Source organism: Pseudarthrobacter ribosi (genome assembly GCF_055412865.1).
Map to the genome: position 1 here is coordinate 1 of NZ_JBVAYZ010000012.1, position 110,361 is coordinate 110,361.

The 110,361-nt window shown below is 65.2% G+C and carries 105 protein-coding genes and 3 pseudogenes; 49 read left to right on the top strand and 59 right to left on the bottom strand.

Annotated elements, in window-relative coordinates; translation table 11 throughout:
• Positions 1-355 precede the first annotated feature (355 nt).
• The 5 genes from ACZYZ5_RS12900 to ACZYZ5_RS12920 are packed head-to-tail and all read right to left on the bottom strand — an operon-like array spanning position 356 to position 6,128.
• On the bottom strand, positions 356-1,435 hold the full coding sequence (locus tag ACZYZ5_RS12900; protein WP_463902138.1) for a LacI family DNA-binding transcriptional regulator: 1,080 nt from the start codon (positions 1,433-1,435) through the stop codon (positions 356-358).
• Between the two features lie 38 nt (positions 1,436-1,473).
• On the bottom strand, positions 1,474-2,391 hold the full coding sequence (locus tag ACZYZ5_RS12905; RefSeq protein WP_463902139.1) for a carbohydrate ABC transporter permease: 918 nt from the start codon (positions 2,389-2,391) through the stop codon (positions 1,474-1,476).
• On the bottom strand, positions 2,388-3,269 hold the full coding sequence (locus ACZYZ5_RS12910) for a carbohydrate ABC transporter permease (RefSeq protein ID WP_463902141.1): 882 nt from the start codon (positions 3,267-3,269) through the stop codon (positions 2,388-2,390). The genes ACZYZ5_RS12905 and ACZYZ5_RS12910 overlap by 4 nt, the downstream gene beginning before the upstream one ends.
• A 43-nt stretch (positions 3,270-3,312) precedes the next feature.
• Positions 3,313-4,647: an ABC transporter substrate-binding protein gene (locus ACZYZ5_RS12915; RefSeq protein ID WP_463902142.1), complete on the bottom strand. Its 1,335-nt coding sequence runs from the start codon at positions 4,645-4,647 to the stop codon at positions 3,313-3,315.
• Between the two features lie 44 nt (positions 4,648-4,691).
• Positions 4,692-6,128, bottom strand: coding sequence for a glycoside hydrolase family protein (locus ACZYZ5_RS12920; protein ID WP_463902143.1), 1,437 nt, complete (start codon positions 6,126-6,128; stop codon positions 4,692-4,694).
• A gap of 417 nt (positions 6,129-6,545) precedes the next feature.
• On the opposite strand from ACZYZ5_RS12920, the gene ACZYZ5_RS12925 reads away from it, so the two are divergent.
• Positions 6,546-8,105, top strand: a complete 1,560-nt coding sequence (locus ACZYZ5_RS12925; RefSeq protein ID WP_463902144.1) for a glycoside hydrolase family 32 protein — start codon at positions 6,546-6,548, stop codon at positions 8,103-8,105.
• A 73-nt stretch (positions 8,106-8,178) separates the two neighbouring features.
• On the opposite strand, the gene uraH is transcribed toward ACZYZ5_RS12925, so the two are convergent.
• Entirely contained in the window at positions 8,179-8,520 is a 342-nt protein-coding gene (uraH, locus tag ACZYZ5_RS12930) for a hydroxyisourate hydrolase (RefSeq protein WP_463902145.1), read from the bottom strand.
• Positions 8,517-9,014 (bottom strand): 2-oxo-4-hydroxy-4-carboxy-5-ureidoimidazoline decarboxylase, encoded by a 498-nt coding sequence (gene uraD / locus ACZYZ5_RS12935; protein ID WP_463902146.1) that lies wholly within the window; start codon positions 9,012-9,014, stop codon positions 8,517-8,519. Before uraD ends, uraH begins: the two co-directional genes overlap by 4 nt.
• A gap of 255 nt (positions 9,015-9,269) precedes the next feature.
• On the opposite strand from uraD, the gene ACZYZ5_RS12940 reads away from it, so the two are divergent.
• The gene (locus tag ACZYZ5_RS12940) at positions 9,270-9,527 is read left to right on the top strand and encodes a hypothetical protein (protein WP_463902147.1); all 258 of its coding nucleotides are present in this window, start codon (positions 9,270-9,272) and stop codon (positions 9,525-9,527) included.
• Positions 9,528-9,724: 197 nt separating this feature from the next.
• Positions 9,725-10,081 (top strand): serine hydrolase, encoded by a 357-nt coding sequence (locus ACZYZ5_RS12945; protein ID WP_463902148.1) that lies wholly within the window; start codon positions 9,725-9,727, stop codon positions 10,079-10,081.
• A gap of 233 nt (positions 10,082-10,314) precedes the next feature.
• Here the strand turns inward: ACZYZ5_RS12945 and ACZYZ5_RS12950 are convergent, their stop codons facing one another.
• The 4 genes from ACZYZ5_RS12950 to ACZYZ5_RS12965 all read right to left on the bottom strand — a co-directional run bounded on the left by ACZYZ5_RS12950 (position 10,315) and on the right by ACZYZ5_RS12965 (position 12,956).
• Positions 10,315-10,818 (bottom strand): hypothetical protein, encoded by a 504-nt coding sequence (locus tag ACZYZ5_RS12950; protein ID WP_463902149.1) that lies wholly within the window; start codon positions 10,816-10,818, stop codon positions 10,315-10,317.
• Between the two features lie 296 nt (positions 10,819-11,114).
• Positions 11,115-11,507, bottom strand: coding sequence for a DUF1129 domain-containing protein (locus ACZYZ5_RS12955; RefSeq protein ID WP_463902150.1), 393 nt, complete (start codon positions 11,505-11,507; stop codon positions 11,115-11,117).
• A complete protein-coding gene (locus ACZYZ5_RS12960) occupies positions 11,504-11,848 on the bottom strand; it encodes a PadR family transcriptional regulator (RefSeq protein ID WP_463902151.1) in 345 nt (114 codons plus the stop codon). Before ACZYZ5_RS12960 ends, ACZYZ5_RS12955 begins: the two co-directional genes overlap by 4 nt.
• Before the next feature lie 262 nt (positions 11,849-12,110).
• Positions 12,111-12,956: an alpha/beta fold hydrolase gene (locus tag ACZYZ5_RS12965; protein WP_463902152.1), complete on the bottom strand. Its 846-nt coding sequence runs from the start codon at positions 12,954-12,956 to the stop codon at positions 12,111-12,113.
• A 53-nt stretch (positions 12,957-13,009) separates the two neighbouring features.
• Here ACZYZ5_RS12965 and ACZYZ5_RS12970 point away from each other — a divergent pair, with 53 nt between their 5' ends.
• A complete protein-coding gene (locus tag ACZYZ5_RS12970) occupies positions 13,010-13,159 on the top strand; it encodes a hypothetical protein (protein ID WP_463902153.1) in 150 nt (49 codons plus the stop codon).
• Between the two features lie 129 nt (positions 13,160-13,288).
• Here ACZYZ5_RS12970 and ACZYZ5_RS12975 read toward each other — a convergent pair whose 3' ends face one another.
• Positions 13,289-14,215, bottom strand: coding sequence for a serine hydrolase (locus ACZYZ5_RS12975; protein ID WP_463902154.1), 927 nt, complete (start codon positions 14,213-14,215; stop codon positions 13,289-13,291).
• Positions 14,216-14,406: 191 nt separating this feature from the next.
• Between ACZYZ5_RS12975 and ACZYZ5_RS12980 the strand changes: the two genes are divergently transcribed.
• Positions 14,407-15,327 carry a 2-hydroxyacid dehydrogenase gene (locus ACZYZ5_RS12980; RefSeq protein ID WP_463902155.1) on the top strand — a complete coding sequence of 307 codons (921 nt, stop codon included), beginning with the start codon at positions 14,407-14,409 and terminating at the stop codon, positions 15,325-15,327.
• A gap of 111 nt (positions 15,328-15,438) precedes the next feature.
• Here ACZYZ5_RS12980 and ACZYZ5_RS12985 read toward each other — a convergent pair whose 3' ends face one another.
• Complete coding sequence (locus ACZYZ5_RS12985) at positions 15,439-16,278, bottom strand: MBL fold metallo-hydrolase (RefSeq protein WP_463902156.1); 840 nt, start codon at positions 16,276-16,278, stop codon at positions 15,439-15,441.
• A gap of 134 nt (positions 16,279-16,412) precedes the next feature.
• Positions 16,413-17,279: an AraC family transcriptional regulator gene (locus ACZYZ5_RS12990; protein ID WP_463902157.1), complete on the bottom strand. Its 867-nt coding sequence runs from the start codon at positions 17,277-17,279 to the stop codon at positions 16,413-16,415.
• A 194-nt stretch (positions 17,280-17,473) separates the two neighbouring features.
• Between ACZYZ5_RS12990 and ACZYZ5_RS12995 the strand changes: the two genes are divergently transcribed.
• Positions 17,474-19,213 carry an ABC transporter ATP-binding protein gene (locus ACZYZ5_RS12995; RefSeq protein ID WP_463902158.1) on the top strand — a complete coding sequence of 580 codons (1,740 nt, stop codon included), beginning with the start codon at positions 17,474-17,476 and terminating at the stop codon, positions 19,211-19,213.
• A complete protein-coding gene (locus ACZYZ5_RS13000) occupies positions 19,210-21,249 on the top strand; it encodes an ABC transporter ATP-binding protein (protein ID WP_463902159.1) in 2,040 nt (679 codons plus the stop codon). The genes ACZYZ5_RS12995 and ACZYZ5_RS13000 overlap by 4 nt, the downstream gene beginning before the upstream one ends.
• A 335-nt stretch (positions 21,250-21,584) precedes the next feature.
• Here the strand turns inward: ACZYZ5_RS13000 and ACZYZ5_RS13005 are convergent, their stop codons facing one another.
• Positions 21,585-21,953 (bottom strand): ArsR/SmtB family transcription factor, encoded by a 369-nt coding sequence (locus tag ACZYZ5_RS13005; protein ID WP_463902160.1) that lies wholly within the window; start codon positions 21,951-21,953, stop codon positions 21,585-21,587.
• A 275-nt stretch (positions 21,954-22,228) separates the two neighbouring features.
• Between ACZYZ5_RS13005 and ACZYZ5_RS13010 the strand changes: the two genes are divergently transcribed.
• The 3 genes from ACZYZ5_RS13010 to ACZYZ5_RS13020 all read left to right on the top strand — a co-directional run bounded on the left by ACZYZ5_RS13010 (position 22,229) and on the right by ACZYZ5_RS13020 (position 24,931).
• Positions 22,229-23,332, top strand: a complete 1,104-nt coding sequence (locus ACZYZ5_RS13010) for an oxidoreductase (protein ID WP_463902161.1) — start codon at positions 22,229-22,231, stop codon at positions 23,330-23,332.
• A 164-nt stretch (positions 23,333-23,496) separates the two neighbouring features.
• The gene (locus ACZYZ5_RS13015) at positions 23,497-23,904 is read left to right on the top strand and encodes a nuclear transport factor 2 family protein (protein WP_463902162.1); all 408 of its coding nucleotides are present in this window, start codon (positions 23,497-23,499) and stop codon (positions 23,902-23,904) included.
• A 787-nt stretch (positions 23,905-24,691) separates the two neighbouring features.
• A complete protein-coding gene (locus ACZYZ5_RS13020) occupies positions 24,692-24,931 on the top strand; it encodes an SDR family oxidoreductase (RefSeq protein WP_463902163.1) in 240 nt (79 codons plus the stop codon).
• 76 nt (positions 24,932-25,007) lie between these two features.
• On the opposite strand, the gene ACZYZ5_RS13025 is transcribed toward ACZYZ5_RS13020, so the two are convergent.
• Positions 25,008-26,882, bottom strand: coding sequence for a Na+/H+ antiporter (locus tag ACZYZ5_RS13025; protein ID WP_463902164.1), 1,875 nt, complete (start codon positions 26,880-26,882; stop codon positions 25,008-25,010).
• Between the two features lie 109 nt (positions 26,883-26,991).
• Between ACZYZ5_RS13025 and ACZYZ5_RS13030 the strand changes: the two genes are divergently transcribed.
• Complete coding sequence (locus tag ACZYZ5_RS13030) at positions 26,992-27,567, top strand: methyltransferase family protein (RefSeq protein ID WP_463902165.1); 576 nt, start codon at positions 26,992-26,994, stop codon at positions 27,565-27,567.
• Between the two features lie 76 nt (positions 27,568-27,643).
• Complete coding sequence (locus tag ACZYZ5_RS13035) at positions 27,644-28,489, top strand: aldo/keto reductase (RefSeq protein WP_463902166.1); 846 nt, start codon at positions 27,644-27,646, stop codon at positions 28,487-28,489.
• Between the two features lie 98 nt (positions 28,490-28,587).
• On the opposite strand, the gene ACZYZ5_RS13040 is transcribed toward ACZYZ5_RS13035, so the two are convergent.
• The 4 genes from ACZYZ5_RS13040 to ACZYZ5_RS13055 all read right to left on the bottom strand — a co-directional run bounded on the left by ACZYZ5_RS13040 (position 28,588) and on the right by ACZYZ5_RS13055 (position 34,651).
• Positions 28,588-30,297 carry an APC family permease gene (locus ACZYZ5_RS13040; RefSeq protein WP_463902167.1) on the bottom strand — a complete coding sequence of 570 codons (1,710 nt, stop codon included), beginning with the start codon at positions 30,295-30,297 and terminating at the stop codon, positions 28,588-28,590.
• A gap of 140 nt (positions 30,298-30,437) precedes the next feature.
• A complete protein-coding gene (locus ACZYZ5_RS13045) occupies positions 30,438-32,078 on the bottom strand; it encodes a GMC family oxidoreductase (RefSeq protein WP_463902168.1) in 1,641 nt (546 codons plus the stop codon).
• Complete coding sequence (locus ACZYZ5_RS13050) at positions 32,079-33,575, bottom strand: aldehyde dehydrogenase family protein (RefSeq protein ID WP_463902169.1); 1,497 nt, start codon at positions 33,573-33,575, stop codon at positions 32,079-32,081.
• 446 nt (positions 33,576-34,021) lie between these two features.
• The gene (locus ACZYZ5_RS13055; protein WP_463902170.1) at positions 34,022-34,651 is read right to left on the bottom strand and encodes a TetR/AcrR family transcriptional regulator; all 630 of its coding nucleotides are present in this window, start codon (positions 34,649-34,651) and stop codon (positions 34,022-34,024) included.
• A gap of 191 nt (positions 34,652-34,842) precedes the next feature.
• Between ACZYZ5_RS13055 and ACZYZ5_RS13060 the strand changes: the two genes are divergently transcribed.
• Entirely contained in the window at positions 34,843-35,685 is an 843-nt protein-coding gene (locus tag ACZYZ5_RS13060; protein ID WP_463902171.1) for a VOC family protein, read from the top strand.
• A 114-nt stretch (positions 35,686-35,799) separates the two neighbouring features.
• Here ACZYZ5_RS13060 and ACZYZ5_RS13065 read toward each other — a convergent pair whose 3' ends face one another.
• The gene (locus tag ACZYZ5_RS13065; protein WP_463902172.1) at positions 35,800-37,695 is read right to left on the bottom strand and encodes a glycoside hydrolase family 15 protein; all 1,896 of its coding nucleotides are present in this window, start codon (positions 37,693-37,695) and stop codon (positions 35,800-35,802) included.
• Positions 37,692-39,137, bottom strand: a complete 1,446-nt coding sequence (zwf, locus tag ACZYZ5_RS13070) for a glucose-6-phosphate dehydrogenase (protein ID WP_463902174.1) — start codon at positions 39,135-39,137, stop codon at positions 37,692-37,694. The genes ACZYZ5_RS13065 and zwf overlap by 4 nt, the downstream gene beginning before the upstream one ends.
• 221 nt (positions 39,138-39,358) lie before the next feature.
• Between zwf and ACZYZ5_RS13075 the strand changes: the two genes are divergently transcribed.
• From ACZYZ5_RS13075 to ACZYZ5_RS13085, 3 genes are read left to right on the top strand one after another with little or no spacing between them, the layout of a single operon-like run.
• Positions 39,359-40,939 carry a GMC oxidoreductase gene (locus ACZYZ5_RS13075; protein WP_463902175.1) on the top strand — a complete coding sequence of 527 codons (1,581 nt, stop codon included), beginning with the start codon at positions 39,359-39,361 and terminating at the stop codon, positions 40,937-40,939.
• Positions 40,940-40,987: 48 nt separating this feature from the next.
• Positions 40,988-42,397, top strand: a complete 1,410-nt coding sequence (locus tag ACZYZ5_RS13080; protein WP_463902176.1) for a cytochrome ubiquinol oxidase subunit I — start codon at positions 40,988-40,990, stop codon at positions 42,395-42,397.
• Positions 42,398-42,406: 9 nt separating this feature from the next.
• On the top strand, positions 42,407-43,450 hold the full coding sequence (locus ACZYZ5_RS13085; protein ID WP_463902177.1) for a cytochrome d ubiquinol oxidase subunit II: 1,044 nt from the start codon (positions 42,407-42,409) through the stop codon (positions 43,448-43,450).
• Between the two features lie 199 nt (positions 43,451-43,649).
• Here the strand turns inward: ACZYZ5_RS13085 and ACZYZ5_RS13090 are convergent, their stop codons facing one another.
• On the bottom strand, positions 43,650-44,033 hold the full coding sequence (locus ACZYZ5_RS13090) for an MmyB family transcriptional regulator (RefSeq protein WP_463902179.1): 384 nt from the start codon (positions 44,031-44,033) through the stop codon (positions 43,650-43,652).
• Between the two features lie 82 nt (positions 44,034-44,115).
• Between ACZYZ5_RS13090 and ACZYZ5_RS13095 the strand changes: the two genes are divergently transcribed.
• The 7 genes and pseudogenes from ACZYZ5_RS13095 (at position 44,116) to ACZYZ5_RS13125 (ending at position 48,221) form a co-directional block, all read left to right on the top strand.
• A complete protein-coding gene (locus tag ACZYZ5_RS13095) occupies positions 44,116-44,355 on the top strand; it encodes an aldo/keto reductase (protein ID WP_463902246.1) in 240 nt (79 codons plus the stop codon).
• Between the two features lie 64 nt (positions 44,356-44,419).
• Positions 44,420-44,590: pseudogene (locus ACZYZ5_RS13100) on the top strand (aldo/keto reductase); the annotation flags it as partial.
• A 446-nt stretch (positions 44,591-45,036) separates the two neighbouring features.
• Entirely contained in the window at positions 45,037-45,888 is an 852-nt protein-coding gene (locus tag ACZYZ5_RS13105) for a YhjD/YihY/BrkB family envelope integrity protein (RefSeq protein WP_463902180.1), read from the top strand.
• Between the two features lie 99 nt (positions 45,889-45,987).
• A pseudogene (locus ACZYZ5_RS13110) lies at positions 45,988-46,822 on the top strand (transposase); the annotation flags it as partial.
• A complete protein-coding gene (locus tag ACZYZ5_RS13115; RefSeq protein WP_463902247.1) occupies positions 46,814-47,014 on the top strand; it encodes a helix-turn-helix domain-containing protein in 201 nt (66 codons plus the stop codon). The pseudogene ACZYZ5_RS13110 and the gene ACZYZ5_RS13115, both read left to right, overlap by 9 nt.
• A gap of 77 nt (positions 47,015-47,091) precedes the next feature.
• On the top strand, positions 47,092-47,580 hold the full coding sequence (locus ACZYZ5_RS13120) for a hypothetical protein (protein ID WP_463902181.1): 489 nt from the start codon (positions 47,092-47,094) through the stop codon (positions 47,578-47,580).
• A 329-nt stretch (positions 47,581-47,909) separates the two neighbouring features.
• Positions 47,910-48,221, top strand: coding sequence for a hypothetical protein (locus ACZYZ5_RS13125; protein WP_463902182.1), 312 nt, complete (start codon positions 47,910-47,912; stop codon positions 48,219-48,221).
• 212 nt (positions 48,222-48,433) lie between these two features.
• Here ACZYZ5_RS13125 and ACZYZ5_RS13130 read toward each other — a convergent pair whose 3' ends face one another.
• From ACZYZ5_RS13130 to ACZYZ5_RS13140, 3 genes are read right to left on the bottom strand one after another with little or no spacing between them, the layout of a single operon-like run.
• On the bottom strand, positions 48,434-49,042 hold the full coding sequence (locus tag ACZYZ5_RS13130; protein WP_463902183.1) for a hypothetical protein: 609 nt from the start codon (positions 49,040-49,042) through the stop codon (positions 48,434-48,436).
• Complete coding sequence (locus tag ACZYZ5_RS13135; RefSeq protein ID WP_463902185.1) at positions 49,039-49,395, bottom strand: PEP-utilizing enzyme; 357 nt, start codon at positions 49,393-49,395, stop codon at positions 49,039-49,041. The genes ACZYZ5_RS13130 and ACZYZ5_RS13135 overlap by 4 nt, the downstream gene beginning before the upstream one ends.
• A gap of 37 nt (positions 49,396-49,432) precedes the next feature.
• On the bottom strand, positions 49,433-49,849 hold the full coding sequence (locus tag ACZYZ5_RS13140) for a hypothetical protein (RefSeq protein WP_463902186.1): 417 nt from the start codon (positions 49,847-49,849) through the stop codon (positions 49,433-49,435).
• Between the two features lie 489 nt (positions 49,850-50,338).
• Here ACZYZ5_RS13140 and ACZYZ5_RS13145 point away from each other — a divergent pair, with 489 nt between their 5' ends.
• On the top strand, positions 50,339-51,388 hold the full coding sequence (locus ACZYZ5_RS13145) for an EAL domain-containing protein (protein WP_463902187.1): 1,050 nt from the start codon (positions 50,339-50,341) through the stop codon (positions 51,386-51,388).
• Positions 51,389-51,685: 297 nt separating this feature from the next.
• On the opposite strand, the gene ACZYZ5_RS13150 is transcribed toward ACZYZ5_RS13145, so the two are convergent.
• Positions 51,686-52,048 (bottom strand): ArsR/SmtB family transcription factor, encoded by a 363-nt coding sequence (locus tag ACZYZ5_RS13150; protein WP_463902188.1) that lies wholly within the window; start codon positions 52,046-52,048, stop codon positions 51,686-51,688.
• 350 nt (positions 52,049-52,398) lie between these two features.
• Here ACZYZ5_RS13150 and ACZYZ5_RS13155 point away from each other — a divergent pair, with 350 nt between their 5' ends.
• The gene (locus tag ACZYZ5_RS13155) at positions 52,399-52,668 is read left to right on the top strand and encodes a YegP family protein (protein ID WP_463902248.1); all 270 of its coding nucleotides are present in this window, start codon (positions 52,399-52,401) and stop codon (positions 52,666-52,668) included.
• 236 nt (positions 52,669-52,904) lie between these two features.
• Positions 52,905-53,522, top strand: coding sequence for a TetR/AcrR family transcriptional regulator (locus ACZYZ5_RS13160; RefSeq protein WP_463902189.1), 618 nt, complete (start codon positions 52,905-52,907; stop codon positions 53,520-53,522).
• A 122-nt stretch (positions 53,523-53,644) separates the two neighbouring features.
• On the opposite strand, the gene ACZYZ5_RS13165 is transcribed toward ACZYZ5_RS13160, so the two are convergent.
• The 3 genes from ACZYZ5_RS13165 to ACZYZ5_RS13175 form a co-directional block, all read right to left on the bottom strand.
• A complete protein-coding gene (locus ACZYZ5_RS13165) occupies positions 53,645-55,285 on the bottom strand; it encodes a serine hydrolase (protein WP_463902191.1) in 1,641 nt (546 codons plus the stop codon).
• Between the two features lie 129 nt (positions 55,286-55,414).
• Positions 55,415-56,299 (bottom strand): LssY C-terminal domain-containing protein, encoded by an 885-nt coding sequence (locus ACZYZ5_RS13170; protein ID WP_463902192.1) that lies wholly within the window; start codon positions 56,297-56,299, stop codon positions 55,415-55,417.
• Positions 56,300-56,485: 186 nt separating this feature from the next.
• Entirely contained in the window at positions 56,486-56,752 is a 267-nt protein-coding gene (locus ACZYZ5_RS13175) for a hypothetical protein (protein ID WP_463902194.1), read from the bottom strand.
• Positions 56,753-56,766: 14 nt separating this feature from the next.
• Here ACZYZ5_RS13175 and ACZYZ5_RS13180 point away from each other — a divergent pair, with 14 nt between their 5' ends.
• Both ACZYZ5_RS13180 and ACZYZ5_RS13185 read left to right on the top strand, forming a co-directional pair.
• A complete protein-coding gene (locus ACZYZ5_RS13180) occupies positions 56,767-57,972 on the top strand; it encodes a cupin domain-containing protein (protein WP_463902195.1) in 1,206 nt (401 codons plus the stop codon).
• 10 nt (positions 57,973-57,982) lie between these two features.
• Entirely contained in the window at positions 57,983-58,879 is an 897-nt protein-coding gene (locus ACZYZ5_RS13185; protein WP_463902196.1) for a ferredoxin family protein, read from the top strand.
• Positions 58,880-58,984: 105 nt separating this feature from the next.
• On the opposite strand, the gene ACZYZ5_RS13190 is transcribed toward ACZYZ5_RS13185, so the two are convergent.
• Together ACZYZ5_RS13190 and ACZYZ5_RS13195 are read right to left on the bottom strand one after the other, a co-directional pair.
• The gene (locus ACZYZ5_RS13190; protein ID WP_463902197.1) at positions 58,985-59,686 is read right to left on the bottom strand and encodes an SCO1664 family protein; all 702 of its coding nucleotides are present in this window, start codon (positions 59,684-59,686) and stop codon (positions 58,985-58,987) included.
• A gap of 46 nt (positions 59,687-59,732) precedes the next feature.
• Positions 59,733-60,410 carry an MSMEG_4193 family putative phosphomutase gene (locus tag ACZYZ5_RS13195; RefSeq protein ID WP_463902198.1) on the bottom strand — a complete coding sequence of 226 codons (678 nt, stop codon included), beginning with the start codon at positions 60,408-60,410 and terminating at the stop codon, positions 59,733-59,735.
• Between the two features lie 92 nt (positions 60,411-60,502).
• Between ACZYZ5_RS13195 and ACZYZ5_RS13200 the strand changes: the two genes are divergently transcribed.
• Together ACZYZ5_RS13200 and ACZYZ5_RS13205 are read left to right on the top strand one after the other, a co-directional pair.
• Complete coding sequence (locus ACZYZ5_RS13200) at positions 60,503-61,891, top strand: sigma 54-interacting transcriptional regulator (RefSeq protein WP_463902199.1); 1,389 nt, start codon at positions 60,503-60,505, stop codon at positions 61,889-61,891.
• A 30-nt stretch (positions 61,892-61,921) separates the two neighbouring features.
• Positions 61,922-63,919, top strand: coding sequence for a vWA domain-containing protein (locus ACZYZ5_RS13205; RefSeq protein ID WP_463902201.1), 1,998 nt, complete (start codon positions 61,922-61,924; stop codon positions 63,917-63,919).
• Positions 63,920-63,988: 69 nt separating this feature from the next.
• Here the strand turns inward: ACZYZ5_RS13205 and ACZYZ5_RS13210 are convergent, their stop codons facing one another.
• Both ACZYZ5_RS13210 and ACZYZ5_RS13215 read right to left on the bottom strand, forming a co-directional pair.
• Positions 63,989-64,237 carry a hypothetical protein gene (locus ACZYZ5_RS13210; protein ID WP_463902202.1) on the bottom strand — a complete coding sequence of 83 codons (249 nt, stop codon included), beginning with the start codon at positions 64,235-64,237 and terminating at the stop codon, positions 63,989-63,991.
• Positions 64,238-64,442: 205 nt separating this feature from the next.
• The gene (locus ACZYZ5_RS13215) at positions 64,443-65,255 is read right to left on the bottom strand and encodes an SDR family NAD(P)-dependent oxidoreductase (protein ID WP_463902203.1); all 813 of its coding nucleotides are present in this window, start codon (positions 65,253-65,255) and stop codon (positions 64,443-64,445) included.
• A 134-nt stretch (positions 65,256-65,389) separates the two neighbouring features.
• Between ACZYZ5_RS13215 and ACZYZ5_RS13220 the strand changes: the two genes are divergently transcribed.
• Positions 65,390-66,169, top strand: a complete 780-nt coding sequence (locus ACZYZ5_RS13220; RefSeq protein ID WP_463902205.1) for an ion transporter — start codon at positions 65,390-65,392, stop codon at positions 66,167-66,169.
• A gap of 4 nt (positions 66,170-66,173) precedes the next feature.
• Here the strand turns inward: ACZYZ5_RS13220 and ACZYZ5_RS13225 are convergent, their stop codons facing one another.
• A complete protein-coding gene (locus ACZYZ5_RS13225; protein ID WP_463902206.1) occupies positions 66,174-66,923 on the bottom strand; it encodes a DUF4386 domain-containing protein in 750 nt (249 codons plus the stop codon).
• 194 nt (positions 66,924-67,117) lie between these two features.
• Entirely contained in the window at positions 67,118-67,447 is a 330-nt protein-coding gene (locus ACZYZ5_RS13230) for a hypothetical protein (protein ID WP_463902207.1), read from the bottom strand.
• A gap of 202 nt (positions 67,448-67,649) precedes the next feature.
• Between ACZYZ5_RS13230 and ACZYZ5_RS13235 the strand changes: the two genes are divergently transcribed.
• Both ACZYZ5_RS13235 and ACZYZ5_RS13240 read left to right on the top strand, forming a co-directional pair.
• Positions 67,650-68,405 carry an alpha/beta fold hydrolase gene (locus tag ACZYZ5_RS13235; RefSeq protein ID WP_463902208.1) on the top strand — a complete coding sequence of 252 codons (756 nt, stop codon included), beginning with the start codon at positions 67,650-67,652 and terminating at the stop codon, positions 68,403-68,405.
• Positions 68,406-68,476: 71 nt separating this feature from the next.
• Complete coding sequence (locus ACZYZ5_RS13240) at positions 68,477-69,994, top strand: FAD-dependent oxidoreductase (protein WP_463902209.1); 1,518 nt, start codon at positions 68,477-68,479, stop codon at positions 69,992-69,994.
• A gap of 240 nt (positions 69,995-70,234) precedes the next feature.
• Here ACZYZ5_RS13240 and ACZYZ5_RS13245 read toward each other — a convergent pair whose 3' ends face one another.
• On the bottom strand, positions 70,235-70,531 hold the full coding sequence (locus ACZYZ5_RS13245) for a hypothetical protein (RefSeq protein ID WP_463902210.1): 297 nt from the start codon (positions 70,529-70,531) through the stop codon (positions 70,235-70,237).
• 476 nt (positions 70,532-71,007) lie between these two features.
• Between ACZYZ5_RS13245 and ACZYZ5_RS13250 the strand changes: the two genes are divergently transcribed.
• The 3 genes from ACZYZ5_RS13250 to ACZYZ5_RS13260 all read left to right on the top strand — a co-directional run bounded on the left by ACZYZ5_RS13250 (position 71,008) and on the right by ACZYZ5_RS13260 (position 75,067).
• The gene (locus ACZYZ5_RS13250; protein ID WP_463902211.1) at positions 71,008-73,110 is read left to right on the top strand and encodes a chloride channel protein; all 2,103 of its coding nucleotides are present in this window, start codon (positions 71,008-71,010) and stop codon (positions 73,108-73,110) included.
• Positions 73,110-74,489 carry a glutamate decarboxylase gene (gene gad, locus ACZYZ5_RS13255; RefSeq protein WP_463902212.1) on the top strand — a complete coding sequence of 460 codons (1,380 nt, stop codon included), beginning with the start codon at positions 73,110-73,112 and terminating at the stop codon, positions 74,487-74,489. Before ACZYZ5_RS13250 ends, gad begins: the two co-directional genes overlap by 1 nt.
• Positions 74,490-74,704: 215 nt before the next feature.
• Entirely contained in the window at positions 74,705-75,067 is a 363-nt protein-coding gene (locus tag ACZYZ5_RS13260) for a TfoX/Sxy family protein (protein ID WP_463902213.1), read from the top strand.
• Between the two features lie 278 nt (positions 75,068-75,345).
• Here ACZYZ5_RS13260 and ACZYZ5_RS13265 read toward each other — a convergent pair whose 3' ends face one another.
• A complete protein-coding gene (locus ACZYZ5_RS13265; RefSeq protein ID WP_463902249.1) occupies positions 75,346-76,437 on the bottom strand; it encodes a type I restriction endonuclease in 1,092 nt (363 codons plus the stop codon).
• Positions 76,438-76,718: 281 nt separating this feature from the next.
• Positions 76,719-77,612, bottom strand: a complete 894-nt coding sequence (locus ACZYZ5_RS13270) for an alpha/beta fold hydrolase (protein ID WP_463902215.1) — start codon at positions 77,610-77,612, stop codon at positions 76,719-76,721.
• Between the two features lie 82 nt (positions 77,613-77,694).
• Here ACZYZ5_RS13270 and ACZYZ5_RS13275 point away from each other — a divergent pair, with 82 nt between their 5' ends.
• On the top strand, positions 77,695-78,321 hold the full coding sequence (locus ACZYZ5_RS13275) for a dihydrofolate reductase family protein (RefSeq protein WP_463902216.1): 627 nt from the start codon (positions 77,695-77,697) through the stop codon (positions 78,319-78,321).
• 38 nt (positions 78,322-78,359) lie between these two features.
• Here the strand turns inward: ACZYZ5_RS13275 and ACZYZ5_RS13280 are convergent, their stop codons facing one another.
• On the bottom strand, positions 78,360-79,610 hold the full coding sequence (locus ACZYZ5_RS13280; RefSeq protein ID WP_463902218.1) for an MFS transporter: 1,251 nt from the start codon (positions 79,608-79,610) through the stop codon (positions 78,360-78,362).
• 74 nt (positions 79,611-79,684) lie between these two features.
• Between ACZYZ5_RS13280 and ACZYZ5_RS13285 the strand changes: the two genes are divergently transcribed.
• Positions 79,685-80,224, top strand: coding sequence for an ArsR/SmtB family transcription factor (locus ACZYZ5_RS13285; RefSeq protein WP_463902219.1), 540 nt, complete (start codon positions 79,685-79,687; stop codon positions 80,222-80,224).
• A gap of 86 nt (positions 80,225-80,310) precedes the next feature.
• Here the strand turns inward: ACZYZ5_RS13285 and ACZYZ5_RS13290 are convergent, their stop codons facing one another.
• Entirely contained in the window at positions 80,311-81,612 is a 1,302-nt protein-coding gene (locus ACZYZ5_RS13290) for an Nramp family divalent metal transporter (RefSeq protein WP_463902220.1), read from the bottom strand.
• Positions 81,613-81,727: 115 nt separating this feature from the next.
• A complete protein-coding gene (locus ACZYZ5_RS13295; RefSeq protein WP_463902221.1) occupies positions 81,728-82,663 on the bottom strand; it encodes a dihydrodipicolinate synthase family protein in 936 nt (311 codons plus the stop codon).
• A 162-nt stretch (positions 82,664-82,825) separates the two neighbouring features.
• On the opposite strand from ACZYZ5_RS13295, the gene ACZYZ5_RS13300 reads away from it, so the two are divergent.
• Positions 82,826-83,863, top strand: a complete 1,038-nt coding sequence (locus ACZYZ5_RS13300; protein WP_463902223.1) for a LacI family DNA-binding transcriptional regulator — start codon at positions 82,826-82,828, stop codon at positions 83,861-83,863.
• 43 nt (positions 83,864-83,906) lie between these two features.
• Positions 83,907-84,875 carry a homocysteine S-methyltransferase gene (gene mmuM, locus ACZYZ5_RS13305; RefSeq protein ID WP_463902224.1) on the top strand — a complete coding sequence of 323 codons (969 nt, stop codon included), beginning with the start codon at positions 83,907-83,909 and terminating at the stop codon, positions 84,873-84,875.
• A gap of 28 nt (positions 84,876-84,903) precedes the next feature.
• On the opposite strand, the gene ACZYZ5_RS13310 is transcribed toward mmuM, so the two are convergent.
• The 4 genes from ACZYZ5_RS13310 to ACZYZ5_RS13325 form a co-directional block, all read right to left on the bottom strand.
• The gene (locus tag ACZYZ5_RS13310) at positions 84,904-85,863 is read right to left on the bottom strand and encodes a carbohydrate kinase family protein (RefSeq protein ID WP_463902225.1); all 960 of its coding nucleotides are present in this window, start codon (positions 85,861-85,863) and stop codon (positions 84,904-84,906) included.
• 104 nt (positions 85,864-85,967) lie between these two features.
• On the bottom strand, positions 85,968-86,762 hold the full coding sequence (locus ACZYZ5_RS13315) for an ATP-binding cassette domain-containing protein (protein ID WP_463902226.1): 795 nt from the start codon (positions 86,760-86,762) through the stop codon (positions 85,968-85,970).
• Positions 86,759-87,805, bottom strand: a complete 1,047-nt coding sequence (locus tag ACZYZ5_RS13320) for an ABC transporter permease (RefSeq protein ID WP_463902227.1) — start codon at positions 87,803-87,805, stop codon at positions 86,759-86,761. The genes ACZYZ5_RS13315 and ACZYZ5_RS13320 overlap by 4 nt, the downstream gene beginning before the upstream one ends.
• A 114-nt stretch (positions 87,806-87,919) precedes the next feature.
• Complete coding sequence (locus ACZYZ5_RS13325) at positions 87,920-89,038, bottom strand: substrate-binding domain-containing protein (protein ID WP_160667943.1); 1,119 nt, start codon at positions 89,036-89,038, stop codon at positions 87,920-87,922.
• Between the two features lie 164 nt (positions 89,039-89,202).
• Between ACZYZ5_RS13325 and ACZYZ5_RS13330 the strand changes: the two genes are divergently transcribed.
• The 3 genes from ACZYZ5_RS13330 (at position 89,203) to ACZYZ5_RS13340 (ending at position 93,476) form a co-directional block, all read left to right on the top strand.
• Positions 89,203-90,201: a LacI family DNA-binding transcriptional regulator gene (locus ACZYZ5_RS13330; protein ID WP_463902250.1), complete on the top strand. Its 999-nt coding sequence runs from the start codon at positions 89,203-89,205 to the stop codon at positions 90,199-90,201.
• A 52-nt stretch (positions 90,202-90,253) separates the two neighbouring features.
• A complete protein-coding gene (locus ACZYZ5_RS13335) occupies positions 90,254-90,550 on the top strand; it encodes a putative quinol monooxygenase (RefSeq protein ID WP_463902228.1) in 297 nt (98 codons plus the stop codon).
• A 457-nt stretch (positions 90,551-91,007) separates the two neighbouring features.
• Positions 91,008-93,476 carry a GH32 C-terminal domain-containing protein gene (locus ACZYZ5_RS13340; RefSeq protein ID WP_463902229.1) on the top strand — a complete coding sequence of 823 codons (2,469 nt, stop codon included), beginning with the start codon at positions 91,008-91,010 and terminating at the stop codon, positions 93,474-93,476.
• A gap of 108 nt (positions 93,477-93,584) precedes the next feature.
• Here the strand turns inward: ACZYZ5_RS13340 and ACZYZ5_RS13345 are convergent, their stop codons facing one another.
• Positions 93,585-93,773, bottom strand: a complete 189-nt coding sequence (locus ACZYZ5_RS13345) for a CGNR zinc finger domain-containing protein (RefSeq protein ID WP_463902251.1) — start codon at positions 93,771-93,773, stop codon at positions 93,585-93,587.
• 28 nt (positions 93,774-93,801) lie between these two features.
• Between ACZYZ5_RS13345 and ACZYZ5_RS13350 the strand changes: the two genes are divergently transcribed.
• Positions 93,802-94,731, top strand: a complete 930-nt coding sequence (locus ACZYZ5_RS13350) for an NADP-dependent oxidoreductase (RefSeq protein ID WP_463902230.1) — start codon at positions 93,802-93,804, stop codon at positions 94,729-94,731.
• Between the two features lie 60 nt (positions 94,732-94,791).
• Here the strand turns inward: ACZYZ5_RS13350 and ACZYZ5_RS13355 are convergent, their stop codons facing one another.
• Positions 94,792-95,376, bottom strand: a complete 585-nt coding sequence (locus ACZYZ5_RS13355; RefSeq protein WP_463902232.1) for a histidine phosphatase family protein — start codon at positions 95,374-95,376, stop codon at positions 94,792-94,794.
• Between the two features lie 142 nt (positions 95,377-95,518).
• Between ACZYZ5_RS13355 and ACZYZ5_RS13360 the strand changes: the two genes are divergently transcribed.
• Positions 95,519-95,890: a VOC family protein gene (locus ACZYZ5_RS13360; RefSeq protein ID WP_463902233.1), complete on the top strand. Its 372-nt coding sequence runs from the start codon at positions 95,519-95,521 to the stop codon at positions 95,888-95,890.
• A gap of 124 nt (positions 95,891-96,014) precedes the next feature.
• Here ACZYZ5_RS13360 and ACZYZ5_RS13365 read toward each other — a convergent pair whose 3' ends face one another.
• Genes ACZYZ5_RS13365 through ACZYZ5_RS13385 form a run of 5 tightly spaced genes read right to left on the bottom strand, consistent with a single transcriptional unit; the run spans position 96,015 to position 102,078 of the window.
• Positions 96,015-97,388: a DUF3100 domain-containing protein gene (locus tag ACZYZ5_RS13365; protein ID WP_463902234.1), complete on the bottom strand. Its 1,374-nt coding sequence runs from the start codon at positions 97,386-97,388 to the stop codon at positions 96,015-96,017.
• Positions 97,385-98,611 (bottom strand): amidohydrolase, encoded by a 1,227-nt coding sequence (locus ACZYZ5_RS13370; RefSeq protein WP_463902235.1) that lies wholly within the window; start codon positions 98,609-98,611, stop codon positions 97,385-97,387. The genes ACZYZ5_RS13365 and ACZYZ5_RS13370 overlap by 4 nt, the downstream gene beginning before the upstream one ends.
• A gap of 15 nt (positions 98,612-98,626) precedes the next feature.
• Positions 98,627-100,174: an aldehyde dehydrogenase family protein gene (locus ACZYZ5_RS13375; RefSeq protein ID WP_463902236.1), complete on the bottom strand. Its 1,548-nt coding sequence runs from the start codon at positions 100,172-100,174 to the stop codon at positions 98,627-98,629.
• A gap of 26 nt (positions 100,175-100,200) precedes the next feature.
• Positions 100,201-101,124, bottom strand: coding sequence for an NAD(P)-dependent oxidoreductase (locus ACZYZ5_RS13380; RefSeq protein ID WP_463902237.1), 924 nt, complete (start codon positions 101,122-101,124; stop codon positions 100,201-100,203).
• Between the two features lie 54 nt (positions 101,125-101,178).
• Positions 101,179-102,078 (bottom strand): MurR/RpiR family transcriptional regulator, encoded by a 900-nt coding sequence (locus ACZYZ5_RS13385; protein WP_463902238.1) that lies wholly within the window; start codon positions 102,076-102,078, stop codon positions 101,179-101,181.
• Between the two features lie 146 nt (positions 102,079-102,224).
• Between ACZYZ5_RS13385 and ACZYZ5_RS13390 the strand changes: the two genes are divergently transcribed.
• Both ACZYZ5_RS13390 and ACZYZ5_RS13395 read left to right on the top strand, forming a co-directional pair.
• Positions 102,225-102,998, top strand: coding sequence for a GOLPH3/VPS74 family protein (locus ACZYZ5_RS13390; protein ID WP_463902252.1), 774 nt, complete (start codon positions 102,225-102,227; stop codon positions 102,996-102,998).
• Positions 102,999-103,135: 137 nt separating this feature from the next.
• The gene (locus tag ACZYZ5_RS13395; RefSeq protein WP_463902253.1) at positions 103,136-104,011 is read left to right on the top strand and encodes a GOLPH3/VPS74 family protein; all 876 of its coding nucleotides are present in this window, start codon (positions 103,136-103,138) and stop codon (positions 104,009-104,011) included.
• Between the two features lie 9 nt (positions 104,012-104,020).
• Here ACZYZ5_RS13395 and ACZYZ5_RS13400 read toward each other — a convergent pair whose 3' ends face one another.
• The 4 genes and pseudogenes from ACZYZ5_RS13400 to ACZYZ5_RS13415 all read right to left on the bottom strand — a co-directional run bounded on the left by ACZYZ5_RS13400 (position 104,021) and on the right by ACZYZ5_RS13415 (position 106,853).
• Positions 104,021-105,280, bottom strand: coding sequence for an NYN domain-containing protein (locus ACZYZ5_RS13400; protein ID WP_463902239.1), 1,260 nt, complete (start codon positions 105,278-105,280; stop codon positions 104,021-104,023).
• 769 nt (positions 105,281-106,049) lie between these two features.
• Positions 106,050-106,355 (bottom strand): DUF2243 domain-containing protein, encoded by a 306-nt coding sequence (locus ACZYZ5_RS13405; protein WP_463902254.1) that lies wholly within the window; start codon positions 106,353-106,355, stop codon positions 106,050-106,052.
• Between the two features lie 92 nt (positions 106,356-106,447).
• Positions 106,448-106,654, bottom strand: a pseudogene (locus ACZYZ5_RS13410) (hypothetical protein); the annotation flags it as partial.
• Complete coding sequence (locus tag ACZYZ5_RS13415; RefSeq protein WP_463902240.1) at positions 106,623-106,853, bottom strand: zinc-ribbon domain-containing protein; 231 nt, start codon at positions 106,851-106,853, stop codon at positions 106,623-106,625. The pseudogene ACZYZ5_RS13410 and the gene ACZYZ5_RS13415, both read right to left, overlap by 32 nt.
• Before the next feature lie 406 nt (positions 106,854-107,259).
• Here ACZYZ5_RS13415 and ACZYZ5_RS13420 point away from each other — a divergent pair, with 406 nt between their 5' ends.
• Entirely contained in the window at positions 107,260-108,435 is a 1,176-nt protein-coding gene (locus ACZYZ5_RS13420) for a zinc-dependent alcohol dehydrogenase (protein WP_463902241.1), read from the top strand.
• Between the two features lie 61 nt (positions 108,436-108,496).
• Positions 108,497-108,751 (top strand): DUF6480 family protein, encoded by a 255-nt coding sequence (locus ACZYZ5_RS13425; RefSeq protein ID WP_463902242.1) that lies wholly within the window; start codon positions 108,497-108,499, stop codon positions 108,749-108,751.
• Between the two features lie 208 nt (positions 108,752-108,959).
• Here the strand turns inward: ACZYZ5_RS13425 and ACZYZ5_RS13430 are convergent, their stop codons facing one another.
• Both ACZYZ5_RS13430 and ACZYZ5_RS13435 read right to left on the bottom strand, forming a co-directional pair.
• The gene (locus ACZYZ5_RS13430) at positions 108,960-109,163 is read right to left on the bottom strand and encodes a hypothetical protein (protein ID WP_463902243.1); all 204 of its coding nucleotides are present in this window, start codon (positions 109,161-109,163) and stop codon (positions 108,960-108,962) included.
• 341 nt (positions 109,164-109,504) lie between these two features.
• Positions 109,505-109,954 carry a MarR family winged helix-turn-helix transcriptional regulator gene (locus tag ACZYZ5_RS13435; protein WP_463902244.1) on the bottom strand — a complete coding sequence of 150 codons (450 nt, stop codon included), beginning with the start codon at positions 109,952-109,954 and terminating at the stop codon, positions 109,505-109,507.
• Positions 109,955-110,361 lie beyond the last annotated feature (407 nt).

A 110,361-nucleotide genomic window follows, 5' to 3' on the forward strand; every position in this document is an offset into this window, starting at 1 on the left:
TCCAGCCACTCGGCGGTCTCTTCCGGATCACGATCAGGCAGCTGGTTAGTCAACCCGCTGAGGATATGGGAGGTCTCTTCTCCTGCAGCCACGTCCAACCTCTTTTCGTCGTTGAATGGTCGGCACAAGTTTTCATTCTGTGAGAGAACTTTCTTGCAGCTCGAGATTATCGACGCTGGCCGGGGCGCGTCAACATCGGCGCCGAGGCGCCGCGGGTCCGGCAGTCATAATCGGGTGGAAGGACCCGTCGGCCAGCGCGCCGACGGGATCTGGAAGGGCGCCACCGGCAGGGGCGCCGGAGAGCGCAGCGCAGTGCCGCACTGCCGGCCCGGGAGTCTAGGCGGGTGCTTAGAACCTAGACTGCCCGGTGCGCAGCCACGGATGCGCGTTCAATGGTGGGGCACGTGATCTTCACTAGGGTGTCGTTGGGAGCTTCGTCCAGGCCCAGCAGCATTCGTACTCCTGCCGCCCCGAGTTCGTAGTGGGGCAGTGACACCGTGGACAGTGGGGGCCGAAGGTGGGCTGCTATGACTTCCTGGTTGTCGAAACCGACGACGGCCATGTCGTCCGGGATGGACAGCCCGTTTTCCCGCAGGCCGTCGTAGAGGCCCATGGCCATTCGGTCGTTGTAGCAGTACACGGCGGTGACGTTACGTTTGAGCAGTTCTTCGGTCGCGCCGTATCCGCCTTCCTGGTCCGGATAGGCTTCCATGACCAGATGGGGGTCGAACGGAATTCCGGCAGCCCCCAGTGCTTCCTTATACCCCTGGAGCCGTCCGTCCTTGGCCGGGGCGGGGGTCGTGGCGTTGATGAAGGCGATGCGCGTGTGGCCGCCGCGGAGCAGGATTTCCGTGGCGGACTGCCCACCCTGTACTTCGTCGGGTACGACAGCGCGCGCCGTCCCGGACTCTGGAGAGAAACAGTTGACGAGGACGAAGTCCGCTTCGCGCAGTGTCTCCGGGATGTCGGTGGGCCGGTGGAACCAGGTGGAGTAGATGATGCCGCGGACCTTGTATTCGAGCATCATGGCGATGGCGTCCTGTTCCAGTTCGCGGTTGCCTTCGGTGTTGGCGATGAGGAGGGCGTACCCGTGTTTCCAGGCTTCGTCCTGGGCGCCGTGGATGATCTGGCCGGCGAAGGGGGTGGTGGCGACGCCGTCTGCGACCAGCCCGATGAACCGTGAGGTGCCGCTGACCAGGGTCTTGGCCATCGCGTTGGGGCGGTAACCGAGCTGCCGTATCGCGTCGTTGACGCGCAGGCGCGTCTCATCGGCAATGCGGGCGTTTTTCTTCTTGTTGATGACCAGCGAGACGGTGGCGGTGGACACGCCGGCTGCTTCAGCAACCTCGCGGAGGGTAACAGGATGGGCGCGGCCTATCTTGACAGGAACGTCGGGCGTGGCCGCGTTGCCTGGACTTTTCTCCTGCGAAATCATGTGCCCTCCATCAGGAGTATATCCGTCTGCCGTGGCCGTCATCCCTTCGTCCCGCCGCCTTCCAGGCCCTGGATCATTGCTTTGTTCAGCACGAGGAACACCAGCAGCAGCGGGGTGATGGTGATGCAGACGGCGGCGAACGTGGCCGTCCAGTCGGTCTTGCCCATGGCCCCGATGTAGTTCTGCAGGCCGAGCGGGATCGTCTTCAGCTCCTCCGAGAGGACGAAGGTGTTGGCGAAGATGAAGTCGTTCCAGATGAAGATGCTGTTCACCAGCACAACTGTCACGACGGTGTTCACCGACAGGGGGAGAGTAATCAGCCCGAAGATTCGGTAGGGTCCTGCGCCGTCAAGGGAGGCCGCCTCGTAGGTTTCCCGCGGGATGTACTCAAAGAAGGAGCAAAAGAGGTAGATCGACATCGGAAGGGCGAAGCCAGCCAGGGGGATGATCATCGACGGGTAGGTGTCGAGCAGGTTGATCGCGGCGTAGTCGATGAAGAGCGGTACGAGCGCGATCTGGACGGGCACGATGATGCCGATCAGGAACAGTCCCCTGACGAACCTGCTGAACCGGAAGCCCAGGACCTGGAGAGCATAGGCGGCCATCATTCCCAGGAGCACAATCAGGAAGTTCGCACCCATCGTGACGATGAAACTGTTGAGGATGTTCATTCCGAGATTGCCGGTTTCGAATGCCCGGGCATAGTTTTCAAACGTGATCGCCTTGGGGAGTGCGAAAGGGTCACCGGTTGCGAAGTCGAGTTCGGTGCGGAGGCTGGTGATGAACAGCCAGGCCAGAGGGTAGACCTGGACGATCACGATGAGGGCAATGATCACCTTTGTTAGCGTGCCGTGGAGGCTGGGGTTGCGTCGCCTGCGCAGCGGCGGCGGGTTGTCTGAGGGAGAGGGGTCTGGGGCCGTGATGGAACTGGTAGCCGGAGCTGCTGTCGCCGTCATGCGTCCGCCTTTCGTTTGAGCATGAAGAGGATGAGTCCGACGGCGACCAGGCACTCGACGACGATGAATACGGCGATGGTACTGGCGTAGCCGAAGTCGGTGCTCGTGAATGCCGTCTTGTACATATAGGTCGTCAGCAGTTCCGAGGACTGTCCGGGGCCGCCGTTCGTCATGAGGTACGGGATGTCGAATCCGCGCAGGCCGTACGTTGTTGCCATGATCGTGGTGGTGATCCAGACGGGCATGATGTGGGGGAAGCGGATCTTGGTGAACAGTTGCCACCGCGACGCGCCGTCGAGGCGGGCGGCTTCCTCAAGTTCCTGCGGGACGGACAGCAGTGCCGCATAGATGATGAGCATGTAGAGGCCGGTGAAGCGCCAGCCCTCTGGGGCCGATACGGCGGCGAGGACGGTGCTGATGTCAGAGAGCCAGGGGCGTTCGAGGGAGCCGAGGCCGATCCAGTGCAGGAACTGGTTGAGAAGGCCGGCCGGTTCGATCGAGTAGATGCGCGCGAAGAGGAATGCGATGGCCACGGTGGAGATCACTGCCGGCAGGAGGTAGAGAGTTTTAATTAGCTCGCGGCCGCGTCGCATTGAGGTGAGGAGGCTGGCGACGAGCAGGGCGCCGCCGAGCTGCAGGACCAGGCAGATTGCGAGATATCCGAGGGCGTTGAAAAAGGAGCGCCAGAAGATGTCGTCTCCGGTGAGCATCCGCACATAGTTGGCCAGCCCCACGAACTCCATGTCGCTGATGCCGTTCCAGGAGAAGAAACTGAGGAACAGGGACTGCATGATGGGGAACAGCACTGCGGCGCAGTAAAGCAGCAGGGGTGGGAGCAGGAAGACCAGGACAGAGAGTCGTGACCTATTGGGGAGCATGGCTAGGCCTTTCGGGTGGGGGCCGTAGCCCCCACCGCTGTGGTTATTTGAAGAACTTCGGGGCGTTCTGCGCGATGGTGCTGTCCATCGTGCTGGTGAACTGTTCGGGCGTGATGTTGCCCTGGACAAGGAGCACGAGCTCCTGCTGCAGCCTGCCGTTGGTTGTCGGATCGAGCTGGGTATCCCACGGCATTGCCTGTTCGTCCCCGAGATCGTCGGCCATTTCCAGCGCCTTCTTGTACAGGGGGGTGGCGTTGGCCGGTACGGCTGTCTCGACGTTGGTCGTGGGCGAGAGTGCACCGGTGGCCGCGTATTCGGACGGGTACTTCTCCAGCGCGAACTTCAGGAAGTCGCTCACGAGCGGGTCGTACGTCTTGGAGTTGACCGCCATTCCGATGCCGGAAGGGGAGACGAATTCGTTGGCCGCAGTGACTGATCCTTCAGCGGTCGGGAGGGTGAAGAAGTCGATGTCATCGCGCACTGTCGGGTTCAGCTTGTCTGTTGCCAGGCTGGGCAGTTCCCAGGTGCCGATGTTGTACATCGCTGCCTGGCCGGAGGTGAACTGGTTCTGGGCGTCGGAGTAGCCCTGTGACGAGAATCCGTCCTGGAAGCACTTGGCCTTGCCGAGCGAAGCCAGCCATTCGACGGTCTTCTGGCCTGCGGGGTCAGAGAACTTCGCTTCGCCCTTTTTGAGCTTCTGGATGAAATCCGGCCCGGCTTCACGGAACGGCTGGTAGGCGACATACCGCTCCAGAGGCCACTGGTCCTGGCCATCGATGGCGATCGGGGTGATGCCGGCTTCGCGCAGGGCGGTGCACATGGCGGGAATGTCATCGAGGGATTTCGGGGCGGACACTCCTGCCTTCTGCAGCAGGGCCTTGTTGTACCAGATGAACTCCAGCTCGAACTGGAATGGAATCATGTGCAGGGACCCGTCGTCGAAGCGCTGGTAGTCCAGCGCGCTGGGCCGGTAGCTGTCGTAGACGCCAAGGGATTTGAGCAGCTTTTCGGCGTCGACCATTTTCCCTTGCTTGGCCAGCTGCTGGGCGAACGGTGTGGCGTCGGTGTCGAAGAGCTCGGGCAGCTTGTTCGCGGCGGCCAGGGTCTCAAGCTTTTGGATGTAGGAGGGCCTGTCGGGGGTGGTGATGAGGTTCAGGGCGAAGCCCTGGTGGTCGTTGGCGTACTCGTCGGCGAGCTTCTTCATGATGTTGATGACGGCCCCGTCAGCCGGCCGGGAGAGCAGCCACGAGATTTCACGGGCTTTGACCTCCCCGGTGGGGCTGACGTTGGAAGGGTCGCTGGCACCTCCGCCGCCGCAGGCTGTCAAGGCCAAGGCAGCGACGGCTGCGACGGCGGCAGCACGGAATAGTTTATTCATTTCGGCAATCTCCCTTGATTGGAACAGAGGTGGGGTGGGGATATTTAGTTGTCGGTGCGCTTACGTATCTCAAGATTGGTGACGGTGACGGATCCTTCGCCCGTGAAAAGGCCGATCCGGCCCGCGGGCAGGTCGTAGACTCGGGTGCTGAGCGCTACCTGCCGGTCGACGACGGCGACGCACAGGTCTCCGTCGACGATGACCTCCAGGGTGTGCTCGCCCGGAGCCAAGTCGCATGGGCGCTCCAGCTCGATGTCGAACGGAACGTCTCCGGACACGTGCCATTGGGCGTTTCCTGTGGTCGCGCGTGGCCAGCGGTCGAAGACGAGCCGGCCGCGTCTCGGTTCCAAGCGCAGAATGTAGGATTGGTCCCCGTCTTGGCTGGAGCGCAGCAACAGCCCGCATTCGGTCGTGTTGGGGGCGATGTCCAGCACGGCCTTGGCATAGAACTGGCCGGGCAGTTCTTCGTCGGATATGACAGCGGTGTACCCGTCCGGTACGTCCAGTCGTGTGGGCAGGTCATTGGTAAGGGATACCGGGATGTCTTCCCAGAAGCTGTCCACGAGTTCATCGGCGAAAGAAAATCCCAGGGTTCCGTCCGGGTTTTGGCGGGCTTCCAGAATGGCCATCGTGCCGGCCCACTGCCAAGGTCCCTGATCGGTATTGCCTTCCTTGCTGGCGATCCACCCGAAGAAGAAGCGGCGCCCCTCGCGCTCTGCTGTCTTGGATGCGTAGAACGCGCGGCCGTCGATGCTGTCAAGGTTCGGCACGGTCCAGGGCCCGTCGGGGCTCTTGGCCATGCGGTACCGGGTAGTGAACGATTCCGAGAACTCGGAGTACACCATGTACCACCAGTCGCCCCAAGCGAAAACGTCCGGGCATTCATGCGTAATGTAACGGCGCGGATCCCAGAAGGGGTCGGTGTGCTGCCAGGTCATCAGGTCTCTGGACACACACTGGGCAATGACACCCCGACGCCGTTCCGGCCCGTCGGAATGCCGTGCCGCCAACAGCATCCGCCACTGGTTCTTGCTTTCATCCCGGAACACGAAAGGATCCCGCCAGTCCCCCGACTCATATCCGTCCGGAGCACCAAACGTGAGTTCCGGGTGCTTCACCCACGTCTGCATACCGTCAGTGCTCGAGGCGTGCATGACCAGCTGCACGGGCGTACCGTCAGGGCCGAGATTCAGGGGGTTCTGGCCTGTGTAGAACAGATGGTGCATGCCGGTATCGTCGACGACGATGCTGCCCGTATAGGCGTTGAAGTCCAGATCGGTTTCGCTGCCGTGATGCAAAGAAACGCCATGGTCCTCAAACTGCGTGAGGTCCTTTGTGGTGACAAGGTGCCATGAGGTGCCGGGTTTAGGATCCGAGCGGTCTTCGTGAAGGTAGAAGAGCCAGAACTCTCCGTCCCTCTCGAAAGGGATAAGATCTCCAACCCATCCATCGTTGGGCTGGAAGAAGAGTGAGCGTTTCATCTGCGCTGATGTCCATTCTGCTAAAGCGTTTGATCACTGAAAATTAGCGTAAATAGTCTTGCTGATCAAGCGTTTTAGCAGAAAGTTTTCATTTGCTTCGGTGATCTCAGTCTAAGGACACCCTGGCTGGACCGTGACCCTCTGGGCTAGCGACAAACTCTTTTGATTAAACGCTTGACCATGGCCTGCGAATCCGACTATCGTCCTGCGTAACCGATGAGTCCATGCCTCTTGACCACCGCATCTACATGTCAGCGGCACGACATTTTCACGATCACCGGTCGACGTTTCTCTAGCCCGAAAAGCGCGCAGCGTGGCTGCCCGGGACCTCGCCATGGCCCACCCCCGATGCGTCTTCGCTACCACCACGTTCAGCTGGCAAGGGCGCCCGCCGAAAACTTGAGAGGAAACCAATTTATGAGGCACGACATCTCACGACGCACTGTCCTGCAAGGTACGGGCGTCGGGGCTCTTACTCTTTTCGCTAGCAGCGCCGCACCCGTTGCAGCACACGCCCAGTCTTCCCTTAGGGCGGTCTATCATATGACTCCGCCCTCGGGCTGGCTGTGCGACCCGCAGCGCCCCGTTTGTGCCGCCGGCGCTTACCAGGTTTACTACCTGCATTCCGGGCAAAATAATGGTCCTGGCGGATGGGACCATGCGACGACCAGTGATGGCGTGTCTTTCACCCACCACGGCGTGGTGATGCCCTTGCAGCCCGATTTCCCGGTGTGGTCGGGATCGGCCGTCGTCGACACCGCCAACACCGCTGGCTTCGGCGCAGGAGCGGTGATCGCACTCGCGACCCAGCCGACCGACGGGATCCGCAAGTACCAGGAGCAGTACCTCTATTGGTCGACCGACGGCGGCTTCACGTTCACAGCCCTCCCCGAACCGGTGATCGTCAACACCGACGGCCGCACCGCCACGACACCAGCCGAGGTCGAGAACGCAGAGTGGTTCCGCGACCCCAAGATCCACTGGGACGGGGTACGCAGCGAATGGGTGTGCGTGATTGGGCGGGCGCGCTTTGCCGCCTTTTACACTTCGCCGAACCTGCGGAATTGGCAATGGAAATCCAACTTCGACTACCCGAACCCGGCGCTCGGCGGGATCGAGTGCCCCGATCTGTTCGAGATGACCGCTGGCGACGGCACGCGGCACTGGGTGCTCGGCGCGAGCATGGATGCCTACAGTATCGACCTGCCGATGACCTATGCGTATTGGACGGGGGCCTGGAACGGCACGGTGTTTATCGCCGACAACCTCACGCCGCAGTGGCTCGACTGGGGATGGGACTGGTACGCCGCTGTCACATGGCCCTCGGTCGATGCGCCGGAGACAAAACGTCTGGCAATCGCCTGGATGAACAACTGGAAATACGCGGCCCGCGACGTACCCACCGATGCATCCGACGGGTACAACGGGCAGAACTCGATCGTGCGGGAACTGCGGCTCGAGCACCAATCGGGCGGCTGGTACAGCTTGCTAAGTACCCCCGTTGAGGCGCTTTCGGGCTACGTCACCGCGACCACCACGCTCCCCGATCGCACGGTCAACGGCAGCTCCGTGCTGCCGTGGAGTGGGCGCGCCTATGAGCTCGAGCTCGACATCTCATGGGACGCGGCTACGAACGTCGGGGTCTCGGTCGGCCGATCATCAGACGGATTGCGTCATACGAACATTGGCAAGTACGGCGCCGAGCTTTACGTCGACCGTGCGCCCTCGGACCAGAGCGGATACTCGCTCGCGCCTTACTCGCGTGCTGCCGCGCCTATCGACGCCAACACGCGATCAGTGCACCTGCGCATCTTTGTCGATACACAGAGCGTAGAAGTGTTCGTGAACGCCGGGCACACGGTGCTTTCGCAGCAAGTGCACTTCGCCGACGTCGCCACCGGTATATCGTTTTACGCCGACGGCGGCCCGGCGGACTTCACCGGAATCAGAATCCGCGAGTTCGGCAGCCCCATCTAGCGGGCTGCCGGACGCGCGGAAAGGCCCGCGGCATCGCCGCGGGCCCGTCCTGTTGTGGCCGTTTCAGGCCAGGTCAGCTGCCCCGGTAGGTGGAATACGCGAACGGGCTCAGCAGGAGCGGCACATGGTAGTGCGCCTCCGACTCCACCACGCCAAAGGTGAGGGTGACCTCGGGGAAGAACGTTTCCGTGCCGCTCGCGGCGAAGTACCTTCCCGTGTCGAAGGCCAGGCGGTAAGTCCCCGTCGGAAGCCGGTCCGCTCCCAGTTCTTTGATGCGCCCGTCCGCGTCCGTGGCGCCCTCGGCGATCTGGACCCAGCGTTCGCCGTCGAGCATGTGGAGGGTGACCGGGACGTCCGCCGCAGGCTTGCCGGAGCCGGTGTCGAGTACATGGGTGGTGACGTGGGACATGCTCATTTTTCCATCAGTCCTTCGAGCCGGAGCACTGCGATTTCCCGCAACTGCTCGCCAATAATGGCCTGTTCTTGCGCGGGCGTGTGGCCGAGCCTGGTGTTGAGCGCGGCCAGGATCTCCGCGCGGCTGCGGCCGGCGGCGCGGATCAGGAACACCTGCCCGAACTTCTCTTCGTAGACCCGGTTGCCTTCCGCCAGGGCTTCAGCGACGGCCGCGTCGGCCTCGCCGAGCCCGGCCTGTTCCGACTGGGAGAGCCTGGCCTCCGTGCTGTTGCCCCGGGCCCGCTCGCCGATCCGCGGGTGGTGGGCGAGTGCAGCGTCGATCTCCGCGGGCGTGAACGGGTCGGCCGCGGCGCGGCCCGCTCCCAGAAGTGCTTCGAGGCCGGGATAGGGCCGCGCGTCGGTCAGTCTGTCGATCCAGCGCTGGATGTCCAGGCAGGGCCGGAGGGCATCGGCGGCCTCGGTGCGGCTGGCCGCGTTGAACTGTTCAAGGTGCATGAGGCAAGTCCTCGCGTTGTGATGCTGGCATCCACGGTGTAGGGCTATGCGGACAATACATTCCGCATCATGGAACTGTTATTTCAGCATATGCAAAAGTGAACCGCACCCGCGTGCCGGTGTCAACTTCCGGGTCAGCGGTCGACCGCGGAGAGCATCCGGAGCGCCACAGGGTTCAGGCGAAGCGGCCCGGACGCGGATCCGCTCCCCACGTTAGTGTGGGAAGCATCGAATCCGCGGATGAAAGGCAGTGTTGTGAGTGAACCGAAAGAGCCCAGCACCGACCCGGCTGGCCTGCGTGGCCCGGGTGATCCGGACGCCGTCGAGTCTCGAGACGCCGTCGAGGCTTACCAGCCGCACGCCGAGCCCGGCCAGGCCGGCAACATCCGCGAGGAACAACTGACCCAGGCCGCCGGAACGGTGCCCGCCGCCTACCTCGGATCCGGTAGCCCCGAGGCGGAGGAGAAGCCGGAAGACGCAGCCGACGCCGGCATGTGGGACGACGAAACCTAGACCCTGGGCGCTGCCGTTGCGTGACAGCTGATTCATAGGTCCGGCATAGCTGGCGTGGCAACCATGGAACAGCACGAGCCGCGGCAGCCCGGTTACCCTCGCGCCGGCGGCACGGTCTCCCGGCGGCGTTCCCGGGCGTTCCGCCGTGGCCGCGCAGTCATCGTGGCCACGCGGGGCTGGCGGACTACGCGGCCGCGATGGGCGTGGACTACGCCCCCACCAGCAACACGCTTACGCCCGCGGAGATGGCCCGCATCCTGGCCGGGCTCTACAACGGGACGCTGCTGGAACCCGGCAACACCGCGCAGCTGCTGGGCTACATGCAGGACGCTAACTATGAAACGCTCATCCCGGCCGCCGTCCCGGCCGGGATCACCGTCTTCCACAAATACGGGCTGCTGGGCGGGGAGCTGCACGACGCCGGCATCCTCGCCCAGGACGGTCACGCCTACGCCCTCGTGACCTACGCCAAGGGTGATGACCTGAGCAGCGTCCCCGAGCTGACCGACGTCATCCACGAAGTGACGGCGGCCGTGGCGGGCGCCCTGTTCTAGGGGTCGCCCGCCCGGGGCGGCGTCGGCGGCGTCCGGCGGTCCGGGGGCACTTTGCGGCCGTCCGGCGTCGAATTGGCCGACGGCGACCCGGCGTTTCGTGTCGAAGTGCCCCCGGACGGCAGGGGACAGCGCCGGACGGACCCGCGGCGGGCGTCATGCCACGGTTTCGGGCAGGAAGGGAGCCAGGGGACACGTCCCCTGGCTCTCGGTGCGCAGTCGCGTGGGCTGCCGGACTACCAGCTGTGGATCTTGGCCACGTCGCTCTTTTCCCAGCGGGTCCAATCGGACCAATTGTCGCTGTTGCCGCTGCGGACGCGGAAAGAGACGAGTTCGTAGGCCTCTTCACTGCCCCGGCGGTCCAGGTTCGGCACGCGGTCGTAGCTGTGAATCGTCACGGAGTCGTCACGGTGATCGAATGACTTCCAGAACGTGGACTTCCCGAGGAAATCGTCATTCCGGCCGCGGTCATCTTCGAAGCGAAGCTGGCGGATCTCCACCTTCTTGTTGCCATTGCAGTCCACATAGATCCGGAAGTCCACTCTGACTTTGCTTCGGTCTTTGCTGTCGTGCTTGACGGGCTTGAGCGGATCGACTGTGCAGCCGCGTTCGGAGGTTGACGCAACGGCCGGCCCGGCCGCTGCAATAGGTCCCCCGATGAGCCCCAGGGCGACAGCCGGGATCAGCGCGATCCTGGCCGCCCGGGAGCGGGTCTTTTTCGGTGAGTTGGTGATGGACATTTTCTTGGTTCTTCTGCCTGATGATGCGATTCTGTTGCTTTGGACGGCGTCTGCCCGCCCTGATTTCTCCGCGGTACCTCTGAAATCAGGCGGCGGCCTTCCATTCCAGTTTCAATTAGCTCGCCCGTACTCTGCGGGGAGTCGAGGCGGCGTCCACTCGTGGATGTGAGGGACCCTGTGGATTAATCCACCGTCTGCCGCAACCCAAGATCAATAGGCGGGTCCGGACGGACCAGCGATTCTGCCTCGGCGGTCCCGGGGCACTTTGGGCCGGGCCTGGGGGTTTGAACGGGACCTCAGAGGAAGGCGCTGGAGCGCTGCGCCGGCTGGAAGTAGTCAGTCAGGAATCCCGCCAGGCTACTGACCAGGACCAGAATGAGCGCCGGCAGGAGCGTGACCGGCCCGACGAAGTCGCGGATGTCCACTCTGAAGAGGAGCATCAGGATGACCGCGATGAGAACATAGGACACAGCCAATACTGTTCCGATCGTTGTGATCTTCTTCCCCCGTGTCCGCCTCCTCTTCTTGGGGAACTGCTGCGCGTACTCCTCGGCTGTACCGAATTCGGCTTCCGCGGGAGTCCCGGCAGCGGCCTCGTGTGAGCGCACCTCATCGAGTGCTTCGACGATCTCGGCTTCGGACAGCCCGCGCACTCTCAGGTTGAAAGTCAGTTTGCGCTCGTAGCTCATGGCTGTTCCTGTCGGGTCGTCCGGATATTGGTGAGCGCCTGGCCCATCCGGTGCCAGGCTGTTTCCGAGCGCTCCAGTGCATGCCGGCCCTGCCCGGTGAGTGTGAACTGCTTGCGGCCCGGACCTGCCTGCTCGTGCTGCCAGGTGTGCTCCACGAGGCCCTGGTCCTCCAGCCTCTTCAGCAGGGGGTACAGCGTTCCGCCCTTGATGCGGGTGAAGCCGTGCTGCCGGAGGACCTCGGCGATGGCATAGCCATGATTTTCACCGTGGCTGAGCACCGCGAGCACTGCCTGCGGCAGCGCCGCACGCGTCAGCTCCTGATCAAAGTCGATGTCATCCACTAATAGATAGTGTCACTAACTAGATAGTTGTGCAATCTGAATTGGCGATTCATTCCGCGGCCGCGCAAGCGCTTCCGTAAGCCGGTGGAACCACCGCAGAAGGCGGCCACGAAGCGCTGAACCCCGCACGCCGGGCGGCGTCGAAATGGACGACGCCAGCCCGGCGTTTCGTGTCAACGTGCCCCCGGGCGGCACAAGCTCCCTCAGGGCTGAGTCCGGATTGCCTCAGTCGGCCGCCCGGAGGGCCCCGGGCCGGCTCACGCTACGCCTGCGGCTTCGCCAGGAACGCCAGCAGCACCTCGTTGACCTCGGCGGCGTGGGTCCAGAGCATGCCGTGCGGGGCGCCCTCGATCTCCACGTACTCGGCGCTGGGCATGGCCTTGGTGAACAGGCGACCCGTGGCGTCGATCGGCAGGATCCTGTCCGCGGTGCCGTGGACGATCAGTGTGGGGACATCGATCTTGGGGATGTCGGCGCGGAAGTCGGTGAGCCAGGTGGGCTGCGCGGCTGACGACGCGGTGGGCCCGCCCGAGGTGGCAAGGTTCCAGCCTGCGCGAAGAACTTCCTCGCTGAGCCGGGGCGTGCCGAGGAACGTGTCGCTGTTGTAGAAGTTCTTGAAGAACTCGGTGAAGTAGGCGTAGCGGTCGGTGGTGACAGCTTCCATTAGGCCGTCGAACACGGCCTGGGGGACGCCGTCGGGGTTGTCCTCTGCCTGCACGAGGTAGGGCTCCAGCGAGCTGAGGAACGCGGCCCTCGCCACCCGGGCCGAGCCGTACGTGCCGAGATACCGGCCCACCTCGCCGGTTCCCATCGAGAAGCCGACCAGCACGGTGTCGTTCAGGTCCAGGCTGGTGAGCAGGGTGTTGAGGTCGGCGGAGAGGGTGTCGTAGTCGTAGCCGTCGGTGGGCTTGCTGGACTGGCCGAAGCCGCGGCGGTCGTAGGTGATGACCCGGTAGCCGGCGCCCAGCAGGGCCGTGGTCTGCTTCTCCCAGGACGATCCGTCCAGCGGGTAGCCGTGGATCAGGACCACGGGCTGCCCGCTGCCGTGGTCCTCGTAGTAGAGCTCGACGTCGGTGCTGTTCTCGGTTCCAGCCTTGATGTAAGCCATGTCAGCGGTCCTCTCGGTACGGTTCGGAAGTCAGTTCGTGCAGGAGCGGCCCAGTGCTGGTGCCACTGTACGGAACCAACGCCGACAGACAACAGGGTGTTCCCGCAGGATGGCGGGGCGTCAAGAGCGCCGACCGCTGCAAGGGCCACGAAGGTGAAGTCAGCGCCAGGACCGGCTTCTTCGCCAGGCTCTTCGGCCGCTAACCCGGTTCTCCAGCACGGAGGGACCCGTTGCGCATTGTGCGGCGGGGCTCCGCGCGTTAGCGGCCCGGGTATTTACGGCCCGGCGTGAGCGCCCTCCGCGCTTACCCGGACCCCGCGCCAGCCGCCGCCCTACTCCAGCAGAGCCTTCGTGACCACACCCGTCAGCTCGTGGATCATGGCCAGGCGCTGCTCGCTCCCGCCGTCCTCGCCCCAGCTGTAGATGGTTAGCGCGTAGGACCGGTCGCCGGAGCTCAGAATCGCCGCGTCGTGGAGGTAACCGTCCAGCTGGCCGTACTTGTGCTGCACCGTGATGCCCGGGCCGACGGCAGCCGGAATGAGCCGTTCGTTGTTCGTCTGCTGCATGTAGCCGAGCAGTTCCTGCGTGTGTTCCGCGGTCAGCAGCTTGCCCGTGGACAGCTGCTTGAGCAGATCCGCCATCTCGGCCGGGGTCAGCAGGTTCTGTTCCGGGTCGTAGCTGATCCCGATCGATTTGGCGTACTCGATCAGCTGGGGGTAGCCGATGTCCTGCATCAACAGCAGCCAGGCGTCGTTGCTGCTCGCGTTGACCATCGCCTGGATCTGGAATGCGGCGTTGTAGCTCCCCAGCGCCACGTCCAAGGTCTTCTCGCCGGTCTCCACGAGGTGGTAGTAGGCAGCCGCCGTGATGATCTTGGCGGTGCTGGCGGCCACAAACTCGGACTCGTCGCCGTAGCTGCGCGGCTCCCCGCCGTGGGTATCCGCGAGGACGACGCCGATCCGGTAGCCGGAGTTGTCGGCCAGGACCCGCCGCACCTCGGCGTCGAGGGCGTCGAGGTCGACGGCGGCCTGCGGGGCCTCCGCCGCCGGGGTCTCGGCCGCGGGCTGTTCCTCCCACTGGTCGTGCCACGTGTTCTCCGGGCCGGCGACGAAGTCCGTCCCGGGAACCGGCCCGGTGCGGACGGCGGCGAGGGTCGCCATGCCCACCAGCAGCAGGGCCGTGGCCGCCCAGACCAGGAGCAGCTTCCCCCGGGGAGTGAGGGACTTGGCGGCCGGACGGGAGGGTCCCGAGGTGTTCATGGTGCAGGACCTTTCGGGTCAGTAAGTGAGGGGTTTCCTGCAATGTATGCCCGGGCACTGGGCATGTCCAAATGCCGCGCGGGGCAGTGCGAAGATGAGGGCAAACTCCCGGCCGGATCGGGACCGGACGTGTGACGCGGCGCACGGCGCAAGCACCATCCAAGAGCCCCTGGACCATTAGGCTGGCAGCTATGCCGAGGAAAATAATCGTGAGCCTGCCGGACCCGACCCTGCGGGAGTACCTGACGCCCCACCCCGACGTCGCCGTCCTCGAGTGGGACCTGACCGGGGAACCGCCCCGGCCGCGCCTCGACATCGTGGTCCAGCCCTATATGGGCGGTACGGAGGTCCTGCGCGGCCTGGAAGCGGTGGACACCGGGCTCGTGCAGAGCCAGTCAATCGGCTACGACGGCGTCGTGGACTCGCTGCCCGCGGGCCGGGTGTTCGCCAACGCCGCCGGCGTCCACGAGACCTCCACCGCCGAGCTGACCCTGGCCCTGATCCTGGCCAGCCAGCGTGAGTTCCCGCGGCTGCTGCAGAACCAGCGTGAGGGCCGCTGGGAGACCCGGCCCACCGCCAGCCTCGCGGACCGGCGGGTACTGATCGTCGGCTACGGCGGCGTCGGCAAGGCGATCGAGGACCGCCTGCTGCCCTTTGAAACCACCGTCACCAGAGTGGCCAGCAGGGAACGGACGGACCCGCGCGGCCACGTCCACGGCATCGCGGAGCTGCACACCCTGCTGCCGGAGCACGACATCGTGATCGTGGGCGTTCCGCTCAGCGACGCCACCCACCACCTCATCGACGACGCCTTCCTCGCAGCCATGCCCGACGGCGCCCTGGTCGTCAACGTGGCCCGCGGGCCGGTCGCGGACACCGAGGCCCTGGTCCGGCACACCGGCTCCGGCCGGATCCGTGCCGCCCTGGACGTCACAGATCCCGAGCCGCTGCCGCAGGACCATCCGCTGTGGCGGACGCCCGGCGTCATCATCAGCCCGCACGTGGGCGGGGCGAGTTCGGCGATGCGCCCGCGGATGGGGAAGCTGCTGCAGCGCCAGATCGAGCTCATGCTGGGGGGCGAACCGCCGGTCAACGTGGTGCTGGGCGGCTAAGTCAGCCAGGGGTGAAGACGCAGACCTCGTTGCCCTCCGGGTCGGCCAGGCACACCCATGGCACCTCGCTCGCAGCGCCATACCGCCAGATCCCATGTAGGGAGGTCCCGTCTAGGGGAGATCCGAGGAGGGTGCGGGCGTCTCGTTCTGCTCTTTTTGGGCGAGCCGCTGTACTTGCCATCTATGCACGTCGGGCAGCCAATCCAGCGGGGCCGAGGGACCGACCCGCGGGTCGTCGGGAACAGCGCCGTCGCGCAGGGCCTCCGCGTACGCGCGATCCTGTTTGATCCGTGCGCGTAGCTGCTCAGTTCCGCCGACTGAGCCGTGGCCGGGAATGACGGCAACAACGTCGTCCGCCGCACTCTCGAGCAGTAGCAGCGCGGCGAGGTAGTCCTCGACCGGATTCGCGGCCTCCAGATCGAGGAACGGCATCAGGATGTCGGAAAGCATGTCGCCGGCGACGAGGACGCCCCGCTCCTCGAGCAGCAGCGCCGCGTGGCCGGGGGCATGGGCCTGATGCTCGATGATCCGGACTTTGGGGCCATCCCAGGGAATCGTCACGGCTTCGGCGGACAGGCCGGTAAGGAGCCCGAGCAGATCCATCGGGATTTCCTCGGCGAACTCCGGCGGGAGCACCCCGGCTATGCGGGTCTTCCAGTCCTTGTGTGACAGCAGATCCTGGATGGAGGCCGCGCAGCGGGCTGTACCGAAACGGGGCACGTTGCCGAAGGCCGCGTGCCAGAGCACGTGGTCCCAATCAGGATGCGTCGAGAAGCCTGCCACGACCGGCTGGCCCAACTCGCGAAGGTCGTTCGCGAGGCCGGCCATTTCGCCGCTCGTTATACCGGGGTCAATGAGCAACACACCGGCCCGGCCCTGCACGACAACGGAGTTGCTCTGGATGAACTCGCTCTCGTGAACGAAAACGCCCTCAGCGACTTGCTTCAGCATGAAACGCCTTCCGCTTGTGGTCTGCACCGGTGCCGCCACGATCATGGCGCAGACTCCGGAGGCAGGGCAAGAGGCCTTCAGCCGTCAGGGCTCCACCATCGGTGCGAACCGTCGATCAACGTGGCGCTGACCGGCTAGGCGCGTTCCACCGGCAGCCACAATTCGGAGGTTGCGGTGCTGAAGTCGGCGGCGCGGTCGAGAATCGCCACGATCGACGGGCCGGGCCGCAGCCGCCAGGGGTTGGAGGGGAACCAGTCAGTGGCCGTCGCCGCCCACGTGGACTGGAGGGCCGCTGGGTAAGGTCCGGTGGTGCGGAACACCGCCCAGGCACCGGCTGGGACGTCGATCGCGTCGAGGTCCCCGGGCACCGGCGTTCCTTCGCTGACAGCGACGCCGTGCAGGTAAGTCAGCTCGCTGCCTTCGATGTAGTCCGGGTCAACGTCGGCGCTCACTTGAAGCAGTCCCGCCGGTTCGGTGTTGCTCAGTGCCTTGAGGCGAAGGTGCTCCGCTTCCGGCAGCGAGGCGATTTGCGCTTGGATGTGCGGGTTGGGGCCGTGGTGAATGAGCGGCACGCGAGCGGTGTGGCCGACGAGCCGGAAGGCCGGTCGATCTGCGATGCGGGTATCCATCGGGGTATTCCCTTCTATCGTCAGGCGGAACCTGAGCTGTGGTTGTGTGCGAAGCGGGCCACCGTCTCGGCGCGCATCGCCGGGACTGACGCCATGCACCGCCCGGAAGGCCCGGCTGAATGCTTCGGTGGAGCCGTAGCCGAAGCGCACCGCAGTCCCCAGCAGGTCGCGATCTCCTATGACATCGGCCGCGGCGACGGTCATGCGCCGTCGCCGGATGTACTCGGACAACGGCATGCCAGCCAGTGACGAGAACATCCGGCGAACGTGATACTCCGTCGTGCCCAGGTCGCTCGTCAGGCCGGCGACGTCGATCTCCTCGGTGAGGTGCTCCTCGATGAAACCGACGACTCGGTTCAGAACTGCAATCACGGTTCTCTCCTTCCGCATCAAGCTTTGCTCACCGACACCAGCTCACACCCAACTATTGCGGTTCGATTCGATCGCACTCCACTTTCGCCGCGGAGGACAGCGGATTCGCCCTGAGAGGAACCCGGTGCGCTCCCGGCCTCCGGACGTAAACTGACCTTCGGATCACTCGGCGTGACGCGTGGCGGGGAGTACGGATGCTCTGGAAACTGCTCGTTGAATACCTGCGGCCGCAGCAGCGGCTGCTGCTCGCCGTCGTCGTCTTCCAGCTGGCGCAGTCCATCGCCTCGCTGTACCTGCCCACCCTGAACGCGGACATCATCGACCAGGGCGTGGCGAAGGGGGACACGGACTACATCCTGCGCACCGGCGGCGTGATGCTGCTGGTGACCCTGCTGCAGATCGCCTGCGCCATCGCGGCCGTGTACTTCGGGGCGAAGGCGGCGATGGCGATGGGCCGGGACGTGCGCGGGGCGATCTTCAGCCGCGTGGCGGCCTTCTCCGAGCAGGAGGTCACCCGCTTCGGCGCGCCGAGCCTGATCACCCGCTCCACCAACGACGTCCAGCAGGTCCAGCAGCTGGTGCTGATGTCCGCGACCCTGATGGTGGCCGCGCCCATGCTCTGCATCGGCGGGGTGGTGATGGCGATCCGGCAGGACGTGCAGCTGTCCTGGCTGATCGCCGTCAGCGTGCCCGTGCTCCTGGCCGGGGTGGGCTCGATCATTATCCGGATGGTGCCGCTGTTCCGGCTCATGCAGGCCCGGATCGACACCGTCAACCGGGTGCTCCGCGAACAGCTCACCGGCATCCGCGTGGTCCGCGCCTTCGTCCGCGAGGACGTGGAGACCGCCCGCTTCGCCCGGGCCAACGAGGACGTCACGGACACCGCGCTGGGCGCCGGCCGGCTGATGGCGCTCGCGTTCCCCACCGTGATGCTGGTGCTCAACGTCTCGTCCGTGGCCGTGATCTGGTTCGGGGCGTTCCGGATCCAGGACGGCTCCATGCAGGTGGGCACCATGATCGCGTTCCTGAGCTACCTCATGCAGATCCTGATGTCCGTCATGATGGCCACGTTCATGGCGATCATGATCCCGCGCGCCGCTGTGTCGGGGGACCGGATCGGGCAGGTGCTGGGCACCGAGTCCAGCGTTAGGCCGCCGGAGCACCCGCTGGACTTCTCCGGCCGCACCGGCCGCGGCGAGCTGGAAATGCGCGACGTCGGGTTCGCCTACCCGGGAGCTGAGCAGCCGGTCCTGTCCGGGGTCACCTTCACCGCAAGGGCGGGGCGGACGACGGCGATCATCGGCGCCACCGGCTCCGGCAAGACCACCCTGGTGAACCTGATGCCGCGGCTCTTCGACGCCACGGCCGGCTCGGTGCGGATCGACGGCGTGGATGTCCGCGAGCTGCACCCGGACCTGCTCTGGGGCCACATCGGGCTGGTCCCGCAGCGGCCCTACCTGTTCTCCGGCACGGTGCGCAGCAACCTGCTCTACGGCAAGCCCGACGCCACCGAGGACGAACTCTGGCAGGCGCTGACCATCGCGCAGGCGGAGGACTTCGTCCGGGAGATGGAGGGCGGGCTGGACGCGCCGATCTCGCAGGGCGGCACCAACGTCTCCGGCGGGCAGCGGCAGCGGCTCGCGATCGCCCGGGCACTGGTGAAACGCCCCGAGCTGTACATCTTCGACGATTCCTTCTCCTCGCTGGACACCGCCACGGACGCCCGGCTGCGGCGCGCGCTCCGGCAGCACACCGCCGGTGCCACCCTGGTGATCATCGCCCAGCGGGTTTCCAGCATCATGGACGCGGACCAGATTTTGGTGCTCGACGGCGGCAGGCTCGTCGCGCACGGCACGCACGGGCAGCTGCTGGAGACCTCGGAGACGTACCAGGAGATTGTGAACTCCCAGCTCGCGGCGGAGGAGGCGGCATGAGCGCCACGAACCGCACCGGGCCGGCCGCACCGGCCGGCGGGTCGGGGCGCGGCGGGGGAGCCGGGGCGCCCGGTGCCGCTCCCGCCGTCGAACGCATCCCCCGTCCGCCGGGCGGGCCGGGCCGCGGCGGGCCGTTCGCCGGGATGAACGTCCCCGCGGAGAAGGCGATGAATTTCTGGCCGTCGGCCAGACGGCTGCTGGGCCAGCTCGGGCCCGAGCGGCTCTGGCTGGTGCTGGTCCTGATGCTCGCGGTGGTGAGTGTGGCGTTCTCGGTGATCGGGCCGCGGCTGCTGGGGGAGGGCACCAACCTGATCTTCGCCGGCGTCGTGTCCAAGGAGCTGCCGGCCGGGATGAGCCAGGAGCAGGTGATCGCCCAGCTGCGCGCCGCGGGCGAGACCCAGCAGGCGGACATGCTCAGCGCCATGACCTTGACGCCCGGCGAGGGGATCGACTTCGCCGCGCTGGCTACCGTGCTGCTGTGGGCGCTGGTGCTGTACGTGCTGGCCTCGGGCTTTATGTGGATGCAGGCATATATCCTCAACGGGATCGTGCAGCGCACCATGTTCCGGCTGCGCGAGCGGATTGAAGCCAAGATCAACCGGCTGCCGCTGCGCTATTTCGACACGGTCCAGCGCGGCGAGCTGCTCAGCCGGGTCACCAATGACGTGGACAACATCTCGCAGAGCCTGCAGCAGTCCATCAGCCAGGCGGTCACCTCGCTGCTGACCGTGCTGGGGGTGCTGGTGATGATGTTCATCCTCTCGCCCACGCTGGCGCTGATTGCGCTGGTCACCGTGCCGCTGACGCTGGTGACCACGGCGCTGATCGCCAAGCGCTCGCAGAAGCTGTTCGTGGCGCAGTGGAAGCACACCGGGGAGCTGAACGGGCAGATCGAGGAGACCTACACCGGGCACGCGCTGGTGAAGGTCTTCGGACGGCAGCGGGAGGTGGAGGAGCGGTTCCGGCAGAAGAACGCGGAGCTGTATGAGGCCAGCTTCGGCGCGCAGTTCGTGTCCGGCCTGATCATGCCGGCCATGACGTTCATCGGGAACCTGGTCTATGTGGGGATCGCCGTGGTGGGCGGGCTGCAGGTGGCCGCCGGGGCCATGCAGCTGGGAGACGTGCAGGCGTTCATCCAGTACTCGCGGCAGTTCACCCAGCCGCTGGCCCAGCTGGGGTCGATGGCGAACCTGCTGCAGTCCGGGGTGGCGTCTTCCGAGCGGGTGTTCGAGCTGCTGGATACCGAGGAGCAGTCGCCGGATCCCTCTCCCGGGGTGGCTCCCGCGGCGACACGGGGGAAGCTGGTGTTTGAGAACGTGTCCTTCACGTATTCGCCGGACAAGCCGCTGATTGCGGATCTGAGCCTGGTGGCGGAGCCGGGGCAGACCGTGGCGATCGTTGGGCCCACCGGCGCGGGCAAGACCACGCTGGTGAACCTGATGATGCGCTTCTACGAGCTGGACGCCGGAAGGATCACACTCGACGGCGTGGACGTCACCACGATGACCCGGGACGAGCTGCGCTCGCGGATGGGCATGGTGCTGCAGGACACCTGGCTGTTCGGCGGGACCATCCGGGACAACATCGCCTACGGCCGGCCCGCCGCCACCGAGGACGAGATCCTGGAGGCGGCCCGGGCGACGTACGTGGACCGGTTCGTCCGGTCCCTGCCGGAGGGCTACGACACGGTGCTCGAGGACGAGGGCTCCAACGTCTCCGCCGGGGAGAAGCAGCTGCTGACGATTGCCCGGGCGTTCCTGGCCCGGCCGTCGGTGCTGATTCTGGACGAGGCGACGAGCTCGGTGGACACCCGCACCGAGGTGCTGGTGCAGAAGGCGATGAGCGCTTTGCGCTCGGACCGGACTTCGTTCGTCATTGCCCACCGGCTCTCCACCATCCGCGACGCCGACCTCATCCTGGTAATGGAAGCCGGGCAGATCGTGGAACAGGGGACGCATGCCGAGCTGCTGGCTGCCGGAGGAGCCTATGCGGCGCTGTACGCCGCGCAGTTCGCGGCTCCGGTGGCGGAGGTTTAACGGATGCAAGACGTTTCTTGTTCCGCTGGAGGCGTAGAGGTTCGGATCGCCTCTGAGCAGTTTAACCTGAAGTAACGGCCCTTATCGGGCCATAAAAACAAGCGGGGGAGCGCCCGCGAAAGGGGCTGCATCTGGGATTAAGACTGGGCCTTTCGCCCAGCACTCCGGGCGTCAGGACGGGTCCCGAGAGCAGGAATTACGTCAATCTAGGTTGACGAAAGACCGAAAATCGGCTCTTAAGTACGGGAGTAGAGGTGGCTACGAGAACTCCCGTTCCTTAGTGAAATGAGAAGCCCAGCCCTACGTCTCAAGGGGTCATCGACCCTTGACAGGCTCTATACCTCCGCGTTGGGCTGGCCGGCCTGCGGCCCGGCGGCGGCGCCGGAAGATGATGCGTCCTTGATGGCGGCTTGTAGGACCGCCCGAAGCAGCCCCGGAAACTGCGCTTCGAGGTCGGCTGCTCGCAGCGAGTTGAGGATGGCGGTGCCTCTGTAGTGCTGTTCGATCACGCCGGCTTCCCGCAGGACTCTGAAGTGATGGGTCGACGTTGATTTGCTGACCGGTAGCTGAAAGGCGCTGCAGGCTTGCTCGCCCGTGACGTCCGCCAGTTGACTCACGATCTGTCGTCGGACTGGATCGGACAAGGCGGAAAGTACCGCGTCCAGCTGCAACTCGCTCCGGCCGGGGTGGGCAAGGGTGCGCACTTGTAAATCGATCTCCTCGTTTTGCCCGATTGACTCCAAATCATTGTACGATAAAAGTCGTACTACGAAGGGTGGCGTACTTGCCCTTTGCGGGAGGAGAGGTAGCAAGCTAAATCCTCGAGCTGCGAAACCTAACCTCCAACAGTGCGCTGTAGTTCCATAGCCACAGTCACGTCCGCATAATCCACTCGTTGACCGGGCTATTCCTACTTACCCAATCGATTGGGTATGCGCATCGAGATCCGCCGCGTTTAACAGAATCTAAGGAAATTATCATGACGAACCTCAACCCGCTCTGGTCACCCCTGCAGATCGGTTCCACACAGTTGCACAGCCGCGTGGCTTTGGCCCCGATGACTCGCATCAGCGCAACTGAGGATGGGCTGGTGACCGAGAAGATGGTCTCCTACTACGAGGCTTTTGCCCGGGGCGGCTTTGCCCTGCTGATCACTGAAGGGATCTACCCCGACACCGCTTACAGCCAGGGCTACTTGTACCAGCCGGGCCTTGCCACGGATGAACAGGCCCGGTCCTGGGCTACGGTTGTCGGCGCCGTCCATGCAGCCGGGTCCACGATATTCGCCCAGCTCATGCACGCTGGGTCCCAGGCGCAGGGCAACCGTTTCAAAGACAGCACGATCGGTCCTTCCGCGGTCGCCCCCAAGGGGGAGCAGCTGGACTTCTACCGTGGCGAGGGCCCCTACCGGGTCCCCTCGGAAATCACCCGGGAGCAGATGGAGGAAGTTCGCCAGGGCTTCGTAGCCGCCGCGCTGCGCGCCAAGGAGGCCGGGTTCGACGGTGTGGAAATCCACGGAGCCAACGGCTACCTGCTGGACCAGTTCCTCACGGACTACCTCAATCTCCGCACCGACGAGTACGGAGGCTCCGCACAGAACCGCGTGCGCTTCCCCGCAGAAATCACCCGCGCCGTGCGCGAGGCCGTCGGGCCGGACATGACGGTCGGCATCCGGATTTCCCAGTCCAAGGTCAGTGACCACAACCACCGGTGGGCCGGTGGGACCGAGGAAGCGGAACTCATCTTCTCCACCCTGGCCGCCACGGGCGTCGACTTCCTCCACACCACCGAGTACAAGGCCTACGCCCCGGCCTTCGGCGACCATGGCCCCTCGCTGGCCGCGCTGGCCAAGCAGCACTCCGGGCTGCCGGTGATCGCCAACGGCCATCTGGATGACCCCGAGACTGCCGTATCAATGCTGGTTGACCATGCCGCCGACGTGGTGGCCCTGGGCAAGGCGGCCCTGGGCAACAGGGACTGGCCCGACCGGGTCAAAAACGGCCGACCCCTTGATGAGCTGGACGCGAGCCTGTTTGCCCCGGTGGCCGACGTCAAGGACTGGGAGCTGGAACTGCTCTCCTGACCCTCCCCAGTGCCCCTGCCTCCTCGCCCGTTCAGTCCAGCACGAAACGGATCGAGGGCAGGGCACTGACGAGATGTTGCCAATCACTTTTCTCTGGCGGCACGGAGCTCCCGGGATTACCATCCAGCTTGAAGTCAACATCATCGTGCCCGAGGAAGTGAGTCATGCTCGACGATACGGACCTCCTGCAGGCGCTGCGGCGTCACTGGGAACACTCAGGCAACGACGAGGACATCGCCCACGAGATCTACCACGACGACGCCGTGCTTGAATTCCCTCAGTCCGGCGAACGGTTCGAAGGCGTGGAGAACTTCCGCGAATGGCGACGACAGTACCCGGCGAAGCTCAAGTTCCACACCCGACGGATCACTCATCGTGCTGACCTGGTCGTTGTTGAAAACCTGATCAGCTACGACGGAGCGCCATGGATGTTCACCCTCAGCCTGATGGAGTTCAGGGGCGACCACGTTGCTCACGAGCGGATCTACATCATGGATGGCTGGGATGCAGCAGAGTGGCGCTCCCCCTGGCGCGCCAAGGAGCCTGCAGACCCACCCCCGCCACACCCCTGACTCAACAGTCGTGCTCGCTCTCTGGAGCGCACCGCCGACAATTTGGCCAAGCTGGAACCCTGGTGTCGGCAGGATCGATGAAACCGTCTGGGCACACAACGAAGCGCGCCGCCCAGACGTCGTTGCAGCTCGGGTAGCGCAGGGTCGGCTCGGCAGCAGGTGTCTTTTTTGTGGCCTTGGGCGTTTTCGACGGCGTCGGGGGGTGGTCGACGGATACGCCGTCGTCGTGCCCGTGTACGGAGATGACCTCGCCACGCTGCGCCATTGACCATCCCGTCCGGGACGACGGACAGGACAGTGCCGGCGACCAGGCCCACGATGAGCAGCGCTCCGGCAGTCCACGTCACGGGCTGACCTTGGCGCTTGGTGGGGGCTACGGGAACTGGCTCGTTCACGTCGTAAGGCATGCCTCAAGCCGTGAGTAGAAAGGCGCACGGTGCCGGCAGGGAGGACCGCTGCGGCCGTCTTTACCGGTTCATTCCGGGGCCTGCAGTGAGTACGATGCGTCCACGACTGGTGACGCAAGCGGGCCCATCGATGGCGTCCGATACAGGCACACGAATCTGATCGCACGCGACTGGCGCCGCCTCTTCGACTGGCACGTGCGTCTCTTCGGATGCACACCGGTCCCGCCGGAGCGCGACTACTCGGGGCCCGACACACGTGTCAACCTGGATTGACGAAGGGTCCACTATCGGCCGTTGCTTGTTCCTGAGTGCCTGCCCAGTCGAAGCGGTTGCCCCGATTCGCAGCATCTAAGCCTCCGGAACTCGCAAGCTCGGCGGTGATGTACGGGCCCAGGGGCCTGCGCTTCAACGCCGTGGCGCCTGGCCCCACGATCACCAACAACGTGGCCACCTGGGGATCCCAGCTCGCGGCCGAACGCCTCGGCCCGCTGATGCAGGCCACCGTCCCCACGCCCGCCACCGCGGCGCAGCTCGCCTCCATCACGTTCCTGCTCAGCGACGACGGCACCAACGTCAACGGCGTCATCCTCGCCTCCGACGGCGGCTGGTCGGCACTGTAGGTGAGCGGCACTAAATCGCAGGCGCGCGCTGGTGAGGAGCTCCGCCGTCGGCTGCTTTGTGAACCGACTCCTGCCGTCATCCCAGCAGATCGTCCTGATAGCACCAGCGCCAGTCTTCGCCCGGCTCGATGCTCCGCATGACCGGGTGCCCGGTGGCTTCGAAATGCCTCGAGGCGTGGCTTCCGGGTGAGGAATCACAGCACCCCACTTTGCCGCACGCCAGGCACATCCGCAGGTGCACCGTCGTCGTGCCTTCCGTCCGGCAGTTCGCGCAGAAGGGGTCACCGGGCACCTCCGGAGACCGGGCCGACTCGAGGTGGGCACATACCCCGCCCGGCCTCGCTATCCCTTCCCCGCCGCCCTCGCCGGAGGTGTCCACCTCGTCCAACGCCATGTCCAACATGGATTCCTCAACATCCAGCCGGTCCAGCACAGCAGTGAGGACCTCGTGCGCGTACTCGCCGCCTCGCCTCAGTTCCAGTACCTTGGCCCGTTCCGCTTCCAGCATGGCCAGCCGCAGCCAGGCGTAACGTGCGCTGGGGGTCGCCGTTTCCGCCAACGGGCGGCCGAGCCGTTCCCAAGCAGCCAGCCCGCGCTCCTGGGTGCGCCGTTTCAGCATGGCCACCACCTCTGGCGGATCGTTCTCCGTCCGCAGCTCCTGCAGGCGTGCCACGCCCGCAACCGTGGCCAGCTGCATCAGCGAAGCCTGGTTCAGCGCGTCTTCGCGCTCGTCTGGGCCTCGCACCTTCAGGAGCCGGACCAGCCCCGGAAGGGTGAACCCCTGCAGCGTCAGTGTGCCGCCCACCACCACCAGGGCGGCCAGAATCAGCACCGAACGGTGCTCCAGATCTGCGGGCAGTACCAGCACCGCGGCCAGGGTGACCACTCCTCGCATGCCCGCCCAGGAGACAATCGCCGCGTACTGCCACGGCGGCGCCGGGTCATTCCGCCGCACGGCCGGAATCAGGCGGGGCAGGTACGTGGCCGGGAAAACCCATACCGGCCGGAGCACCAGCACCGCCAGCAGGATCAGACCGCATCCGGCCCAGATCCGCCCAGCGCCCAGGGAGTCGTCTTGGACGCCGTCGATGATGGTACGCACCTGCAGCCCGATCAGCAGGAATACCGCGTTTTCCAGCAGAAACTGCACAGTGTTCCAATTGCTGCGCTGGCTCAGCCGGGCCGCGCCGTTGGGCATGGATGGCGCCTTGGTGCCCATCACCAGCCCGGTGACGACGACGGCGAGGACGCCGGACGCGTGGATCGCCTCCGCGGGAAGGTATGCGACGAGCGGGGCTATCAACGACGTTGACGTGTTAATGGCGACGCTCCGGGTCCGCTTGCGGAGTTCGGTCAGCACGTAGGCGGCTGCCATGCCCACCACCACCCCGCCCCCGGCCGCGAGCAGGAAGTCCGCGGCGATCCCCGTCACGGACACTGACCCCGAGATGGCGGCGATGGCAGCGCGAAGGCAGATCAGGGCGGTGGCGTCGTTGACCAAGGATTCACCCTCCAGGATGGTGACGATCCTGCGTGGCATCCTCACCTTCCTCGCGATGGCGGTCGCCGCCACAGCGTCCGGGGGCGCCACGACCGCGCCGAGAGCGATAGCTGCAGCCAGCGGGATTTCCGGGAACAACCACCCGACCACAAAGCCCACTGCGAAGGTTCCGAAGATGACATAGCCCACCGAGAGCAGTCCGATGGCGCGGCGGTTGGAGCTGAAATCGAAGAGCGAAGTCCGCAGCGCCGCGGCGTACAGCAGCGGCGGCAACAGTCCCACAAGGACCACTTCAGGGTTCAGCTCAATGGGCGGAACGAAGGGGAGGAAGGAGCCCGCAACACCGGCCAGCACCAGCAGCAGTGGAACCGAAATGTTGAGCTTCCGGCCCAGCGCGCTGCCGGCACAGACCACCGCGACGAGAACCAGGAGTCCCAGCGCGATTTCCATTGGGACATTGTCTCAGCTGGAGGAAAAGGTGTCTCGGCCAGCCAGGCATTTTCTGCGGCCGGCGCTTATCCCCTCGCCCCGCCGGGGGAATCGGGCTAGCCTGACGCGCATGGCCCAGACAGCCTCGTCCGCGCGCGCGTGGATCGGGACAATTGTCTTCCTCCTCCTCGCGCCCGGCGTCGTCGCGGGCCTCATCCCGTGGCTCATCTCCGGCTGGCGGGGGTACGACTGGGGCAGCGCGGCCTGGGTCGTTGTGCCGATCGCCTGGATCGCGATCGCTTCCGGGACGGCTGTCCTCCTGCACGCCTTCGCGCTGTTCGCCCTGCACCGCGGAACGCCCGCACCGGTCGTGCCGACCGAGACGCTGGTTGTGACGGGGGCCTACCGATTCGTGCGCAATCCCATGTACCTCGCGGTGCTCACCGTCATCCTCGGCCAGTCGCTGCTGTTCGGCAGCTCGTGGCTCGTGCTCTACGCCGTCATTGTCCTCGCCGCGGTGGTCGCGTTCGTGAAGGGCTACGAGGAGCCGACCCTCACCGGCACCTACGGTGAGCAGTACCTTGACTACCGGCGCAACGTCCCGGGGTGGTGGCCGCGGCTCGCGCCGTGGCGGGCAATGGGACAGCTCCCGCCGTTGACGCCGTCATCGGCGGGCCGCGATGCCCCCGAAACCATTTCGGCTTAGCCTAAAGAAACGGGCCCAGAACGATCCGCCTGTGCATACCGTCCCCTCCAGGAAACCACACAAGGAAGAACTGACGATGTCCGACATTCGTGAAACCCCCATCCCCACGGTGACCCTCAACAATGGCGTGCAGATCCCTCAACTCGGCTTCGGCGTTTTCCAGGTCCCGGCGGAGGAGACTCAGCGCATCGTGGAGGATGCCCTGGAAGCCGGTTACCGGCACATTGACACCGCCGCCGCCTACCGGAATGAGTCCGGCGTCGGCGCCGCCATCGCCGCGTCCGGAATTCCGCGCGAGGAAATCTTCATCACCACGAAACTTCGTAACGGCGAACAGGGCGCAGCGCTCGAGGCGTTCCGGAACAGCCGCAAGGCCCTCGGCGTCGACTACGTGGATCTGTACCTGATCCACTGGCCCGTGCCGTCCCAAGGACTGTTCACCACGGCGTGGACGGTCATGGAAAAGCTTTATGCCGGGGACGAGGTCCGCGCCATCGGCGTCTCAAACTTCCTCTCCGAGCATCTGGACACGCTTCTCCAGGCCTCGGATATCGTCCCGGCGGTCAACCAAATCGAAATCCATCCCACCTTCCAGCAGCGAGACCTGGCGGCCAGGAGCCGGTCGCTGGGCATTGCCGTCGAGGCGTACAGTCCCTTGGGACAGGGCGCCGACCTCGGTGCAGCGGCAGTGCAATCCCTGGCAGCCCGGCACGGTGGAACACCCGCCCAGGTTGTGCTCGCCTGGCACCTCGCCCAAGGAACGATCGTCATCCCGAAGTCTGCCGATGGCGCGCGCATGCGGGAAAACCTGGGGGCGGCGACGCTCGCGCTCACCCCGGCCGAAATAGGGGAGATAACGGCACTGGAGTCAGGCGCCCGCGCCGGCGCCGATCCTGCCGTTGCCGCGCACAGCCAGCTATAACCCGTTCAGCGGCAAAGCCCGAGGCGGTTCCGTCCTTCCGTGTCGGAACGGCCTCGGGCCTGCAATGACCCCGTGCTCATTGTCCGCAGGGACCCTACCTACGACCCCGGACCCTTCTGTGACATGGCACCATTGACAGCCAGCGCATCAGGGCGCTCACCGACTATGCCTGCCAGAGGCCGCGCGGTTCTGGCTTGGACGAGATCCGGCACCCTTTGGGTGGCAGCCGAAGTTACGGTTTGGGAGGAGCCCGACGACGGATGTGCTGCCACGGCCGCGGCGTGCTCGGCGAGGACGCCGGTCTGGTGCCTGAGCTTGAGGCGGTACATCAGGACACCTGTGACAACGACGGCGCCGACGAAGAGAACTCCGCCCCACTGCAGGTACCACTCGAACGGCGGCACCGAGTTGTAGATCTCCGGCCGCGGCCAGACCAGGTTCAGGGTCATGGCGCCTCCCCAGAGGACGGCGAGGACGTTCACCGGCAGTCCCCACTTCCCCAGACTGAAACCGGGCTCGGTGTCGTCGTCGGGCAGCGGCCACTCCCTGACCAGGCGCTTCCGCAGCATGGGCACCGTGACCAGCAGGTAGGACAGGTAGATCAGGACAATGCTGATGCTGGAGAGGATCGTGAAGATGGCAGGCTGGGCAACGTTGACGATCAACGGAATGACCGCGATGATGCCGACGACGATGGCCGCCACCGTGGGGGTCTTCCGGCCCGGATGGACCTTGCTGAGCTGGCGGCTGAAGGGCAGATTGTTGTCCCGGGCCATGGCAAACATCATCCGGATGGCAGCGGCGTGCACGGCCAGGGTGCAGACGATCACGGCCACCACGATGCACACCAGGAACGCCTTGCCGAACCGGCCACCCAGCACGGAGAGCACGATGTAATGCAGGCCGCCGTCAGCAGCGCCGAGCTTCGGGTCGCCCAGGTCGGGGGCGGCGAGGAGTCCGCCGAGCAGGATCAGCCCGCCGAGGACGAAGGATGCGGTGATGGCCCGCAGGATGGCCCTTGGTGCAGTACGCTTCGGGTCCTTTGTTTCCTCACCGAGGGAGCTGGCGGTGTCGAAGCCGTACATGACGTAGCCGGACGCCATGGCACCGATAAGGAACACTCCGAAGAAGCCGAGGTCGTGGCCCTCCCCGTAACCGGCGGTGTCGAAGAAGACCTCGGGACCCCGCACTACGTGCCAGCCGAGGGCCAGGATGAGCAGCGCCGCCGCAACCAGCTCCACGAACACGCCGATGCTGTTGATCTTGGTCATGAGCTTCACGCCGAAGGCGTTGATGAGGGTGGAGATGCCGATCATGATGCTGGCCAGCAGGACGCCGTTGACCGCGAAATCGTACGGGCCTGTCCCGTCACCGACCAGCTGGAACCCGGACCAGATCTGCGGCAACGTAAGTTGCAGGGCCAGGGCCACAGCCCCCAGCGCCATGATCGAGGAGATCAGCAACAGCCAGCCTGCAAGCCAGGCGAACGTGCCGGAGGACAGCCTTTTGGCCCAGTTATACACCGATCCGGCCACCGGGTAACGGCCGGCCAGTTCGGCGAAGCACAGCGCCACCATTAACTGCCCGGCGAAAACGAGCGGCCACGACCATGCGTAGGCAGGTCCTGCCATCGCGAAACCAAAGTAGAACAGCTGAAAAACACCGGTAAGGATGGAAATGTAGCTGACGCCTGCGGCGAAACTGGCGAACTTGCCGATGCTCCGGTCCAGAGTCTGGGCATAGCCGAACTCGTCCATTCCGCTGGTGTCTGTGCTCTTGCCGGGTCCTGCCTTGCTGGGTTTTAGCATGTGAGCTCCTATGTCTAAAAGCACGATGGTGATGACCCGCGGCCGCCATTGGACGCGGGTGAAATCAACAGCCGGGCGCCAATTTTTGGGCCCCGGCCGATTTCCCGCATTGGTGGGCGCATTGATGGGCGCGCCGCCGGTCAGGCGAGGGACGCGCTGAGCTCCGGCTCCGCCGTCGTTGTTTCACCGGTTCGGCCGGCGCGGATGAAATCCGCACAGCGCTCGCCGATCATCATGACGGTGATATTGGGGTTGACCGTGAGTTGTTCAGGCATGACAGAGGCATCGGCGACGCGCAGGCCGGTGACGCCCTTGACCCGCAGCTCGGGGTCGAGCGGCGCCAGGTCGTCGTCCGCCGGTCCCATACGGACGGTGCCGACGGGGTGGTAAACGGTGTTGTGCGTCTTGCGGATGTAGTCCTGCAGTTCCTCGTCGGTCTGCGCCTCGATGCCGGGCGAGAGCTCGCGGCCGGTCCATTCGGCCATGGCAGGCTGTGCGGCGATTTCACGGGCCTTGCGGATACCGGCGACCATGACGCGCATGTCGTGGCCCTCCGGATCAGTGAAGTACCGCGGGTCGACGGCGGGCTTGTCGCGGAAGTCCCGGCTGCGCAGCCGGACGGTGCCGCGAGAGCGGGCGTGCGTGACGTTCGGGGTGAGGCTGAAGCCGTTCTCCGTGGTCGGGTAGCCGTGCCGCAGCGTGTTCATGTCGAACGGGACGGAGCCGTAGTGCATCATCAGGTCCGGGCGGTCCAGGCCCTTCTCGGTGGGGGTGAAGATGCCGATCTCCCACCACTGCGTCGAAGTCTCAACCATCGGCTTCTTGGCCTCGAACTGCACGACGCCTTCGGGGTGGTCCTGCAGGTGCTCGCCGACGCCGGGGGAGTCGACCAGGACGTCGATGCCGTGCCCGGCGAGGTGCGCGGCCGGGCCGATGCCGGAGAGCATGAGCAGCTTGGGCGAGTCGATGGCGCCGGTGGACAGGACGACCTCGCAACGCGCGGAGAGCCGGTGGGTCCGGCCGAACGCCGAGTCCACGACGTCGACGCCGGTGCAGCGCTTATCCGCATCGAACACCAGTTGGCGGGCGCGCAGGCCGGTCATCAGCGTGAAGTTCTCACGCTCGATTACCGGGTGGATGTAGGAGACCGAGCTGGAGGAGCGGGTGCCGTCCGCGCGGCGGTTGATCTGGAAAAAGTTGGCGCCGTTGATCACGGTGGTGCCGGTGTTGAACTTCGCCCGCGGAATGCCGGCCTGTTCGCAGGCATCCAGGAGCGCGACGCCGGTGGGGTCCGCCGGGGGCACGTTCATCAGGTGCACGGGGCCTGAGTCGCCGTGGTGCGGCGCGTCCGGGCCGGCGTCCTCGTTGGTCTCCAGCCGCTTGTATACGGGCCAGGCGGCCTTGGCGTTCCAGCCGGCGGCGCCGTACTTTGACTCCCACTCGTCCAGGTCTTCGCGCGGGGCCCAGAAGGCGATGCAGGAGTTGTGGCTGGAGCAGCCACCCATAACCTTGGCACGGGCGTGGCGCATGAAGGAGTTGCCGTTCTCCTGCGATTCGATCGGGTAGTCCCAGTCGTAGCCGGAATCCAGCAGCTCCATCCAGCGGTCAAGCTGCAGTACCTCTGGCACACCGCGGTCATCCGGACCGGCCTCCACCAGCGCCACGGACACGGCCGGGTCCTCGCTCAGCCGGGCGGCGACGGCAGCTCCGGCCGATCCGCCGCCGATGACGATGTAGTCGAACTCGCGGTCGTTGAGGTTCTCGATGTTGTCGATATGCATCTAGTTCTCCTTGCCGTGGTCAACGAACCAGCCGGTCACCTGTGGGCTGGTGTTCTGGTAGATGTGCTTGGCTTCCTGATATTCGGCCAGGCCGGTCGGTCCGAGCTCGCGGCCGACGCCGGACTGGCCGAAGCCGCCCCACTCGGCCTGCGGCAGGTAGGGATGGTAATCGTTGATCCAGATTGTGCCGTGCCGCAGCCGGCTGGCCACGCGCTGTGCCTTGCCGGCGTCCTGGGTCCAGACCGCGCCAGCCAGCCCGTAGGGGGTGTCGTTGGCGGTCGCCACGGCCTCGTCTTCGGTGCGGAAGGTCTCGACGGTCACGACCGGGCCGAAGGCTTCGTCCACGACGACGGACATTCCCTTGTGCACGCGGTCCAGAACGGTTGGCTGGTAGTAGAAGCCGGCGTCGTACCTCTGCCCGTCAGGCGCCGCGCCACCGCACCGCAGCCGCGCACCCTCCTCCACTCCGCGCTGGACGTAGGCGTGGACCTTCTCGCGGTGGGCCGCGGAAATCAGCGGCCCGGTTTCGGCAGCCTCATCGAACGGGCCGCCGAGGCGGATGCCCTGCGCGCGGCGGACCAGCTCGTCGACGAAGCGCTCGGCGATCGATTCCTCGACCACCAGCCGCGCCCCGGCCGAGCAGACCTGCCCGGAGTGGACAAACGCCCCGTTCAGCGCATTGTCGACGGCGGCGTCGAAGTCCGCGTCGGCGAACACCACGTTGGGGTTCTTGCCGCCGAGCTCCAGCGCCACCTTCTTCACCGTCCCGGCGGCGGCCGCGGCAACGCGCTTACCGGTCTCCAGCCCGCCGGTAAACGAGACGAGGTCGACGCCGGGGTGCTCCGAGAGCGGTGCGCCCGCCTCCGCGCCGGGGCCGGTCACGAGGTTGGCGACGCCGTCCGGCAGGCCCAGGTCCTGCAGCAGCTGCAGGGCCAGGATGGCGGTGGACGGCGTGAGCTCGGAGGGCTTGAGCACGAAGGTGCAGCCGGCGGCCAGCGCGGGCGCGATCTTCCACGCCGCCTGGAGCAGAGGGTAGTTCCACGGTGTGATCAAGCCGCAGACACCGACCGGCTCGTAGACAATTTTGCTAACGACGGCGGGGTCCCCTGCGTCGACCACGCGGCCCGCCTGCTGCCCGGCGAGCCTTCCGAAATATTCGAAGCAGGCGGCGATGTCGTCTACGTCGATCCGGCTTTCAATGATCCGTTTCCCGGTGTCCAGAGATTCGGCGCGGGCGAATTTCTCCCGGCGCTCACGCAGTTCCGCGGCGACCTTGAGGAGCAAGGCGCCGCGCTCAGGAGCCGGGACCGAGGCCCAGACGCCGGAGTCGAAGGCCGCACGGGCCGCAGCGATGGCGCGCTCGGCGTCTTCCTGGCCGGCCTCGGACACCGTGGCGACCAGTTCGCCGTCGGCCGGGTTGCGGATCTGGCGCACAGCGCCGGACGCGGCCGGCTCCCACGAGCCGTTGATGAACAGGGTGGAGGCGGTATCGGTCATAGTGTCTCCCTTGAGTGGTCCGGCGACGGGCTCGTCGACGGTGTTGCAATCGGGCTCCCGGTCCGCGTTGGACGGGACGTTTTCGGCGATGCTGCAGGGCGCGGTGTCAAGCTGCTGGTGGAGGAACTCCAGGTACTCCTTGCAGTGGGCCGGCGGGTCGGCAACGGCTCCGTCCTTGCACTAACCATGAGGTTGTAGCCATGGCTGCCCTCGAGCGGGACCACCTCGATCCGTGAGTGCTTCCGGCCACCGGCCCAGTCAGTGGAACGAAACGCTGGGTGTGCCAGGGCCCGCAGCAGTCCGTGGCCGGTCCTGAGGCGGGAGCTGGTCTGGTGTGACTTGGGTCATAGCAATCACAGTAGTGCAGGTTGAACAAGTGTTCAATACTCCGACTGAACAAATGTTCAATAACGGTCCTGAGTCGCTGCCGCCGGATGAAGTGGGCTTCAGGACTCCTGAGGCTCGGCGCCCAGGCCGTGCTCCTCTGCCCGCGAAGCCGCGAAGGCGATTTGCTCCGTGCGGGCGATGCCTCTCTGGATGGATGCATTGTCTATGCCAAGAAGCGTTGTTAGCCACATGCCGTTTTGTACGATGACAATGTCGGCTGCTCGCTCCCTGCACTCATCGCGGGCAAGCTGGGGGTTGGCGTTCCCTATCAGCGTCGCGAGCCCTTCGAGATACCGATCGAACGCCGCCGCGTTAATCAGTGCAAAGTCTTCGTGGGCCTGCGCGAGAGCCCAAAGGTGGAGACGCAGGGACAGGTATCGTGTGGTCAGGAGTTCCGCGTCCGCAACGCGCCGGAGGGCCTTGCGGAGCTGTTCGTCCGGGGGCGACGCCGGGTCGGGCTCGACCAGCCTCAGGTCGTGCTCATCGATTCGGTGCAGGGCCGCACGGATCAGGCTCGACTTGTCTTCGTAGTAGTAGTTCACGAGCCCCAGTGCGACGCCGGCTTCGCGCGCCACGGCGCGCATGTTGACGCCGGAGATGCCGTGGCGGGACAGCAGCTCCAGCGCCGCTTCGAGAATGCGCGACTGCCTATCAATCTGTTCGCCGGAGTTCACGGTGCTTGTATCCACCCGGCCAGACTATTGCGAAACTCGGATGCGTGCATCACGCTAACCCAGCATAGGGAGGTTGCGGGCCTTGTCGCCTGACAGGCTCGGCCGGTCCGGCGTGACTCCGGCAGCGGGTAAGGCTGATCCGCTTTCGCTCGCGATTAATGACGGGTTGGGTACCCGGCCGGACCCTGGCTCGCTAGGCTTTGTCCATGGACGGGGAACGCGGAATGACCCAACGGACCTACCCGCAGGGCGTCCCTTGTTGGATCGATAGCGAACAGCCTGACGTTGAGTCGGCTGCGGAGTTCTACACCGGGATTTTTGGCTGGACATTCGAGGACGCCATGCCGCCGGGAGCGCCGGGCCGTTACTTGATAGCAAAGCTCGACGGTCAGGACGTCGCAGGGATGGCCAGCACCCAGGGTGCCGCGGCGTGGAATACCTATATATCCGTCGAGGACGCGGATGTCGCAGTGCAGCGACTGGTCGCTGCCGGCGCTGCGATGCGGTCGGCGCCTGCCGATGCGGGAGAGGGCGGCCGCAGTGCGGCGCTAACCGATCCGGAGGGTACAGAGTTCCGCATCTGGCAGGCCAGGCGACGGCTGGGGGCACAGGTGGCCAATCAGCCAGGGGCGTGGAACTTCAGCGATCTCCACACGGCCAACCCCGGCGCGGCCATTAAGTTCTACGAGGACGCGTTCGGTTGGCAGGTCGACGATCTCGGCTTCGCGATGTTGGTCCGCAGGCCCGGTTATGGCGACCACCTTGAGGCGACAGTCGATCCGGGCATCCGGGCACGGCAGTCAGTGCTGGCCGCCCCACCTGGCTTCGAGGATGCGATCGCCTGGATCGCGACCAGCGCCCCCGACGAACCGTCGCGCTGGCATGTCTCGTTCACCGTGGCGGACCGGGACCGGACGGTGGTTGATGCGAAGCGACTCGGCGCCCAGGTCCTTGGGCAGGACGACACCGAGTGGACGCGCACGGCACTGATCCGAGACCCCCAGGGGGTGGAGTTTACGGCCAGCCAGTTCACGCCCCCGTCGGGCTGAGCCGCCCTACCCTCACCAACATCGTGGTCGGCTGATCCGCGCGGTAGGGGAGGCGAACCCAACGGAAGTGGACGACGGCGGGACGTCCCGCCGTCGTCCGCTTGGGTCACCTCATCACGAGATCTCCTGGAGCAGCTCGGCAAGGATGATCCGCGCTGCTGCCTCGATCAGCGCGAGGTGGGAGAACGCCTGAGGGAAGTTGCCGAGGTGCCTGCCGGTGTCGACATCGAACTCCTCGGCGAAGAGCCCGAGCGGCGAGGCGACCCGCAACAGCTTCTCCATCAGGTCACGCGCCCGCTGCTCCTCGCCGATGATCGCCAGCGCGGACACGAGCCAGAACGAGCAGATCAGGAATGTGCCCTCCTTTCCGGACATGCCGTCGTCAGTCTCGCCGGTGCGGTAGCGCAGCACGAAGCCGTGCTCTGTCAGCTCGTCGGCGATGGCGAGCACGCTTGCCCGGAGCCGCTTGTCATCTGGGGGCAGGAATCCGAAGATGGCGGCCAGCAAGGTGGAGGCGTCCAGCGCGTCCGTGTCGTAGTGCTGACGGAGCACACCCCGCTTGTCGATGCCGTGCTCGAGGATGTCGGCCTTGATCTCATCCGCGGTGTCCCGCCAAGTAGCGATGAGATCTGTGTCGCCGCGCATCTCGGCCAGCTTAGCGGCGCGATCCAACGCGACCCAGCCCATCAGCTTGGAGGACACGTAGTGCTGGGGCTTACCGCGGGCCTCCCAGATTCCCTGATCGGGTTCGCGCCAGACGGCGGTGGCGCATTCGGCTTGGGACTTGACGATGGGCCATAGCCGCAGTGGCAGCCGGTCACTGCGTCGGGTGTGTAACAGGATGGAGTCGAGCACGGCGCCGAACACGTCGTTTTGGCGTTGGTCGAATGCTCCGTTGCCGATCCGGACCGGTCGGGCACCCGCGTAGCCGGACAGATCGTCGCGGGTGGACTCGGTCAGATCGCGCCGGCCGTCGATGCCGTACATGATCTGCAGCGCGCCGTCGGAGTTCGGCTCGAGGTCGGCGACGAACTGGATGAACTCCTCGGCCTCCCAGTCGAGATTCAGGTAATGCAGCGCCTGCAAGGTGAAGGTGGTGTCGCGTATCCAGGTGAAGCGGTAGTCCCAGTTGCGCTCACCGCCAGGGGTCTCCGGCAGCGACGTGGTGAGCGCGGCGACAGTGGCTCCGGTCGGCATGTAGGTGAGGCCCTTGATGGTTAGCGCTGAGCGCTGGATCGGCTCGCGAAAGCGGTGGTCGGGCATTCGCGCCCGTCCCAACCAGGTGCGCCAGAACCGCGTGGTGGCATTGATGCGGCGGGTGGCGTCCTGGACGTCGCCCGGGGCATTTAGCCCCTCGGCCCATGACAGTGCGCAGTAGTACTCCTCACCGGCGGATAGGACGTGTCGGGCGCGGACCCGATCGCCCTCGATGCCGAGCGCGAAATCGGTCTGCAGCCTGATTGTCTGGCCCGCACCGCTGGCATCGGCGATGTGTCGATTGCCGTCGACCAGCGTCCATGCGGCTGGCGTCCGGCCGTAGTCGAACACCGGCTCGCAGACCAGCTCCATCTCGACGGTGCCGTCCAGGCAGCGGACGGTACGCACCAGCAGGTGATCGGCGTCGTCGTCGGCGGGCGGTCGGGTATGTGGGGTGACCTCGTCCTCGGTCTCCCGCGGGCCCATGGTCAAGGCGTCGCGGACCTCAACCCAACCCGACTGGGTCTTCCAGGTCGTGCAGAGGACGTTGGTCCCGGGCTCATACACCTGGGCTGTCGGGTGGTTGGTCCCGAACGGGCCGAGCCTGAAGTAGCCGGCTCCCCGATCGAGCAGGGTGCCGAACACGCTGGGTGAGTCGAAACGCGGGACGCAGAGCCAGCCGACGGCTCCGTCGGGCGCGATGAGGGCGCCCGTGTGGCAGTTCGATAGGAAGGCATAGTCCGCGATCGGCGGGAACGGGGAGGGCGCGGCAGCGCTCTGCTCGGTGGCCTGCCGCGGAGCGTTGGGACTCATGACGCCACCCAGGGCCGGCGCCAACCGACGTAGTCGGCGGTCAGTTCACCTGCAGCTGTCGGACCCCAAGACCCGGGCGTGTAGCTGTGCACCGGTGGCGGCGCATCCAGGAGTGGCTGCATGATCCGCCACGTCTCCTCGACCCCGTCCTGGCGGGTGAACCGCGTACTCTTCCCGACCATCGCCGCCTGGAGCAATACCTCATACGGAGTCGGCCCCTCGCCCCCTTCATCGGCGAACTCCATGTCGAGATCGATGGCGCCTGGGCCGACCGTGTCCGCACGTAGAGCCTCGACCTTGAGCCTGACGCCGGTCGACGGATCAAGCTTGATGACGATCTGGTTGGGCTCTGGCCGGCGATCGGATCCGAAGTTGAAGCCGAGCCGGGGCGGCTGCTTGAATACGAGCCGAAGCTCGGTCTGAGTGACCGGAAGCTTCTTGCCGGTCCGGATGAAGAACGGCACCCCCGACCAGCGCCAATTGTCGATGTCGAGCCGCAACGCGGCGTACGTCTCCGTCGTCGAATCCGCGGCAACGCCGTTGATGCTCCGGTAACCCTCGTACTGGCCGCGGACGTAGTGGACAGGATCGGCCTCGGAGACCGCGCGGAACAAAGCGACCTGCGAGTCCTTGATCGTTTGTGGATCACCCCCAGACGGTGGTTCCATTGCGGCCGCGGACACGACCTGCATGAGGTGATTGACCACCACGTCGCGCAGCGCACCGACGGGATCGTAGAAGTGGCCACGGTCCTCGACGCCGAAGTCCTCGGCCATCGTGATCTGCACGCATTCGATATAGTTCCGGTTCCAGATCGGCTCAAGCATCGTGTTGGCGAACCGCAGGTAAAGGATCTCCTCCAGGCCCATCTTCCCCAGGTAGTGGTCGATCCGGTACAACTGCGACTCGTCGAGGAACTGGTGCAACTCCTCGGCCAGGGCGCGAGCCGAGGCTCGGTCACTCCCGAACGGCTTCTCCACCACCACCCGCCCCGTCGCGGTCAGGCCGGCCCCGGCCAGGCCCTTGACGACTGTGCCGAACAGGAAGGGTGGGACTTCGAGGTAGAACACCGGGCTGTTGGCGCCCTTGATCGCCTCGGCGACCCGCCCGTAGGTCGCTGCATCGCCGAAATCGCCCTGCACATAGGAAAGCCGGGCCGCGAAACGGCCGAAGACGGCGGCGTCGATCACCTCTCCGGTGCCCTCGATCGACACCCGGGCCCGGTCCACCAACTGGTCAACCGTCCAATCATCGACAGCCACCCCGACGATCGGGCACTGCAACAGACCCCGCCGCTCCAGCCGGTACAACGATCTGAAAGTCATCACCCTGGCCAGGTCGCCGGTGATCCCGAACACCACGAACACATCGGCGGAACCCTGAGCAGCGCTAGCCGGCTGGCCACGCCCAGCCGCGGTTTGGCTATTCATCGGTGCTGTCATGGCATCTCCTCGACGTGATCGACCCGCTACCGGCAATATGGATCTGCTTCGTGGTCTGCGTGCGGGAGCTGACGCAGACCGGTTTGTATCAGAGCCAACCACCGTCTCCCGGTCCCCGTCACCACCCTTTTTGGGTGATGACGCCGTCCACCCCGGGGGCCAGGCTTAATGTCTAGAGGCAGCATCCGTAGATCCGAGAACCCGCTCCAGGAGGATTCGGCATGACAGACGGCCAGCACTATGACGTTGTCATCGTCGGGACGGGAGCCGGGGGCGGGACGCTCGGCCACCGGCTTGCTATGAACGGGGCGAAGGTGCTCTGGCTGGAGCGAGGTCCGTTCCTGCCGCGCGAGCGCGACAACTGGCAGACCGAGGCGGTGTTCGTCCGCGGAAAGTACCTTGCGAAAGAGCTGTGGTACGACCGGCACGGCGGCGAGTTCCAGCCCGAGGTCAACTACTACGTCGGCGGGAACACCAAGTTCTACGGCGCGGCACTGTTCCGCCTCCGTCCGGAGGACTTTGGCGAGCTACGCCATCATGGCGGAATCTCACCGGCCTGGCCGATCTCCTACGACGACCTGGAGCCCTACTACACCCAAGCCGAACATCTCTACCTGGTGCACGGTCAGCACGGCGAGGACCCGAGCGAAGGCCATGCCAGCGCGCAGTACGCCCACCCTCCGGTATCCCACGAACCCCGCATCCAGCAGTTGAACGACGACCTGGAGAAGCTCGGGCTGCACCCCTTCCACCTCCCGATCGGCGTCAACCTCCAGGAGATCGAACCTGGACGGGCGGCACGGGCAAGTGCGTGCATCCGCTGCGACCGGGTCGATGGCTTCCCATGCCTGCTGAACGCAAAATCGGACTCGCAAGTCATCTGCGTGGATCCGGTGCTCTCCCGGGACAACGTCACACTGGTCACCGGCGCCCATGTGCAGCGCCTGGAAACCGACGCCTCAGGACACAGCGTCACCGGGGTCGTCACAACCTTGGACGACGGCACCGAGACCAGATTCACCGGCGACATCGTGGTCGTCGCCTGCGGCGCGGTGAACTCCGCCGCCCTGCTGCTCAGGTCTCGCCAAGACCGCCACCCCGACGGGCTGGCCAACAGCTCCGGAGTGGTCGGCCGGCACTACATGCGGCACAACAACATCGCGTTGATGACCGTTTCCCGGGAGCCCAACCCCACGGTGTTCCAGAAGACGCTGGCGATGAACGACTGGTATCTGGGGTCCGACGACTGGGACTATCCGCTCGGCGGTATCCAGATGCTCGGCAAGTCCAACGACGAGGAGATCCGCGCGCAGGCGCCGCGATGGGCCGGCAAGATCTCTCCGGACCTGCCCTTCGAGGTGCTGGCGCACCACGCCGTCGACTTCTGGCTCTGCGGCGAAGACCTGCCGCAGCCCGACAATCGCGTCACGCTCGACGCGGACGACGCCATCCACCTCAGCATCGATGAGAAGAACAACGTCGAAGGAGTAAAGCGGCTGCGCCACAAACTCGACGGCATGCTCGGCAAGCTGGGCATGCACGAGCACCATCTGCTGGACCGGAGCCTCTACATGCACAAGAGCATGCCGATCGGCGCCACCGCGCACCAGGCAGGCACCGTCCGTTTCGGCCGAGATCGGGCCACCAGCGCTCTCGACGTGAACTGCAAAGCCCACGACCTGGACAACCTCTACGTCGTCGACACCAGCTTCTTCCCCAGCATCGGCGCCGTGAACCCGTCCCTGACCGCAATCGCCAACGCCCTGCGGGTCGGCGACCACCTCACCGAACGCCTTGGCTAGTCCCAGGGTCGCCATGGCAGCTGTCAATCTCGCGGGAAGGGGTGCGACATGACGCTGTTCGCGGACGTCCTCATCCCCGTGATGGAGGTGAACCCGGTTCCGTGGGCTCGAGCACAGATGGCGTTCACGCTGGCCTTCCACATCATCTTGGTGCCACTCGGCGTGTCTTGGTCGGTGATGGCGCTGATCGCCAACTATCGAGGCATCAGGCGGGCCGACGCTGACGCCATCCTGCTCGCGCAGCGCTGGTCGAAGTACATGGCGGTCACCTTCGCAGTCGGCGCCGTCACCGGAACGGTTCTCTCCTTCGAGTTCGGCCTGCTGTGGCCTCAGTTCATGGGTCGCTGGGGCGAGTCGTTCGGCGTGCCTTTCGCGTTCGAGGGTCTCTTCTTCTTTCTCGAGGCCGTTTTCATCTCGATCTACATCTTCGGCTGGCGGCGGCTCAAGCCTTGGACCCACTTCTGGACCGGTGTCCCGATCGCCGTCGCCGGCATCTTCGGCAGTGTTTCGGTGGTGGCCGCCAACGCGTGGATGAACTCCCCCGAAGGGGTCACTCTGGACACCGCCGGGAACGTCGTGGCGGTGGACCCGCTCGGGGTGATCTTCAACGGGGCGATGCCGCTGATGGCGGCGCACATGGTGATTGCGGCCTACCTGGTCGGCGGCTTCCTGGTGGCCATGGTCTACGCGACGGCGATGCTGCGCGGGCGGCGGGACCACTATCACAGGCTCGGCTTTCTCATCGCCTTCACTGTGGCCGCCATCGCCGTCCCGGTGCAGATGGGGGTCGGTGACGGTCTAGCTCGCTGGGTCTATAGCAACCAGCCGGTCAAGTTCGCCGCCATCGAGATGGTGCCGACGACCAGCAGTGACGTGCCCGAGACGCTGTTCGGCCATCTCAATTCAGAAGGACAAGTGGTGGGCGGTGTCCCCATCCCCGGGCTCGCCTCGTGGTTGTCGGACCCCAGCACTGGCCGGGCGACCGTCGTGCAGGGGCTCGACACTGTACCCGCCGACGAGCGGCCGACGAACCGCCAGGTGAACGTCGTCCATCTCGCTTGGGACATCATGGTCGGCGTCGGCACTGCCCTGTTCCTGCTGACGCTGTGGTACTTGGCATCGTGGATCTTCCGACGAGACATGCCTCGCAGCAAGTGGTTCCTGCGCTGCGCCGTCGCCGCCGGACCCCTGTCCGTCCTGGCGATGGAGGCGGGCTGGGTCGTTAGCGAGGTCGGCCGTCAGCCGTGGATCGTCTACAACAAGATGCGGGTGGAAGACGCCGCGACCACCAACACCGGAGTCTGGATCACCTTCATCGCGGTCACGATCCTCTATATCGGGCTGGGCGTCACCACGATCCTTGTCTTGCGCGGGATGAGTCGTCGCTACCGTGAGGCACGACGATTCGAGGAGACAGACTCCCCGTACGGACCGCGCGAGCCGGTGAAAGAAACCTAGGGGTCACCCATGGATACCGCCGCAGCCCTGCTCTTGTTCGCTGCCATCACCATCTACGCGATCTTCGGCGGCGCTGACTACGGTGCCGGCTTCTGGGACCTGACCGCTGGTGGCGCGCAGCGTGGGGAGCGGCCGCGCGAGGTAATCGACCACTCGATCGGGCCCGTGTGGGAAGCGAACCACGTGTGGCTGATCTTCATCTTCGTCGTGCTCTGGACGTGTTTCTCCGAGGCCTACGCGTCGATCACCTTGACCATGTTCGTGCCCCTCACCATGGCGGCCCTCGGCATCGTCCTGCGCGGTGCCAGCTTCGCCTTCCGGAAGGCGGTGTTTCGGCAGCGAGCCCGCCGCAGCTTCGGCGCCATCTTCGCCGTCTCCTCGGTGCTGGTGCCCTACTGCTTCGGCGCCATCGCGGGAGGCATCGCATCCGGCCAGGTTCCGGCCGGCGGTCGGGCGGGCGATCCGCTGCACAGCTGGGTCAACCCGACGTCGGTCGTCATGGGTCTGCTCGCCGTATCCGTGACGGCCTACGTCGCCGCGGTACTGCTCACCTGGGATGCCCATCGCCTCTCCGACGAGGCGATGGTCGGCTACTTCCGCGTCCGCGCCGTGGCGGCTGGGGCCGTGGCTGGAGCCGTCGCGCTGGTCGGTCTCTTCGTCGTACGCAGCGAAGCCAGCTACGTCTTCGGAGGACTCACCTCACGCGCCCTGCCGCTGGTGATCATCTCGGCGGTCGCCGGGCTCGGCGCGCTTTTCCTGCTCCGAGGCCGACCCCACCGCGGAGGGCGGCTGGCTGCGATCGCCGCGGCCGGCGCCCTCGTGCTGGCCTGGGGCGTGGCACAGTGGGACTACCTGCTGCCCGAAACGCTCACGGTCTCGGCGGCCGCTGCGCCGTCGGGCACGATCACGGCCGTGCTGGTCGCGGCCGGACTCGCCGTGCTGTTGATCGTGCCGGCCTTCATCTTGTTGTACGTGCTCGACCAGCGCGGACTGCTTCCCGAAGAAGGCGTCGACGACGAGCCCGACCGGGGCACCGGGGTCGCCCGTGCCTGACTTCGCTGACGAGGTGTGGCAAGCAAGCGAGCCGTTGACCGGGGGTATCGACGGGAGGGTGGACGATGGCAGATCGGATAACAACTGAGCGAGTTCTGGTGCTCGAAGGCGGGCTGGCCGGGTGGCCTGTGCGCCGCAGTGTCAGGCACTGTCCCACATCCTTGTCTTCGCGCGAACCTGTAGCGGTTCGAGCTGCCGGTTAACTGGCGGTGTGGTCGGCGGGCAGGTCAACGGTATTGAGTCTGGCCTCGTTGCGGAGTGTCGCGGCCCAAGTGGCGAGGAGGTTGAGCGCGTCGTGACCGGGAGTGCCCGGCTCGGCGCTGTAGGCGATGAGCGTGAGGCCTTCGTCGCCGGGGAGCTGCATCGCCTGGTAGTTCAGCTCGAAGTCGCCGACAACGGGGTGGTGGAACTGTTTCATCCCGGTGCGGTGGAGTTTGACGTTCTGTGCGGCCCACATCGTGCGGAAGTCTTCGCTCTTGGTGGACAGCTCGCCGACGAGGTCTGAGAGGTCGCGGTTGTGGGCGTCGCGGGCGGCTTCTTGCCGGAGGATGGCGACGACGTCGTTGGCGCTGGGAATCCTCACCCAGGCGTGGTCGCCCATCGGGGGGATCCGCCACTACAGGGGCGACACCAGGACACCGCTGACCGATTCCAAAATCCGCTGAATAGCCGGCGCCCACGGCAAGACGACCGCGCAGGTCATGATCCGCTGGCACATCCAGCAGGGCCGCTCCGCAATCCCCAAGTCCGTGCGCCCGGACCGAATTGCCGAGAACTTTGACGTGTTCGACTTCGTCCTCAGCGCCGATGAGCTTGCCGGCATTGATGCCCTGAACATCGGGGACACCATGGACCCGGACCAGATCGACTTCGACAGCTTCGGCCTCACCATCCCCGAAGCCTGACCGGCAAGAGAGAAGGAACAATGGACTACCCAAACTGGGACGTACCGGCGTATAGGTCAGCCCCCTGTCCCTGGGCACGATGATGTTCGGCCCCTGGGGCAACCACGACGAACAGGACTCCATCCGCATCATCCACCACGCCCTCGACGCCGGCATCAACGTCGTCGACACCGCCGACGTGTACTCCGCCGGCGCATCTGAGGAGATCGTCGGCAAAGCACTCAAAGGCCGTCGAACAACTCGCGCAACGCGCCGAGGAAACAGGCGTGACCCTCATCAGTCTTGCGATCGCCTGGGTCATCAATCACCCTGGCGTAACCCCAGACGCCTCCGGGTATTCGGCGTCCCCTTTCATAGGGGGTGATTATCGCGGGCAGTGGACCGGGCCCGGTTTGAAGCGGGCGTATGAGAGAAAAGGCCTCTTCGTCGAGGTGCCGGCGATAAACATCACGCGGTTCGCAGGATGCGACGGCGGAGGGTGGTCCGGGATGCTGGGGGTCAGAGACTAGGGTCCGGCGTTGCCCGCTGCGAACGGTGCGAGCGATGTGTATCAACCGGCATTCGGAGGTGCTTGATGGTCATTGCACTGTTGGTCATCCTCGGCGGCGACCTGGATCGGGAGTCTGGACCATTCCGGCCTGCCGAAGCTGGGCATGTGTGATTCCGATGGTTCAGCCGCCGGTGAACCGATGGATGCGGGCCACCGTGCACTCGGCGTCCGGACGTTTTGTGCTGCGTGCTCTCCGTGACATTCGTGACCTCGAGCTGTTCGATCGAGCGATGACGCTCGCCGCACAGGCGTTCACCTCGATCCTGCCGATCCTTATCGTCGCCAGTTCGTTGCGAGCGAGCCTGAACCCCGAGGCGGACGCGATGTTCGCTGAGAACCTCAGCCTCGATGATGACACCGCTGAACTTGTGAAGCAGTCGATTCCCCAAGCGATCGAAGGGGTGACGTTCACGGAAGTCATCGGCGCGCTCCTGCTCATCATCGCCGCGACCGCCTTCGCCCGCGCGCTCGAGCGGTGCTTCCGCAGGATCTGGAAGACACCGAAGGCCCCCATCCGCTTCGCGTGGCGCTGGGTCGTAGCGATTGTTGCGATCCTCATCGGGTTCGTCTTCGTGGTCATGACCCGCTACGTTGTGCGCGGCACCGGTGCCTTGTCGGTGCTCGAGTTCATCATCGAGGCAGCGATCTGGTCCGCGCTGTGGTGGTTCGCGTCTTGGATCGTGATCAACCGGAGCGTCAGCCTGCGGGCACTCCTCCCGGGATCAGTCCTCGCCGGACTCGGATTCGCCGTGGCCACGGTGGTGGGGCGCGTGTATCTCCCGGGGGCGTTCGCCTCCTCCGCCGATCAATTCGGCATCCTCGGGCTCGCCTTCTCGTACATCGGGTGGCTGTTCGTGCTGATGTCAGTGCTCCTCGTCGCCGTGACCATTGGCCGCGTCGTTCACCTCGCCATGATCGGGCAGTTGTGGAGCCGCTCAGGCGAGACCGCCGCGGCTCCAACCCCACCGAGAAGCCTGCCCTGAGACGGCTAACCGGGCTAGCTGACGCTCTAAGGTTGCCGCGTCCTCGTCGCGGTTGAACCACCTAGGCCACGTGATTCTCATTTCGTCAGGGAAGGCGCTATGCCGGATATGGAAGAAGCCCGCGTCAGCGTCGGCGTGGATACTCATGCGGATACCCATCACGTTGCCGTCGTTACCGAGCACGGCCGGCCGTTAGCGGACCGTTAATTTGCTGCCACGGGATCCTGGTATCGCAAAATTGTTGAAGTGAATCAGCCTAACCGTCAGCACCGCCGGCTCAGGGGCAAGTCCGATCCTTTGGATGCTTACGAGGCGGCTCAAGCGGTGTTGGCTGAACGCTGCACCGCTTCCCCAAAGATAAAGACTGCCCCGTGGAGTGGTTGCGTGTTCTGCGGGCCTCACGATCATCGGCCATGAACGCCCCGATCGCAGCGATGTCGCGGTCCAGGCACGCTGGCCATCTTGCCGACCCGGCCCACGTGACTGCGTGGACACTAAAGAAACTGGCTGGGAGGTATCAGTCTCTTAGCGACGAGATTACCGAGGCTGATACGGCATTGAAGGAGGTCCTTGATGCCTATGCACCGCTGCCCTGTGACCTTCCAGGAGTCGGTGTTGAGGTGGCGAGCCAGCTGCTGGTGACAGTGGAGACAACCTGGAACGGGTCGGCAGTGAAGTCCAGTTTGCGGCACTGGCAGGCGTTGCTCCGGTTCCTGCATCGTCCGGCAAAACGAACCGGCACAGACTCAGCCGCGGTGGGGACCGCAACGCCAACAAGGCCCTCCACCATGTCGTGCTGGTGCGCATGGGCTCGGACCCCAGGACTAAGGAATACGTGGCCAAGCGAACCCTGGAAGGTAAAGGCAAACGCGAAATAATGCGGTGCCTCAAGCGCTACGTCGCCCGCGAACTCTATCGACAGATCATGAATCCGGTCCCGGCGCCGTCAATTGCCGACCTGCGGCCTCAGCGAAAACAACTAGGCCTAACGCTCCAGAGTGCTGCAGAACACCTCAACCAGGGGCCGTCATACCTCTCCCGCCTCGAGCGCGGGCAGACCAGAAACGATAGCCTCGTCGCCGAACACCGGCAATGGCTCGACGAGCAAGCGCCAGGCGCAGGTTGACAATCCAGCGCCCCGTTCCCTACCGGACCATTCCGGAGGGGTTTACAGTCGAGGGAAATCGAATTGGGGGATTTGCAATGGAGAAGCTGACTAGTCCACACAGGGCGAGTACAACGCCGACGCCCGAACGCAGGCCGGCGGTTGCCGCTGTCGCCGCTTTGGCAGGCTCTCTGCTGCTCATTCTCTTGACGGGTTATCTCACGATGCAGCTGCTGATGTCCGAGATGAGCGCCTTTATGGCCTTTGATTCTCGTGCCAGCGGGGTCTCAGCCGACTGGTTGCCTTATGTGTGGCGGCTGAGTCTGATTCTCCTCGCCTTGGCAGCGGTCATCGTGTACCGCGTTGTCTTCCAGGGCATAGCCGCCCGGATCGTTGCGCTGGCAACCTTGGCTGCGGTTGCGTTCATTGCCACCCCGATGGCAACTTGGTCGCATGTGGCTGAGGAGAAGCAGTCCCTGATTCTGGGCATCGCGGTGGAAGGTGCTAAATCACCGCTGATCCTCGCTCTCATTGGAGCGGGTGTTGCTGACATGGTTGCTCGCCGCCAAAGGACACGAGCGCAGTAATCTGCCGCGGTGTGCCCTGACGTGTCCTCCGGCGGCTGTTGAGTTGAGCTTTGCCGTGCCCACTGTTGGACTAATTGAACGGGCCGGCTGGCACTGGATCCGCGGCGGCCACCAAAGGGCCGCCACCAGGGAAGCAGCTTTATAAAGGGTCCGATATCGGCGGTTACAGAGGACAAGTAGTGTTTGCCCTCTTGCGCGAGTGGCCTTCTGGGTGTCTGGGCCCGGATACAAGCGGCAGGTGGGCGGCACCGAGTCCACGCCGCCCTCCGGCCCTACCGGGATGCCGATGGACGGCCTATCTTGGTCCTGACACAGCCCGAGGGAGAGGAATGACGATGTTCACCCTGCAGATTAGCTATCCGGTCCGGGACTACGAGGCATTCAAGAAGGTCTTCGACACCGATCCCGCGGGCCGCGCCGCCTCGGGCGCCCGGGCGGTCCGCTTGTTCCGGGATACCGAGGACCAGAACAGCGTGGCCGTGCTCCTTGACTTCGACACCAGGGACGCCGCGACCGGCTTTCTGGAAAAGTTGCGCAGCCAGGTGTGGGACAAGCCCGAGGTGATAGGGCAGCTGATGACGGCAGCGCCGACAGCCAGGATTCTGGAAGAGGTGGCCCGCGAGGGCCAGGGCGCCGGCTGACCGCCGAAACCTGGACGAGGCCACCAGCTTGGGGGACACCTCCCGCACCGGCTCTCCACCCCGCGACGCCGACCTCATCCTGGTGAGGGAGTACGGGCAGATCGTGGAACGGGGCAACTACCCCCGCTGACGGCTGCCCGCGGGGCGTACGCGGCGCTAGATGAGGCGCAGTTGGCGGCTCAGGTGGCGGCACTTCAGGCCGAGCGGAGTGTTCATCTCCGGATGCCGAGGGTGGCGATGAGGTCTTCATGCAATTCGAACCAGATGCGGTGGAAGGAGTCGCGGTCTGTGGCGGTGAGCCAAGCAGGCTCGGTGGTTGAGTTCGTCACTGCTTGCTGGAGGCGTTTCGCGTATCCGCCGAACCGCGGTAACACCGTGGTCAGGCGGACTTCCAGATCGCTGAGGGACGCCGCCGCCTGGGTGAAGGTGTTATGTGATTGCTCGTCGATCCCATCGTTTGGCTGATTTTCGTGGGAGGGCCTGTGGAGCTGGAGTTTGCTGCAGGCGGCCACGACCGCTGCGTTCAGGGGTGTAAATTTCGTGTGCACGGCAGTGATGGCTGCTCGGCCGCCTGCGCTGTTGAGCTCCCCCGCCAGGAGCCGTTCGTTTTCAGTCCTGCCGGCCACCGTCAGGGACCAGCCCCGGGTGCCCCCGAATGAGGAGCGCAACGCCCACCCGTTCGCGCCGGCATCAATAAGCAAAGGTTCGACGCCGTCCGGTTCCTGGCCGAACCGTTCTGCCACTGACTCAGTGTCAGCGAAGCCCAGCAGCCTCAGGGCGTGGAGGGTGAGCAGTCTTGATGGCTGCTGCGGGCTCATCATGGCCCCGCTCCAGGACTTGCTGGTTTCTCGTGGACGATTCCATGTGTTCCGTCCACGATGAGCGTCGTTCCGGTGTTGATTCGGGTCAGGGCATCCGCTATTCCCAGAACCGCGGGGATACCGTATTCGCGGGCGACGATTGCGGCGTGCGAAAGCATTCCACCCGTTTCCGTGATGACTGCAGCGACCATCCCGAACAGAGGGGTCCAGGCGGGGTCAGTGGTGCGGCAGACCAGGACGTCGCCGGGTCTTAGCAGGGGGAATTCGTCGAGACTGTGAACGGTCCGCGCGGTCCCGCAAGTGGTACCGCGGCTGGCGCCGATTCCGATGAGAACGGCGCTGGAGTGATCCATACCTTCTGTCGCATTGGCCGGAGGGGTAAATTCCACGTCAGCCCACCACACCCGTCTCGGGTTTGCCGGACAGCCGATCGAGTCTCTGTTGAGCGGCCTGGGCTGAGCGGAGACCGAGGCTCTGGGCAATCTGTGCCCAGGTCAGCCCCTCGGTCCGGGCCAGGAACAGGAGCGCGGTTTCCAGACCATCCATTTCTGCGCGCGCGGCGGAAATAAGGGTCAGGCCGGCCCGCACGTCCAGACCATCCACCGCCTCTCCGCGGCCGGGCCCGTTTGCCCGCCACAGGACGTGCTGGAGTAGGTCGGCCGCAGAAGGGGGTTGCCGCTCACCCAGCCAGGGCCGGGGCGGCAGTTCGGAAGCGCCTCTGTCCAACAGCATCCGTGTCGCCTGGGTTTGGTGGAGAGCCTCCGCCGCGTCGCCTGACCCGCCACCAACTCCGTCAATCTCGTTCATTACAGCTCCATATCCCGTCAGCACTATGTCCGCCGACGCCACCACCTTCCTGCATCAACATTATGTTGTCAACAATTGGTTGAAAAGTGTCGGTCGGGACGAGGTTTTCCTTGTGTGGCAGCGTGCGGAGGGCTGACGGTCCCCGTGCGCCGCTTGTTCCGCAATGCTGAAAGATCGGAATCTGACATCGGGAGTACCTCTAAGCTAAGTGCCCCGGTTCAGGTGGTGCTTTCAAAGAGAGGCGTCGCTGGCATGGTTTCCCGGTGTCGAGAGTGGCAACCTCAGTCTCCGGCGCCAAGGAAAGACAGACAGGTCGGTCCCGTTATAGTGTGTGTGATCACAGTCGTCCGCTCGCGTTGCCCGAGAAGCCCGGCAGAGCAGCGCGGGCGGGGCGCATGCCGATTCCGGACTCAGCCGTAATTTGGAACAAAGGAATAACCGATGTCAACGGAGCAGTCGCCCATTCCGCACCGGCCCCATGGCGCTGGCTTGGCAGAGCACGTCCCTGGACCGGCTCTGGACGCTGAGGCAACCGGGATCCGCCGGCAGGCGGCCGGGATCATAGCTGAGGTGCTGGCCGACCCGGCGCCGGAGCAAGTGCGTATCCAGGGGCTGCTCCGGGAACATCTGGCGGCAAATCCGGGACGCCCGGACATCGCGCTGACGGAGCACCTGATGGCTCTTGAATCCCTAACGCGACTCCCCATGGATGCAGGGAATCAGCCGTCCAGTCCCGGCTCAATTTCCCTGGATTTCCAGGAAACCATGAGCTTGCGGGTCGAGAAGATACTGAAGGGACGGATGCTGGTGACCGCGTTCCAGCCGATCCGTGAGCTTCAGACCGGTGAGGTCCTGGGAGTCGAAGCGTTCACGCGGTTCCGTGGCGACGGGGACGGCACTCCGGCGCAGTGGTTCGCGGCAACCGCACAAGTGCAGTTGGGCAGGGAGCTGGAACTCGCGGCCGTGGCGTCCGCCCTCGCCTCAGCTGTGCACCTCCCGGCGCACGTGTATGTGGCACTGCAGCTGTCACCAGCCACCTGCCTGGACCCGCTCCTGCCGGGGCTGCTCGAGGAATCCATGGTCGCTGTGGACCGCATGGTTCTCGAACTGACTGGCGCCCTGGCCGTTCATGAGTCCGCAGCCTTTGTTGCCGCGCTGGCGCCCCTGCGCCGACGGGGGCTCCGGCTGGCGGTTGACCACGTGGGTTCGTACGTCGATTCGATCCGCCAGATCAGGAAAATCCGCCCGGACTTCATCAAACTTGACCGCACCCTCATCGCTGGTATCGAAACCGACACCCTCCGCCAAGCCTTTGGCGAGGTCATGACGGAATTCGCCGCTCAAGTCGGAGCCGTTCTCATTGCGGAGGGGGTAGAGACGCGAGAGGAACTTGCCATGGTCACTAGTCTCGGAGTTACAGCCGGTCAGGGCTACTACCTGGGCCGGCCTACGGTCCGGCCCAGGGACTGGGCCCGGTGGAACGAGTCGGCCTGGGTATTTCGGCCGCTGGCAGAGGCTGACGCTGCAAATCTGTCCTGACTCCAAGCCGGGGCGTAGGGTTGCGGGCATGTAGGAACTGCGGCACTTGGACCGCGTATGTGGAGCAGGTTCGGGCAGCAGCGGAAGTTCGCTCCCAACTGGGCGGGACGATGCTTTCCCAGCGGGCACGTAGGTACATTCCCAGGAAGACCAGTCGGTCTCGGCGTCACGCGGTGGATGTCTCCGAGTTTTGACTCATCGACTTTCAGCAGCAGATTTGGCCGGTGGCGTCCTGAGGTGGTCCGGAAGATCATAGCGGCATGCCGACTCTTCGTGCCGCGCACGCAGCGCCGGCGCCTAACTGACGGAGATTTCCTTGGAGGCTTCGCCTTGGGGGAGGGTCAATCGGGCCGTGTGGAGGAGGCTCCCGAGCAGGGAGCGGGCGGCGTTCAGCGTGACGCTCACTTCGGGACAGGCAAGCTCATAAAACAGCCGCCCGTCGCGCCGCGTCGGGACAATCAGGCGTTGACGGCGCAGCACACCCAAGTGCTGGGACAAGTTGGAGGGTTCCAGGCCCGTGCTGCCGCGCAGTCGGCTGACGGCGACCGGGCCGTCCGCGAGCATTTCCAGGAGCTGGATCCGCGTAGGGTGGCCCATCGACTTGAACAGTTCAGCCTTAAGATCGTTCAAGACAAGACCTGTGGGCAGATCATCCGCCATGGTGGTCTTCTCCTTCAGTTTCAGTGCTCGCGGCTCGGAGCCCGTGAAGCACCCGGTTCGAGGAAACCACCATACGCGAGACAGAAAAGTCTGTCTCGGTAAGATCGCGATCGGCCTGGTCACAGGTATTTTCTAGCACCGGAGGGTTGCCGTGTCGCCTTCGCCGGGGGTCGGCGGGACCCCCATTGCGGATCAAGAGGTAGTAGTTCAGACTTTCATGAATTCATCAATTCGCCACCGGCTCTCGGCGAGTGGCCGGCGTGCTGCAGATGGATTCAGGCTGCTTCCGGTGACAAAGGTGTCACCGGAAGCAGAACGATCTCGGCTCCCAGGAGGGTTCTATGACAGGCATGTTCGAGTTATTCACCGGTTCCGACGCTTCCTACCGATTTCGGCTGACTGCTCCGGACGGGACGGTGATGGCCCTGTCCAGGCGTTTCCCCGATAAGCCCTCGGCGGTGGCAGGGATCGCCGCGGTCCGTGAGTACGCCGGCATGGGACTGGTCTCCGAAGTCTCAGTGGCGGAGGACAAATGCCGTCGTGGACTGATCAGGGCCATTCCAAGTTTTCCCGGCGGCCGGCGTGCTCAATCGAGTTGTTCACGAGACACGGGCCGGTGACGGAGCATCGCCCGGTGACGGTGGACGGATGCCTTTCCGGTCAAGGGTGAACCCCCGGACATTGGGAGACCGGGGGTTCATCGTAGACCGGAACCACAACCCGTCGGTGCCCGGCTGTTGACCGAAAGTCTTGATTCGGCCCTAACCCCTGCCTCCTCCGCACTCTGACGGCGGAGTAAGCACGATCGACATAGACCAGTCTGCAGCCACGGGTCCCGTGTAAAATTGCTTCCACGATGACCCCCGACGAATCCGCCCGTCCCCAGTTGTTGCCCGCCACGGCCATGGTCGGCCGCGATGATCCAGCAGACCGTATTCTCACCACCGCTTACGAGCTGTTCTCCCGCCGCGGCATCCGCGACGTCGGGGTCAACGAGCTGATCAACTCTTCCGGGGTTTCCAAAGCAACGTTTTACAGGCATTTCCCGTCAAAGAACGCTCTGGTCCTTGCCTTCCTGGAGCTCCGGGACCAGGTGTGGACCGTGGACCTCATTGTCTCCGAGGCCAGAAGCCGCGGCAACACCGCCGAGGAACAGCTACTGGCAGTCTTCGATGTGTTCGGGGACTGGTTCCAGCGCGCTGACTTCGAGGCGTGCACGTTCATCAACGTCCTGCTGGAGATGGGCCCCGGGCACCCACTCGGCCAGGCGAGCATCGGCTATCTCAGCATGATCAGGGGCCACATTCAGGCCCTGGCCGATGAAGCCGGGCTGAACCGCCCCGACGAATTCGCAAGATCCTGGCACATCCTGATGAAGGGTTCCATCATCTCGGCAACCGAGGGGGACATCATGGCTGCGAAGCGTGCCCAGCAAATGGCCCGCTGGCTCATCGAACACCACCGGAGCCTTTGACCTCGGGTTAGTGCGTTCAGTGCTCCGGATGACAGCGCTTGGTTCTCCATGCACACGCGCCTCGAACTTCGGCCTGCGCTAGCTTGCCGAACGCTGGATCAATCAGCAATGCGTCCGTCGCCTCACGGGGCCCGGGTGAAGGTCCCGAGTCCGGTGGCGTTGTAGAAGTCCAGGGTGACTGCCGGCGAGGAGCTGTCCGCGTTTTTTGCAAAGAGTGCACCGGCCAGGCCGTTGCCGTTCTCTCCGATGGATTCAAAGCTGAAGGTGTCGCCGTCGAAGTGTGTGAGGGGGAAAGTGGTTGGAGCGCCGGGTGGTCCCATTCTCATGGCGAGTTTCCCGCCCTGCTCGAGGACCACAAGCGGGCCGTAGTAGGTGTTGTCGTAGGTGCCCGTGTAGGCAGTGTTTGTCTTGGCAGGAGAAGGGGCGGACGGGGCCTTGGTGTAGTCGACTTTGGGCTTCTCGGAATCATCTATTTGTTTGAATACGCCCGCGGTGAATGCCAGCCAATCGACCGTGGGTGATCCGTGCTGGGCTGTGTCCAGGAATCCGGCGGTGATTGCCTCAGGAATGCCCTGCGGGCGCCCGTTGGTCAGTGCCACGATGCCGAGTTGTTCGCCCGGAAGCATGGAAACGGCGGTAGCGGCGCCTAGATTGAACGCCCCGGAGTGTCCGAGCTGGACGCGGGCCTGGTCGTCGTAGGAGACGTTCCAGCCCAGCCCGTAGAAACGGGAGCGGGCAGCCGGTGCGGACGCCGGCCCGGAAACTGCATGGGGAACGTGGGTCGTTTGGAGGGCCGCCGGATCAATAATGGGCTTGCCCTGGTAGGTGCCGTTGCCGAGCTGCAGCCGTAGCCATTGCGCCAGGTCCCGCACGGAGGAACTTGCGCCGCCGGCCGGCGCCTCTGAATCGGCATCGCGGCGGAATTTCGCTGCCCACTCCTTGTTCCCGAGCGGCACGTGAATAGATGCTTTGTCCGACGCCTTCTCATAGTCCGAGTGCCGATAACTGCTCGCGGACATGCCCAGCGGCCCGAAGAGGATCTCCTCGGCCAGGTCCTCCCAGGAAAGTTTCATCGCATCCGCCGCTGCCTGGCCGGCTTCCGTGTAGCCGAAATTGCTGTAGTTGTAGCTGGACCGGAACGTATCAAGGGGCTCCTGGTTGAGCTGGCCGAGGATGTACGCACGGTCGAATCCAAGGTCTTCGAGCAGGTCACCCGATCCTGTTTTCAGCCCGCTGCGGTGTGCCATCAGATCCGCGAAGCTCGCATTTCGTGTGACGTAGTCATCGTTGAGCGCGAAGCTCTTGTTATGTTCAATGACTGGGTCGGTCCAGTTGATGACCTGCCGTCCCACCACACCCGCCACCACCGTTGACGCCAGGGGCTTGGACACCGAAGCAAGCTGGAACACCGTGTCAGGACCGATCCGCTCGGGCTTTCCGACCTCCCGCACGCCAAATCCATTGGAGTAGACGACTTCGTCCCGATACACCACGGCCACGGCCATCCCGGGCAGCCCGGTCTGGTCCATGGCGTCCCGCACGAGTCCGTCGAGCTTGGCCAGGGCAGCGGTGACTTTGGGCCGGTCCAGCAGTGGTTCGATCTGTCCCGGCGGGGCCGGGAGCAGCGATGGCGACGCCGCGACTCGTGCGGATTCGCCGGTGCACGCGGACAGAAGGGGGATGCCGGCAACCCCGGCCGCTCCGGCCCCGAACGTCTTTAGCAGCGCACGTCGGTTCGGAGGAACAGAGTCTATGTGGTCCATGAACGCCCCTTTGATGTGCCAGACCGCGGGTGCTACCGGTCGATGCCAACTTCCCCGGTAGTCCCTATGGTGGACCTCGCACTCGAAATAGGACAGTGGCAATCACTCCATGTGCTGGCCAATGCGCACTCACCCAGGGTCGGGAACCGACTCGGAATCTGGGCGGATCCGGCGAAGCGAAATGATGGGAAGGTCACCGTCCGTTTCGATGGAGTCACCGCCTCCATTGCGGCTGTGATACCCGGTTGAAAAGTGTCGCACCACGTGTACTGCCGCCCCCGCCTCTCGCAGAATGCCGACAACAAGATTCCGTTCCTGATCCGTGTCGCGGGCAATCTTGTGGGTGATCTGAAAGGTGAACATTGACAGGCCCACCCTGCGATCAAATGTTGCCGCACCCACCAGATCCACATCGAATCCGCCCGGCAACTTCCAATCAGGAGGGCAGATCCAAAACCGGACATGATGACGATGGGCCGGGCTGCCTGCCACTTCCCGTTCGAAAGCCAGATCCTGTCTTTGCTGAAACACGAACAGCGGGCTGACCGGAGCCCGGGGATAACTCCGGTGCAGCAACGCGGCGCGGATGATCCGCCAACTACTCCGAAGAGTCACGGGATCCGGCTCGCTCCATCCCGCCGATAACATCGATGACCGCAACAGCTCCGGTGTCCCGATAACGGCCAGATTGATGGGATCCCCGAGCAAGCCATCAGCCGTTCTGGTTCGGCCAATGAAGTAGCTGGGAACGTAGATCCGGGCCAGAAGCCGGTTGATTCTCGGCAGCAGAACGTAGGAGGCCAAGACCCAGATGATCAGGAAAGGCCAAAGCTGGCGTCCGCCGTCGTCGATTTCAGCCAGAACAAGCTCGTAGACCATCCACCCGGCCAGCAGCGTCAGGAGGAAGACGAACGACCGCTGAGCCCATAAGTAGAAAGTCTCCGGCACCCTGCCGCGCCGCGGCCGCGGCAGCTTCATGTTCTCTGTTGAACCCGACCCGGCCCTATCGCTCATGGTCCCATTATGGGCGCCACACGGGCACCTCCCGGCGGGTTGGACACGGCTGATGCGGGCGGCCCATCGTGGCCGTCCCAGATCCGGGCGGGACCCTGCATCGGTCAACGCAGGCTGTTCCCAGCGCTGACCTATCTCGATAGGGTGATCACGGGCGGTGTGATGGAAGAATCGCCCGGTTTGGGATCAGTTGCCGTAAGGGAGTCTGATCATGCCATTCGATTCTCGGGAGGAAGTATGACGACTAATCCAGAGCAGGATCCAAGCCAGGAAGGCCCGGCGGACGGTGGCGCGGCAGGCATCCCCGGCGCCCACGACGGCGGTGCTGACGGCGGTGCTGACGGCGGTGCCGATGGCGGTGCTGATGGCGGTGCCGATGGCGGTGCTGACGGGGGTGCTGACGGCGGTGCCGACGGGGGTGCCGATGGTGGTGCTGACGGTGGTGCCGAACAACGAGGCAGCTAGGTTTGAGCACTTCTAGCAACGACTTTCAGGGCCCCGACGCCGTGGGTGGCGCCGGGGTTCTGGAAACTCGCCTGATTGACATCGGTCGCGAGAGGTTCGCCAGTGACGTCTGGGGGCGCACAGCGCTACTCACGCGTCTCGTTAGCGACTTCTCGGATCTGTTCTCAGCCGAGGCCGTTGACGAATTGATTTCGCGCCGTGGACTGCGCACACCTTTCTTGCGCGTCGCCAAGGGTGGCTCCACATTGCCCGACTCTTCCTTCACCTCCCCGGCCGGCGCTGGCGCCAGTATCCCGGACCAACTTGACGACACCGAGCTTTGGCGTAAATTCGCTGAGGGTGCCACGCTGGTCCTGCAAGCGCTGCACCGCACGTGGGAGCCGATTTCGGACTTCAGCACCAGGCTAAGCACCGAGCTCGGACATCCGGTGCAGGCCAACGCCTATATCACTCCGCCTCAGAACCGTGGATTTGATGATCACTATGATGTCCACGACGTCTTCGTTCTGCAGATCGAGGGGACCAAGCGCTGGATCATCCATGAGCCAGTCCATGTGGATCCGCTGCGTAATCAGCCTTGGACCGATCGTCGCTCCGACGTCGCCGAAGCCGCGAAAGACAAGGCATACATCGACACAGTGCTGGAGCCGGGTGATGCCCTCTACCTGCCGCGTGGCTGGTTGCACGCCGCTGAGGCGCAGGGCAAAGTCTCAATCCACCTCACGCTGGGAATCCACAACTGGACCCGCTACGCGTTGGCCGAACACCTCGCTCAGACCGCCCTTGCAAAGCTATGCGACGATCCCGAGATGCGCCGCACCTTGCCGCTGGGCGTAAACGGACTGGATGGGGAAATCGCCACCGTCCGCGAGCGTCTCGCCGCCGCCCTCTCGGAGAGTGACCCCACGCCCCTGTTCCGCCGCACCGGGCGGGGACAGGGACGCCCGGCGCCGCTGGGCCCGGTGGCCCAGCTCGCGGCCGTCGAGGGCCTCGGCCCCCAGTCGCTGGTGCAACTTCGGGGTGCACTGGAAGCACGGCTCGATGGCTCGCGCCTGACCACGCGCGTGGGTTGGCTCGACTTCCACGAGACAGATTTGCCTTCTGTGACGTTCCTGCTCGACGGCAGTGTTCACTCCGCGACTGATCTCGGCGTCGAACTCGTCGAAAGACTGCTGCGCGCGGGGGTTCTCGTTCCCGTTGACCAGTGACTTTGCCGCTATGGCCGCCACGGAACGTTTCTTTTGCGCAGAAAGCGCCCAACTTCGCGGCGACTCGATGGCAGGTTCAGCCTCGCGCGGCTTGGTTTGGGTCCTCATCGAGTACCGGGGCGGGTGGCCGTCCAACGGCTTCGACGGCCTCGATGTTGAGCCTGAGACCAAAGCGCTGGTGGTCTCCGCCGCGCAATCGGCCCGCGCGCGGGTGCTGCTGGTGAAGCGGCCCGGCCGCCGCCGGCGCGGGGGCCCCAGCCGCTGGGCCGTTCTGCGCCATCAAAACTCCGGTGCCTATCTTCAACAATGGGGAACATGGCGCCATGATGAGGACCTGGCGGAAATTGCCACCGCCCTTACCTCCCCCGGAAAGCTCGGCCTTCCACCTGTCATCCTGGTCTGCACCCATGGTCCGCACGACCCTTGCTGTGCCGTGTGGGGACGGCCCGTGGGACGCGCACTGAGTGAGCGCTGGCCTGAGCTGGTATGGGAGTGCACCCACGTAGGCGGGGACAGGTTCGCAGCTAACGCCGTCATTGCCCCCGACGGCGTGTACTACGGCGGACTCGATGCCGAGTCCGCCGTCGCCACCATCGAAGACCACCTTGCCGGCCGCATCCGCGCCGATTATCTGCGCGGATATACGGACCTCTTCCCACCACAACAGGCTGCCGTCGCGGCCGCGCTCAAACGTTTCGGCCCTGCTGGCCGGCATGACTATCGGATCGCCGAAACCTTGCGGGACGGCGACCATTGGCGGATCCACATCACGGGCAGCCCGCCTCAACCGGCGCATATCGACGTCGAACTGCAGGCCCACCGCACACCGCCACGTCCGTTGACCTGCCGGGGACCGGCGACCGGCTCGGTAGTGGTCTACGAGCTCACTTCCATCCGCAGCGTCTGAACAGACAGCCGACGGGGAGTTCTACTTCTTCAATCAATCCGCGACCCTGTCTTTGGAACGGTGAATCCTCGGGGTCAGATATGGACGCCGTTCCGTCGGAACGGCCTACACGAGCGGCCACGGGTAACGCATGCCGGTGCGGTCAACCGGCAGCACCCATGCGCGCAGCAGGCGCTGCACGCGGTGTTGCAGGGCGGTGACCTCTTCGCGGTCGAGGAGTTCGGCCACCGCGGGAGGCACGGTCTCTGTGAGGGGAGCGATGTCCTCGAGCAGGGTGTCGGGAATGTGGTCACCGGCAAAGTCCCAGATCACGGTGCGCAGTTTAAAGCTTGCCGAGAAGCACAGTCCCTGGTCGATGCCCCAGATTCGTCCGTCGTCGCCGCGCAGCACGTGTCCGCTTTTGCGGTCCGTGTTGTTGGCGATGTAATCGAACAGGGCGATCTGCGCCAGGTCGCGGTGGGTCTCGGGTGCTTCGGCGTACAGAGTGAAGTAGTGCTCACGGAAGTCGCACACGATGAACCATTGCAGCGAGCCGATCCCCAACGGGGCGTCCTCGCGGATCACTGTCGGTGGCACGAGTCCCCACCCCAAGGACTCGCTGAGCAGGTAGGCGGCGCGTTCCCGCCGGTAGAGCCCGGGCTCGAAATCGGACAGCGGCCTTTCGCCGGCCTCCGGCTTGTAGACCGCATACGCGGCCTCGTCCCCGCGGCAGACCTGGACGAGGAACGTCTCGTTGCTGCTGCGCGGAAGGCGTCCGAGCAGCTCGATGCGGCCCTCGGCGAGCACTGTCAGCTCACGGTCGGACACCGGCTGTCCCGTTCCACCGTCGGTCCCGATGCACGCAGTTCCAAGTTCACGGCGCCCTCAGTCGGCTGAGGGGTTCCGACGTCGAATTGACCATCAGTACGGTGAGTGCCTGACCGTCCACATACGAGATCGCTGACACCGAGCCCGGACTGATGACAATGCGCTGGAAGAGGTCCAAGTGCGTGCCCAGGGCGTGGGCGACGGCGGCCTTGATCGGATCGGCGTGGGAGAAGCACACCAGAACGCCCCCGGCGTGGGCAGCGCATAGGGCCTCCAACGCTCCGACGATCCGCGCCTGCATCTGGGTGAAGCTCTCGCCGTTCGGGAAGCGGAAGGCGGACGGGGTGTGCTGGACGCTCTGCCACTGCGGTAAGGCCGCCACGTCGGCGATCGCGGCGCCAGTCCAGTCACCCTTGTCGCATTCATTCAGGCCCGCGTCCTGTTTCACTTCCAATCCCATGCGGGCCGCCGTCGGCTCCGCTGTCTCAATGGTGCGCTCCAGCGGCGAGGAATAGATGGCGTCGACCGGCAGACTCGCGAGCCGTTCCGCGACATGTTCGGCCTGGGCCCGGCCGCGGTCGGAAAGGTGCAGTCCCGGGGCCCGCCCCGGCAGTACCGTGCCCGTCGTCGGCGTCTCCCCGTGGCGCACCAGAAGCAGGAGCGTGCCCTGCCGCTCAGATGAGGTTCCAGGTGCCGATGGTGTCGGCGGCGGTGCTGCAGTCATCACCATCCAGCGTATTCCGCACTCCGTTCTAATGCGCACGAATCTGAAGAATTTGCTCGATTCCCGGCACAGTGGAGGATTACCGTAAAGGGGTGAGTGATCGCCCCGATATCTTCACTGCTGGTGAATTGCGTGCCTCCGGCCACGTACACAAGGACCTGCGCCGCGAAATCCGCGACAACCTGCTCGCCGCGCTCGCCGCCGGCCGCGATCCGTGGCCCGGGATGTTCGGCTTCGGCCGGACCGTGCTGCCCCAGCTCGAGCGGGCCCTCCTTGCCGGGCACGACGTCGTCCTGCTCGGCGAACGGGGACAGGGCAAAACCCGGCTTCTGCGCACCCTGGCCGGGCTGCTGGACGAGTGGTCGCCGGTGATCGAGGACTCGGAACTGAACGAACACCCCTACGAACCCATCACCGAGCACTCCCGGGCCCGTGTCCTCACCGAGGGGGACCGGCTGCGGGTGGCGTGGCGGCACCGCTCGGAACGGTACGTCGAGAAACTCGCGACACCGGACACCTCCGTCGCGGACCTGATCGGCGACGTCGACCCGATGCGGGTGGCCGAGGGCCGCCGCCTGGGGGACCCGGAAACCATCCACTACGGCCTGGTCCCGCGCTCCAACCGCGGGATCATTGCCATCAACGAACTGCCCGACCTCGCCGAGCGGATCCAGGTCTCGATGCTGAACGTGATGGAGGAACGCGATATCCAGATCCGCGGCTACGTGCTGCGGCTCCCGCTGGACGTCCTCGTCGTCGCGTCCGCCAACCCGGAGGACTACACGAACCGCGGCCGGATCATCACACCCCTGCGGGACCGCTTCGGCGCCGAGATCCGCACCCACTACCCGATCGAGCTCGACGACGAGGTCGCCGTGATCCGGCAGGAGGGGCAGCTGGTGGCCGGCGTCCCGCCCGTCATCCTCGAGATCCTGGCCCGCTACACCCGGGCGCTGCGGCAGTCCCCGGCAGTCAACCAGACCTCCGGGGTGTCCGCGCGGTTCGCCATCGCCGGTGCCGAAACCGTTGCCGCGGCGGCCCTGCGCCGGGCCAGCGTGCGCGGGGAGGACGAGGCCGTTGCCCGGATCATCGACCTGGACGCCGCCGTGGAAGTCCTGGCCGGGAAGATCGAGTTCGAATCGGGAGAGGAAGGGCGGGAACAGGACATCCTGGACCACCTCCTGCGCATGGCCACCGCGGAAGCCGTGCGGGCGCACTTCCACGGCATCGATATGGGTGCACTCGTGGCGGCGCTGGACGGCCGCACCTCGGTGACCACCGGGGAACTGGTCACCGCGCGGGAGTTCCTCGAAAACCTCCCGTCCCTCGACGGGTCGCGCCTCTACGACCAGATCAGTGAGCGCCTGGGCGCGACGAACGACGGGCAGCGCGCCGCCGCCGTCGAACTGGCACTGGAAGGTCTCTACCTCGCCCGGCGGATCTCCAAGGAGTCCGACGATGAGACGACGGTCTACGGCTAAGTAGTCCAAGGGACAGGAGAGGAGGGACCCATGGGCGTTCACAACCGGTCCCGGTACGGCCGGTACAGGGGAGGTCCGGATCCGCTCGCCCCGCCCGTGGACCTGGCGGAGGCGCTGGACGCCGTCGCCGAGGACGTCATGGCCGGCTACTCGCCCCGGCACGCCCTTCAGGAGTATCTCCGCCGCGGCGGCCGGAACCGGGAAGGGCTCGACGACCTCGCCGGCCGGGTTCAGCAGCGGCGCAGTGACCTGCTGGGCCGGCACCGGCTGGACGGCACCCTCAACGAAGTCCAGAAGCTGCTCGACACCGCCGTGCTGGAGGAGCGCAAGCAGCTGGCCCGCGACGCGATGCTGGACAACACCGACCGCGCTTTCCGGGAGATGCAGCTGCAGAACCTGCCCCGCTCCACGGCAGCGGCGGTCAACGAACTGGCCTCCTACGACTGGCAGTCGAGCACCGCGAGGGAAGCCTACGAACGGATCAAGGACCTGCTGGGCCGCGAACTCCTGGACCAGCGGTTCGCCGGCATGAAGCAGGCCCTCGAGAGCGCCACGGACGAGGACCGCGCGGCCGTGAGCGAGATGCTGCAGGATCTCAACGAGCTCCTCGGCAAACACCGGCGCGGCGAGGACACGGACTTCCAGGCGTTCATGGCCCGGCACGGCGACTTCTTTCCGGAGAACCCGCAGTCGGTCGAGGAGCTGATCGACGCGCTGGCCCAGCGCGCGGCCGCCGCCCAGCGGCTCCTGCACTCCATGTCCGCCGAGCAGCGCGAGGAGCTGATGCAGCTCTCCGACCGGGCGTTCGGTTCACCCGAACTCATGGCCCAGCTCGGGCAGCTCGATGACAGCCTGCGCGTCCTGCGCCCCGGCGAGGACTGGGCCGGCTCCGAACGGTTCGAGGGGGAGGAGGGGCTTGGGCTCGGCGACGGCACCGGTGTGCTGCAGGATCTCGCCGAACTGGACGAGCTGGCCGAGCAGCTCTCCCAGTCCTATAACGGGTCGCGCCTCGACGACCTGGACCTGGACGCTCTGGCCCGCCAGTTGGGTCAGGATGCCGCGGTGACGGCCCGCACCCTCGCGGAAATCGAGCGGGCCATGCACGACGGCGGCTTCCTCCGGCGCGGGGCGGACGGGGATCTCCGGCTGTCACCGCAGGCCATGCGAAGGCTCGGCAAGTCGCTGCTGCGCGACACCGCCAAGCAGCTCTCCGGCCGGCAGGGGCGCCGGGACACGCGGGTGGCCGGGGCGGCGGGGGAGCAGACCGGTTCCAGCCGTCAGTGGGAGTTCGGGGACGCCGAGCCGTGGGACGTCACCCGGACCATCACCAACGCGATCCGCCGCACCATTGCCGACGGCGGTGACCCGGGCCGCGGCCTGCGCCTGGCTGTGGGTGACATCGAGGTGACGGACACGGAGGCCCGCACGCAGGCCGCCGTCGTACTGCTCGTCGACGTGTCCTTTTCGATGGCCGCCGAGGGGCGCTGGGTGCCCATGAAACGCACCGCGCTCGCCGTGCACCACCTCGTCTCCACCCGGTTCCGCGGCGACCGGCTGCAGCTGATCACTTTCGGCCGCTACGCGCAGTCCATGGACATCGGCGAACTTACGGCCCTGCCGGCCCTGCGGGAGCAGGGCACCAACCTGCACCACGGGTTGCTGCTGGCCGGCCGGTTCTTCCGCCAGCACCCGTCGATGCAGCCCGTCCTGCTGGTGGTGACCGACGGCGAACCGACCGCGCACCTGCTGGCCGACGGCGAGTCGTGGTTTGCGTATCCGCCGGACGCGGAGACCATCCGTGTGACCGTGGCCGAGCTGGACCGCCTCGGGCGTGCCGGCACGCAGGCCACGTTCTTCCGGCTGGGCGATGACCCGGGCCTGGAACGGTTCGTCCAGAAGATGGCCCGCCGCATCGACGGCCGCGTCGTCGCGCCCGAGGCCGGGGACCTGGGAGCTGCCGTGGTGGGGGAATACCTCCGCGCCCACTTCCGCGGACGCCCCTACGACGACGCCGACTGGGCTCAATAGAAGCTCAACGACGCCGCGAAGGCCCGGCATTCGGATTCCGTGAGCCGCCAGGGACGCCAGCGGCGCTGCCTAGGGCTCGACGAGGATCAGGATTGTTTCCGGACGGACGCCGTCGAATTTCATCGCATCGGCTGCCTCTTGGGACTCCATGATCCGCTGGAACTTTTCCATGTCGGGGACTTGGACGATCAAACCCACACGGTGGCCTTTTGCCGGGTCGATAAACGTTCGAACCGTGATGCCCAGAGGCCCGAATACGTCTTCCCTTTTTGGTGAGCTGAGCCAGTGCTCAACGTCGTCGACCTCGTGGAAGATCATTAATGTTGGCATCGTTGCCTCGACTTTCTGGGGTGGTGCCAGGAGCCGGGCTGGTCAAGGGGCCGCGTCGGGACATCCTGATCACGCCGAACGTACCACGGCCTCGAATGCAGCGGTAGCGGGGAATATCGACAGCTCGGCCCCTCGCAAAGCGGCCGGTCGAGGAGCTAAGAAAGGTGGGCCAGTAGGCTATCAAGGCGCCGTCCTAGATGTCTGCCAGGGTCAGGGCCGGCGGCGAACTTCCGTCGATGTCCAGCACGCCGAACTCCTTCGCGACGGCGGCGGCGACGAGCACCTGGCCGGTGCGCGACAGCAGGTTCGGATCGTGGAACAGCGCGTTGATCACGCGGCCGATGAACTCGGGGCTTTCGCTGGCCGAGAGATCAAATGCGCCGCTCTCCGCCGCCGCCAGCACCGCCTCGGTGCGCACCAGGCCGGGGTAGAGCGAGATCACCGGCACGTCGAACGGTTTCAGCTCGACCGCCATGTCGGACGTCATCTTGTCCGTCGCCGCTTTGGCGATGCCGTAGATCGTGTTGCCGAGGTGACGCTGCGCGGCCCAGAAGCTGATGTTGACGAGCAACCCGCGGCGCCGCGGCGTCATCAGGCGCGCCGCGTGCGCCGAACAAACAAAGGCCGCACGGACGCCGGCATCCATCATGCCGGTCCAGCGGTGCGTCGGCTGCTCCCAAAACGGCGCAGGCCACGTGAACGCGCCACCTTCGACCATCTTCTCGTAGCCGCCCCAGGCGCAATTGACGAGGAGATCGAGGCGGCCGCACTCGGACCGGATCACTTCAAACACGTGCGCCGTCTCTTCGTCTTGGAGATGGTCGCAGCGCAGGCGCCGTATCTCCCTCGGCAGATCCGCCTGGTCGATCGAGCGGCCTGTGCCGTACACCCGAAACCCCGCGGCCAGTAGGGCAAGTGCGATGCCCCGGCCCACCCCTCGGCTCGCACCGGTCACGAGCGCCACGTTTCCCGTTGGCGCCTCGTCGCGTTCGCGTTCGCTGGTCATGCCAAGCGGCCCCCGCTTGCATTCTTGGTCCGTGACCCCATGATAAGCCGGTGCTTCGGGCCCGGCGCCCCGACAAGGTTTTGTGGGTGAAATAAGTGTCGGCTACGCCGCTGCCTGCGTGTCAGAATCCTCACATGACCAACGAACGCAGTGAACTGAAGAGCATCGGATACGAGATCTTCATCGGTATCCTTTCCATCCTGTCGATCGTCAACCTCGTGCTCTTGTATGCCGCGCAGGAGAAGTCGCTCGACACCGTGCTCACGGTGATGAACGCCCTGTTCAGCGTGATCTTTGTCGTCGACTTCATCTACCGGATCGTCACAGCGCCATCGGCGGGCGCCTATTTTTTCAGGTACTTCGGCTGGGCCGACCTGTTGGCCAGTGTGCCTTTGGCGCAGTTCAAGATCCTGCGCGTCTTCCGGCTGGTCCGGGTGTACCGCCTGCTCAGCGATGTCGGCATCGGCACGGTCGGCCGCGCTCTGATCAAAGATCGGGCCGGCAGTTCCCTGTACATACTGCTGCTTATGGGCATTTTCGTGCTGGAATTCGGAAGCCTCACGATCCTCGGCGTCGAGGAGGGCGCCCCGGGGGCCAACATCACGACCGCCTCGGACGCCATTTGGTACACGATCGTCACGATCTCGACAGTCGGATACGGTGACCAATATCCGGTCACCGATGCGGGCCGCATGATCGGGACAGGCATCATCATCGTCGGTGTCGGCATCTTCGGCACATTCACCGGCTTCCTGGCCAACTTCTTCTTATCTCCCAAGAAGAAGGTCTCCGCGCCGCCCGTCGATGAGGCTGACTCGAGGACCTCAACGGTCGAAGGGCTCCGCCTGAGCCTCGAAAAGTCCGAAGCAAAGCTCGCCGAGATCAGAAAGCTGCTGGCCGGGCCAGCCCCGTGAACGTCTACCCTGCCGCGGGGTGCCCGGGCGTGGTGGATCGGCCGGGGGAGTCCTGCGGCGCGGGGCGGGCCGGGTCCGGCCCTTCCACACGAATGGGAAGTATCCAGATGCAGATGCCAAGGGCGGCGATCCATAGTCCCCAGCCGGTGCTGCCAATCAGGCCGGCCAGGTCCCAGACCGGAAATCCGGGAACGGCGGTGGCGAGTACGTCGCCCTGGTTCAGGAGATACAGCGTACTGACCGCCAGACCGGTAACTCCGAGCCAGCGCGGGAGGACTTTGCGGCGCAAGATGATCACGCAGAGCGTTACGGACCAGCCGATGATCAGCAGCTGACCTAGATGTTCGCCGAGAAGGGCGCCGCCGAACTGGTGCTGGGCGGTCCAGGCGGCTTCCACGGCCGTCCGCGTCGCAGTGTCGCCGTCGCGGTGGGCTTCTGCCAGTGATGGAACTACGAAGACCCAGCGCAGAAATCCGATCAGCGACAGCAGTACCGAGGCTGCGCCCGCCCAGGTCGCGATCTTCAGTGCCGGGTTCCGACGGAGGCCGAGCACTGAGGGTAGCAGCAGAACCGGTATCGCCATGAGGGCGTACGTCCAGGCTGTCGCGAACCAGGTCCAGACCAGGGCCGGGCCGCCGGCGGCGAACGCCGGCAGGACCACGCTGGCTGGCTCACGCAGGATATCCGGCCAGTCGAATATTGCCGATAACGTGCTGGCAGCCGCCGCAAACGTGACGGCGCTGAGCACGAACATGCCACCCGTGAACCTCTTCAGTCCTGTGCTTGTTGGTGCCACGATGACCTGCGATCTGCCCGGTGTGAACACAATGCGCGCCTAAGCTTCACAGTTCGCCGAACCATCAACATTGCACAGAGGCGAAAGCCCCACGCGCGCCGTGGACGCGGCGGACGACGGCGGGAGGTCCCGCCGTCGTCCGCTCAGCAGGTTCAGTCCTGGGCGCTGAGGCTCCAGTGGATTCGGATGGCCTCGGCAATTGGGCCAGCGGTGACGTCGACCCGGAAAGCGACGGGCGCGGTCTCTGTCTCTTCGATGACCGAGTCACGGTACACGCGGCCGCATGAGGGACACAGGGTGTAGAGATCCTCATCCTCAGGCCATTTCGCCAGCTCGGCGGGAGCCGGGGTGTTGTCTCCGAGGTAGACCGGGACGCCATGTGAGTTGGCTTGAATCAACCCGTCATTGCTGACGGTGTTGCCGCACACGCAGGTGATGGTGGTGACATCATGGCCGATAACGTCGGCGGTTTCAGTGTCCATGAAGACCTCCCCGGTGCTGGTAGAGACGTTCTGGTATTAGCTTATGCCTGCCGGTCTGTGCGGCGGCACTGGAACTAGATAACGTCAGCTGCGTGGAAGTGGCCATCTGCTGGGAACGTGCGGCTGGGCGCGAACTAGACGGGATTCCGGACTACACTCGACAAACTCTGATTACCTTCACCCGCTACACCTGGAGGACGACATGAACAGCGTTGATTCAGCGGACGGGACGGCGATTGCCGTCGACAGAACGGGAACCGGGCCGGCCCTTATTGTGGTGGTGGGGGCCTTCTGCGATCGTCACTCGAAGGAATCGCTGGCCACAGCACTCGCGGACCGGTACACGGTCTTCCAGTACGACCGTCGAGGTCGAGGCGACAGTGGACCGGTCGGTGATGTCACGGTCGAGCACGAGATCGAGGACTTCGCTGCCGTCGTCGCGCAGACAGGGGAGAAGCCATTCGTTTTCGGCGATTCCTCAGGTGGCGCCATTGTCATCGCAGCAGCAGCCGCTGGAGTCCAAGTTCGAAAGATTGCCACGTACGAGGTGCCATTCACGCAAGGCCCGAGTTTCGAGCTCGCGGACCAACTTGCGGCATTGGTCTACGCCGGCGACCGGAGCGGGGCAGTGGAGCGTTTCTTGAAGCTGATGGGAGCTCCCCCGGAAGCCATCGAGGGGATGAAGCAGGGTCCAAACTGGCCCCATATGGAATCGTTTGCGGCAACTCTCCCCGTCGACGTCAGACTGTGCAATGACGGCCGCATCCCCCAGAACCAACTGGCCAAGGTCTTGGTTCCCCTCCTGGCCATCGCCGGTGATCGTGGGCCCTGGGCGGTGAACGTAGCGAACGCCATCGCGACGGCAGCGCCGAAGGGCGAGTCGCGGATTCTGGCTGGCTACGGGCATGACGTGCCTGACACCGAACTCAGCGGGGTCCTGTCCGCGTTCTTCGACTGACGCCGTCGCGGGACAGCGCGCTGCTCGCAGCAGTATGGTGCTCCTAGAAGGGGGCTGTTATGAGTGAGACGTTGCAGGGGCAGGCCCTTTCCCTATGGCTTGCAACTGCTCCGGGCACGGGCTATTCCTCGCTTGGTGGCGGCCTCGACGTCGACATCGCGGTGATCGGCGGCGGCGTGGCGGGCCTGACGGCAGCGCTGGCCTTGAAACGTGCTGGTCAATCGGTCGCGATTATTGAGGCGGCGCGTGTCGGTACAGGCGTCACCGGGCACACCACCGGCAAGGTAACCTCCCTGCAACGCTTGGTGTACACCGAGCTTGCAGGGCGCCACGGCCCTGACACGGCGCGCCGCTATGGACAGGCGAACCAGGCGGCCATCGAGCACATCGCCCGCGTGGTTTCGGACGAGGGCATTGACTGCGGTTTCCGCCGCGTACCTAACTTCACCTACGCGGAAACCGACGAGGCCCTGAAGCTCGTCCGGGATGAGGCGGCTCTGGCTGCCAGGCTCGGCCTTCCATCCATCTTTACCGCGGATGTGCCGCTGCCTTTCGCAGTCAAGGGAGCCGTCCGCTTTGACAATCAGGTGCAGATCCACGCCGTGAGATATGTGCAGGGCCTTGCCCGCGCGGTCGATGGCGGTGGCAGTTTTGTGTTTGAGGAATCCAGGGCCCTGGCGCTCCGGGACGGCTCACCGGTTGTCGTGGAGACGGAGCGGGGTTCCCTCCGCGCGCGGGATGTAATCGTGGCCACCAACGTGCCCTTCGGCGACCAGGGAAGTTTTGCTGAGAAGTTCATCCTGCACCGTTCCTATCTCGTCGCCAGCCGAGCGGGTTCCCTTCAACTGGAGGGGACCTACATCAGTGTCGACGAACCGATGCGCTCGATTCTGGCTGTCGAAATCGATGGCGCCAGCTACGTGCTCGCTGGCGGCGAGGGCCACCGGCCCGAAGACTCCGGCGACACCGCAGAGCGATACCGCCGACTGACAGCTTTCAGCCGTGACCGCCTCGGCACCGATGAGCCCGTATTCCGCTGGTCCACCCAGGACAGCATTTCCGTAGACGGCCTCCCGTATGTAGGCCCCATGTCCCCGGACTCCAAGCACATCCATGTGATCACCGGTTTGCGGAAGTGGGGACTGACCAACGGCTCCGCCGCGGCCCTGATCCTAGCCGACACCTTGTGCGGCCGGGCGAATCCGTGGGCGCGAATGTTCGACAGCACCCGGACGCCACCGGCCGAGGTCACGGCGCCCGCGCTCCAGAGCGTTTCACTTCCGCCCGTGCCACAGCAGGCAGCGCCGGATCAGGAAGCCAAGGGTGCTCCCACGCTCCCTGCCCCAGGGGAAGGCGCAGTCATCGATCGGGAAGGCGAAAAGATCGCCGTCTATGCTGATCCGGCCGGTGGAGTGCGCTCGGTCTCGGCGACTTGCACGCATTTGGGCTGCACTGTCGAGTTCAATACCGCCGATGCGACCTGGGACTGCCCCTGCCACGGTTCGCGGTTTGCCACCGACGGCACCGTCATTCAGGGTCCGGCCAGCACCAACCTCGCCCCTCGCCCCTCGCCCCCTTATGGGGGATGATCTTGCTTTAGTCCGGTCCCGGGCCGGTCCCGGCGGCGTGCTCCCATTGCTCAGTGTGGGCGCGCCGCCGAAGTTCGTGATCGACGAGGTCGAGGAGCTCGCCCGCGGCAGCCGGGCCGCCAAGTCTGTGGACCTGCCGCAGCGATTGGCGTAACTTCACGAGGTCATCCGTCGGCACCAGTGGCCACCTTCTGAAGGTGTGGAATATCCGGTCCCCGCGCCCTGGGCTGACGCTCCCGGTCACGCGGCCAGCTTCGCTGCGAGGTCCGGGCGGCGGAATCCGTGACGGGCGTCCAACGGACGTGGGGGAAGGGTCATAGCCCCGGAATCCGTGAGTGCCCGAAGCGCCTCCGGGGAGTCGGTATGCAGGAGGTCCAGGTCCAACTGAACGGCAAATCCGGGCAGGACCCGGCCGGCGCGCCCCACAACTGCGAGAAGGCCGCGGACGTTCTCCGGGGTGAGTCTTCCGGCAGGTCTAAGGGTGACGGTTGTTGCGTCCATATCGACGGCAACGGTGACGGCGAGTTTGGTGGTCATAGGGAAGGGTCCTCTACGAAGCACGGACGGCCGCTTGCTTGACCTCTTCCAGAATACCGAGAGTGCCGGAGGCAACCAGTCTTTGTGAGCCAGATCACACAGAAGGGACTCAGGACGCCCTGGCCCTGCCTACCGCTGTATTACCGGTCTTCGTTCTCTTTCACCCGCTTTGGGTGATGACTGTCGCAACTGGAAGCTCTAACTTAGAGAACGTGTGATCGACCGGCCTGTATCGCTTGTGAGACCTCACTAATGGCTCCCGCCGCATAGCGGATGGCCAGCGGAAGGAGGAGGGATGCTCAGCGGTTACCACGGGCGCACCGAACCCTGTTCCCTCGGTCATCTCGGCGCCTCCTCGAGCTGGGGGCCGTCTTCCCGGCGGGCGATGGCTGAGTCAGCGCCGGATGGGAAGTTATCGGTGACGTGCCGCCGGAGGGCGGCCTGATGTTCATGAGTGACTCGCGGGGCAGCCGGAAATGAGCCAGCCTGCCGCACCGCCGCCCAGTATCGATCCCGTCGCCGTGATGCGTTCCCGGCCGTACATCGCTGGGCTCGTGCTGGCAGCGGTATTGGGCGTTCCCATCTCGATCCTTGCGTACGGTTTCCTCGCCTTGGTCTCGGCCATCCAGCGGTTCGTCTTCATCGGGCTGCCAAATCAAGTCCTCGGAGGTCCTGCTCCTGCGTGGTGGCCGGTGCCGTGGTTGGTGCTGTGCGGGCTGTTGACGGCGCTGACCATCCGGTATCTGCCGGGAACCGGGGGCCATTCACCCGCTTTCGGATTCAAGACAGGTGGCGGTCCGCCCACCGGTCGGGAGCTCGTGGGCATCGTTCTCGCGGCGCTGACCACGCTGAGCCTGGGTGCGGTGCTCGGGCCCGAGGGGCCGCTGATCGCGATCGGTGGTGGCCTCGGGGCGCTGGCGGTGCACCTGGTGAAGAAAGATGCTCCGCCGATGTCCCTGACGATCATGGCGTCGGCCGGCAGCTTCGCCGCGATCAGTACCCTGCTCGGGTCTCCCGTGCTCGGTGCCTTCCTGATCATGGAGGCCGCCGGGATCGGGGGAATGACGCTGAGTCTGATGGCCCTGCCCGGACTGCTCGCTTCTGGCGTCGGGGCGCTGGTGTTCGTCGGCCTGGACGGCTGGACCGGGCTGGGCAGCTTCTCGCTGGCTCTGCCCGTGGTGCCGCCCGCGGTGCCGCCGACGTTGGCGACGATGGGCTGGGCGGTGATCATGGGTGCGGTCGGCGCGCTGTTGGGGTGGCTGATCCGGTGGGTCGCACTGTCGCTTCGTCCGGTCGTGCATCTGAACCGGGTGCTGGTGACGTCTGTGCTCGGCTTGCTGGTCGGTCTGACGGCGATGGCGTATCAGTTGATCTCTGGGAACAGCTTCACGCAGGTGTTGTTCTCGGGGCAGGACGCACTTCCGGAGCTGGTCGAACACGCCGCGGACTACTCGCTTGGGGTGCTGGTCTTGCTGATCGTTTGTAAGACCCTGGCCTACGGGCTCTCGCTGAGCGCATTTCGTGGCGGGCCGGTGTTCCCGTCGATGTTCATCGGCGCGGCGCTCGGTATCGCTGCAAGTGGGTTGCCCGGCATGAATCTCGCGGCAGGACTCGGCATGGGCATGGGAGCCATGTGCGCAGCAATGCTGCGGCTGCCGTTGACGTCGACGCTGCTGGCCACGCTGCTGCTGGGTGTGGACGGTGTGGCCGTAACACCCCAGGTGGTGGTGGCTGTGGCCGTGGCCTTCGTGATCACCAATGTGCTCCCGGTCCCGGGCCCGACGGCGTCCGCGGCGCCTGACGATGTCGTCGGCGTCCACCATCGGGCTCCCCCGGGGGCCGACCAGGCAACCGGGATCCCGGGCGCGGTCCGATCGACCGTTCGGGACCGGTGGATCGCCTGGTTGTTCATCATTGGCTCGAGTCTGTTCGCCTTGGGCGCGGTGCCGTTCTACGCCGAGGCCGTGGGATTGAGCTGGTGTGCAGCCACATTCTTTGTCGGTTCGCTGTTCTTCACCTCTGCGGCGTTCCTGCAGTACCGCGAGGCCGTCGACACGCTACCGGCCGCGGGTGCCACGCGGCGCCATTCGTTCTGGGTGTGGGCGCCCCGGAATCTCGTGTGGCTCGCTGCAGCGATCCAACTTGCCGGAACGCTGTGGTTCAACTGGAGTACGGGAAACGCACTGCGGGACAATCTCAGTGCGGCGCTGACCGATCAGCGGGTGTGGCGGCCCGACGCTCTGGGTTCAATCGCCTTCCTGATTGCGAGCGGTGTGGCGTTGCGGGAAGCCGGTCGCGGCGCCATTGCCGGCCGGCCCAGGCCTCGGACGTGGAAGATCGGGGTGATCAACGTGGCCGGCTCAGTTGCGTTCGGCATCTCGGCTGTCGCGGCATTTGTCATCCCGTCGAGCGGCGATGTCTTGAATGCTGAGCTGTCCAATCTCGGCACCCTCGTGGGAGCCCTGTGCTTCCTCGCCGGCGCGGTTCTGATGCTGGGTCCAATCCGCCGACATCTCGGTTCCCGCGTACCGGGGAACCCATCCGGAACCCCTTTTCACCAGTCTCTGAAGGAGAAGTGATGTCAGTAAATTCCCAGCCTTCGGCTGCCGACGCAGCCCTGTTTGGCAACCGGTTCGTCACCCAGGAGGTTCCGAGCCGGGAGTTCCCGGAGACCGGCATCGCTGCTGAGGACGCCTTGCGGCTGGTGTCGGAGGATCTGGCGCTGGAGGGTGATCCGGCCCGGAACCTGGCGACCTTCGTGACGACATGGATGGAGCCGCAGGCCCAGCAGATCATCGCCGCGAACCTGCACCGCAATTTCATCGACCACGCCGAATATCCCCGCACGGCCGAGATCGAGCAGCGCTGCATTCGGATGCTCGCCGACCTCTTCCACGCGCCCGGCGAGACGACGGGAGCCCGAACCCAGGGATCGTCCGAGGCGATCATGCTCGGCGGGCTGTCCCTGAAGTGGAACTGGCGGAAGCGGCGCGAGGCCGCCGGCACGTCGACGTCGAGCCCTAACCTGGTGTTCGGCGGCGACGTGCATGTCGTGTGGGAGAAGTTCTGCCGCTACTTCGACGTCGAGCCGCGGATTGTGCCGCTGCAGCCGGGGAAGTACACGATCGGCCCGGACGACGTGCGGGACCATATCGATGAGAACACCATCGGTGTCGCAGCCGTGCTGGGTACGACGTTCACCGGGCACAAGGACGACATCGTCGGCATCAACGACCTGCTGCTGCGGATCAAGGGCGAGCGAGGCCTTGATGTGCCGTTGCACGTGGACGGGGCCAGTGGGGGGTTCGTCTGGCCCTTCCTCTACCCGGATTCCAAGTGGGACTTCCGGCTCGAGCAGGTCCGTTCGATCAATGTCTCCGGGCACAAGTTCGGACTGGTCTATCCCGGCATCGGCTGGCTGATCTTCCGGGAGAAGGCCGACCTGGCCAAGGACCTCGTCTTCGAAGAGAACTACCTCGGCAAGACGGACTCGACCTTCACGCTGAACTTCTCCACCGGATCGGCGATGGTGCTCGCCCAGTACTACAACTTTGTGCGCTATGGCCGCGCCGGTTACACCTACATCATGCAGAATATGCAGACCAACGCCCGCGTCCTCGCCGAGAAGTTGGACGCCATGGGCCGGTTCGAGATCATCGGCGCCGGCGAGGAGCAACTTCCCCTGGTCGCGTTCCGGCTCGCCGCCGACACCGGATACGACGAGTTCGACATTGCCTGGCAGCTCTCGGCCGAGCGCGGCTGGATGGTGCCGGCCTACACGCTGCCGCCGAACGCCCAAAACGTGACGATCATGCGGGCCCTTGTCAAGGAAACGATGAGCCGCGAGCACGTCGACACGCTCGCCCGAGACATCGAGGATGCGTGCTCCACGCTGGCGAGGAAGGGCGGCGCGCACGAATCCGAACGAAACAAGATGATAACCGGACCCGGCCATTAACCCACTGCGGGGTGAGGCGCCGGGCCCGACGCGTCCGGCCGGGCTGACGGTTCGCCGCGCTGTCGGATTATGCGTTCGGCGCTGTTTCCGCGGAGGCGCCCGGCGCCGCTGACGATTCAACGGAGACCTGTGCCGTGGCTGTGCAACGGATGGGGTGGTCCAGGACGTGCCTTAGTCTTTTGGTGTTGAATCCAAGCCGGAACGAAAGGCAGCACATGGAGATGGCCAAGCCCGCGGAGTCCGATAAAGAGCAGTTCCGGTCCCTTTTCGCGGAGCTCCCTGAGGCCGAGATCAAGCCGATGTTCGGAAATCTTGGAGCCTTCGTCAACGGGAACATGTTCGCAGGCCTCTACGGCTCAACAGTGGGACTGCGCCTGTCCGAGGCTGACCGGGACGAGCTCACGAAAAGCAGTGAGACGCTGCCGTTCGGCCCGGCTGAACGGCCCATGTCCGGCTATGTGGGACTCCCGGTCCAGGACGCTTCCGAGACGATCCGGCTCTGGGGCGCCCGCGCCCTCGCCTACGTTGCGGCCATGCCGCCGAAGGCCGCCAAAAGTCCCAGGCCTAAGAAGCGCTGAACGAGGTGCGTGCTGGCAGGACCGCTTCATTGTTCAGCCGTCCGGGCTCCGGGCGTAGATGGCTCCTGGATGCCCCCTGCCCGCGTGGATCCGCCGGCCCCGCCTTCACCGCGCGCTCGTCGTATCAGGACGCTGTCGATGTCGACCCTCCGACGGTGTCTGGTCAAGCGAAGGGCCGCACTCAAGGAAGGCGGACGACGGTGAGCGATCCCGCCGGCGTCCGCCTGTCCCTGATATGAGATTCACAGGCTCCTGGCCAGCCCGCTGGACTCACGAACTCACAGGTAGCTCTTTACGCTCGCGCGGAGTGCTTCCGTATGCTCGTAGATCTCCTCAAGCGAGCCAATGGGCACCCGAGTCTCTTCCTTGCTGTCGTCGAAAATTCCGATGTACTTCTGGGTGCGGTTGAAGTGCAGGCGTGCGATCGGTTTGCGGTTGTTATCGTCCAACAGCACCGCGAAATAGGACTTGGCGTCCCTCTGAACCACGCGGGCCGGCTTGACTTCGCTGCAGACAATGGCCCGGACGATCTGGTATCCCTCGATCTCTTCCAACGTTGTTTCCAGGCCGTCGGCCTCGGCCAGGTCCGCTTCGGCCACGGGCGCGCTGGTAACGCTGGCCGCCAATGTCGCATCCTCATTTGGCGGGAAGGCCGGGGCGCCGAGTGCTTTCTTCAGTCGCTCGTTCACTTGGTCGTTTAGGAATTGCCTGGACGCCTTGGTCACCAACGCGGTGAACTGCTCACGCACCTTCTGGGTGTAGGGGCCCGGATACACCCGTCCGGTCAGGAACTTGATCCACTCATCCTCCGGCTCCTTGAATTGTGCCGCGAGACTCCTCTTGAGTTCACCGATGTATTTGAGTTCGCCAGCCGCACTGATGATCGAGTCGAGATCGAAGACGTCCTTGGAAAGTTTCTGCAGCTCCGGAATGAGGGATTCGTCGATGTCGTCTAAATCCAGCACGAGGAACGGCTTTGCGTCCATGCGGTTCGGTGCGTCGAGGTCAGTGAAGAACTGGTAGACCTCACCGTTGGTTAGGATTGCGATCCTGGCGTTGGTAACTGCAAAGTACCGGAAAAGCTGAGACGCGTGCTCGATCTTCACGGGTTCCGTGGATTTCTTGCATTCGATCAGGATCTGGACCTCGCCGTCTTTGACGATTGCATAATCGATCTTCTCGCCCTTCTTGAGACCCACATCCGCGATGAACTCCGGAACGACTTCCATGGGATTGAAAACGTCATAGCCAAGAATGGTGGAAATGAAGGGCATGACAAAGGCATTCTTTGTTGCCTCTTCCGTTTGGATCACACCTCGCTGTTGGCGCACCTTTGCTGCCAACGCCGAAAGTTTTTCTGCAAACTCCATTTGTCCCCCTGATAATTGATGGTGCTGCCAAATGTAGCGCAGCGCCGTGACAATTTGATGAAAATAGTCGTACAGCGCGAAAACGAGGCTGCAGACGAATCTCACGGTCTCCACTTCCTGCTCGGAGACGACGTCGCGGACGTCAACCGCGCCTTACGGCGGCAGTCGGCGCCTTTATGGGAGCGACGCGGACCAGACTGCAGTTCAAGTGGCGGCTCGGCTTGGAATCAAATGTACGCGGGCTTCAAGCTCTTGCTCTGTGGGGCCCAAAGACGAAGCACTTAGTCGAACAAACTCAGCACGGCTTGTGCGAACGCGTCCGGATCCTCCTGCGGAACGTTGTGTCCAATCCCCGGAAGGAAGGTCTGGTTGTAGGGGCCGGTGAAGTAGTCTCTGCCGGCCATCGCTGCGGGGCCGCCGACGCCGTCGTCCCCGCTTTCGAGCACCACCGTCGGAACCGTGATGCGCGGCTCCTGGGCAATCAGGTCCTCGAACCGCTGGTACCGGGGGTCGCCGTCGGCCAGTCCGTACCGGTGGCGGTAGGAGTGGATGACGACGTCGACGAAATCGGGGTTGTGCAGGCTGCCGGCGCTGGCGGGAAACGCCTCGCGTGCGCCAGCCCAGGCGGGGGACCAGGTGCGCCAGAGCAGCTCGCACAGTTCGTTCCGGTTTCGCTCCAGCCCGCGGCGGCCCCGCTCCGAGTGGAAGTAGTACTGATACCAGTAGCTTCGCTCCCATTCCGGGGCGGCTGGCTCGCCGGAACGCGCGAGGTTGTGCATGTTGTAGCCGCCGGCGGAGACGAGGCCGGCGACGCGTCCGGGCTCCAGTGCCGCCACGATGCACGCCGCCCGGCCGCCCCAGTCGTAGCCCGCCAGGACTGCCCGCTCAATGCTGAGGGCATCCATGAAGTCGAGGAGATCCTGCCCGAGCGCGGCCTGCTGTCCCGAGCGGATTGTCGTCTGATCGAGGAAACGGGTCGGACCGAAGCCGCGAAGGTACGGCGCGAGCACGAAGGCGCCCTGGCCGGCGAGGATCGGCGCGACGTCGTCGAAGGCCCGGACGTCGTACGGGAACCCGTGCAGAAGGATGACCGGGATCCCGCCCGGATCACCCGTGGACTCGTATCCGATGTCCAGAACGGGGGTCTCGATGCGGCCGATGGATGAAAAGCTCATGCTGCCATTCTGGCCCAACGCGCAGCCATTGCCCTTGGCGTCTGTGTTGCATAGCCTAACCGTGCCAACCAGGGAGAAGACCATGAAGCTGACAGTGACCGAATTCGTGAGCCTCGACGGCGTATCGCAGGGACCGGGATCGCCTGAGGAAGACACCAGCGACGGGTTTACCCGGGGCGGATGGCTGGTCCCCTACATGGACCAGGCACTCATCCGCCAGGCCGCGGATTGGCTCGGCCAGGCCGACGCGCTCCTGCTCGGCAGGCGCACCTACGACGCCTTCGCGAGGGACTGGCCGCAGATCACAGATCCGAATGATCCCTTCACCGTGCTCATGAACTGCCTGCCGAAATACGTCGCCTCGCACACCTTGACCACAGGCTCCTGGAATCCGACCACGATCCTCGCCGCCGACGTCGAAGCGCAGGTCGCGGAACTCAAACAGCAACCCGGACGGGAACTCCAGATCCACGGAAGCACCCGGCTCGTCCAGTCCTTGCTGGCCGCAGAGCTGATCGATGAGATCCGGCTGGTCGTCGCTCCCGTCATCGTCGGTCTCGGGCGTCGCCTCTTCCCGGACCGCGGTCCGTCCGCGGGGCTGCGCCTCGTCAGCAGCCAGAGCACTCCTGGCGGGCTCGCCCTCCAGGTCTATGAACGAGCTGGACTCGCCACCTACGCGACCTACACGGGTGTCTCGGATGTGCCCTAAAGTGCAGCACGCGCCAACCGGGGAAGGGCCAGCGCAACTTAGGATTCGACGTCGGCCGCGGTAATTGCCTTGTCCGTGAGGATGGGCATCATCCCGAGCAGCGCGAGGGTCAGCACTCCCATGATGCCGAACATGGCCTGCAGCCCCAGCCATTGGGCCAGCAGCCCTCCCGCTGCTGCACCGAGCGGCATGGTGCCCCATGCGAGCAGCCGATAGGCGCTGTTGACCCGGCCCAGCAAGCGGGCAGGAGCAATGCGCTGGCGCAGGGATACGGTGATGATGTTCCACAGCATGATCAGCATGCCGCCCACAAAGAGGAAGACGCCAAGAATATACGGGCTGTCGGTCATGGCGGGCGCACCTACCAGCAGCGCGCTCCCGAGGATCGTGAGCGCCAGGGACTTGGACCGGCCCAGCTTCGCCTCCGCCCATTCAGAGATGAATGAGCCGACGAAGGCGCCCAGAGCGGAGGTCGTCAACAGGAGGCCGAACCCCACTTCGGACAGTTTCATTTCTGAAGCCGGGCCCACGGCAAACAGCACTAAGACCGCAAAGGCTGCGCTGGATGCGAAGTTGAACACCCCGGTCATCACCGCGAGCGTGCGAAGGATCTTCTGGTTCCAGAGGAACCGCAAACCCTCGCCAATGTCGAACCGCAGGGTCGTCTTCTGCTCCCGCTCGATGCGGAAAGCCCCCGGGACCAGGAGCAGACCGCCGACGGCCGCGAGCCACAGCGCCGCCGGCACTGCAAAGCCCGCCACGACGCCGACGGCGACCAGCAGCCCGCCCAGCGGCGGACCAACGAACTGGTTGGCGGTGAGCTCGACGGCGTAGAGCCGGCCGTTGGCGCGGGAAAGCTGATCCCTGTGCACCAGCTGGGGCAGGATCGACTGCGCGGAGGTGTCGTAGAGCGTCTCAGCCACACCCACCATCAATGCGACCACATACAGGGCCCAAATGGTGCCCAGGTCCAGCAGCACGACGGCGACCAGCACGGCGGGCAGCATCGCGCGGCTGAGGTTGGCCCACAGCATGAGCTTGCGCCGGTCCTGCCGGTCGGCCAGCGCTCCGGCGGTCAGGGCGAAGAGAAGCCAGGGAAGCGTCGCTGCGACGGTCAGCCCGGCAATCAGTGTGGGTGACTGAGTGAGCTGAACGGCCAGCAGTGGCAGCGCGATTTTGAAGACGCCGTCCGCGAGGTTGGACAGCCCGGATGAGGTCCACAGCTTCCAGTACGACGCACCCAACGGCGCACGATTCCGTTCTGTCACCTGCGGGGCGTAATTGGTCATGTGTGTACCATTCCCCATTGATTGAGAAAGTTCAAGGGGATTGAATTTAGTACATCAGTTCGTAGGATGGATACATGACGGACGCAGAACAGACGGGTGCGGAAAAGAAACCCGCCGCAAGCGCCCGCGAAATCAAGGCACTGGCCCATCCGCTGCGCCTGCGGATCCTGCGCCTGTGCGGGCTCCACGAACTGACCAACAAGCAACTCGCCGACCGGCTGGGCCAGGACCCGGGGACGATGCTCTATCACGTGCGGCAACTGCTCTCCACCGGGTTCCTGGAGCCCGCCGCGGTCCGCACGGGAGAGAGCGGTGCGCTGGAGAAGCCGTATCGTTCCACGGGGCGGTCCTGGCATCTGGACACCGCACTGGGTGAAGCCGGTCCGGGCGGTCCGCTGGCGCCGATCGAGGCGTTTCGGGAAGAGCTGACGGAGGCGGGGCCGGATGCGCTCGCTAGCCTCTCCCGCTTCGTGCTGCACCTCTCCGAGGCAGACGCTGAGGACCTCATCACGCGCATCTACGCTGTGCTGAGCGAATACACCGACAGCGACCGGCAGCGGTCGGAACAGCCGGCGTACGGCGGCCTCTTTGTCCTGCACCGGTCGTCGGACTAGTCACCCAATATCGTTCCACAGAGAGGAGTGCCCCCCGCCATCGCGGGGGACACTCCTCGTGGGTGGCGCTTCGGTGCCGGGGCCGTTTAGCCGATCAGTGTGGTGATGAGCCGCAGGGAAGAGGCGACGATGGCGATGAGGCCGATGGCGCCGAACAGGTTTTGCCACCACTTGTTGCGCAGGTCTCCGAGGACGGATTTCTTGTTGGCCATGATGACGATGAGGACGCCGAGCATGGGTGCGATGAGAACGGTGAGTGACTGGGCGATGACGATCAGTCCGACGGGGGAGGACTGGAAGGACAATGTGATGACCAGTCCGAAGGCCAAAATGACACCGGTGAAAATGCGGGCCGTGGGGGATCCGGCTTTCGCGCCGCGGCCAAGGGCGTCGGAGAACATGGTGCCGCCGGCGGTGGCATTGGCGATCATGGATGAAAAGGCGGCCCCGGAGAGTCCGAGGGCGAAGACCGTGGCTCCCACAGGCCCGGCCAGCGGCGTGAAGATGGAGGCCAGGGCGTTGATAGTTCCCGCTTCGGCTCCGGTCTTGCCCAGCACGGCAGCGGAGACCATGATGACGAGGGCGGTCATGATGCCGGGGGCGACGATTCCGGGAATGGTGTCGACGAGGGTGATGTCTCGGTAGTCGGCGCGGGTACGGCCGTTTTCCTTGATGCCGTAGGAGGTGTAGAAAGCGGCATTGATGGAGAAGTTGGTGCCGACCAGGGCCACGATGAGGATCTCGCTTCCTGCCGGAAGGCTCGGCACCATGCCTTCCATGGCCCGGTACCAGTCCGGCTGCGCGACGATGGTGCTGGCGATGAACGCGATTCCCATCAGCAGGACAATGACCAGAAGCGCCTTTTCCACGATTCCGTAGACGTTGCGGAAGGCCAGGACGAAGCCGACGGCTGCTGTGCAGACAACGGTCCAGAGGACTGGGGAACCGCCGAACACCAGCGAGAGCCCCAGCCCGGATCCGACGGCGTTGCCGACGGAGAACATAAGGGTGATGCCGAAGACGCCGAAGCCGGCCAGCACGCCGACCCATTTGCCCAGGTGCTGTTTGATGGCGGTGATCAGGGAACCGGGTGCGGCGATGCCGAGCCGGACGCTCATGTCGGTGAAAAAGATCATGAGGACGGTGGAGACGGCGATGACCCAGATCAGGGTGTAGTCGTACAGGCTGCCGGCTTGCACGGCCGTGGTGAGGTTTCCGGGCCCGAATTGCCAGGCGCCGACAACGAAGGCGGGGCCCATGAGGGCGAGGTAGCCCAGGAATGTCCGTCGTTTGGGCCGTGCTTCCGGGGCCGGGTGGTGGTCGGGTGTGGTGGCCATGTGTCCTCGGTGAGCGTGCGGGGAGGCAATGGTGTTCTTTGGCTCGCTCATTGCGAGTCCTCCTTCTACAGCGACACTGCTGCTGTGGTCGTCGGTGACCCAATTGGAGAATAAGGCATGGGATGCAGGTGGCGGGCCGGGCCCGCCACCTGCGGGGATCCGGAGATCAGACGGGAACGGTGACGCTGCCCAGGTTGGCGGACTTCAGAGCCTGTGCGATTTCCTCGCTGGCGCCTTCGGCCAGGGGGAGCAGCGGCGGGCGGACCGTGGCGTGCTCGAGGATGCCGCGGGCGACGAGGCCTTCCTTGAGGGCGACGGTGCCTTCCATGTGCGATCCGCGGTGGTAGACGTTTTTCGTTACCGGCAGGAGGCGGTCGTGGATGGCGCGCGCCGCGGCGTAGTCCTGGGCCTTGCCGGCGGCGATGAGCTCCACCAGCGGCTCGGGGGCGAGTCCGCCGTAGCCGACGAGGGCGCCGTCGACGTCGAACATGGTGTGCAGCAGGTACTCGTCGTGGCAGGTCAGGATCTGCAGGTCCGGGTAGGTGGCCCGCAGGACCGGGATCTCAGTGTCCCAGCGCTTCATGTTCCGTACCCCGTTCTTGGTCGCGAACACGCCTTCCTGGCCGGCGATCTCGAGCTGGGTTTCCAGGTCGTACGTGGCCTTGGTGGCGTCCGGGTACTGGAAGAGGATGAGGGGCAGGCCGGAGGTTTCGTAGATTTCCTTGTAGCGGGTCTGCGGTGCACCCTTCTGGTAGCCAAAGCGAAGCCAGCCGTGGGACGGGTAGACCAGGCCGGCCGCGGCGCCGGCCTCGACGGCGCGCTTGGCCTCCTGGGCAGCGACCATATTGCCCTCTCCCGTGATGCCGGCGATGATCGGGATCTGGCCCTTGACGGCGTTCTTGAATTCGCGGATGACCAGGGACTGCTCTTCCTGGGTCAGGAACGTGCCTTCGCCGGCGTGGCCGAGAACAACGAGGCCTTTGACGCCTTCGACGCTGGCCAGCCAGCCGCCCAGACGGTGGATCGCGTCAACGTCGACGCTGCCGTCGCGGTTGAACGGGGTTACAGGTGCGGGAACAAGTCCGCGGAGATCGATGGTCATGAGAGCTTCCTCTGTCTTGTTGATCGAAGTCCCGATAATCTATGAGAACGTTTGCGGGAACGTTTTCATCTTGACGTGTGTTGCACCTCACTGTCAATGGCTGGATCCCAATAGGGGGAAAATAGAGTGTCTACCAAGACCACAGTGAACAGGAGAACGCACATGGAACCGGCCAGCCCAGGGACGACCGTTACGCTCAGGGACGTTGCCGCGGCCAGCGGTGTCAGTCTCTCCACGGCCAGCCGCGCCCTGGATGAGCGGGGAACTGCGTCGAAGTCGGCTGCGGCAGCGCACGTCCGGAAAGTGGCCGAGGAGCTGGGCTACCGCCGGAACTCCTTCGCCTCCAACCTGCGCAGGGGCGAGACCCGGACCCTTGGGGTGCTCGTGCCGCGGCTCAGTGACACCGTGATGGCCCTCATGTTCGAAGAACTCGAGCGGGCGGCGTCGGACCGCGGCTACTTCGCGATGGTGGCCACCAGCGGCGATGATCCCGACGATGAACGCCGCGCCGCGGAAACCCTGCTCGACCGCAACGTCGACGGGCTGATCCTCGCCACTGCACGGCTCGACGACGAACTGCCCCGGCATCTGCGCGAACGCGGAGTGGCGCACGCGCTGGTCCTGCGTACCGACGGGGTCAGTCCCTCAGCACTCGGCGACGACGAGGTGGGCGGATACCTGGCGGTCCGGCACCTCATCGATCTCGGGCACCGCGACATCGCCGTTGTGACCGGACCGTCATTCACCTCCACCGGGGTGGCCCGCCTTGCCGGCGCCCGCAGAGCCCTGGACGAAGCCGGCATTGAGACACCGGAAGAATGGCTAATGGCCGCCGGCTACGGCATTGAAAACGGGTTCTCCGCCGGGGAATCCCTGCTGGTCGGCAATACCGGAAAACGCCCCAGCGCAGTGTTCGCCGCCAACGACAACCTGGCCATGGGGATCATCGCGGCAGCCCACCGCTTCCATGTCACCGTCGGACAAGACCTGGCCCTGGTTGGCTACAACGACATACCCCTCTCATCCCGCCTGTCCACCCCGCTCTCGTCCGTGCGGGTGCCTCTGGACCAGATCGCCGGCAACGCCATCGACCTCATTGTGAACCCCGACAAGGAACCCAAAATCCGGAAATCCATGCCCACGCTCATACCCCGCGAATCGAGCGGTTCACCCAGATACTCCACACCGCACGTCTCCTAGAAGACAGGCAGGCAAGAACCGAACCGCTTGGAGTCCAATAACAATGCCCAGTAACACCAAAATCTCCCGCATGCTCGCCGACGGAGCGACCCTGACGGTTGACGGCGCACTTGCCACCGAGCTCGAAGCGCACGGCTGCGATCTGGAAGATCCGCTGTGGTCGGCCAAAGTCCTTCTGGAACAGCCGCACCTCGTCAAGCGCGTGCACCGCGACTACTTCCGTGCAGGAGCCGCGGTCGCCATCACGGCGAGCTATCAGGCCACGCCCCTGGGATTTGCCCGGCGCGGCCTCGGCAAGGAAGAGGCCCTGGACCGGGTGGCATTGAGTGTGCGCCTGGCCGACCAGGCGCGCCGCGAGCACCTGGTCGAAAACCCGGATGCGGGCCCCCTGCTCGTTGCAGGATCCGTCGGACCTTACGGCGCCTACCTCGCGGACGGATCGGAATACCGGGGCGACTACCGCTTCAGCCCAAACGAGTTCCTGGAGTTCCACCGGCCTCGAATCTCAGCGCTGGTGGACGCCGGAGCGGACTTTCTGGCCTGCGAGACGCTGCCTTCATTGCCAGAGGCCCAGGCCCTGCTGGCGCTCATGAAGGAGTTCGACGTAGAAGCCTGGCTCTCCTTCACGCTGAGGGACGGCGGCCACATCAGCGACGGCACGCCGCTGGCTCAGGTGGCAAAGCTCTGCAGGGAGCAGCCGCTCGCGGTGGCGATCGGCGTGAACTGTGTGCCGCTGGAGCTGGTCTCCCCGGCCTTGGAGGCCTTGGGCAACGCCACCGAAACGCCCCTGATCGCCTACCCGAATTCCGGAGAAACATATGACGCAGTCACCAAAACGTGGGGACAGGCGGCCGCCGGGGACAGCCCTACGGGCCCAAACAGCAAGACGCCCCTAAGCCTTGCGGAGGGAACCCCCATCTGGCGTGAACTCGGTGCCCGGCTCGTAGGCGGGTGCTGTCGAACGACCCCGCACGATATTGCCGCCGTGGCCAGGCTCTCCGAGAATCCCTGACCAGCATCTTCCCGGCGGGTGTTGGGCTTCACGAACCCGCGTAGTGGGCGACGGACCGGGCGCCGAGGGCCGCGTCGAGTTCCTCCAGGTTCGGAGGGTTCGCTCCCGGGCGCTGTACGGTAATGGCCGCAGCTGCCGCTGCGGTGTGTCCGAGCTGATCCAAGACGGCTGGGGCGAAGCCTTCGGTTCCCCGCGTGAGGAAGCCCAAGATGAGGGCGGACATGAAGGAGTCCCCGGCGCCGATGGTGTCGGAAACTTTGGACTTCACGGCGGGAATGCTGACGTTAGCGGCGGCGGTCGTGAATTGTGAGCCTTGCGCGCCCCTGGTGACGACGGTAAGTTCCGCGCCCAGACCGAGAATGTGGGCCGCGGCTTCGTCCAGGCTTTTTTGGGGGTACAGCCACCGGGCGTCGTCATCGCTGAGTTTGACGACGTCGGTTAAGGGCACGAGTTCTTCGAAGGTGGCTTTCGCCTCCCAGTGGCTGCCGAGCAGGGCTGGCCTGATATTCGGGTCGTAGGTGATCATGCAGTGTCTGTGGGCCTGTTCGAGCAGCGATTTCACAGCGCCGGCACCGGGACTAAGGAACGTGGCGATTGATCCGGTGTGCAGGATTTTTGGAAAGTAGGCAGGGGCTGTCGGGGCAAGGTCCCAGGAGATGTCGAACTCGTACGCGGCGGAGCCGTCCGGTTCAAGGGTTGCCGTTGCCGATGCGGTCCGGGTCAGGGACCGTGATCCGGGCAGAAGTATGACTCCTGCGCTGCGGAGATGGTCTTCGATGGCGATTCCCCGCGGGTCCGGGCCGATGGCCGTGAGCAGACCCGTGGTTACGCCGAGGCGGCCAAGTCCGTACGCGACATTGGCCGGCGAGCCGCCCGGGTGTTCCACCCGGGTCTGTGACGTTGTGACGACGTCGATCAGCGCTTCGCCTACGACCATGACGTCGAGCGTCTGGTGAGGGTCGGGCAGGGCTGTTTTGAAGTAATCCATAGTGAGTCTCCCGTGGGATGCTGATGGCGGGGTGCGTCCGGGCCACCTCAGTCCGCGGACTGAAGTGGCCCGGTCCGCGGAACTGAAATGGCGGCAGCCGCTGTTCAGGCGGTGGCAGCACCCGTCATGATCGCCACCGCATCGGTCATGGTGTGGGATTTCGGGGTGATGGTGGCAGCGCATTTGCCGAGGCGCTGGATGTGGATCCTGTCCGCCACATCGAACACGTGGGGCATGTTGTGGCTGATCAGGATGACTGGCAGCCCGCGGTCCCGGAGGTCCCGGACCAGTTGGAGGACCTGGTTCGATTCCCGGACGCCGAGTGCCGCCGTCGGCTCGTCCAGCACGACGACTTTGGAACCGAACGCCGCGGCGCGGGCCACGGCGACAGCCTGGCGCTGGCCGCCGGAGAGGTTCTCCACCGGCACTGTGACGTCCTGGAGGGTGGAGATTCCCAGCCGGGCCAATTCCTGCTTGGCCTTCGTGCGCATGCCTTTGGTGTCAAGCATCCGGAACACGCTGCCGAGGAGTCCCGCACGCCGTTCCTCCCGGCCCAGGAACAGGTTGGAGGCGACGTCCAGGGCTGGCGAGACGGCGAGGTTCTGGTACACCGTTTCGATTCCGTGGGCACGGGCGTCCTGGGGGCGTTTGAAGTGGACCGGCTGCCCGGACACCATCAGCTCGCCCGTATCCGGAATCTCGGCACCGGTGAGGCACTTGATCAGCGTGGACTTGCCTGCACCGTTGTCGCCGATGATCGCCAGGACTTCGCCCGGGTACAGGTCCAGGCTGACGCCGTCCAGGCCTACGACGCGGCCGAAGGTCTTGACGAGGTTCCGGGCCTGCAGGATGGGCTGGCGCATTTGGGTTCCGGCCGGTTCCAGGTGGGTGGCGGTCATGATTTCACCTTTCGGATCCACTGGTCTATGGACACAGCGAGGATGATGAGGACGCCCACGGCGAGGGTCTGGTAGAGCACATCCAGGCCTGCGAGGGAGAGTCCGTTGCGGAAGACGCCGACGATCAGGGCGCCCAGGAGGGTTCCCCAGACCGACCCGCGTCCGCCAAAGAGGCTGGTTCCGCCGATGACCACTGCGGTGATGGAGTCCAGGTTCAGATCGACGCCGGCGTTGGGGCTGGCTGCGTTGGTGCGGCCGATCTGGATCCAGGCGCCGACGGCCAGGACGGCGCCGGCGGCGAGGTAGACGCTCATGAGGACCTTGTTCACGGCGATGCCGGCCAGGCGGGCAGCTTCCTTGTCATCGCCCACGGCGTAGACGTGCCGGCCCCAGGCGGTTTTGCCGAGGATGAACGCGATCGCGATGTAGAGCAGGAGCATCACGACGACGCCGGTGGAGATCCTGACCGGGCCCACCGGGAAGGTGGTTCCGGTCCACGTCAGAAGGGGCGGCATGGCCGAGCCGCGCACTGTCGCTCCGTTGGAGTAGAGCAGGGTCAGGGCGATGAAGATGTTCAGTGTGCCCAGGGTGACGATGAACGGCGGGAGTCGGAACCGGGTGACCAGGAACCCGTTGAGGGCTCCGGCTGCGAGGCCGACGATCAGGCCCGCGAGCAGCGCGAGGGGCGCAGGCACTCCGTTATTGACAGCGAGTTGGGCCATGACCATGGACGAAAGGATCATGACGGCCCCGACGGAAAGGTCGATGCCTGCGGTGAGAATGATGAGGGTCTGGGCGATGGCCAGGGTGCCGACGACGGAGACCTGCTGGGTAATCAGGGAGAGGTTTTCAACCCGCAGGAACCTGTCATTGAGGAGGCCGAAAACCACCACCGAGATGAGAAGTACGAGGGCGGGGCTGACCGCGGGGTAGCGGTGGAGGATATTGCGGATCCGGCTGAGCGGTGTCTGGCGGTCGAGGAATTCCTCCGCCAGGTCGGCAGGCCCGGTGCTGGGCGGGCCGGCGGTCTGTTGCTGGGTCACGATTGGTCCTGATCTTCCGTGATGGTTGCTAGAGCGGAGCTAGCTCGGTAGATGCAGTGCGGGGAGGCCGATAGCGGGCTCCGGCGTCCCCGCCCCGCAGTGAAGCTGGGTGCGTTACTTTCCCCAGCAGATGTCGGAGGCCTCGGTGGTGGTGATGCTCTTGACGCCGTCGGCCGGCTTGTCCGTGACGAGCTCGACGCCGGTGTTGTAGAAGTCCAGCCCCGGGGAGTTGGCCGGCTTCTGGCCGGTCTTGGCGAGGTCAACGATAGCCTTCACTCCCAGTTCGGCCATCTTGACCGGGTACTGCTGGGCCGTGGCACCGATGACGCCGGCCTTGACGTTGTTCACGCCCGTGCAGCCGCCGTCCACCGAAACCACCAGCACGTCCTTTTCCTTGCCGGCGGCCTTCAGTGCCTCGAAAGCACCGGCTGCTGCAGGTTCGTTGATGGTGTAGACGACGTTGATGTTCGGGTTCTTGGCGAGGAGGGTTTCCATGGCGGTGCGTCCGCCGTCCTCGGCACCCTGGGAGGCCTGGCTGCCGACGATCTCGTAGTCGCCGCCCTTGCCGCCGGTGTACTTGCCGGTCTTGGCTTCGTCGCCGTTCTTCTTCTTGTCCGCCGTGTCGATACCCAGGCCGGTCAGGAAGCCCTGGTCCCGGTTGTAGTCAACCGAGACCACCTTGTCGTCAAAGAGATCGACGAGGGCAATGGTCGCTTTTTTCCCATCCAGCTGGGCTGCGGTCCATTTGCCGATCAGCTCGCCGGCGGCAAAGTTGTCGGTGGCGAACGTGATGTCGGCGGCGTCGGCCGGGTCCGGCGGGGTGTCCAGGGCGATGACGAAGAGCCCGGCGTCCTTGGCCTTCTTCAGGGCGTCCACTACGGACGGACCGTTGGGGGTGATCAGGATGCCCTTGTCGCCCTTGGAGATGGCGTTCTCGATGGCCTGGATCTGGGTGTCCTCGTCGCCGTCAGCCTTGCCGGCTGCGAGCTTAAGGTCCACGCCGCCGGCCTCGGCCGCCTTCTTCGCCCCGTCCTGCATGGAGACGAAGAACGGGTTGGTCGTGGTCTTAACGATCAGCGAGACGCCCACCTTTTCCCCGGACGCGCTTCCCGTTGATGTGGTGGACGGGGAACTTCCGCCGCAGGCTGAAAGACTGAGCGCTCCCAGGGTCAGCACTGCTCCTGCAGCGAACAGGCGGGTGGCCGTTGAACGGGGTGCTTTGGAACTCAACATTGAATCTCCTGGTGTTTGAGGCCTCACTGGCCTCGACAACGATGTCATGTACGATGTAAGCAGCATCACACCGGAGAGTCAATAGATGCAACTTAGAAGGAGCGATTTATTTGACAACGATGTCCGATCGTAGCCAGCCGGCCCTTTCCGCCAGTCGTCCGACAATGCGCCACGTGGCTGCCCTTGCCGGCGTCGGAATTAAGACCGTGTCTCGGGTGATCAACGACGAACCTGGCGTGTCGGATGCCACCCGGGAAAAGGTGCTCAGCGCTTCACGACAACTCAACTACCAGCTGGACATGGCCGCCGGCAGCCTGCGCCGCGCGGGCAGGCGAACGCTCTCCGTCGGGCTCCTGCTGCCGAGTGTCTCCAACCCATTCAGCGGCGAGATCAACCGGGCAATAGAAGATGCGCTGGGGGCCCGGGGGATAGCGGTTTTTGCCGCGAGCCTCGATGATGACCCCCAGCGGGAGCAGGCCATCGTTACGGCATTTCTTGGCCGGCGCGTGGACGGGCTCATCCTCACGCCGATCGCCCGAAGCCAAGCGTATGTAATCCCGGAGCATTCCCGTGACCTGCCCTTGGTCTTCATTGACCGTGAGCCGGTAGGGATGGAAGCAGACGCTGTGGTGACCGACAACGCCGTAGGTGCCGCGAGTGCGGCCGCTCACCTGATGAGCCGGGGCCACACCAGGCTCGCCTACTTGGGGGACCGCACCGACATCCAGACCGCGCGGGAACGCCGTCGGGGGTTCATGGAAGAGATCGGCCGGCAGGGCATGCCCACCTCAACGGTTCCTGTCCGTGAAAACCTTCACGACGAGGAATCGGCGAGGTTGGCCGCGTTGGAGCTTCTCACTTCCGGCGAACCGCCGACTGCGATCTTCTCCAGTCAGAACCTCATCACTTTCGGCGCCATGCGTGCTCTGAGAGAGCTCGGGCTAAACAAACGCGTGGCGTTGATAGGGTTCGATGACTTCACGCTTGCCGACATGATGGATCCCGGCGTGACAGTCATCGCCCAGCACCCCGAGCGGATTGGGAAGCTGGCAGCGGAGCGGCTGCTGGCCAGGATTGACGGCGACCAGCAGCCTCCGCATACCTATGTTGTCCCGTCGGAGCTGGTGCAAAGGGGCTCCGGGGAACTGCGCCCTCCGGCCTGACGCCGGGGAACTTCCTGAACAGTCCGCCGAACATATTGACCTGAAAGGGATCATGATGACCAAAACCCTGTACGCCGAGTTCACCGTCAAGCCCGGCAGCGAAGCCCGCGTCGCGGAGATGATGCTCGAACTGACCCGGCACGTCCGCCGGGAACAGGGCAACGAACTGTTCCTTCCCTATACACGGGAAGAGAATCCCCGGGAGTACTTTGTCTTCGAGGTCTACAGCGACGAAGCGGCATTCCAGAAACACATCGACGCCGACTACGGCGCCAAATTCAATGAGGAACTGGCCCGCCACATCGAGGGCGACGGGTCGGCGCTGACCTGGCTCCTGCCCGTGGAATAGCCTTCAGCCAAGGCGCGCCAAGGCGCGCCAAGGCCCCGTTGACGGGACCCGCCTGGGCTCCCTTAAAGGGGGTGAACGGAACCCCGTACCGGAAGAGACCCTTCCAGACAGTCCCGTTGGCGGGGAACTTTGTGCTGCCCGTCCATGTCGCTTCGCTGCGTCGACAGAGAGCCGGCTCTCACATGCTTGAGCCGATAGAACCGTTGACTTGTCTGATGGACATAACTTAGTGTCCTTCGCACTGACAACGTTGTCTATCGGAGACACGCGCGATGAAGGGCGAAAAAAGCAGATGAAGAGAACGACCACCCGCAGGACGCATGCCGTTTCTGCACTGACCCTAGCGGGACTGACTCTGGCCGCGGCACTGGCAAGTTCCCTGCCGGCGTCGGCTGCCACAACCCTCGGGGACGAACCCTACCGGCCGGCCTTCCACTTCACGCCCGAAAAAAATTGGATGAACGATCCGAACGGGATGGTCTTCCACAAGGGCGTCTACCACCTGTACTACCAGCACAACCCCTCCGGCAACACCTGGGGGAACATGTCCTGGGGTCATGCCACGTCCAAGGACCTTGTCCACTGGGAGGAGCAGCCCCTGGCGATCTCCACCGATGCCCAGCAGGACATATTCTCCGGAAGCGTCGTGGTGGACAAAGACAACAGCTCCGGTTTCGGAACAAAGAAGAACCCGCCGCTGATCGCTATCTTTACCAGCGCGTACAAGGACGCTTCTCCGCATCGGGGCCTGCAGGCGCAGTCGCTAGCCTACAGCCTGGACGACGGGCAGACGTGGACCCAGTACGATCAGAACCCGGTCCTGGACCGTAACTCGGCTAACTTCCGCGACCCCAAGGTCTTCTGGTACAGCCAACCCGGCGGCGGTGGCGACTGGGTGATGACGGCGGTGGAGGCACAGGAGCACAAGGTGGTCCTCTACAAGTCCGCCAACCTCAAGGACTGGACGGCGCTGAGCGAATTCGGGCCCGCCAATGCCACCGGGGGACAGTGGGAATGCCCGGACCTGTTCCCGCTCGCCGTGGACGGCGATATGAACAACATCAAATGGGTCATGGTCGTCAATATCAATCCCGGCGGCGTCGCCGGCGGGTCCGCGGGACAGTACTTTGTCGGAAACTTCGATGGCACCACCTTTACCTCCGAGACCACCAAGCCAGCCGCAGCGGTTCCTCCGGGCACGGTCCTGGCCGGGTTCAACGACGGAACCTACAACGGCTGGACTGTGAACAACGAGCCGGGCAACTGGAGGAACGGCCCTTTCGGTGACGCCCCCGCCGCTGGCGCTCTTCCCGGCCAGAGCCCGGTGACCGGATTCGGTGCCACCGGCCTGGTCAATTCGTTCAACGACGGCGACTGGCCGCTAGGGTCCATGCAGTCACCGACCTTTACGGTGTCCGATGACTATTTGAACTTCCTCGTGGGCGGCGGCAAGCACCCGCGGGTCTCGGACAAGCTGGACAACACCCCACCCGAGGGCGAGCTCAAGTTCAACGGCTTCGAGGTTCCCGCAGGGACCACACTGGCCGACGCCGACTGGACCGGAACCGGCGACCTCACCCCCAATTTCCAGCCCTCCGCCAGCGGCGGGGACTTCTACATCGGGGCCAAGCGGATCAACACCTTCGACACCGGCACCGCACCGGGCGATGACCGGCAGGGAACCCTGACCTCACCGGCATTCCCCATCACCAAGAATTTCATGAGCATGCTGGTCGGCGGCGGCAACCGCTCCGCGGGCTCCGGTCAGCTCCTTGCCGTCCAGTTGCTCATCAACGGCAGCGTGGTCCGCTCCCTGGCGGGAGACAATGCCGGAATCCTGAACTGGAAGGGCTGGGACGTCTCCGAATTCGCGGGACAGAATGCACAGCTGCGGGTCGTAGACCAAGCCACCGGCGGGTGGGGACACCTGACCCTTGACCATGTCATGCTCACCGACACCGCCGCTGTTCCCAGGTCCGATGAAGAATCCGTGAACCTGGTAGTCAATGGACAGGTGGTGCGCACGGCCACGGGAAACGACAGTGAAACGCTCGACTGGGCATCATGGAATGTCAAGGAATTTGCTGGCCAGGAGGCGCACATCAAAGTGGTCGACAACAACCGGTTCGGCTGGGGGCACATCCTCGCTGACGAATTCATGGCGAGCTCCGCGCCAGCGAAAACCCGACTGCAGTCCTATGACTGGCTGGACTACGGCCGGGACTACTACGCCGCCGTGTCCTTCGCCAACATGCCAGCAGACAAGAGGGTCATGCTGGGCTGGATGAACAACTGGGACTACGCCAACGACATCCCCACGAACCCGTGGCGCAGCGCCATGTCCCTGCCGCGTGAAGTGAAACTGACGCAGACCCCGGAAGGTCCCCGACTCGCCCAAAGCGCCGTAAAGCAGGTCGACAAGCTGGCCATAAAGCCAAGCTACTCAACCAAAAAAGGCATTCCGATCGCGACCGGAACAACTCCGCTGCCGGCGGCCGCCTCCGGCCAGGTCCAACGCGTCGACATCACCTTCACTCCGGGCACGGCCCAGAAATCCGGCATCACCGTGCTGGGCGATGGAACATCATCCACCGTCGTCGGCTACGACGCCACCGCGGGGACGATGTTCGTTGACCGCACCAACTCCGGCAACACCGCGTTCCACCCGGCCTTCGCTTCGATCGAGGACGCCCCCGTCACCCTGGACGCGGAGGGGAACATCACGATGCGGATCTACCTCGACCGCTCATCGGTAGAGGTGTTCGCCCAGAACGGTCTGCGGACCATCACGGACCAGGTATTCCCCAATGCCGGAGCCGACAAGATGGCCCTCTTCGCGGAAGGCGGGACCGCCCAGCTCAAATCACTCACCGTGACCCCGCTGGAGAAGGCAATGTTCCTCCCCGAAAAAAAGAAGCAGCCCTAGCCCCATGTCGGACCTGCTCCTAGGAGTTGGAGTTGAAGGGGCTGCGTACGGTATCGCGCCGTGCTCAGTCCCTTCAATTTTTCCATACCGACGATGCTCCGCTCGGCGTCAAATAGCGCGTTTGCGTGAGTAGGCTCTTGCTGCGCGGACTCGGTCGCCGCACCGGGTTGAGCACCACTGCCGTCGTGCGTGGGTGCGGAGGAAGAATCGCTCGCACGAGTCCGCTTCACAGGAGGCGAGCAGCGATGCTTGGTCGCCGCTTAGCAGCGAGGCAGCGTCATCGGCGTTACGGAATATAGCCCCGGGAGCGGCTGTTCAGCCTTGCATGAAAGCAATTACCTACAGCGAATACGGAAACCCTGACGTCCTCGAACTGACCGAGGAACCGATGCCGAAGGTCGGGCCCGGGATGGTCCTGGTCAAAGTCAAAGCGGCAGCGGTGAACCCGGTCGACTGGAAGATCATGGCCGGCTACCTGGACGCAGCCATGGACCTGCAGTTCCCGGCGATTCCCGGGTGGGATGTGGCCGGCGTCGTCGAGTCAGTGGGCATCGACGCGCCGCATTTCCGGCCCGGCGATGAAGTCATTTCCTACGGCCGCAAGGACTACGTCCACGGCGGCAGCTTCGCTGAATATATTGCCCTGCCGGAGCGGCTCCTCGCCCGCAAGCCCGCGTCCCTGGGCTGGAATGAGTCCGCCGGTCTTCCCTTGGCGGGCTTGACGGCTTATCAAGTCCTTACCCGTCTGGGCCTCAAAGCGGGCGAGACGGTGCTGATCCATGGCGGCGCCGGCGGTGTTGGGTCCCTGGGCATCCAGATCGCCGCGGCGCTGGGCGCCAGCATCATCGCGACCGCCTCAGAAAGGAACCACGACTTCCTGCGGTCACTCGGGGCAGAGCCCGTCAGCTACAGCGAAGGACTCGCTGCCCGGGTGCGGGCCCTGCGGCCCGAAGGCGTTGACGTCGTCGCGGACTTCGTGGGCGGGAACCTTGAATCCACTCTGGCTGTCCTGGCCGACGGCGGCCGCCACGCCTCCATTGCGGACAGCGGCGTCGAGCAGCACGGCGGCACCTGGATGTGGGTCAATCCCGTCGGCGCCCAGCTGCAGGCGCTCGCCGACCTGGTGGACCAGCGAAACATCCGCGTTGAGGTTGCCCGGACGTTCCCGTTGCCGGAGGCGGCCGACGCCTTCCGGCTCAACATGGATGGGCATACGCGCGGCAAGATTGTCGTCACGGTCGACGACGTCGCGTGATGCGAAGCGTCGGCCGGTTTCCGGCCAACGCTGTTCCGGGTGTGTTCGGGACGGAGCAGATCAGCCCGGAAGGCCGGCGACAACCCGCTCGCCGTTGAAGTATTCGAGCTGCCAGCCGTCAACGGGATGGTGGTGGGCCAGGTTGAGCGCGGTGTTGTCGATGCTATGCAGGGTCCGGCCGATCGCACGGCTGAGGGTCACGCGGAGAAGGGAGCCGTGGGCAACCACCAGGACGCGGCGGCCGCGGAACTCCTCGGCGAGGGCTTCCAGCGCGGCCAACCCGCGGCGGGCTGCGCCGTCCTCGCTTTCTGCGCCACGGAATCCGTCGGGGGTGCGCAGGGCGTCCAGTTCGGGGCCGGCCTGCAAGCCCTCGGCGGGTCCGAAGCTGCGTTCGGTGAGCTCCGGTACGCGGCGGGCGGGGCCCAGTCCCAGTCCTGCCGCAATGAGGTCGGCGGTTTCCGCGGCACGGCTCAGCGGCGACGACACGATCGCGTCCCACTCGTAGCCGGACAGGACGGCGACGGCGTCGCGCGACTGACCGCGGCCGACGTCGTTCAGTGGAATGTCCGTGGACCCCTGAAACCGGCGCTGGGCGTTCCAGTCCGTCTGGCCATGGCGGACAAGGGCGAACGTCGTGAGGGTCATGCGTTCCATTCTCCCTGAATCCCGGTGCCGGCGTTGAACACCTCGTCGCCACCCACGGTCCGATCCGGGTTGCCTTTCGGCCGAACGGGGTGAGGCCGCGGGTATCATCGGTGACATCTGTCCCCTGAGAGTGGAGCAACACATGCAGCTCGGCGCCTTTTCCATCAGCCTCACCGTCAAGGACATCGCGGCATCGGCGGCGTTCTACGAGAAACTCGGCTTCAGCAGCTTCGGGGGCGACATCACCCAGAACTGGCTCATTCTCAAGAACGGTGAAACTGTCATTGGCCTCTTCCAGGGCATGTTTGAGAAGAACATGCTCACTTTCAACCCGGGCTGGAACCAGAACGCGGAGGCGGTGGACGCGTTCACCGATGTCCGCGAACTCCAGCGGGAACTGAAAGCCAAGGGCATGGAGTTCCTTTCCGAGGCGGACGAGGGAACAACGGGCCCGTCGAGCTTTGTCGTCCTGGACCCGGACGGCAACCCGGTGCTCGTCGACCAGCACGTCTGAGCTGCGAGGGGTTGCGTCAGCGGAATGTCCTGTAAGCGCCCCGCCGAAACGCAAGCGGACGACGGCGGGAAGTCCCGCCGTCGTCCGCTCATTGCTGCCGTGAACAGCGGCGTGATAGTGCGTGCTAGTGCCAGAGGCCCAGGGCGAACTCCGCGATCACGGTGGAGAGCAGGAAGGACGCGGTGATCGCGACCAGGCCCACCGGAATGATCTTCCAGCCGATGGTCCTCAGCAACGGGATGTCCTTGCCCAGGGACAGGCCCGCGAGCGTCAGCATGACGGTGGCGATGGACAGGAAGTCGACCGTCTTGATGACGGTGGTGAGCGCTTCCGCGCCGAAGAACCACGGGCTGGAGATGTACGCGCCAATCGTCGTGATGTAGACGATCGCCGAAATCTTCCGGGTGACCTTCGCCAGGGCAATGCTGACCAGGATGAGGGCGAGCATGATTCCGTACCCTGCAACGATCGACAGGCTGAATCCCTTGGCCGCCACTGAGGCGGTGCCGATGCCCAGGACCGTAAGGACTGACAGGGACAGCCACAGCGGGAGCTTGATGGGTGCCGAGGACTCTGCGACTTGTTCGCGGAACCGGCGGTTTTCTTCGGCTTGGGCCTCTTCCCGCTCAATGTCGGCCTGGCCGCGCACCGCGGGGGCGCCTGCTGCGACAACTGCAGCTTCGCGGGTCTGCTTGCGGGTGAGGACCTTGTAAAAACGGTCGGCCAGCGGCAGGGCGATATAGATTCCGACGTACACGCCAAGGATGGTGGTGATCAGGTTGGACACCGCAGCCATGCCGAGGATGGCTTCCTGGTCCGCAGGATAGGCCGCGATGATGCTGGCCGAAGACGCCGCCATCATGGAGCCGGACCCCACGCCGGCACCCATGGCCAGGGCCAGGGGGTCGAAGATCTTCCAGTTGGCCACCAGCGAGGTGAGCAGCGTGATGAACACGGCCCCGAAAAGGGTTCCGAAAACGTACATCGCCAGCACGCCCCGGTACTGGTCCGAATCCGGACCGTACTTTTCGGAGACCATGGCGAAGGACGGCTCCCGGTCGAGGGAGAAGGTGGCCCCTACCGTTGCCTTGCCCATCCGGAGCAGGACAGCCAGGGGGAGGGCCAGCGCGATGGTGCCCAGCAGGTGGCCCACTTCCTGCAGCAGCAGGGCTGGCCCGGCCTTGAGCAGACTGGGGAGGCTGGGGCCGATGTTGAACGCCAGCCGGGCTACCAGGAGCAGCACGGCCACGCCCACCAGGGCGGCGGCGACCCGTTGCAGGTCCAGGCCCAGGGGCTTGAACTTCTGGATGGACACCAAGAGCCCCAGGATGAGGCCCCAGACCATGGGGAAGATGACGATTGCGCCGATTCCAACGTCAATTTTGGTCTGGCCGATGAACTGGACCGCGACGGCGATCACCAGGGCCAGGGCGGCAATCGGGATGGTCAGTTTGGGGCCGGCCGTGTCTATCCGGGCGGCCTTAGTGGGGGTGCTCATGATGTGCCTTCCTGGGTGAAAGTCCGACGGCGGTATGCCGCTTGGGTGAAGCGTGCTCGTTCGGCGGGGGTTGAGGCCGCGGCTGCGACGGTCCAGGCCAGCGCGGTGGCGGCCTCGAACATCACGCCATAGGCCTGGGGGGAGTCGGCCAGTGCGGCGAACGCGTGGGAGTGGATCGGGACGTCCGCACCGGGAATGCTGAGCCAGGGATGCAGGGACGGGATGACCTGGGAGATGTTGCCCATGTCGGTGGAGCCGCCGCTGATGCCGGCGGAGGGCGAGATGTCCTTGCCGAACTCCGCCATCGCCCCGGTCCAGTGCGCGGCCAGGGCGTCATCCTGCAGCAGGGGTTCGTAGAGGGGTTCCGCCGCCTCGATGACCAGAGTGGTTCCGGTGGCCACCGCGGCTCCTTCGAAACAGCGCCGGACGCGCTCGAGCAGCGCCTCATATTCCGTCATGGTGAAGGCCCGGCATTCGAACTGGACCACCGCCCGTTCCGGAATGATGTTCGTGACGTGCCCGGCTTCGGCGACGAAGCAGGCGATGCGGTGGTCCGCGGGGATCTGCTGGCGCAACAGACCGATGGCGACCTGGCTCAGCACGGCGGCGTCCGCGGCGTTCACCCCGAGATGCGGGGCTGCCGCCGCGTGGGCGGCCTTTCCCGTGAACGTCGCCTTGTACCGGCCCACGGCCTGGGCGCTGGTGCCCGCCGGGTTATAAGTCAGGCCGTCCTGGACGGGATGGACCATCAGGGCCAGGCCGACGCCGTCGAACGCCCCTCGTTCGAGCAGGAGGGCCTTGCCGCCGCCGTGCTCCTCGGCGGGCGTTCCGATCGCCTTCAGCGTGATGCCCAGCTCATCCACGTAAGGCCGCAGGGCCAGCGCGGCAGCAACGGAGGCGCCCGCGATCAGATTGTGCCCGCACGCGTGTCCGATGTTCGGGAGCGCATCGTATTCCACGCACAGGGCCACCGTCAGGTCGCCGCTGCCGGCGATCGCGGTGAAGGCTGTGGGCAGGCCGCCGGTGCCGCGTTCAACCTCGAACCCGCCCTCGGCCAGCAGTGCCGCTGCCGCTTCGGCCGAGCGGACCTCCTCGAAGGAGACCTCCTTGTGGGCATGAATTGCCCGCGCCATGGCCTGGACCCGGGGCCTCCAGTCCTCGACGCCGTCGGCCAGGGCGGTGCGGAGGGTCGCCATGGCGGGGGTTGTGCCTGTCAGTTCCATGAGTATCTGCCTGTTCTAGTAGGACAGCGACGGGAAGGGGGAGCCGGCTGCGCGCGTGGGCACCCAGATGGCCTTGGTCTGGGTGTACTCGTCCAGGACGCCGGGACCGGAGGAGCGGCCGTGGCCCGAGTCGCCGAAGCCGCCGAACGGAACGGCCACGTGGATGGTCTTGTAGGAGTTGATCCAGAATGTGCCGGCCCTCACCTCGCGGGCAATGTGGTGCGCGCGGGAGACATCGGAGGTCCACACGGCACCGGCCAGGCCGAAGTTGGTGTTGTTGGCGCGGGCGATCGCCTCCGCTTCCGTGTCGAACGCGTCCGCGCCCACCACGGGGCCGAAAACCTCCGTGGTTTCGAGGCGGTTCGCGGGCGTCACCCCGTCGAGCAGGGTCGGCATGACCCAGTGACCGCCGGCCAGCGGGGAGTTTGCGAGGGCTTCCGGGAGCGCCGCTCCGGTGACCCGGCGTCCGCCGTCGCTCAGTCCTGCTTCGATGAGGGAGGTGACGGTGGCGAACTGCGGGGCCGTGATGATCGGTCCCACCTCGGTGGCCGCGTCCAGCGGGTCGCCGACCCGCAGCCGCGCGGCCTTTTCGGCCACCAGTTCGACGAACCGGGCGTGCACGCTGCGCTCCACCAGAAGCCGTGATCCCGCGACGCAGGACTGGCCCGCGCCGGAGAAGATCGCCGAGATGGCGCCGTCGGCGGCACGGTCCAGGTCGGCGTCGGCGAACACAATGTTGGCGCTTTTGCCGCCGAGTTCCAGCAGGGCGGGAATCCCGGCCTGCGCGGCCGCGACGGCCACCCGCCGTCCGGTGGGGACGGAGCCGATGAAGCTGATTTTGCCGACGCGCCGGTCGGTGGTGAGGGCGGCGCCGACGGTCTGGCCCAGTCCCGCCGCGACGTTGAACACGCCGGCCGGCAGCCCCGCTTCGTGGGCCAGTTGGGCGAGCCGGATCGAGGAGGCCGGGGTGAATTCGCTGGGCTTGATGATCACGGCATTGCCGGCGGCCAGCGGGGCCGCGGCATTCCAGCCGGCCGTGAACAGCGGGGCGTTCCAGGGTGTGATGGCGACGACGACGCCCCACGGGACGCGTTCGGTGTAGGTATGCCAGGGCCCCGGAACGGGAATGGTCAGCCCCGTCAGCTTGTCGGCCCAGCCGGCGTAGTAGCCGAACATTTCGGCCACTTTGGCGGCTTCGACGCGGGCGTCGCGGATGGGCTTTCCCGTGGTGGCGGACTCCAGGATGGCCAGTTCCTCCGCGTGTGCTTCCACGACGCGGCTGACGCTGCGCAGGATGGCGGCCCGTTCGAATCCGTTCATTCCGCCCCAGACCGCCGCGCCGGCCGTCGAGCTTTCCAGGATGGCGTTGGCGCCGTCGGTTCCGGGGTCGGCGTAGCTGGCAAAGGGTTCCCCGGTGGCCGCTGCCGTGAGCGTGATGCTCTCGCCGCTGCCGGTAACTGTCCTGCCGTCGAGGAAGGCGCCGACGCCGGCGGGTAAGGCCGCGTCCAGGGCCGCCCGGGCGGTGGCTGCTGAGGAGGAGGTGGGTGCTGTGGTGAGGCTCAAGGTGGTGTTCCTTCGTGGCTGGGGGCTTAGGCGACGGCGGTGGTGCCGTTGGTGGAGCCGGGTGCGCCGGCGGGCGTGATGGCAGGGGCGACGGTCCTGGCGATTTCGGTGAAGTCGGCCCTCGGGCCGAGGACGGCCAGGGCGTCCTGCCACCGGCCCGCCACGGCTGCCAGCAGGGCGGGGTTTTCGCCGACTTGGGCGGCGACGTCCACGGCAAGGGCGGCGTCCCGGGCCATCAGGCCCAGGGAGAAACCCGAATTATGCGTGCCGCTGAGCACCCAGTTCGGGTACATGTTCGCGGAGACCTTGCTCCCGCCGGAGGCCTCGCTGATGCTGGCCGCCGCCGTGGCAGGATCGATGCCGTAGGCCTTGGCGACGCCGAGGGCTTCGCCCACGGAGACCAGGTTGGCCGCGGCCAGGACGTTGTTGAGGAGTTTGACGACGTTGCCGCTGCCGGGGCCCCCGATGTGGCTGAACTTGCCGCCGGTGAGTGCGAGCAGGACCGGCTGCGCCGCGGCAAGGGCCGCGTCCGTTGCTCCGACGAAGGCGCTCAGGGACCCCGTTGCTGCCCCGTCACGGCCGCCGGAGACCGGCGCGTCCACGAAGGCCGCGCCCTGCGCTTCGGCGAGGGAGGCCATGAGTTTGCTGGTGGCCGGTTCCGAGGTGGTGGTATCAATGATCGCGACGGTTCCCGGGGCCGCCAGGAGCTGGGGCACTGTGGTTTCCACGATGCTGGCTGCGGGCAGGGAGAGCACCGCGTACGGGGTTCCGGCGACGTCCTCGAGGCTGGCAGTGGTGGCGATTCCTGCTTCTGTGGCGGCCGCCCGGGCGGCGTCGGAGGGGTCGAAGCCGGTGACGTCCCAGCCTGCGCGGTGGAGGGTTGCGGCCATTGCTCCGCCCATGGCGCCGAGGCCGATGACGGCGACGCGGCGGTTGATGTGGTGGTTCATGTACTACTCCTGGAGTATGCGGGGGGTGGGGTCGAGTTCGGGGAGTTTTGGGGGTCAGTCGAGGTAGATGTCGAGGTCTTTCCAGAGTTGCTGCGTGCGGCGGATGGCGGTGCGGCTGCGCTCAGGGTGCGCAGCCTCCATCCCCGCGAGCAGGCCGTAGACCAGCGAGTTGGCGGCGGTCACGGACTGGAAGAAGGAGATGCCTTCCGAGGCCACCACCAGGAGGTGGTCGGCCGCAGCTGCCAGGGGGCCGCGGCGCATGTCGCTGATGGCGATGACCGTGGCGCCTGCCTGCTTGGCGGCATCAGCGGTCACAATGATCTGCCGGATGGAGCGCCACATGTTGATGACCACTAGGACATCCCCAGGACCGAGGGTGTTGGTGCTGGAGGCGAGGTGGACGCCGCCGCGGTTCTCCAGGGTGATGGGGTAGCCCATGGTGGAACCCAGGTGCGCCATCACACTGGCAGGGCCGGCGAAGGAGCCAAGCCCGACGACGGTGATGGACTTGGCGGCGGCCATTGCCGCGATGGCGGCCTCGGCGTCGTCAGCCGTATTCGAGTCCAGCGTCAGGCGCAGGTTCTCGATGTCATGGTTGAGCGCGTCGTGGAGCGGGCTGCGGTGTTCGCCATGCTCGACCAGGGTGTCCTCGGTGGAGATCATCACGAGGTACCGGGAGCGCAGCTCCCGTTGGAGATCCGGCCAGCCCCGGTAGCCCAGGTGCTGGGCCGCGCGGACCACCGTGGAGTTGTTGACGTCGGCGCGCTGGGCGATCTCGGCGATGTCGGCGTAGGAGGAGAGTTGCGGGTTGCGGGCGACTACATCAACCACCCGGGTCTGGGCTTTGGACAGCGGAACGTCCGGAAGCGCGTCACCGAGCCAGGCATGGAAATCGTTCCCGGCGCCGTTGCCGCCTGCCGCGCCGGCTTCAAGATCTGCCGCATTGGTTTTCAAGTCCGGATCCCTCCTGTAACGCACATCACTTTGCAAGTCTGATTGCATCCAATGTACTCTGCAATTTGAATTGCGAACAGACCTTGTGGTTTCCGGCTTGTAAATTATTCGTTGTCGTGGCGGCGCAACTGCGCCACCATGATCGTATGGACGCTAAGACACCTGAAACACCCAAGGCGGCGGAGCTGAGTCTTCCCCAGGCTTTCCTCCTGTTGGCAACGAACGACAGTGACGGCAAACCTGCAGTGCCGGTGTTCGCACTAAGGTCCACGTTGGCCGGGGCAATACTGGCCGAACTGGATCTGCTCGGTGCCATCGAGCTGCAGGGAAAGCACGTCAGGGCGACCGGCACCGTCCCGCAAACGGACTTCCAGCATGAGCTGGAGCTCATCCGTGGCAAATCCCGGCCACACACTCCCAAGCGGTGGGTCTCCATGCTGGAGGGCCGCGCCGAGGCGCAGCGTGTCTACGAGCAGATGGCGTCACGGGGCATCGTGGAACAGGTCGGCGAAAAACACCTTGGTCTGTTCAAGTCCTCGCGGTACCCGGAAAAGGATCACGGTCCCGAAGCTGTGCTCCTGCAACAGATCGAAGCGGCACTCAGCGGTGCGCCGCCAGAACCCGCGAAGACCGACGCCGCGGCGCCCGAAGCCAAGCCTGATAGCGAGGCGTCCCAGGCCGAGGCGCCCGCTGCCGAACCTGATTCCAAAGCCCCCGATGCCAAGCCTTCGTCCAAGGTGCCCGATCCGAGGACCACGGCGCTGATCGCCCTGCTTGAAGCGGCCGGGCTGCTCGGTAAGCTCTTCCCGGCAGCAGATCAAAGCCGGGTGAGGGAGCTGGTGACGGGACATTGGCCCTCCCGTGCGGTGGTGGACGAACTGCGCATGATCAGGCTGGCGGAGGTAGAAGCCGTAACCTAGCCAACCGTCGTCGGCGGCAGGCCAACGGCGTCACCCACCCCGTCGATCAGTACGCCTGACCGGAAGTGTCCGCGTCAGCCTTGGTGCGCTTGCAAATCGTCGTTGTGGTGGCGGCGCAACTGCGCCACCATGATCGTATGGACGCGACGACACCGGAATCACGTGAAGGGGAGGAACTGAGCCTTCCCCAGGCTTTCCTCCTTCTGGCAACGAACGACAAGGACGGCAAACCTGCAGTGCCGGTGTTTGCACTCCGGACCACTGTGGCCGGGGCGATACTGGCCGAGCTGGACCTCCTCGGTGCCATCGAGCTGGAGAGGAAGCACGTCCGGGCGACGGGCACCGTCCCGCAAACGGACTTCCAGCACGAGCTGGAGCTTATCCGGGGCAAATCCCGGCCCCACACCCCCAAGGATTGGGTCTCCATGCTGGAGGGCCGGGCCGAAGTGCAGCGTGTTTACGAGAGGATGGCGTCACGGGGCATCCTGGAACCCGTCGGCGCAAGACGCCTTGGTCTGTTCAAGTCCACGCGGTACCCGGAGAAGGATCACGGCCCGGAAGCTGCGCTCCTGCAAAAAATCGAAGCAGCACTCAGCGGTGCGCCGCCGGAACCCGCGAAGCCCGATGCCAAGCCTGGTGCCGAGGCGCCCGACTCCGCACCTGGTGCCGAGGCGCCCGACTCCGCATCTGGTGCCGAGGCGCCCGACTCCGCACCTGGTACCCAGCCTGATGACCAGGCGCCCGACTCCGCACCCGATACCCAGCCTGATGACCAGGGGCCTGACGCCGCGCCCGGTACCCAGCCTGATGCCAAGCCTGGTTCAAAGGCGCCCGATGCCAGGACCGCCGCGCTAATCGCCCTGCTTCACGCCGCCGGGCTGTTCGGCAAGCTCTTCCCGGCAGCAGACCGAATCCTGGCGGGCGAGATGGCGAAGGACTATTGGCCTGCCCGCGCGGTGGAGGACGAACTCCGGTTGGTCAGACTTGCGCAGGAAGAAGACGCCACCTTGTGATGTTGCTCGCTAGTCTCGTGGATTGTCCGTCTCCGTGGACTCCAGCAGCCCGCCGCTGGCCCAGCGACGCACCGCCGACTTCTCGGCGGCGTCGAACTCCAGCAGCGCCACCCGGCAGAGTTCTTCCACGTTCGCGGTCCAGGCTGCTGCCAGATCCGCTGCCGTAGCCTCGTCGCTGAGCTGGAAATTGGCGTAGGCGAGGCCCTGCAGGACAAAGTTCACCGCGTTCCGGGAGACCGGCTGGCCAGCGCTGACGCAGTCATCCCGCACCAGGCGGGACAATTCGGTGCGGTTGAGCGGATGCTCTCGCAGCCTGGCCGCCATGGCCAGGAACACCTGCCGGAACTGGGCCGCGGACAGCGCCGGGACATCCGTGACCCGGGTGACCTGCTCCTCGATGCCGGGCTGCAGGTCAGCCGGGGCAGGGAGATCCTCGCTCGAAAATCGCTTGGCGTCCCAGACCCACCCGCCCTGCGCCGGGGAGTACTCGACGCTTTGGCCGATCTGGGCGGCCCAGGTCCCGAACTTTCCGAATCCGCCCCAGTCTGTCTTCAGGGACGGGTCTGCGGTGAGGGCCCGGTGGGCCACCATCGCGCCGACCACCGGTCCCGGAGCGGTGCGGACGAACTCCAGGACCTCACGGACCGCGGGCGAGACCGCCTTGGTTTTCGGCTTCGCGGCGGCCGGGACGTGCTGCTGCTTCGGGGACGCCACCGCATGAATCGGCTCCACCGTGGTGCCGTTGAGGATGGCGACGAAGTCGTGGGACTCCACGACATGGTCCGCCATCTCCCGGTAGGCGAACGCCACGGCGCCGGCCGCGATGACGGTGGTCATCCGGTCGGCGGCGCGGAACCGCTGGATCAGGGACGTGAAGTCGGCGTCGGCCGAGGCGATGAAGAACTCGTCGATGCCGCCGCTGCCGGACAGCGCGTCCATGGCATCCAGCACCAGGTTGATGTCCGTGCTGCTCTTGCCCCGCTGGGTCAGTGACGGGCAGTCGATGACGCGGAACCCGGCCCGGGTCCAGTAGGTCCGGTATTTCGAGTACACCACGGGGTTGAGATAGCAGTTGCGGATCAGGAAGCGCCGGGATTCCCCGCCGGCACCGCCGTCGGCCAGGGCCTCCGTCCAGTGCTTGGGATCCTCGGCGAACCGTTTGGCGGCGGCAGGGTCAAGGGCCATCAGGCCGGTGTAGACGTTGTCGAAATCAACGAACATGGCGGCGCGGATGCCGGGCCGCCCGGACCGGGGGAGAGGTTCACTCATCGGCTCAGTGTGCCAGCAGGACGGCGGGGCGGGCCAGATTTGGCCCTTTGTGTTGCTCCTTTACTCCCAACGTCGGGAGGCCCCCTGGCGCCGCGACTGCGGGCGGGGTTGACGGGCGGCCTCATAGGAGGGCTTCCGTAGTTGGCCCGCCCATCCGTAAGTGCCGGCACCGGGCAGGGGGCGCGTCATCGGGTCAAATCTCGTGTTGAGGTCTGCTTGCTCCGGGTCGAGGGTCAGCAGGAGAGTGCCGAATCGGATCCAACGCCCGGTGGGCCGCGCATGATAGAGGCCCAAAGTCCAGGTGTCGGCGGCCAGTGACTCGCGGAATGCCTCCGGGGTGGCCGAAAGGCCCCTTCCGGTCGCCTCCGGGCGGGCTGCCAGCAGAACCGGCCCCGCGGATCCCTTGTAGGGCATGAGTGACGTCAGCTTGCTGTTACTGGCATAGCGGTGAGCAGTGAGCATCAATCTGGCTGGCCAGGACATGGCTGTTGATGCCAGTAGCACGTCCGCCGGCCCTGACTCCGTGGTAATCCGCAGCGCCAGGCCGAGGATGTCAGGCCAGCCCGAGGGCATGCCGATCGACCGCGATAACCGGGCGCTCACCGCAGCAGTGCCAGGGGCATCGATCCACAGGATTCCGCTTTCCCCGCAGCCAGGCCGCCGTTCGATGGTTCCGGTCAAGGCCACGCCCGTGGGGTGAATGGGCCGATTGGGGCGCAGGGCCTTCAGGGCTTTGAAAGCGGCAGCAAGAGTCTGGCCGGCCGCACCGCTAAAAGAGATTCTCATGCCGATTGCCTTTCCAGGCTGCGCACGCCGCGGTGATGGAGTAGCCATCCCGCTCCGATGAGCAGCACGCTGACGACGAGGAAGCCGATGTCCCAGACAGCGGTCCCCCAAGGTCATACCTGACATGGTGGACCTGAAGGATTTGGTGATCGATCAGGCCTCCTGCGATGTTGAATGTTCCCCACCCCATAAGGACGAGCCCGAAGTGGAAGCTCCAGTTCGGCGCCAACCGCACCGGGCGCGACGTGCTGACTGTGGATATTGATGCGGCCAGCACCAGCAGCCACATTGCCAGGTGGAAGAAGCCGTCCGCAAGCGTGTTGACTTCAAGGCCCGCAACCGTCGTAACCGGGTAATCGGGGTGTGGCTGAGCATGTGGTGCCACTCGAATATTTGATGCAGAACGACGCCATCAACGAAACCGCTCCCAGCCCCATCCCGTAGAGGAAGCCGGCAAGCCTTGATGACCGCGTCCGGGCGGCAGCGCGCCCAGTCCGTGGAGTAGCCATGGCCATGCGTTACGGCAGAGCCAGGCGGGAACGGGCACCCGATGCGTTCACCAGGCCACCGCCTTCTTCTGCCGGGAATTGATGGCGGAAGTCTGGCCGCAGTTCGAGCAGGAGATCCGGTAGGTCCGGGACGTGGTGAAGATCGGGATGAAAAACAGCGTGAACTTCGTGGCGCTTTCCTGGAGGTGGTGGTGAACGAACCGGCCGCAGTGCTGGCAGGTTGCCGGCCGTCCGCGGAGGTTGTTCAGGACGGTCTTGAGGCCGAAGAGGAGAAACATGTTTAGTGCCTTTCAGAGAGTTCGCCAGTCAAGGCCGCGGAGCCACGATCTTCCTGCTGAGCAGCGCCTTCGGTCCCGGGGACGACGGCGATCCGGGATTTTCTGCGGGGGACAGGGGCTTTCAACCAAGTAGTAAGCATGCTTGCTTGTTACTGAGTCTACGCGCAATGTCTACATTGCAGGAAGCGAAGGTAGGGTTCCCGGGCGCATGAGAGCATGCCGAACCGCGGGGACCTATTAGGCCGGCGGCATCGACCTCCTGGTGCAGAAGCACGGGTCGGATCCGGCCGGCCCGGCCACCGATGGCGGGCACCCAGTCTTCTGACTGGGTCCTTTCCATAGACGCGGCGACAAGCAATAATTGACTGATCAGCATACTTACTACTTCAACCGAACGGAGTACAGCATGAGAGCACTTACCTGGCAGGGAAAGCGGTCGGTCAGCGTAGAGGTGGTTCCGGATCCAGTGATCCAGGAGGCCACGGACGCCATTGTGAAGATTACGTCCTCGGCGATCTGCGGTTCCGACCTTCACCTGTACGAGGTGCTCGGGCCGTATATGAAGTCCGGCGACATCCTGGGACACGAACCCATGGGCATAGTCCAGGAAGTCGGATCCGCAGTAACGAACCTTGTGCCCGGGGACCGCGTGGTCATCCCATTCAACATCTCCTGCGGACATTGCTGGATGTGCAGGCAGGGGCTGCAATCCCAGTGTGAGACCACGCAGGTTCACGACCACAACAGCGGCGCGAGCCTCTTCGGATTTTCCGAGCTCTACGGATCCGTCCCCGGCGGCCAGGCGGAATACTTGAGGGTGCCGCACGCGGATTATGGACCGATCAAGGTGGGCCATGAGCTGCCTGACGAGCGCTATCTCTACCTGTCCGATATCCTGCCCACTGCTTGGCAGGGCGTGACCTACGCCGATGTCCCCGAGGGCGGCACCCTGGCAGTCTTCGGCCTCGGTCCGGTGGGGCAGTTCGCCAGCCGAATCGGCCGCCACCTCGGCCAGCGGGTCATTGCGATAGAACCGGTTCCGGAACGCCGCCGCATGGCAGAGCGGCACGGAGTGGAAACTATGGATTTCGCGGAAGACATCGGTGACCAGCTGCGCGAGATGACCGGGGGGCGGGGCCCCGACGCGGTGCTCGACGCCGTCGGCATGGAAGCGCACAATTCGCCCGTTGGCGCATTCGCCCAGCATGCAGTTGGGCTCTTGCCCGACGCGCTGGCAAAAAAGGCGATGGAAACGGCCGGCGTGGACCGCATGACGGTCCTCCACGCAGCCGTCGATGCAGTTCGGCGCGGCGGCACCATCTCGCTCAGCGGCGTCTACGGAGGCACGGCAAGCCCGATGCCCCTACTCACCATGTTCGACAAGCAGATCCAACTCCGCATGGGCCAGTGCAACGTCCGGAACTGGACTGACCACCTGATCCCCCTCGTGGAAGACCCGAGTGACCCGCTCGGCGTGATGGACCTCAAGACCCACGACGTTTCCCTGGACGGTGCGGCGGCCGCCTACGAGATCTTCCAGAAGAAAGAAGACGGCTGCATCAAGGTGATCCTGAAGCCCTGAACGGGCTCGCGCAGCAGTCTGTCTGGCCAGAACCAAGCCGAGAGCAACGAAAGGCGTAACCATGAGCACCTACCATCCCGAAAACGATCCCGCCAACCCCGACCCGCCGCGGGCGGACGGAGGAAAGAACCGGGGCGTGCGTGAATACTCGATCCCCGATCCGGCCGCGTCGGGTGACCCCGATGCGGGGGCCTCGAGCAACCCCGATCCGCTCAAGGACAAGATCACCGGGTTGGAGCCTGGTGGGGGAGTGCCGCCGGGAGAGACGCCTCCGGCCGAGGACCAGATGAGCCGCGATCAAGGGCACAGCGAGTAGCCGCCAAGCGGCCGCACGAAAACGCTGGCCGGCAGGCGGGCACCCGTCACCTCATGGGGCGGGTGCCCGCCTGACGGCCGGTCCGCCCTCCCGGCCTTCGGAGTCGACGCAATCGATGAAGTGCCGTTGTCCGAAGGCGAAGAAAATGAGCATCGCAGGGTGATAGGTGGGATGACGACCATGACGTACTGGTGGTCGCCCTGTAGTGCTAGGAGGAGACGGACTCGAGCGTGGCGGCGCCGTGGTTCACGCTCAGCGTGAACGTGCTGGGGCCGCTGGCGTGGACCGCGATGTTGCTCTGCGGGGTGTTGTGACGGACCGAGAGGTCGTGGATCAGGGAGTCCAGTTCGTGGTGCATCGTCGAGCGGTCCCAGAGCTTGTGGGTGACAGAGGTGGCAGTTTCAAACGTCATTGTTCAGTGCTTCCATTCGTGATCCGGGTGTCCGGCTGCCGCACCGATGCGGAGCCGCCGTAGGGCCAAACCGGGAACGCTCCGGGACCGCTGGTGGCTCTGCGAGCTCACCGGTTTGGCCTCATTGCGTCCACCAGGATGGGTAAAACTGTTGCCGCCGGGCCTCTGAACCGCTGCATGCGCGGACCTTCAGGGTGCCGGGGTTGCCGCGGCCGGGAAGTTTCCGTCCCCGCAGTGCCTTTCCATAGTGCACAGCGCGGCGCGACCGGCTCAAGCTGATTTCGCATTATTGCCCGTGAGACTCATCACAGGCGGGCAGTCCGACCCCGATATCCCGTAGATCAGTTGCGGGCCGAATCCCGTACCTGTGGAGGACTCGGGAAGGAATTCACAAATCGGGAGAGCTGTTCCCGGAGGATTTCCCATCCGTCGAAGTCTGAAGGAAGGGCAGCGCTCTCAGCCTCACGGGCTGCTCGGAGGGCCGCTTTCCCGGCGTCGGTTATCTCGACGTGGAACTGGCGGCGGTCATGTGGGTCTCTTGTCCTCGAGACCAGGCCTCCTGTCTCCAGGCGCGTCAGGACGCGGCCCAGGGTCTGGCTTTGAACGTGGACCACTGCGGCGAGCTGTTCTTGGTTCATGGGACGGTGCGACATGGCCTTGAGTGCGATGACTGCGGCCCGAGTCAGGCCCAGCGGAGCAAGGGCCTCGTCAAAGCGGCGCTGAACAAGGCGGGCAGCCGTCGTCAGCAGCACGCAGCCGTCCCGGACGTGGTCCTGGGGGTCGAGGGGCATCGATAGCGACCTTCCTTGAGCGGGGCAGATGACGGCCTTCCTAAGGTGGAAAAGGTTCAACGGGGAAGGCAGGTCAGGTTCCGGCGTCGGCCGGCATCCTGACCCGAACTATCACTATCGGCGCGTGTTGTTATCGCCGTCCGTTTCGAAGTGTTCCATGTGCCTTGGTGTACGGCACGATGATGCCCCCGTTGACGCGGGCTTCCAGCGGCACCAAGGACTCCGACGTGCCGAAGCGCCCGGTCTCGGCCGTGACCAAGGTTGGCTCGCCGTTGTCATCCGCGTACATCTGGCGCCGATGGTTCCGATCTTGTCCCCATCGTTCGTCAGGACGTTTCCGTTGCGCTGCAGCAAGTCATCAACGTGTTCCTTGGCGAGCATGATGTCTCCTTGGATCTGTGGTGCGG

What these genes read in the sequence shown, in the direction of transcription:
- ACZYZ5_RS12900 (WP_463902138.1), bottom strand. Translation starts at nt 1,435, where the DNA reads ATGATTTCGCAGGAGAAAAGTCCAGGCAACGCGGCCACGCCCGACGTT.
- ACZYZ5_RS12905 (WP_463902139.1), bottom strand. Translation starts at nt 2,391, where the DNA reads ATGACGGCGACAGCAGCTCCGGCTACCAGTTCCATCACGGCCCCAGAC.
- ACZYZ5_RS12910 (WP_463902141.1), bottom strand. Translation starts at nt 3,269, where the DNA reads ATGCTCCCCAATAGGTCACGACTCTCTGTCCTGGTCTTCCTGCTCCCA.
- ACZYZ5_RS12915 (WP_463902142.1), bottom strand. Translation starts at nt 4,647, where the DNA reads ATGAATAAACTATTCCGTGCTGCCGCCGTCGCAGCCGTCGCTGCCTTG.
- ACZYZ5_RS12920 (WP_463902143.1), bottom strand. Translation starts at nt 6,128, where the DNA reads ATGAAACGCTCACTCTTCTTCCAGCCCAACGATGGATGGGTTGGAGAT.
- ACZYZ5_RS12925 (WP_463902144.1), top strand. Translation starts at nt 6,546, where the DNA reads ATGAGGCACGACATCTCACGACGCACTGTCCTGCAAGGTACGGGCGTC.
- uraH (WP_463902145.1), bottom strand. Translation starts at nt 8,520, where the DNA reads ATGAGCATGTCCCACGTCACCACCCATGTACTCGACACCGGCTCCGGC.
- uraD (WP_463902146.1), bottom strand. Translation starts at nt 9,014, where the DNA reads ATGCACCTTGAACAGTTCAACGCGGCCAGCCGCACCGAGGCCGCCGAT.
- ACZYZ5_RS12945 (WP_463902148.1), top strand. Translation starts at nt 9,725, where the DNA reads ATGGGCGTGGACTACGCCCCCACCAGCAACACGCTTACGCCCGCGGAG.
- ACZYZ5_RS12950 (WP_463902149.1), bottom strand. Translation starts at nt 10,818, where the DNA reads ATGTCCATCACCAACTCACCGAAAAAGACCCGCTCCCGGGCGGCCAGG.
- ACZYZ5_RS12955 (WP_463902150.1), bottom strand. Translation starts at nt 11,507, where the DNA reads ATGAGCTACGAGCGCAAACTGACTTTCAACCTGAGAGTGCGCGGGCTG.
- ACZYZ5_RS12965 (WP_463902152.1), bottom strand. Translation starts at nt 12,956, where the DNA reads ATGGCTTACATCAAGGCTGGAACCGAGAACAGCACCGACGTCGAGCTC.
- ACZYZ5_RS12975 (WP_463902154.1), bottom strand. Translation starts at nt 14,215, where the DNA reads ATGAACACCTCGGGACCCTCCCGTCCGGCCGCCAAGTCCCTCACTCCC.
- ACZYZ5_RS12980 (WP_463902155.1), top strand. Translation starts at nt 14,407, where the DNA reads ATGCCGAGGAAAATAATCGTGAGCCTGCCGGACCCGACCCTGCGGGAG.
- ACZYZ5_RS12985 (WP_463902156.1), bottom strand. Translation starts at nt 16,278, where the DNA reads ATGCTGAAGCAAGTCGCTGAGGGCGTTTTCGTTCACGAGAGCGAGTTC.
- ACZYZ5_RS12995 (WP_463902158.1), top strand. Translation starts at nt 17,474, where the DNA reads ATGCTCTGGAAACTGCTCGTTGAATACCTGCGGCCGCAGCAGCGGCTG.
- ACZYZ5_RS13000 (WP_463902159.1), top strand. Translation starts at nt 19,210, where the DNA reads ATGAGCGCCACGAACCGCACCGGGCCGGCCGCACCGGCCGGCGGGTCG.
- ACZYZ5_RS13010 (WP_463902161.1), top strand. Translation starts at nt 22,229, where the DNA reads ATGACGAACCTCAACCCGCTCTGGTCACCCCTGCAGATCGGTTCCACA.
- ACZYZ5_RS13015 (WP_463902162.1), top strand. Translation starts at nt 23,497, where the DNA reads ATGCTCGACGATACGGACCTCCTGCAGGCGCTGCGGCGTCACTGGGAA.
- ACZYZ5_RS13020 (WP_463902163.1), top strand. Translation starts at nt 24,692, where the DNA reads ATGTACGGGCCCAGGGGCCTGCGCTTCAACGCCGTGGCGCCTGGCCCC.
- ACZYZ5_RS13025 (WP_463902164.1), bottom strand. Translation starts at nt 26,882, where the DNA reads ATGGAAATCGCGCTGGGACTCCTGGTTCTCGTCGCGGTGGTCTGTGCC.
- ACZYZ5_RS13030 (WP_463902165.1), top strand. Translation starts at nt 26,992, where the DNA reads ATGGCCCAGACAGCCTCGTCCGCGCGCGCGTGGATCGGGACAATTGTC.
- ACZYZ5_RS13035 (WP_463902166.1), top strand. Translation starts at nt 27,644, where the DNA reads ATGTCCGACATTCGTGAAACCCCCATCCCCACGGTGACCCTCAACAAT.
- ACZYZ5_RS13040 (WP_463902167.1), bottom strand. Translation starts at nt 30,297, where the DNA reads ATGCTAAAACCCAGCAAGGCAGGACCCGGCAAGAGCACAGACACCAGC.
- ACZYZ5_RS13045 (WP_463902168.1), bottom strand. Translation starts at nt 32,078, where the DNA reads ATGCATATCGACAACATCGAGAACCTCAACGACCGCGAGTTCGACTAC.
- ACZYZ5_RS13050 (WP_463902169.1), bottom strand. Translation starts at nt 33,575, where the DNA reads ATGACCGATACCGCCTCCACCCTGTTCATCAACGGCTCGTGGGAGCCG.
- ACZYZ5_RS13060 (WP_463902171.1), top strand. Translation starts at nt 34,843, where the DNA reads ATGGACGGGGAACGCGGAATGACCCAACGGACCTACCCGCAGGGCGTC.
- ACZYZ5_RS13065 (WP_463902172.1), bottom strand. Translation starts at nt 37,695, where the DNA reads ATGAGTCCCAACGCTCCGCGGCAGGCCACCGAGCAGAGCGCTGCCGCG.
- zwf (WP_463902174.1), bottom strand. Translation starts at nt 39,137, where the DNA reads ATGACAGCACCGATGAATAGCCAAACCGCGGCTGGGCGTGGCCAGCCG.
- ACZYZ5_RS13075 (WP_463902175.1), top strand. Translation starts at nt 39,359, where the DNA reads ATGACAGACGGCCAGCACTATGACGTTGTCATCGTCGGGACGGGAGCC.
- ACZYZ5_RS13080 (WP_463902176.1), top strand. Translation starts at nt 40,988, where the DNA reads ATGACGCTGTTCGCGGACGTCCTCATCCCCGTGATGGAGGTGAACCCG.
- ACZYZ5_RS13085 (WP_463902177.1), top strand. Translation starts at nt 42,407, where the DNA reads ATGGATACCGCCGCAGCCCTGCTCTTGTTCGCTGCCATCACCATCTAC.
- ACZYZ5_RS13115 (WP_463902247.1), top strand. Translation starts at nt 46,814, where the DNA reads ATGAATCCGGTCCCGGCGCCGTCAATTGCCGACCTGCGGCCTCAGCGA.
- ACZYZ5_RS13120 (WP_463902181.1), top strand. Translation starts at nt 47,092, where the DNA reads ATGGAGAAGCTGACTAGTCCACACAGGGCGAGTACAACGCCGACGCCC.
- ACZYZ5_RS13125 (WP_463902182.1), top strand. Translation starts at nt 47,910, where the DNA reads ATGACGATGTTCACCCTGCAGATTAGCTATCCGGTCCGGGACTACGAG.
- ACZYZ5_RS13130 (WP_463902183.1), bottom strand. Translation starts at nt 49,042, where the DNA reads ATGATGAGCCCGCAGCAGCCATCAAGACTGCTCACCCTCCACGCCCTG.
- ACZYZ5_RS13135 (WP_463902185.1), bottom strand. Translation starts at nt 49,395, where the DNA reads ATGGATCACTCCAGCGCCGTTCTCATCGGAATCGGCGCCAGCCGCGGT.
- ACZYZ5_RS13140 (WP_463902186.1), bottom strand. Translation starts at nt 49,849, where the DNA reads ATGAACGAGATTGACGGAGTTGGTGGCGGGTCAGGCGACGCGGCGGAG.
- ACZYZ5_RS13150 (WP_463902188.1), bottom strand. Translation starts at nt 52,048, where the DNA reads ATGGCGGATGATCTGCCCACAGGTCTTGTCTTGAACGATCTTAAGGCT.
- ACZYZ5_RS13155 (WP_463902248.1), top strand. Translation starts at nt 52,399, where the DNA reads ATGTTCGAGTTATTCACCGGTTCCGACGCTTCCTACCGATTTCGGCTG.
- ACZYZ5_RS13160 (WP_463902189.1), top strand. Translation starts at nt 52,905, where the DNA reads ATGACCCCCGACGAATCCGCCCGTCCCCAGTTGTTGCCCGCCACGGCC.
- ACZYZ5_RS13165 (WP_463902191.1), bottom strand. Translation starts at nt 55,285, where the DNA reads ATGGACCACATAGACTCTGTTCCTCCGAACCGACGTGCGCTGCTAAAG.
- ACZYZ5_RS13170 (WP_463902192.1), bottom strand. Translation starts at nt 56,299, where the DNA reads ATGAGCGATAGGGCCGGGTCGGGTTCAACAGAGAACATGAAGCTGCCG.
- ACZYZ5_RS13185 (WP_463902196.1), top strand. Translation starts at nt 57,983, where the DNA reads ATGGCCGCCACGGAACGTTTCTTTTGCGCAGAAAGCGCCCAACTTCGC.
- ACZYZ5_RS13195 (WP_463902198.1), bottom strand. Translation starts at nt 60,410, where the DNA reads ATGACTGCAGCACCGCCGCCGACACCATCGGCACCTGGAACCTCATCT.
- ACZYZ5_RS13205 (WP_463902201.1), top strand. Translation starts at nt 61,922, where the DNA reads ATGGGCGTTCACAACCGGTCCCGGTACGGCCGGTACAGGGGAGGTCCG.
- ACZYZ5_RS13210 (WP_463902202.1), bottom strand. Translation starts at nt 64,237, where the DNA reads ATGATCTTCCACGAGGTCGACGACGTTGAGCACTGGCTCAGCTCACCA.
- ACZYZ5_RS13215 (WP_463902203.1), bottom strand. Translation starts at nt 65,255, where the DNA reads ATGACCAGCGAACGCGAACGCGACGAGGCGCCAACGGGAAACGTGGCG.
- ACZYZ5_RS13220 (WP_463902205.1), top strand. Translation starts at nt 65,390, where the DNA reads ATGACCAACGAACGCAGTGAACTGAAGAGCATCGGATACGAGATCTTC.
- ACZYZ5_RS13225 (WP_463902206.1), bottom strand. Translation starts at nt 66,923, where the DNA reads ATGTTCGTGCTCAGCGCCGTCACGTTTGCGGCGGCTGCCAGCACGTTA.
- ACZYZ5_RS13230 (WP_463902207.1), bottom strand. Translation starts at nt 67,447, where the DNA reads ATGGACACTGAAACCGCCGACGTTATCGGCCATGATGTCACCACCATC.
- ACZYZ5_RS13235 (WP_463902208.1), top strand. Translation starts at nt 67,650, where the DNA reads ATGAACAGCGTTGATTCAGCGGACGGGACGGCGATTGCCGTCGACAGA.
- ACZYZ5_RS13245 (WP_463902210.1), bottom strand. Translation starts at nt 70,531, where the DNA reads ATGACCACCAAACTCGCCGTCACCGTTGCCGTCGATATGGACGCAACA.
- ACZYZ5_RS13250 (WP_463902211.1), top strand. Translation starts at nt 71,008, where the DNA reads ATGAGCCAGCCTGCCGCACCGCCGCCCAGTATCGATCCCGTCGCCGTG.
- gad (WP_463902212.1), top strand. Translation starts at nt 73,110, where the DNA reads ATGTCAGTAAATTCCCAGCCTTCGGCTGCCGACGCAGCCCTGTTTGGC.
- ACZYZ5_RS13260 (WP_463902213.1), top strand. Translation starts at nt 74,705, where the DNA reads ATGGAGATGGCCAAGCCCGCGGAGTCCGATAAAGAGCAGTTCCGGTCC.
- ACZYZ5_RS13265 (WP_463902249.1), bottom strand. Translation starts at nt 76,437, where the DNA reads ATGGAGTTTGCAGAAAAACTTTCGGCGTTGGCAGCAAAGGTGCGCCAA.
- ACZYZ5_RS13270 (WP_463902215.1), bottom strand. Translation starts at nt 77,612, where the DNA reads ATGAGCTTTTCATCCATCGGCCGCATCGAGACCCCCGTTCTGGACATC.
- ACZYZ5_RS13275 (WP_463902216.1), top strand. Translation starts at nt 77,695, where the DNA reads ATGAAGCTGACAGTGACCGAATTCGTGAGCCTCGACGGCGTATCGCAG.
- ACZYZ5_RS13280 (WP_463902218.1), bottom strand. Translation starts at nt 79,610, where the DNA reads ATGACCAATTACGCCCCGCAGGTGACAGAACGGAATCGTGCGCCGTTG.
- ACZYZ5_RS13285 (WP_463902219.1), top strand. Translation starts at nt 79,685, where the DNA reads ATGACGGACGCAGAACAGACGGGTGCGGAAAAGAAACCCGCCGCAAGC.
- ACZYZ5_RS13290 (WP_463902220.1), bottom strand. Translation starts at nt 81,612, where the DNA reads ATGAGCGAGCCAAAGAACACCATTGCCTCCCCGCACGCTCACCGAGGA.
- ACZYZ5_RS13295 (WP_463902221.1), bottom strand. Translation starts at nt 82,663, where the DNA reads ATGACCATCGATCTCCGCGGACTTGTTCCCGCACCTGTAACCCCGTTC.
- ACZYZ5_RS13300 (WP_463902223.1), top strand. Translation starts at nt 82,826, where the DNA reads ATGGAACCGGCCAGCCCAGGGACGACCGTTACGCTCAGGGACGTTGCC.
- mmuM (WP_463902224.1), top strand. Translation starts at nt 83,907, where the DNA reads ATGCCCAGTAACACCAAAATCTCCCGCATGCTCGCCGACGGAGCGACC.
- ACZYZ5_RS13310 (WP_463902225.1), bottom strand. Translation starts at nt 85,863, where the DNA reads ATGGATTACTTCAAAACAGCCCTGCCCGACCCTCACCAGACGCTCGAC.
- ACZYZ5_RS13315 (WP_463902226.1), bottom strand. Translation starts at nt 86,762, where the DNA reads ATGACCGCCACCCACCTGGAACCGGCCGGAACCCAAATGCGCCAGCCC.
- ACZYZ5_RS13325 (WP_160667943.1), bottom strand. Translation starts at nt 89,038, where the DNA reads ATGTTGAGTTCCAAAGCACCCCGTTCAACGGCCACCCGCCTGTTCGCT.
- ACZYZ5_RS13330 (WP_463902250.1), top strand. Translation starts at nt 89,203, where the DNA reads ATGCGCCACGTGGCTGCCCTTGCCGGCGTCGGAATTAAGACCGTGTCT.
- ACZYZ5_RS13335 (WP_463902228.1), top strand. Translation starts at nt 90,254, where the DNA reads ATGATGACCAAAACCCTGTACGCCGAGTTCACCGTCAAGCCCGGCAGC.
- ACZYZ5_RS13340 (WP_463902229.1), top strand. Translation starts at nt 91,008, where the DNA reads ATGAACGATCCGAACGGGATGGTCTTCCACAAGGGCGTCTACCACCTG.
- ACZYZ5_RS13350 (WP_463902230.1), top strand. Translation starts at nt 93,802, where the DNA reads ATGAAAGCAATTACCTACAGCGAATACGGAAACCCTGACGTCCTCGAA.
- ACZYZ5_RS13355 (WP_463902232.1), bottom strand. Translation starts at nt 95,376, where the DNA reads ATGACCCTCACGACGTTCGCCCTTGTCCGCCATGGCCAGACGGACTGG.
- ACZYZ5_RS13360 (WP_463902233.1), top strand. Translation starts at nt 95,519, where the DNA reads ATGCAGCTCGGCGCCTTTTCCATCAGCCTCACCGTCAAGGACATCGCG.
- ACZYZ5_RS13365 (WP_463902234.1), bottom strand. Translation starts at nt 97,388, where the DNA reads ATGAGCACCCCCACTAAGGCCGCCCGGATAGACACGGCCGGCCCCAAA.
- ACZYZ5_RS13370 (WP_463902235.1), bottom strand. Translation starts at nt 98,611, where the DNA reads ATGGAACTGACAGGCACAACCCCCGCCATGGCGACCCTCCGCACCGCC.
- ACZYZ5_RS13380 (WP_463902237.1), bottom strand. Translation starts at nt 101,124, where the DNA reads ATGAACCACCACATCAACCGCCGCGTCGCCGTCATCGGCCTCGGCGCC.
- ACZYZ5_RS13390 (WP_463902252.1), top strand. Translation starts at nt 102,225, where the DNA reads ATGGACGCTAAGACACCTGAAACACCCAAGGCGGCGGAGCTGAGTCTT.
- ACZYZ5_RS13395 (WP_463902253.1), top strand. Translation starts at nt 103,136, where the DNA reads ATGGACGCGACGACACCGGAATCACGTGAAGGGGAGGAACTGAGCCTT.
- ACZYZ5_RS13400 (WP_463902239.1), bottom strand. Translation starts at nt 105,280, where the DNA reads ATGAGTGAACCTCTCCCCCGGTCCGGGCGGCCCGGCATCCGCGCCGCC.
- ACZYZ5_RS13405 (WP_463902254.1), bottom strand. Translation starts at nt 106,355, where the DNA reads ATGTGGCTGCTGGTGCTGGCCGCATCAATATCCACAGTCAGCACGTCG.
- ACZYZ5_RS13415 (WP_463902240.1), bottom strand. Translation starts at nt 106,853, where the DNA reads ATGTTTCTCCTCTTCGGCCTCAAGACCGTCCTGAACAACCTCCGCGGA.
- ACZYZ5_RS13420 (WP_463902241.1), top strand. Translation starts at nt 107,260, where the DNA reads ATGAGAGCACTTACCTGGCAGGGAAAGCGGTCGGTCAGCGTAGAGGTG.
- ACZYZ5_RS13425 (WP_463902242.1), top strand. Translation starts at nt 108,497, where the DNA reads ATGAGCACCTACCATCCCGAAAACGATCCCGCCAACCCCGACCCGCCG.
- ACZYZ5_RS13430 (WP_463902243.1), bottom strand. Translation starts at nt 109,163, where the DNA reads ATGACGTTTGAAACTGCCACCTCTGTCACCCACAAGCTCTGGGACCGC.
- ACZYZ5_RS13435 (WP_463902244.1), bottom strand. Translation starts at nt 109,954, where the DNA reads ATGCCCCTCGACCCCCAGGACCACGTCCGGGACGGCTGCGTGCTGCTG.